Source organism: Brachybacterium sp. YJGR34, from assembly GCF_003347015.1.
Lineage (GTDB): Bacteria > Actinomycetota > Actinomycetes > Actinomycetales > Dermabacteraceae > Brachybacterium.
Genome location: NZ_PNFB01000010.1, coordinates 1 through 111,949 on the forward strand (window position 1 = coordinate 1; position 111,949 = coordinate 111,949).

The 111,949-nt window shown below is 72.6% G+C and carries 101 protein-coding genes and 3 tRNA genes (1 of these 104 cut by a window edge); 49 read left to right on the top strand and 55 right to left on the bottom strand.

All coding sequences use genetic code 11. The features are described 5' to 3' along the window. Positions 1-107 precede the first annotated feature (107 nt). The 3 genes from CXH06_RS10180 (at position 108) to CXH06_RS10190 (ending at position 2,573) form a co-directional block, all read left to right on the top strand. The gene (locus tag CXH06_RS10180; RefSeq protein ID WP_114855080.1) at positions 108-467 is read left to right on the top strand and encodes a helix-turn-helix transcriptional regulator; all 360 of its coding nucleotides are present in this window, start codon (positions 108-110) and stop codon (positions 465-467) included. Next, the gene (locus CXH06_RS10185; RefSeq protein WP_114855081.1) at positions 464-1,444 is read left to right on the top strand and encodes a cation diffusion facilitator family transporter; all 981 of its coding nucleotides are present in this window, start codon (positions 464-466) and stop codon (positions 1,442-1,444) included. Before CXH06_RS10180 ends, CXH06_RS10185 begins: the two co-directional genes overlap by 4 nt. A gap of 121 nt (positions 1,445-1,565) precedes the next feature. Further along, the gene (locus tag CXH06_RS10190; protein ID WP_114855082.1) at positions 1,566-2,573 is read left to right on the top strand and encodes an LLM class flavin-dependent oxidoreductase; all 1,008 of its coding nucleotides are present in this window, start codon (positions 1,566-1,568) and stop codon (positions 2,571-2,573) included. Here CXH06_RS10190 and CXH06_RS10195 read toward each other — a convergent pair. After that, a complete protein-coding gene (locus tag CXH06_RS10195) occupies positions 2,510-3,376 on the bottom strand; it encodes an endonuclease/exonuclease/phosphatase family protein (RefSeq protein WP_114855083.1) in 867 nt (288 codons plus the stop codon). The genes CXH06_RS10190 and CXH06_RS10195 overlap by 64 nt on opposite strands. A 92-nt stretch (positions 3,377-3,468) precedes the next feature. Here CXH06_RS10195 and CXH06_RS10200 point away from each other — a divergent pair, with 92 nt between their 5' ends. The 4 genes from CXH06_RS10200 to CXH06_RS10215 are packed head-to-tail and all read left to right on the top strand — an operon-like array spanning position 3,469 to position 7,509. Further along, on the top strand, positions 3,469-4,308 hold the full coding sequence (locus tag CXH06_RS10200) for an S-adenosyl-l-methionine hydroxide adenosyltransferase family protein (protein WP_114855084.1): 840 nt from the start codon (positions 3,469-3,471) through the stop codon (positions 4,306-4,308). A gap of 38 nt (positions 4,309-4,346) precedes the next feature. Next, positions 4,347-4,901: an ECF-type riboflavin transporter substrate-binding protein gene (locus tag CXH06_RS10205; RefSeq protein WP_114855085.1), complete on the top strand. Its 555-nt coding sequence runs from the start codon at positions 4,347-4,349 to the stop codon at positions 4,899-4,901. Further along, the gene (locus CXH06_RS10210; RefSeq protein ID WP_232820303.1) at positions 4,898-6,682 is read left to right on the top strand and encodes an ABC transporter ATP-binding protein; all 1,785 of its coding nucleotides are present in this window, start codon (positions 4,898-4,900) and stop codon (positions 6,680-6,682) included. The genes CXH06_RS10205 and CXH06_RS10210 overlap by 4 nt, the downstream gene beginning before the upstream one ends. Further along, a complete protein-coding gene (locus CXH06_RS10215; protein ID WP_114855086.1) occupies positions 6,679-7,509 on the top strand; it encodes an energy-coupling factor transporter transmembrane protein EcfT in 831 nt (276 codons plus the stop codon). The genes CXH06_RS10210 and CXH06_RS10215 overlap by 4 nt, the downstream gene beginning before the upstream one ends. Before the next feature lie 18 nt (positions 7,510-7,527). On the opposite strand, the gene CXH06_RS10220 is transcribed toward CXH06_RS10215, so the two are convergent. The 8 genes from CXH06_RS10220 to CXH06_RS10255 all read right to left on the bottom strand — a co-directional run bounded on the left by CXH06_RS10220 (position 7,528) and on the right by CXH06_RS10255 (position 16,549). Then, on the bottom strand, positions 7,528-8,856 hold the full coding sequence (locus CXH06_RS10220) for a TRAP transporter large permease (protein ID WP_114855087.1): 1,329 nt from the start codon (positions 8,854-8,856) through the stop codon (positions 7,528-7,530). A 2-nt stretch (positions 8,857-8,858) separates the two neighbouring features. Further along, on the bottom strand, positions 8,859-9,431 hold the full coding sequence (locus CXH06_RS10225; RefSeq protein WP_114855182.1) for a TRAP transporter small permease: 573 nt from the start codon (positions 9,429-9,431) through the stop codon (positions 8,859-8,861). Positions 9,432-9,436: 5 nt separating this feature from the next. Next, a complete protein-coding gene (locus CXH06_RS10230) occupies positions 9,437-10,438 on the bottom strand; it encodes a TRAP transporter substrate-binding protein (protein ID WP_232820304.1) in 1,002 nt (333 codons plus the stop codon). Positions 10,439-10,924: 486 nt separating this feature from the next. Continuing rightward, positions 10,925-11,383: an SRPBCC family protein gene (locus CXH06_RS10235; RefSeq protein WP_114855088.1), complete on the bottom strand. Its 459-nt coding sequence runs from the start codon at positions 11,381-11,383 to the stop codon at positions 10,925-10,927. A 58-nt stretch (positions 11,384-11,441) separates the two neighbouring features. Further along, positions 11,442-13,016, bottom strand: coding sequence for an HNH endonuclease (locus CXH06_RS10240; protein WP_114855089.1), 1,575 nt, complete (start codon positions 13,014-13,016; stop codon positions 11,442-11,444). A 467-nt stretch (positions 13,017-13,483) separates the two neighbouring features. Then, positions 13,484-15,127 carry a chaperonin GroEL gene (groL, locus tag CXH06_RS10245; RefSeq protein ID WP_114855090.1) on the bottom strand — a complete coding sequence of 548 codons (1,644 nt, stop codon included), beginning with the start codon at positions 15,125-15,127 and terminating at the stop codon, positions 13,484-13,486. 388 nt (positions 15,128-15,515) lie between these two features. After that, on the bottom strand, positions 15,516-16,100 hold the full coding sequence (locus CXH06_RS10250; RefSeq protein ID WP_114855091.1) for a LytR C-terminal domain-containing protein: 585 nt from the start codon (positions 16,098-16,100) through the stop codon (positions 15,516-15,518). 62 nt (positions 16,101-16,162) lie between these two features. Further along, on the bottom strand, positions 16,163-16,549 hold the full coding sequence (locus tag CXH06_RS10255) for a DUF3263 domain-containing protein (RefSeq protein WP_114855092.1): 387 nt from the start codon (positions 16,547-16,549) through the stop codon (positions 16,163-16,165). A 77-nt stretch (positions 16,550-16,626) separates the two neighbouring features. On the opposite strand from CXH06_RS10255, the gene CXH06_RS10260 reads away from it, so the two are divergent. Then, positions 16,627-17,304: a uracil-DNA glycosylase gene (locus tag CXH06_RS10260; RefSeq protein ID WP_114855093.1), complete on the top strand. Its 678-nt coding sequence runs from the start codon at positions 16,627-16,629 to the stop codon at positions 17,302-17,304. 10 nt (positions 17,305-17,314) lie between these two features. On the opposite strand, the gene CXH06_RS10265 is transcribed toward CXH06_RS10260, so the two are convergent. Further along, complete coding sequence (locus CXH06_RS10265) at positions 17,315-18,007, bottom strand: hypothetical protein (RefSeq protein ID WP_157975694.1); 693 nt, start codon at positions 18,005-18,007, stop codon at positions 17,315-17,317. 348 nt (positions 18,008-18,355) lie between these two features. On the opposite strand from CXH06_RS10265, the gene CXH06_RS10270 reads away from it, so the two are divergent. Further along, entirely contained in the window at positions 18,356-19,477 is a 1,122-nt protein-coding gene (locus tag CXH06_RS10270; protein ID WP_114855095.1) for a hypothetical protein, read from the top strand. A gap of 198 nt (positions 19,478-19,675) precedes the next feature. On the opposite strand, the gene CXH06_RS10275 is transcribed toward CXH06_RS10270, so the two are convergent. The 3 genes from CXH06_RS10275 to CXH06_RS10285 form a co-directional block, all read right to left on the bottom strand. Next, positions 19,676-19,747: transfer RNA gene (locus CXH06_RS10275), tRNA-Thr, on the bottom strand. Between the two features lie 53 nt (positions 19,748-19,800). Beyond that, positions 19,801-20,601 carry a thioredoxin domain-containing protein gene (locus tag CXH06_RS10280; RefSeq protein ID WP_114855096.1) on the bottom strand — a complete coding sequence of 267 codons (801 nt, stop codon included), beginning with the start codon at positions 20,599-20,601 and terminating at the stop codon, positions 19,801-19,803. 126 nt (positions 20,602-20,727) lie between these two features. Further along, positions 20,728-22,692: a serine/threonine-protein kinase gene (locus CXH06_RS10285; RefSeq protein ID WP_114855184.1), complete on the bottom strand. Its 1,965-nt coding sequence runs from the start codon at positions 22,690-22,692 to the stop codon at positions 20,728-20,730. A 169-nt stretch (positions 22,693-22,861) separates the two neighbouring features. Here CXH06_RS10285 and CXH06_RS10290 point away from each other — a divergent pair, with 169 nt between their 5' ends. Further along, positions 22,862-23,539 (top strand): AIM24 family protein, encoded by a 678-nt coding sequence (locus CXH06_RS10290; protein WP_114855097.1) that lies wholly within the window; start codon positions 22,862-22,864, stop codon positions 23,537-23,539. Positions 23,540-23,707: 168 nt separating this feature from the next. Further along, the gene (locus CXH06_RS10295) at positions 23,708-25,174 is read left to right on the top strand and encodes an FAD-dependent oxidoreductase (protein ID WP_114855098.1); all 1,467 of its coding nucleotides are present in this window, start codon (positions 23,708-23,710) and stop codon (positions 25,172-25,174) included. 72 nt (positions 25,175-25,246) lie between these two features. Here the strand turns inward: CXH06_RS10295 and CXH06_RS10300 are convergent, their stop codons facing one another. Beyond that, positions 25,247-26,458, bottom strand: a complete 1,212-nt coding sequence (locus tag CXH06_RS10300) for a pyridoxal phosphate-dependent aminotransferase (protein ID WP_114855099.1) — start codon at positions 26,456-26,458, stop codon at positions 25,247-25,249. 181 nt (positions 26,459-26,639) lie between these two features. On the opposite strand from CXH06_RS10300, the gene CXH06_RS10305 reads away from it, so the two are divergent. From CXH06_RS10305 to CXH06_RS10320, 4 genes are read left to right on the top strand one after another with little or no spacing between them, the layout of a single operon-like run. Then, a complete protein-coding gene (locus CXH06_RS10305) occupies positions 26,640-28,892 on the top strand; it encodes an alpha-galactosidase (protein ID WP_114855100.1) in 2,253 nt (750 codons plus the stop codon). 33 nt (positions 28,893-28,925) lie between these two features. Beyond that, complete coding sequence (locus CXH06_RS10310; RefSeq protein ID WP_114855101.1) at positions 28,926-29,840, top strand: carbohydrate ABC transporter permease; 915 nt, start codon at positions 28,926-28,928, stop codon at positions 29,838-29,840. A 13-nt stretch (positions 29,841-29,853) separates the two neighbouring features. Then, positions 29,854-30,786, top strand: a complete 933-nt coding sequence (locus tag CXH06_RS10315) for a carbohydrate ABC transporter permease (protein ID WP_114855102.1) — start codon at positions 29,854-29,856, stop codon at positions 30,784-30,786. A gap of 10 nt (positions 30,787-30,796) precedes the next feature. Next, positions 30,797-32,173, top strand: coding sequence for a sugar ABC transporter substrate-binding protein (locus tag CXH06_RS10320; protein ID WP_114855103.1), 1,377 nt, complete (start codon positions 30,797-30,799; stop codon positions 32,171-32,173). A gap of 3 nt (positions 32,174-32,176) precedes the next feature. Here the strand turns inward: CXH06_RS10320 and CXH06_RS10325 are convergent, their stop codons facing one another. Next, positions 32,177-33,355, bottom strand: coding sequence for an ROK family transcriptional regulator (locus tag CXH06_RS10325; protein WP_114855104.1), 1,179 nt, complete (start codon positions 33,353-33,355; stop codon positions 32,177-32,179). Between the two features lie 133 nt (positions 33,356-33,488). On the opposite strand from CXH06_RS10325, the gene CXH06_RS10330 reads away from it, so the two are divergent. After that, positions 33,489-34,163 carry a hypothetical protein gene (locus CXH06_RS10330; protein ID WP_114855105.1) on the top strand — a complete coding sequence of 225 codons (675 nt, stop codon included), beginning with the start codon at positions 33,489-33,491 and terminating at the stop codon, positions 34,161-34,163. A gap of 16 nt (positions 34,164-34,179) precedes the next feature. Here the strand turns inward: CXH06_RS10330 and CXH06_RS10335 are convergent, their stop codons facing one another. Continuing rightward, positions 34,180-34,854 carry a PH domain-containing protein gene (locus CXH06_RS10335; protein ID WP_114855106.1) on the bottom strand — a complete coding sequence of 225 codons (675 nt, stop codon included), beginning with the start codon at positions 34,852-34,854 and terminating at the stop codon, positions 34,180-34,182. Positions 34,855-34,948: 94 nt separating this feature from the next. On the opposite strand from CXH06_RS10335, the gene CXH06_RS10340 reads away from it, so the two are divergent. The 6 genes from CXH06_RS10340 (at position 34,949) to CXH06_RS10365 (ending at position 41,784) form a co-directional block, all read left to right on the top strand. Beyond that, on the top strand, positions 34,949-35,566 hold the full coding sequence (locus CXH06_RS10340; RefSeq protein ID WP_114855107.1) for a hypothetical protein: 618 nt from the start codon (positions 34,949-34,951) through the stop codon (positions 35,564-35,566). A gap of 272 nt (positions 35,567-35,838) precedes the next feature. After that, the gene (locus CXH06_RS10345) at positions 35,839-36,474 is read left to right on the top strand and encodes a DUF47 domain-containing protein (RefSeq protein ID WP_114855108.1); all 636 of its coding nucleotides are present in this window, start codon (positions 35,839-35,841) and stop codon (positions 36,472-36,474) included. Beyond that, positions 36,475-37,491 carry an inorganic phosphate transporter gene (locus CXH06_RS10350; protein WP_114855109.1) on the top strand — a complete coding sequence of 339 codons (1,017 nt, stop codon included), beginning with the start codon at positions 36,475-36,477 and terminating at the stop codon, positions 37,489-37,491. A gap of 82 nt (positions 37,492-37,573) precedes the next feature. Further along, positions 37,574-38,344 (top strand): hypothetical protein, encoded by a 771-nt coding sequence (locus CXH06_RS10355; RefSeq protein ID WP_114855110.1) that lies wholly within the window; start codon positions 37,574-37,576, stop codon positions 38,342-38,344. A gap of 107 nt (positions 38,345-38,451) precedes the next feature. After that, on the top strand, positions 38,452-40,095 hold the full coding sequence (gene pgm, locus CXH06_RS10360; protein ID WP_114855185.1) for a phosphoglucomutase (alpha-D-glucose-1,6-bisphosphate-dependent): 1,644 nt from the start codon (positions 38,452-38,454) through the stop codon (positions 40,093-40,095). 294 nt (positions 40,096-40,389) lie between these two features. Further along, entirely contained in the window at positions 40,390-41,784 is a 1,395-nt protein-coding gene (locus CXH06_RS10365) for a hypothetical protein (protein WP_114855111.1), read from the top strand. A 12-nt stretch (positions 41,785-41,796) separates the two neighbouring features. On the opposite strand, the gene CXH06_RS10370 is transcribed toward CXH06_RS10365, so the two are convergent. Continuing rightward, the gene (locus tag CXH06_RS10370; RefSeq protein WP_114855112.1) at positions 41,797-42,315 is read right to left on the bottom strand and encodes a protein tyrosine phosphatase; all 519 of its coding nucleotides are present in this window, start codon (positions 42,313-42,315) and stop codon (positions 41,797-41,799) included. A 158-nt stretch (positions 42,316-42,473) separates the two neighbouring features. On the opposite strand from CXH06_RS10370, the gene CXH06_RS10375 reads away from it, so the two are divergent. The 4 genes from CXH06_RS10375 to CXH06_RS10390 are packed head-to-tail and all read left to right on the top strand — an operon-like array spanning position 42,474 to position 45,693. Then, positions 42,474-42,959 (top strand): GNAT family N-acetyltransferase, encoded by a 486-nt coding sequence (locus CXH06_RS10375; RefSeq protein WP_114855113.1) that lies wholly within the window; start codon positions 42,474-42,476, stop codon positions 42,957-42,959. 42 nt (positions 42,960-43,001) lie between these two features. After that, positions 43,002-44,072 (top strand): App1 family protein, encoded by a 1,071-nt coding sequence (locus CXH06_RS10380; protein ID WP_232820305.1) that lies wholly within the window; start codon positions 43,002-43,004, stop codon positions 44,070-44,072. Then, positions 44,069-44,635: a GNAT family N-acetyltransferase gene (locus CXH06_RS10385; RefSeq protein ID WP_114855115.1), complete on the top strand. Its 567-nt coding sequence runs from the start codon at positions 44,069-44,071 to the stop codon at positions 44,633-44,635. The genes CXH06_RS10380 and CXH06_RS10385 overlap by 4 nt, the downstream gene beginning before the upstream one ends. A 41-nt stretch (positions 44,636-44,676) precedes the next feature. Beyond that, complete coding sequence (locus tag CXH06_RS10390; RefSeq protein WP_114855116.1) at positions 44,677-45,693, top strand: aldo/keto reductase; 1,017 nt, start codon at positions 44,677-44,679, stop codon at positions 45,691-45,693. Between the two features lie 65 nt (positions 45,694-45,758). Here the strand turns inward: CXH06_RS10390 and ppc are convergent, their stop codons facing one another. The 5 genes from ppc to CXH06_RS10415 all read right to left on the bottom strand — a co-directional run bounded on the left by ppc (position 45,759) and on the right by CXH06_RS10415 (position 51,958). Next, complete coding sequence (gene ppc, locus CXH06_RS10395) at positions 45,759-48,587, bottom strand: phosphoenolpyruvate carboxylase (RefSeq protein WP_114855117.1); 2,829 nt, start codon at positions 48,585-48,587, stop codon at positions 45,759-45,761. Between the two features lie 145 nt (positions 48,588-48,732). Beyond that, a complete protein-coding gene (gene ehuA / locus CXH06_RS10400) occupies positions 48,733-49,548 on the bottom strand; it encodes an ectoine/hydroxyectoine ABC transporter ATP-binding protein EhuA (protein ID WP_369832983.1) in 816 nt (271 codons plus the stop codon). After that, positions 49,541-50,185 carry an ectoine/hydroxyectoine ABC transporter permease subunit EhuD gene (gene ehuD / locus CXH06_RS10405; RefSeq protein ID WP_114855118.1) on the bottom strand — a complete coding sequence of 215 codons (645 nt, stop codon included), beginning with the start codon at positions 50,183-50,185 and terminating at the stop codon, positions 49,541-49,543. The genes ehuA and ehuD overlap by 8 nt, the downstream gene beginning before the upstream one ends. Further along, positions 50,182-50,946 carry an ectoine/hydroxyectoine ABC transporter permease subunit EhuC gene (ehuC, locus tag CXH06_RS10410; RefSeq protein WP_114855119.1) on the bottom strand — a complete coding sequence of 255 codons (765 nt, stop codon included), beginning with the start codon at positions 50,944-50,946 and terminating at the stop codon, positions 50,182-50,184. Before ehuC ends, ehuD begins: the two co-directional genes overlap by 4 nt. An 88-nt stretch (positions 50,947-51,034) precedes the next feature. After that, a complete protein-coding gene (locus tag CXH06_RS10415; RefSeq protein ID WP_114855120.1) occupies positions 51,035-51,958 on the bottom strand; it encodes a transporter substrate-binding domain-containing protein in 924 nt (307 codons plus the stop codon). A 359-nt stretch (positions 51,959-52,317) separates the two neighbouring features. Here CXH06_RS10415 and CXH06_RS10420 point away from each other — a divergent pair, with 359 nt between their 5' ends. Beyond that, positions 52,318-53,115 (top strand): GntR family transcriptional regulator, encoded by a 798-nt coding sequence (locus tag CXH06_RS10420; protein WP_114855121.1) that lies wholly within the window; start codon positions 52,318-52,320, stop codon positions 53,113-53,115. A gap of 59 nt (positions 53,116-53,174) precedes the next feature. On the opposite strand, the gene CXH06_RS10425 is transcribed toward CXH06_RS10420, so the two are convergent. The 5 genes from CXH06_RS10425 to CXH06_RS10445 form a co-directional block, all read right to left on the bottom strand. After that, a tRNA-Ser gene (locus CXH06_RS10425) sits at positions 53,175-53,263 on the bottom strand. An 81-nt stretch (positions 53,264-53,344) separates the two neighbouring features. Then, the gene (locus CXH06_RS10430) at positions 53,345-53,842 is read right to left on the bottom strand and encodes a peroxiredoxin (protein ID WP_114855122.1); all 498 of its coding nucleotides are present in this window, start codon (positions 53,840-53,842) and stop codon (positions 53,345-53,347) included. Positions 53,843-53,850: 8 nt separating this feature from the next. Further along, on the bottom strand, positions 53,851-55,617 hold the full coding sequence (locus CXH06_RS10435; RefSeq protein WP_114855123.1) for a TrkA family potassium uptake protein: 1,767 nt from the start codon (positions 55,615-55,617) through the stop codon (positions 53,851-53,853). Between the two features lie 147 nt (positions 55,618-55,764). Beyond that, entirely contained in the window at positions 55,765-56,436 is a 672-nt protein-coding gene (locus CXH06_RS10440) for a helix-hairpin-helix domain-containing protein (protein WP_114855124.1), read from the bottom strand. A 9-nt stretch (positions 56,437-56,445) separates the two neighbouring features. Next, on the bottom strand, positions 56,446-57,450 hold the full coding sequence (locus CXH06_RS10445; protein WP_114855125.1) for a LacI family DNA-binding transcriptional regulator: 1,005 nt from the start codon (positions 57,448-57,450) through the stop codon (positions 56,446-56,448). A 160-nt stretch (positions 57,451-57,610) separates the two neighbouring features. Between CXH06_RS10445 and CXH06_RS10450 the strand changes: the two genes are divergently transcribed. The 3 genes from CXH06_RS10450 (at position 57,611) to CXH06_RS10460 (ending at position 61,099) form a co-directional block, all read left to right on the top strand. Beyond that, positions 57,611-58,642 (top strand): zinc-binding alcohol dehydrogenase family protein, encoded by a 1,032-nt coding sequence (locus CXH06_RS10450; protein ID WP_114855126.1) that lies wholly within the window; start codon positions 57,611-57,613, stop codon positions 58,640-58,642. A gap of 40 nt (positions 58,643-58,682) precedes the next feature. Continuing rightward, entirely contained in the window at positions 58,683-60,113 is a 1,431-nt protein-coding gene (locus CXH06_RS10455) for a tagaturonate epimerase family protein (protein ID WP_114855127.1), read from the top strand. Between the two features lie 143 nt (positions 60,114-60,256). Next, positions 60,257-61,099, top strand: a complete 843-nt coding sequence (locus CXH06_RS10460; protein ID WP_157975696.1) for a CPBP family intramembrane glutamic endopeptidase — start codon at positions 60,257-60,259, stop codon at positions 61,097-61,099. A 14-nt stretch (positions 61,100-61,113) separates the two neighbouring features. Here CXH06_RS10460 and CXH06_RS10465 read toward each other — a convergent pair whose 3' ends face one another. Then, positions 61,114-61,608, bottom strand: a complete 495-nt coding sequence (locus tag CXH06_RS10465) for a DUF6328 family protein (protein WP_114855128.1) — start codon at positions 61,606-61,608, stop codon at positions 61,114-61,116. Between the two features lie 114 nt (positions 61,609-61,722). Between CXH06_RS10465 and CXH06_RS10470 the strand changes: the two genes are divergently transcribed. Further along, positions 61,723-62,739 carry a YdcF family protein gene (locus CXH06_RS10470; protein ID WP_114855129.1) on the top strand — a complete coding sequence of 339 codons (1,017 nt, stop codon included), beginning with the start codon at positions 61,723-61,725 and terminating at the stop codon, positions 62,737-62,739. A gap of 49 nt (positions 62,740-62,788) precedes the next feature. Here the strand turns inward: CXH06_RS10470 and CXH06_RS10475 are convergent, their stop codons facing one another. The 4 genes from CXH06_RS10475 to CXH06_RS10490 form a co-directional block, all read right to left on the bottom strand. Further along, positions 62,789-63,406, bottom strand: coding sequence for a biotin transporter BioY (locus CXH06_RS10475; RefSeq protein ID WP_114855130.1), 618 nt, complete (start codon positions 63,404-63,406; stop codon positions 62,789-62,791). Positions 63,407-63,510: 104 nt separating this feature from the next. Next, on the bottom strand, positions 63,511-64,986 hold the full coding sequence (locus tag CXH06_RS10480; RefSeq protein WP_114855131.1) for a lipase maturation factor family protein: 1,476 nt from the start codon (positions 64,984-64,986) through the stop codon (positions 63,511-63,513). A gap of 69 nt (positions 64,987-65,055) precedes the next feature. Further along, on the bottom strand, positions 65,056-65,853 hold the full coding sequence (gene erm, locus CXH06_RS10485) for a 23S ribosomal RNA methyltransferase Erm (RefSeq protein ID WP_114855132.1): 798 nt from the start codon (positions 65,851-65,853) through the stop codon (positions 65,056-65,058). 196 nt (positions 65,854-66,049) lie between these two features. Beyond that, on the bottom strand, positions 66,050-66,760 hold the full coding sequence (locus CXH06_RS10490; protein WP_114855133.1) for a M50 family metallopeptidase: 711 nt from the start codon (positions 66,758-66,760) through the stop codon (positions 66,050-66,052). A gap of 105 nt (positions 66,761-66,865) precedes the next feature. Here CXH06_RS10490 and CXH06_RS10495 point away from each other — a divergent pair, with 105 nt between their 5' ends. Next, on the top strand, positions 66,866-69,103 hold the full coding sequence (locus tag CXH06_RS10495; protein ID WP_198684060.1) for a family 78 glycoside hydrolase catalytic domain: 2,238 nt from the start codon (positions 66,866-66,868) through the stop codon (positions 69,101-69,103). A gap of 135 nt (positions 69,104-69,238) precedes the next feature. Here the strand turns inward: CXH06_RS10495 and CXH06_RS10500 are convergent, their stop codons facing one another. Continuing rightward, positions 69,239-69,442 carry a cold-shock protein gene (locus tag CXH06_RS10500; protein ID WP_114855135.1) on the bottom strand — a complete coding sequence of 68 codons (204 nt, stop codon included), beginning with the start codon at positions 69,440-69,442 and terminating at the stop codon, positions 69,239-69,241. A 607-nt stretch (positions 69,443-70,049) separates the two neighbouring features. Next, positions 70,050-72,509 (bottom strand): ATP-dependent DNA ligase, encoded by a 2,460-nt coding sequence (locus CXH06_RS10505; protein ID WP_114855136.1) that lies wholly within the window; start codon positions 72,507-72,509, stop codon positions 70,050-70,052. Positions 72,510-72,607: 98 nt separating this feature from the next. On the opposite strand from CXH06_RS10505, the gene CXH06_RS10510 reads away from it, so the two are divergent. Then, entirely contained in the window at positions 72,608-73,459 is an 852-nt protein-coding gene (locus tag CXH06_RS10510) for a Ku protein (protein ID WP_114855137.1), read from the top strand. 10 nt (positions 73,460-73,469) lie between these two features. Here CXH06_RS10510 and CXH06_RS10515 read toward each other — a convergent pair whose 3' ends face one another. Beyond that, positions 73,470-74,675, bottom strand: coding sequence for a M20 family metallopeptidase (locus tag CXH06_RS10515; RefSeq protein ID WP_114855138.1), 1,206 nt, complete (start codon positions 74,673-74,675; stop codon positions 73,470-73,472). A 156-nt stretch (positions 74,676-74,831) separates the two neighbouring features. Here CXH06_RS10515 and CXH06_RS10520 point away from each other — a divergent pair, with 156 nt between their 5' ends. Continuing rightward, the gene (locus CXH06_RS10520) at positions 74,832-75,143 is read left to right on the top strand and encodes a putative quinol monooxygenase (protein ID WP_114855139.1); all 312 of its coding nucleotides are present in this window, start codon (positions 74,832-74,834) and stop codon (positions 75,141-75,143) included. A gap of 64 nt (positions 75,144-75,207) precedes the next feature. Further along, complete coding sequence (locus tag CXH06_RS10525; protein WP_114855140.1) at positions 75,208-75,630, top strand: organic hydroperoxide resistance protein; 423 nt, start codon at positions 75,208-75,210, stop codon at positions 75,628-75,630. Between the two features lie 9 nt (positions 75,631-75,639). Here the strand turns inward: CXH06_RS10525 and CXH06_RS10530 are convergent, their stop codons facing one another. Both CXH06_RS10530 and CXH06_RS10535 read right to left on the bottom strand, forming a co-directional pair. Beyond that, a complete protein-coding gene (locus CXH06_RS10530; RefSeq protein WP_114855141.1) occupies positions 75,640-77,340 on the bottom strand; it encodes a phosphoenolpyruvate--protein phosphotransferase in 1,701 nt (566 codons plus the stop codon). Between the two features lie 47 nt (positions 77,341-77,387). Then, positions 77,388-77,475, bottom strand: a tRNA-Ser gene (locus tag CXH06_RS10535). Between the two features lie 224 nt (positions 77,476-77,699). On the opposite strand from CXH06_RS10535, the gene CXH06_RS10540 reads away from it, so the two are divergent. The 4 genes from CXH06_RS10540 to CXH06_RS10555 all read left to right on the top strand — a co-directional run bounded on the left by CXH06_RS10540 (position 77,700) and on the right by CXH06_RS10555 (position 80,865). Next, positions 77,700-78,203, top strand: a complete 504-nt coding sequence (locus tag CXH06_RS10540) for a hypothetical protein (protein WP_114855142.1) — start codon at positions 77,700-77,702, stop codon at positions 78,201-78,203. 13 nt (positions 78,204-78,216) lie between these two features. Further along, the gene (locus CXH06_RS10545) at positions 78,217-79,203 is read left to right on the top strand and encodes an MDR family oxidoreductase (protein WP_114855188.1); all 987 of its coding nucleotides are present in this window, start codon (positions 78,217-78,219) and stop codon (positions 79,201-79,203) included. 75 nt (positions 79,204-79,278) lie between these two features. Further along, entirely contained in the window at positions 79,279-79,851 is a 573-nt protein-coding gene (locus CXH06_RS10550) for a hypothetical protein (RefSeq protein WP_114855143.1), read from the top strand. Positions 79,852-79,890: 39 nt separating this feature from the next. Continuing rightward, positions 79,891-80,865 carry an NAD(P)H-quinone oxidoreductase gene (locus tag CXH06_RS10555; protein WP_114855144.1) on the top strand — a complete coding sequence of 325 codons (975 nt, stop codon included), beginning with the start codon at positions 79,891-79,893 and terminating at the stop codon, positions 80,863-80,865. 4 nt (positions 80,866-80,869) lie between these two features. On the opposite strand, the gene CXH06_RS10560 is transcribed toward CXH06_RS10555, so the two are convergent. The 3 genes from CXH06_RS10560 to CXH06_RS10570 are packed head-to-tail and all read right to left on the bottom strand — an operon-like array spanning position 80,870 to position 82,963. Continuing rightward, positions 80,870-81,580, bottom strand: a complete 711-nt coding sequence (locus CXH06_RS10560; RefSeq protein WP_114855145.1) for a hypothetical protein — start codon at positions 81,578-81,580, stop codon at positions 80,870-80,872. Beyond that, positions 81,577-82,080 (bottom strand): hypothetical protein, encoded by a 504-nt coding sequence (locus tag CXH06_RS10565; RefSeq protein WP_114855146.1) that lies wholly within the window; start codon positions 82,078-82,080, stop codon positions 81,577-81,579. The genes CXH06_RS10560 and CXH06_RS10565 overlap by 4 nt, the downstream gene beginning before the upstream one ends. A gap of 52 nt (positions 82,081-82,132) precedes the next feature. After that, the gene (locus tag CXH06_RS10570; protein WP_114855147.1) at positions 82,133-82,963 is read right to left on the bottom strand and encodes a WXG100 family type VII secretion target; all 831 of its coding nucleotides are present in this window, start codon (positions 82,961-82,963) and stop codon (positions 82,133-82,135) included. A 122-nt stretch (positions 82,964-83,085) separates the two neighbouring features. Between CXH06_RS10570 and CXH06_RS10575 the strand changes: the two genes are divergently transcribed. Further along, complete coding sequence (locus tag CXH06_RS10575; RefSeq protein WP_114855148.1) at positions 83,086-83,496, top strand: hypothetical protein; 411 nt, start codon at positions 83,086-83,088, stop codon at positions 83,494-83,496. Here the strand turns inward: CXH06_RS10575 and CXH06_RS10580 are convergent. Both CXH06_RS10580 and serS read right to left on the bottom strand, forming a co-directional pair. Beyond that, positions 83,471-84,364: an HAD family hydrolase gene (locus CXH06_RS10580; RefSeq protein ID WP_114855149.1), complete on the bottom strand. Its 894-nt coding sequence runs from the start codon at positions 84,362-84,364 to the stop codon at positions 83,471-83,473. The genes CXH06_RS10575 and CXH06_RS10580 overlap by 26 nt on opposite strands. 85 nt (positions 84,365-84,449) lie before the next feature. Then, positions 84,450-85,712 carry a serine--tRNA ligase gene (gene serS / locus CXH06_RS10585; RefSeq protein ID WP_114855150.1) on the bottom strand — a complete coding sequence of 421 codons (1,263 nt, stop codon included), beginning with the start codon at positions 85,710-85,712 and terminating at the stop codon, positions 84,450-84,452. Between the two features lie 76 nt (positions 85,713-85,788). On the opposite strand from serS, the gene CXH06_RS10590 reads away from it, so the two are divergent. Beyond that, a complete protein-coding gene (locus CXH06_RS10590) occupies positions 85,789-86,979 on the top strand; it encodes a diacylglycerol kinase family protein (RefSeq protein ID WP_114855151.1) in 1,191 nt (396 codons plus the stop codon). Between the two features lie 6 nt (positions 86,980-86,985). Here the strand turns inward: CXH06_RS10590 and pheA are convergent, their stop codons facing one another. The 3 genes from pheA to CXH06_RS10605 are packed head-to-tail and all read right to left on the bottom strand — an operon-like array spanning position 86,986 to position 88,875. After that, positions 86,986-87,954 (bottom strand): prephenate dehydratase, encoded by a 969-nt coding sequence (gene pheA, locus CXH06_RS10595; protein ID WP_114855152.1) that lies wholly within the window; start codon positions 87,952-87,954, stop codon positions 86,986-86,988. Positions 87,955-87,992: 38 nt separating this feature from the next. Continuing rightward, entirely contained in the window at positions 87,993-88,484 is a 492-nt protein-coding gene (locus CXH06_RS10600; protein ID WP_114855153.1) for a GNAT family N-acetyltransferase, read from the bottom strand. Position 88,485: 1 nt separating this feature from the next. Next, positions 88,486-88,875, bottom strand: coding sequence for a GntR family transcriptional regulator (locus tag CXH06_RS10605; RefSeq protein ID WP_114855154.1), 390 nt, complete (start codon positions 88,873-88,875; stop codon positions 88,486-88,488). A 100-nt stretch (positions 88,876-88,975) separates the two neighbouring features. Between CXH06_RS10605 and CXH06_RS10610 the strand changes: the two genes are divergently transcribed. Then, positions 88,976-90,973, top strand: coding sequence for a hypothetical protein (locus tag CXH06_RS10610; RefSeq protein WP_157975698.1), 1,998 nt, complete (start codon positions 88,976-88,978; stop codon positions 90,971-90,973). Positions 90,974-90,977: 4 nt separating this feature from the next. Here the strand turns inward: CXH06_RS10610 and CXH06_RS10615 are convergent, their stop codons facing one another. From CXH06_RS10615 to CXH06_RS10625, 3 genes are read right to left on the bottom strand one after another with little or no spacing between them, the layout of a single operon-like run. Further along, a complete protein-coding gene (locus tag CXH06_RS10615) occupies positions 90,978-92,276 on the bottom strand; it encodes a glycosyltransferase (protein WP_114855155.1) in 1,299 nt (432 codons plus the stop codon). Beyond that, the gene (locus CXH06_RS10620) at positions 92,273-93,103 is read right to left on the bottom strand and encodes a DUF5926 family protein (protein ID WP_114855156.1); all 831 of its coding nucleotides are present in this window, start codon (positions 93,101-93,103) and stop codon (positions 92,273-92,275) included. The genes CXH06_RS10615 and CXH06_RS10620 overlap by 4 nt, the downstream gene beginning before the upstream one ends. A gap of 10 nt (positions 93,104-93,113) precedes the next feature. Next, positions 93,114-93,629, bottom strand: a complete 516-nt coding sequence (locus CXH06_RS10625) for a GNAT family N-acetyltransferase (protein ID WP_114855157.1) — start codon at positions 93,627-93,629, stop codon at positions 93,114-93,116. A 60-nt stretch (positions 93,630-93,689) separates the two neighbouring features. Between CXH06_RS10625 and CXH06_RS10630 the strand changes: the two genes are divergently transcribed. Both CXH06_RS10630 and CXH06_RS10635 read left to right on the top strand, forming a co-directional pair. Then, positions 93,690-96,449 (top strand): FAD-binding and (Fe-S)-binding domain-containing protein, encoded by a 2,760-nt coding sequence (locus CXH06_RS10630; protein WP_114855158.1) that lies wholly within the window; start codon positions 93,690-93,692, stop codon positions 96,447-96,449. Positions 96,450-96,590: 141 nt separating this feature from the next. After that, positions 96,591-97,367 (top strand): metal-dependent hydrolase, encoded by a 777-nt coding sequence (locus CXH06_RS10635; protein ID WP_157975699.1) that lies wholly within the window; start codon positions 96,591-96,593, stop codon positions 97,365-97,367. Here the strand turns inward: CXH06_RS10635 and CXH06_RS10640 are convergent. The 5 genes from CXH06_RS10640 to CXH06_RS10660 all read right to left on the bottom strand — a co-directional run bounded on the left by CXH06_RS10640 (position 97,357) and on the right by CXH06_RS10660 (position 103,196). Further along, complete coding sequence (locus CXH06_RS10640; protein ID WP_114855160.1) at positions 97,357-97,881, bottom strand: AAA family ATPase; 525 nt, start codon at positions 97,879-97,881, stop codon at positions 97,357-97,359. The two genes, CXH06_RS10635 and CXH06_RS10640, sit on opposite strands and share 11 nt — an antisense overlap. Positions 97,882-97,891: 10 nt before the next feature. Continuing rightward, entirely contained in the window at positions 97,892-100,003 is a 2,112-nt protein-coding gene (locus CXH06_RS10645; protein ID WP_114855161.1) for an iron ABC transporter permease, read from the bottom strand. Continuing rightward, positions 100,000-101,043, bottom strand: a complete 1,044-nt coding sequence (locus CXH06_RS10650) for an iron-siderophore ABC transporter substrate-binding protein (RefSeq protein ID WP_114855162.1) — start codon at positions 101,041-101,043, stop codon at positions 100,000-100,002. Before CXH06_RS10650 ends, CXH06_RS10645 begins: the two co-directional genes overlap by 4 nt. Positions 101,044-101,083: 40 nt before the next feature. Further along, positions 101,084-101,923 (bottom strand): ABC transporter ATP-binding protein, encoded by an 840-nt coding sequence (locus tag CXH06_RS10655; protein ID WP_232820306.1) that lies wholly within the window; start codon positions 101,921-101,923, stop codon positions 101,084-101,086. A gap of 67 nt (positions 101,924-101,990) precedes the next feature. Then, positions 101,991-103,196: an ROK family transcriptional regulator gene (locus CXH06_RS10660; RefSeq protein ID WP_114855164.1), complete on the bottom strand. Its 1,206-nt coding sequence runs from the start codon at positions 103,194-103,196 to the stop codon at positions 101,991-101,993. 211 nt (positions 103,197-103,407) lie between these two features. On the opposite strand from CXH06_RS10660, the gene CXH06_RS10665 reads away from it, so the two are divergent. The 5 genes from CXH06_RS10665 to CXH06_RS10685 all read left to right on the top strand — a co-directional run bounded on the left by CXH06_RS10665 (position 103,408) and on the right by CXH06_RS10685 (position 108,798). Further along, complete coding sequence (locus tag CXH06_RS10665) at positions 103,408-104,391, top strand: carbohydrate ABC transporter permease (RefSeq protein ID WP_114855165.1); 984 nt, start codon at positions 103,408-103,410, stop codon at positions 104,389-104,391. Further along, on the top strand, positions 104,391-105,308 hold the full coding sequence (locus tag CXH06_RS10670) for a carbohydrate ABC transporter permease (protein WP_114855166.1): 918 nt from the start codon (positions 104,391-104,393) through the stop codon (positions 105,306-105,308). Before CXH06_RS10665 ends, CXH06_RS10670 begins: the two co-directional genes overlap by 1 nt. Beyond that, positions 105,305-106,681, top strand: coding sequence for a substrate-binding domain-containing protein (locus CXH06_RS10675; RefSeq protein WP_114855167.1), 1,377 nt, complete (start codon positions 105,305-105,307; stop codon positions 106,679-106,681). The genes CXH06_RS10670 and CXH06_RS10675 overlap by 4 nt, the downstream gene beginning before the upstream one ends. Before the next feature lie 87 nt (positions 106,682-106,768). Then, on the top strand, positions 106,769-107,743 hold the full coding sequence (locus CXH06_RS10680; RefSeq protein ID WP_114855168.1) for a Gfo/Idh/MocA family protein: 975 nt from the start codon (positions 106,769-106,771) through the stop codon (positions 107,741-107,743). Between the two features lie 44 nt (positions 107,744-107,787). Continuing rightward, positions 107,788-108,798, top strand: coding sequence for a Gfo/Idh/MocA family protein (locus CXH06_RS10685; protein WP_114855169.1), 1,011 nt, complete (start codon positions 107,788-107,790; stop codon positions 108,796-108,798). A gap of 184 nt (positions 108,799-108,982) precedes the next feature. Here CXH06_RS10685 and CXH06_RS10690 read toward each other — a convergent pair whose 3' ends face one another. Next, positions 108,983-110,251 carry a uracil-xanthine permease family protein gene (locus CXH06_RS10690; RefSeq protein ID WP_114855170.1) on the bottom strand — a complete coding sequence of 423 codons (1,269 nt, stop codon included), beginning with the start codon at positions 110,249-110,251 and terminating at the stop codon, positions 108,983-108,985. Positions 110,252-110,289: 38 nt separating this feature from the next. Further along, a protein-coding gene (locus tag CXH06_RS10695) for a hypothetical protein (protein ID WP_114855171.1) crosses the window boundary here: on the bottom strand, positions 110,290-111,949 show its 3' portion. Its footprint extends 83 nt past the window's final position; only the last 1,660 of its 1,743 coding nucleotides appear in the window; its start codon lies off the right edge, out of view; the stop codon is at positions 110,290-110,292.

The following is a 111,949-nucleotide window of genomic DNA, read 5'->3' on the forward strand; positions in this document are numbered from 1 at the left end:
GGGGCGGTGCCTGCGGGCACCGCCCCTCCTCGCCGTCCGGGGTGGTCCTGACCACAGGAACACTTCGCTCCTTGCGCAAGCGTCGAACCTCCGGGGAGACTGGCCGCATGACCGATGCGCCGCCCCCGGAGGCCCCCTCCCCCACGGCCCCGCAGCTGGCCGCGGCGGCGAACACCTTCGCCCTGCTCGCGAGCCCGGCCCGGCTGCACCTGGTGCACCTGATGAGCACGGGCCGCTTCGACGTCGGCACGCTCGCCGAGAAGGTGGGGCTGGGCCTGCCCACCACCAGCCAGCATCTCGCCAAGCTGCGCCTGGCCGGCATCGTCACCGCCCATCGCGAGGGCCGGCACAGCTACTACTCGGTCGAGGACCCCCACGTCCTCTCCCTCGTCGAGCAGATCTTCGAGCACATCGCCCCCGACGGCTCCCTCGCCCCGGACCCTCCCCTCAAGGACCACCGCGCATGACCACCACCCCTGCCCCGCCCGCGAAGACGGACCTGCGCCCGTACGCGTGGCTGTCGATCGTCGCCGCGATCGTCACCATCGCCCTGAAGACCGGCGCCTGGGTGATGACCGACTCGGTGGGCCTGCTCTCCGATGCCGCCGAATCGACCGTGAACCTGGTCGCCGCCGTCGTCGCCCTCATCGCCCTCACCGTCGCCGCCCGGCCCGCGACCGAGCGCTTCCTCTACGGCCGCGCGAAGGCCGAGTACTTCTCCGCGGCGGTCGAGGGGATGATGATCTTCGTCGCCGCGGCGGTCATCCTGGTCACCGCGGTCGAGCGCTTCCTCAACCCGCGGCCGCTCGAGAACCTCGGCATCGGTCTGGTGATCGTGGTGATCGCCTCGCTCGTCAACGGCGGCGTGGCCCTGGTCCTGCTGCGCGCCGGCAGGAGGCACAACTCCATCACGCTGCGGGCCGACGGCAAGCACCTCATGACCGACGTCGTCACCAGCGCCGGCGTGCTGGTGGGCGTGGGCCTGGTGGCGCTGACCGGCTGGGAGCGGCTGGACGCCCTGGTCGCCTTCGCCGTGGGCGTGAACATCATCGTCACCGGCATCGGCCTGCTCACCGAGTCCGTCTCCGGACTGCTGGACAAGGCCCTGCCGGACGAGGACCACGAGATCATCACCGAGGTGCTGCGCCGCCGCACCGACGGCACGATCACCTTCCACGGCCTGCAGACCCGCGAGGCCGGCCAGCAGAAGTACATGAACGTGCACGTCCTGGTGCCCGACGACTGGACGGTCAAGCACGGTCACGACTACATCGAGGACCTCGAGGACGAGCTGCGCCGCTGCCTGCCGGACCTCACCGTCCTGACCCATCTGGAGCCGATCTCCGACCCCGCCTCCTATGCGGACATCCCCGAGCAGCACGTCCCGATCCACGGCGACGACCACGACCCGACGCGGCCGCCGTCGGGTCCGGCAGCCTCGTGAGCCGCCGGCCGGTAACGCCCGCACGCCCCGATCTCTTCCCGCCCGTCGGCCCTCGATCGCGTGATCCTTCCCCGCCCCGCGGCCCTCTCCGAGGAGCCCCGCGCGTGGCTAGGCTCGACTCATGAGCACCCCGCACGTCCCCCTGTCGATCCTCGATCTCGTCCCCCTCAGCGAAGGGCAGGACGCCCGTGAGGGGATCGAGAGCTCGATGCGGGCGGCGCAGGCCGCGGACCGCTCCGGATACCTCCGCTACTGGTACGCCGAGCACCACAACACCGAGTCCCTCGCCTCCAGCGCCACGAGCCTGCTGATCGACCGCGCCGCCTCCCTCACCGAGCGGATCCGCGTGGGCTCCGGCGGGATCATGCTGCCCAACCACTCCCCGCTCGCGGTCATCGAGCAGTTCGGCACCCTGGTCCGGTTCCACGGGGAGCGCATCGACCTGGGGCTCGGACGCGCCCCCGGCACCGACCAGTACACGGCGCAGCTGCTGGCCCGCACCTCCGCGGAGCCGGGCGCCTTCATCGCCGCCGTCGAGCAGATGCGCGACTGGTCCCGGGCCGAGCCCAGCGGGCAGCTGCCCATCCGCGCCGCCGTCGCCGAGGGCACCGAGGTGCCGATGTGGATCCTGGGCTCCACCACCAACGGGGCGCGCCTCGCCGCGCAGCTCGGGATGCCGTTCTCGGTCGCCTCCCACTTCGCGCCCTTCCAGTACCTCCAGGCGCTGCAGGTGTACCGGGAGACCTTCGACGCCGCCGGGAGCGAGGCCGCGCAGATCGAGCGACCGCACACCATGGTGGGCGTCAACGTCGTCGTCGCCCCCACCGACGCGGAGGCCGAGCACCTGTTCACCACCAACGTCCAGCAGTTCCTGGGCGTGGTGACCGGGCAGCGGATGAAGACCCAGCCGCCGCGGGATCTCGAGGGCCGCTACCCCGAGCACCTCATGCAGCAGGTCGAGCAGACCCTCTCGATCCGCGCCGTGGGCTCCCCGTCCACCGTGGTCTCGCAGCTCGAGGCGATCGTCGAGGCCACCGGGGCGGACGAGCTGATCCTCACCGCGAACTACTTCGATCCCGAGCACCGCATCCGCGGCATCGAGCTGCTGGCCGAGGCCTGGGGCGTCTGACGCAGCCGCGCTGTGACGCTCGCGTGGTCGCTCGCCGCGCGCCCGTCGAGCGTCGGGACCTGCGCTGCGTACTGCTCGACGGCGAGGCCCCGGGAGAGGATCCAGTCGATCCGGACGCCGCCCGGCTCCGGCGGGCCGTAGTCGGGGAAGGTGCCGATGTCCTCCCCGGCGCGCGCGGCGGCGACGTCATGGGCGTCCTCGAGGCCGGTGCCGCGCAGCACCCGCCACGGCGCGCTGTCGCCGCCGGCCGCGTTGAAATCTCCCAGGAGCACGACGGGCGCGCCGTCCGCGACCGCGCCGAGGCGCTCGGCCAGCAGCGCCGCACCCTCCGCGCGAGCGCGCTCGCCGGCGTGGTCGAGGTGCGTCACGGCGAGCACGAGCTCCTGCCCGCTCGCACGATCGAGCACCCGCGCCTGGACGGCGATGCGCGGGCAGTGCCCGTCCCAGCCGCGGGAGCCGATGAGGGCGGGCTGCTCGGAGAGCCAGAACTGCTCCCAGTCCAGCACCTCGAAGCGCTCGCGCCGCAGGAACAGCAGGTTGTGCTCACCGCGCCCGCCGCCGTCGCGGCCGATGCCCAGTCGCAGATGGGTGCCCTCCAGAACCTCGTCGAGGACAGGGATCTGGACCGGGAGCACCTCCTGGGTGCCGATGACGTCGGCATCGATCGCGCGCAGCAGGTGGGCGAGCACCGGAGCCCGCTGCTCCCAGTGGTCGGCCTCGCCGGGTCGAGTCTGCGGGCGGTGGCAGCGGATGTTCTGGGTGAGGACCGTGAGGGAGGGCGCAGAGGCGTCGAAGGGGCTCATCGCTCCATCCTGGCCCATCGCGAACGTCCCGACATGGCAACAGTTGTGGTCGGAGCGCGCGAGGGTCGCCGCGCCCGTCGCATACTGGCGGGATGAATCCTCTGGTCCTGCAGTCCGATTTCGGCCTCGACGACGGCGCGGTGAGCGCGATGTACGGCGTCGCCGTCGGCGTCGACCCCGCGCTGCGCATCCACGATCTGACGCACAACATCCCGCCCTACGACATCTGGGAGGGGTCCTACCGGCTCGCCCAGGTGCTCACCTACTGGCCCGAGGGCACGGTCTTCGTCTCCGTGGTGGACCCCGGGGTGGGGTCGGACCGTCTGTCCGTCGTGGCCCGCACGAGGACCGGCCATTACGTGGTCACCCCGGACAACGGCACCCTCACCCATCTCGAGGACATCTTCGGCATCGCCGAGGTGCGGGAGATCGACGAGACGAGGAACCGCCGCCCCGGCTCCGAGGAGTCCTACACCTTCCACGGCCGGGACATCTACGCGTTCACCGGGGCCCGGCTCGCCTCCGGCGCCACCACCTTCGCGGACGTCGGCCGATCCCTGGACCCGGCGCAGCTGGTGCGACTCCCCGTCACGGCGCCGGCGCGCCGCGGTGACGCGGTCGAGGGCACCATCGACACCCTCGACGTGCGCTACGGCTCGCTGTGGACCTCGATCCCGCGCACCCTGTTCCGGGAGCTCGGCGTCGAGCGCGGCGACCGCGTGACCGTGCGGGTGCGCCACCACGACACCGTGGTGCACGCCGCCCAGGTCACCTACGCCCACAGCTTCGCCGCCGTGGAGGTGGGCGAGTCCCTGCTCTACGTGAACTCCCTGGACCGCATGGCGATCGCCATCAACCGGGGTCACTACGCCCGCGCCTTCTCGCTCGGCACCGGAGCCTCCTGGCACGTGACCCTGGTCCCCGTGCGCTGAGAGCATCCCGAGCTCCCCTCCGACCCGAAGGACATCCCATGACCCGCTCCCCCTCCGCGGTGACCCAGGTGGTCGCCATCGGCATCGGCGCCGCCCTCTTCTTCGTGCTGGGGCGCTTCGTCGCGATCCCGACGCCGGTCCCCAACACCTCGATCTCCATCCAGTACGCGATCCTCGCCGTGTTCGCCGTGCTCTACGGCCCGTGGGTCGGCGCCCTCGCCGGCTTCATCGGCCACCTGCTCATCGATGCCACCGGATACGGCATCTGGATCTCCTGGGAGCTCGCGTCCGGCGTGTTCGGCCTGGTGGTGGGACTGCTGCTGCTGAGGAACGCGATCGGCGACGGCGAGTTCACCCGGGCCACCGCGGCGCGGTTCTCGCTGGCCGTGGTGCTCGCCAATGCCGTGGCCTGGCTGCTGGTGGCCCCGCTGGGAGACCTCCTGATCTACTCCGAGCCGGCGAACAAGGTGTGGACGCAGGGCGCGCTCGCCTTCGTCTCCAACTCGATCACCGCCTGCGTGCTGGGCACCGTCATCCTCTCGGTCTACGCCCGCACCCGCACCAGGACCGGTTCGCTGAGCCACGACCGGTGAGCGCGGCGAGCACCGGCGCCGAGGGGGCGGACGACCGCGGGGAGGTGCTGATCGAGCTCGCGGGGTACTCCTTCCAGTACCGCGCCCAGTCCGAGCCGACCCTCCGCGACATCGACCTCACGGTGCGCCGCGGGGAGAAGATCGCCGTCGTCGGCGCCTCCGGCTCCGGCAAGTCCACGCTGATCAGCGCCATCAACGGGCTCATCCCCCACCGACATCGCGGCACCGCCGAGGGGCTGGTGCGAGTGCTCGGGAAGGACCCCGCGGCCGTGCCCCTGGTGGAGACCGCCTCGGGAGTCGGCACCGTGCTGCAGGACAGCAACAGCCAGTTCGTCGGCCTCACCGTCGCCGAGGACATCGCCTTCAGCCTCGAGAACCAGGAGGTCCCCCGGGACCGGATGCCGCCGCAGATCGACCGGGCCGCGGAGCTCGCGGGGATCGGGGACCGCCTGGCGGAGTCGCCGCAGCGCCTCTCCGGCGGGCAGAAGCAGCGCGTGGCGGTCGCCGGGGTGCTGGTGGACGACGTCGAGGTGCTGCTCTTCGACGAGCCGCTGGCGAACCTCGATCCCGCCACGGGGCGACGGGCCGTCGAGCTGATCGACGATCTGCACCGCGAGCACGGCAGGACGATCGTGATCGTCGAGCACCGCCTCGAGGACGTCCTGCACCGCGGGGTCGATCGGATCGTCCTCATGGCCGAGGGGCGCATCGTCGCCGACGCCCCGCCCGACGAGATCCTCGCCTCGGGGGTGCTCGAGGAGCACGGCATCCGCCCGCCCCTCCACGTGGCCGCCCTGCGCTACGCCGGGACGCCCGTCACCGCCTGCCAGCATCCCGCCCGCGGCACGGACATCGCGCTGTCCGAGGAGCAGATCGCCGCGGTGCGCACCTGGGTGGCCGACGGGCGCCTGGACCCGCGCCCGGGGACCTCCCACACTGTCGACGGAGCGGCCACCGCCCTGGATCTGCGCGACGTGCGCTGCGAGATCCCCGTCGGCCCCGAGCGCAGCGCCGTCGTGCTGCACGGCCTCACCGCCCGCGTCCGGCGCGGCGAGATGATCGGCGTGCTCGGCTCCAACGGCGCCGGGAAGTCGACCCTCGCCCGCGTGATCTGCGGCTTCGAGGAGCTCACCGGCGGGCAGCTGCGGATCGGGGTGGCCGATGCGAGCTCCTGGAGCCTCGCCGAGCGGGGCGAGCACGTGGGCTTCGTGCTGCAGGAGCCGGGCCAGATGATCTCCCAGCCCCTCGTGACGGACGAGATCGCCCTGGGCCTGCGCGCGCGGGGCCTGCCCGAGGAGGAGATCGCCGCGCGGATCACGACGGTCGTCGAGGCCTGCGGGCTGAGCGCCTTCCGCTCCTGGCCCGTCTCCGCCCTCAGCCATGGACAGCGCAAGCGCGTGACCATCGCCTCCGTGCTCGCGCTGGACCCGGAGGTGCTGATCCTCGACGAGCCCACCGCCGGCCAGGACTACGCGCACTACACCGAGTTCATGGATTTCCTGCGCTCCCTGAACGAAACGGGCACCACCGTCCTGCTCATCACCCACGACATGCACCTCGCCCTCGAGCACACCGATCGGGTCCTGGTCCTGTCCGCGGGCGAGCTGCTGGCGGACGCGGATCCCGCCGTGGTGCTCACCGATCCGGAGCTGGCACGGCGCGCGGATCTCGTGACGACGGGCCTGCACGATCTGGCGCAGCGCTGCGGCCTGGCCGAGCCCGACGCCCTCGTCCACCGCTTCGTCGCCGTGGACCGCGCCAGCCGGGAGGAGCGTCGATGACCACTCCGGTGCTGGGATACATCGACCGTCGCGGACCCCTCCACGCCCTGTCCGGGGTCTCCAAGCTGGTGCTCGCCCTGGGCGTGGTGCTCGGGGCGATGCTCGGCTTCGACGTCCGCTATCTCGCGGTCGTGGCGGCCGGTTCGATCGTCCTGTGGGGCGTCTCCCGGGTGCGGGTGCGGGACCTGGCGGTGGTGATCTGGCTCATCGCGATCTTCATGACCCTCAACAACATCGGGATCTTCCTGTTCGCGCCGGGCTACGGGACCGAGCTGTTCGGCACCCGGCACGTCCTGGTGGACGGCCCGTGGCGCTGGGACCTCACGAGCGAGCAGCTCTTCTACCAGCTCGCCGTCACCCTGAAGTACGTCGCGGTGCTCCCCTCCGTGCTGCTGTTCGTGGCGACCACCCGCCCCCCGGAGTTCGCCTCCTCGCTGGCTCGGATCGGGGTGCCGTACCGGATCGCGTACTCCGTCTCGCTGGCGCTGCGGTACATCCCCGACGTGCAGCGGGAGTTCCGCACCATCTCCCAGGCGCAGCAGGCGAGAGGGCTGGACACCACCCGCGGGGCGGGACTGCGCACGCGCCTGCGCAACCTCACCTCGGTGCTGATGCCGCTGCTGCTGGGCACCTTCGACCGCATCGAGTCGATCTCCTCGGCGATGGAGCTGCGCGGCTTCGGGCGCGGGCGGCGGCGCACCTGGCTGGTGAGCACACCGCTGCGCACGCCCGACGTGCTCCTCATGGTCGTCGCGGCGGTGCTGGTCGCGGTGCCGGCCGTGCTGCTGGTCGTCAACGGGGGACGGTTCTGGAACCCGTTCGTGTAGCGGGCGGGCCCGCCGGGATCATTCGGCGGACATCCCCAGCAGGTCGGGGAGGAACATCGTGATCTGCGGGACGAACATGATCAGCAGCAGGCCGATCACCAGCGGCACGTAGAAGACCACCAGGCGCCGGATCACCGGCTCCACCTTGAGGCGTCCCACCCTCGCGCCGACGAACAGGATCACGCCGACCGGCGGGGTGATCGTGCCCAGGCACAGGTTGAAGGTCATCATGAGGCCGAAGTGGATCGGATCCACCCCCAGCTCCATCGCGACCGGCAGGAAGATCGGGGTGAAGATGAGGATCGCCGGAGTGGGGTCCATGAACATGCCCACCGCGAGCAGGGCCACCATCATCAGCAGCAGTACGACCACCGGCGAGGACGAGACGCCCAGCAGCGCGGTGGAGATGAGCTGCGGGATGGTCGCGTAGGCCAGCACCCAGCCCAGCACGCTGGAGACGGCGATCAGCAGCATCACCACACCGGTGGTGCGGGTGGCGGACAGGATCACCGCCGGCAGCTTCTTCACCGTCAGCTCCCGGTACAGGAAGCCCAGCACGAGCGAGTACACCACGGCGATCACCGCGGACTCGGTGGCGGTGAAGATCCCGCCCACCAGGCCGCCGATGACGATCACCATCATGAGCACCGCCGGCACGGCGGACAGCAGGGTCCTCAGCGCGAGGGCGAGGGTGAGCCGGCCGCGGGCGGCGCCGTCGTCCGATCCCACCATCGCAGGGCGCCGCCGGCTGGCGATCCACACCATCGCCAGGCAGGCCAGCATCCACACCGCGCCCGGGCCGTATCCGGCGGCGAACAGCGTCGCCACGGAGGTCGAGGACGCCAGGGAGTACACGATCAGCGTGTTCGACGGCGGGACGAGCATGCCCGAGGGGGCGGAGGCCACGTTCACGGCGGCGGCGAAGGCGGGATCGTAGCCCTCCTTGCGCTGGCGGGGCGTGATGATGCCGCCGACCGCCGCGGCCGAGGCCACTGCCGCGCCCGACACCGAGCCGAACAGGGCGTTGGCGACCACGTTGGTCTGGGCGAGGGAGGCGGGCATGCGACCCACGAGGACCTTCGCCGCGTCGATCAAACGGGCCGCCACCCCGCCGGTGTTCATGAGCTGCCCGGCGAGCACGAAGAACGGGATCGCGAGCAGGGAGAAGGAGTTCGCGCCGGTGAACATGCGCTGGGCGGAGACGAAGACGGCCGGCTCCGCGCCGACCACGGCGACGAGGGCCACCACCGAGGGCAGTCCGATGGCGATCGCGATCGGAGCACCGATGGCGATGAGGATGATGATGCCGATGATCAGGATGATGCCGGCGAGCATCGCGGGGTCCATGGTCAGCGCTCCTTCTCGTCGTCGCGACGGCTGTCGGGCTCGCGGACGACGGTCGCCGCCGCGGCGGCACCTGCGAGCTCCGCCGCCTCGTCGTCGGTCTGCTCGAGGGGCGCGAGATCGTCGCCGCGCACCGCGAGCACCAGGTCCTGCGCAGCGAGCAGGGCGATCAGCACACCGGCGACGGGCAGGGCGAGGTACATCGGGCCGACGGCGAAGGGGAAGCCGGGGATCGCCTGGTCCCAGGACATCGACATGCCGCGGATCCCGCCCCAGACCATGCCCAGCAGGGCGAAGGCGAGGGTCGAGGCCTGCACGAGGACCCGCAGCGCGCGACGGGCCGCGGCGGGGACGCGATCGGCGACGACGTCGACCGCGATGTGGCCGCGCTCCCCGAAGACCAGGGTGGCCGCGAAGAGGCTCAGCCACACGAACATGTACTGCGCGGTGACCGAGGTCCAGTCGCTGGGCGCGCCGAGCACCTGGCGGGTGAACACCTGCCAGACGACCACCGCCACCAGCACCGAGAACAGCGCGATGCACAGCACCTTGAGGACCGCGAGCAGTCCCTCCCGCATCCGGATCACGACGCTCCCCCGTCCTCGGCGACGGCGCGGATCGCCTCGTACAGCGCCAGGTCCTCGGGATCCTCGAGGATCGACAGGCCGGTCTCGGAGATGATCGGCCCGAAGGCCTCGGGATCGGGATCCGTGATCTCGACGCCGTTCTCGAGCATCTCCTCGGTGGCGGCCTCCGTCTCCTGCTTCCAGATCTCCACGAACTCGCTCTGGGTCTCCTCCCACGCCGCCCGCAGCGCCTGCTCGTCCCGGGGCTCCATCTCCTCGAGCAGATCGGTGCTGGCGAGCAGGAAGTCGAAGCCGACGAGGTGGTTCGTCCTCGTGTAATGGCCGGCCACCTCGTAGTGGCGCTGGGTGACGTAGGAGATCTCGTTGTTCTCCGCGCCGTCGAGGACGCCGGCCTGGAGCGCCGTGTAGACCTCGCTGTAGGCGAGCGGGGTGGGGACTCCCCCGATGTTCCGGATGAGACGGAGGAAGATCTCGGACTCCTGCACGCGGATCTTCATCCCGGCGAGGTCCTCGGGGGACTCGATCGGCCCGCCGACGGTGTACAGGTGGCGGCCGCCCTGCGTGTACCCGCCGAGCACGGTCAGGCGCATGTCCGGCTCGAGGGAGGCGAAGAGGTCGCCGACGATCGACTCGTCGAGCATCACCCGGTTCTGGTGGTCGATGTCGTCGAAGGCGCCGGGGACGTTCATGGGCAGGAAGCGCGGCGAGGAGTTCTCGATCTGGGTGCCGGAGATGACGGCCATGTCGATCGCACCGTCGGAGACCAGCTGGACGGTCTCCTGCTGGTCGCCGAGTGAGTTGTTGGCGTAGACGCGGGCGCCGTAGCGGCCGTCGGTCGCCTCGGCGATCCGCTCGCCGAAGGTCACCAGGGAGCCATAGCTGGGGTGGGATTCCGCCTGGCCCAGCGAGATGGACAGGACGCGGTCCACGTCCGCCATCACCCCCTGCGAGGGGGTGCAGCCGCCCAGCAGGGCGGCTCCGAGGCCGGCGGCGGGCACGGCCGCCAGGAAGCCCCGTCGGTCTATCGCTCTCCCGCCGGGGGTTCGGGGGCCGGCGCCGGAGCGCGCGGCTCCTCGACGGCGATGCACTGGTGCTCGCACAGCATTCCTCCTCGAACGGGCGCACCGGCGGGTGGCGTTCAGGGCGCGGGCGGCGCGCTCTGGCTCCCTGCCGGAGGGGGCGGGACTCCTGTCCTTCGGAGCCCGGGCCGTGCGCGATGCGGTGGACGCACCACGCAGGCGTCCTGGAGAGGGCAGCTGTGCCCGACGGCACCAGTGCCCGGTCGCACCGCGGTGACGACCGCGCTCAGAGTGTCAGAGCGCGAGATCACTCCTTCAGCGCTTGCCGGAGGTTGCCTCACCGTGCGGAAGAGACCGGTTCTCGGTCCTGACCTGCATGGACGTGACACATCGCCGAGGACGGGGCGCCCCGACGGAGACGCACCCCACATCGCGGCGCGCGGCGGATCGGGGCGACGATCGTCCTCAGCGCGCGGCGAGGACCTCCCGCAGCGCCGCGAGCGTGGCGGGGATCCCCTCCCGCGCGGCGGCCTGGCGCACGGCGATCTCCTCCTCGGCACGGTCCCCGTAGCGCTCGGCGAAGACGGCCTCGAGGTACTCGGTGGTGCGCGTGTACTCGGTCAGCTCGGTGCCGCCTGGGACCTCGCGGAGACGGAATCCCCATTCGGCCCGGCCGGGGCCGACGGACCACGCGAAGTGCTCGCCGGGGACATCGGCGATGACCTCTGAGGTGGTGCTCCACTCCCGCTCGGGGGTGCGGTTGTCACCGGTGAACCGGGCGCCGACGCCGCGGGCGTCGGAATCCCACCGGCAGCGGTAGCACTGCTGGCTCCACTCCCCCGTGCGGGTCACGTCGCTGATGACGGCATAGACCTCCATCGGGGAGGCGGGGATGACGAGGGATTCCTGGAGCGCGTAGGTCATGGCGCCATTCTTCACCGCGAGGGGCCGTGCCGTGCGAGATGGCCACCATGCGGGGTGGTCAGGGTGGGTCGTTGCCGGGGGTGTCGTGGTGGTGGCGGGTGGCGCGGCGGTGTCGGAGTCGGTTCGTGAACAGGGGTGGGGTGGTGGAGGTGCCTCGGGCGCCGTGGGGGCTGGTCCAACGCCAGCCCGTCGGCGTGGAGGTGCTGGGCGGCGGCGTCTCGTCGCTGGTGGTGGTCGTCTCCGACGCCGGGTCTCCGTTGAGGGGTGTGAGGGTCCAGAGGCCGTGTTCTTTGAGGTAGTTGCAGCGGGCGCAGAGTCCTTGGCCGTTGGCGTAGCTGGTGACCCCGCCGGCGTGGACGGGGGTGGCGTGGTCGGTGTGTCGGATCCTGGCGTTGCACCACGGTGTCCGGCAGGTCTCGTCCCGCCACCGGATCATCCGCGCCAACCCGGTCGTGAACGCACGAGCGCGGGATTCCATCGCGACCAGCTGCCCACTGGACGGGCAGGTGTACAGACGGCGGAACACCGCCGAGACCTCCCGATCCGGATGAGCCTCCCCACGACGAGGGAGGTGGCCGGGTGGGCGCCCCAGCAGGGTGTCGCTGACGATATGGGCGGGCAGCGCACCGTAGCCTTCGAGTTTCGCGCACTGGCCGTCGTCGCGATCGAGGAGAGCGGTGTCGGTGATGACGATCCCGACATCCAGCCCCGGCCCCGCACTGTGCTGATCGTCCGTGCCGGTCAGGACTGCGTCGACGAGCGCATCGGCCTCCAGCGCGGGCACCGGGTCCTTCGCTCCCGCAGCCCGGGCCACTTCGGCGCGGGTGTGGAGGGTCTTCATCATGGCGGTGGCCTCGATGGCGCGCAGCACTGCCGACACCCGCGCCATCCCATCAGCCAGCGGCGTCATCGTCACATGCCGAGCCCGGGCAGCACGCTCAGCCCTCGCGCGGGAGGTACCGGGCTCGAGATGCTGGATCAACTGCTGAATATCCGAGCGCAACCGTCCACGGCTCTTCCCGTGCAGCGCCTCCGGGTGCTCGCCGATCATCCGATCCACCTCCCCGCACGTCTCCGGCGACGCCGCATCGAGAGACCGGGCCACGGTCTGGGCCTGCAGGGTCGTGACGGCCCCGGTCTGGAGGGCGTCGAGCAGCTCCGGCATGGTCTGGACCATCCGCCGCGCCGCGGCCAGGGAGAACGACGACGCCGCCGGAGAGACACGGCGGGCCAGCGCGATCTCCTGCGCCGTCCCCTTCCCCCGCGACCGCGCCGCGACACCAGCCTCACGATCGGCGTGGTGGATCCGCTGCTGGGTCGCGACCTGCCACCGCGCATCGAGCGCCGCCAGCGAGGCGCTGAGGTGGTCGATCCCCGCCACCACCGCCAGGCCCTCCGCGGGACTGTCCGGCGCGGTGTCGGGGAGGGGGTCGCGCACGGAGCTGGTGGTGGTGAACGCCGTGACCACTGCTGCCGTCACCTCTGCCAGCAGCAGCCGCGCCGAGTCGCTGGCCTCCACTCCAGCCAGGAGCTCGGCGGCCGCGGTGAGGGCGTCCTGCGTCGCGCCGCCACCGGGGCGGGGCGTGTCCCCGTCACCGGTGTGGCTGCTGTGCGCAGAACGGAACTCATCCATACCCACCACCCTACGAACACCCCCGACAATCGAACAGACAGACGAGCATTCTGTGGATAACCACCAGGTGTGGAGGAACCGTCACCGCAGCGTTCCCCACTCCGCGACGATGCTCCGGTCGGCGAGGGAGGGGCGAACTGCTCACGGGGAGACCCCTTCCCCCGTTTCACCTGCGATGACCCCTCTGCAGCCCACGAGCGACCTGCCGCACCCCGGACGAGCGGTCCGGTCCGGTGCACCGCGCCGGCTCCCGCGCGGGAATGGACACCCCGATCCACGATCACCCGAGAAGAACACCGACCACGAATGCCGGCGACCCCCATATCCACCCTCGTCGGCACCCCGATCCGACGCCCACCACCCCACCGCCCCGCCTCCCCGGACACGGCAACGGGCCCCGACCCTCCGGAGAGGATCGGGGCCCGTGACGCTCGGGTGGGAGCGACGCGATCAGCCGTGAGGCTGGATCACATCATGCCGCCCATGCCACCCATGCCGCCCATGCCGCCCATGTCGTCGCCGCCGCCGGCCGGAGCGGGCTCCGGCTTGTCGGCCACGACGGCCTCGGTGGTGAGGAACAGGCCCGCGATGGACGCCGCGTTCTGCAGCGCGGAGCGGGTCACCTTGACCGGGTCGATGATGCCGGCGGCGACCAGGTCCTCGTACTCGCCGGTGGCCGCGTTCAGACCCTGGCCCACGGGGAGGTGCTTGACCTTCTCGGCCACGACGCCGCCCTCGAGACCGGCGTTGATCGCGATCTGCTTGAGCGGGGCCTCGACGGCGACCTTGACGATGTTCGCACCGGTGGACTCGTCGCCCACCAGCTCGAGCGTCGGGAAGGTGTCCGCGCCGGCCTGCAGCAGCGCCACGCCGCCACCGGCGACGACGCCCTCGTCCACGGCGGCCTTGGCGTTGCGCACGGCATCCTCGATGCGGTGCTTGCGCTCCTTGAGCTCCACCTCGGTGGCGGCGCCGGCCTTGATGACGGCCACGCCGCCGGCCAGCTTCGCGAGACGCTCCTGGAGCTTCTCGCGATCGTAGTCCGAGTCGGAGTTCTCGATCTCGGTGCGGATCTGCGAGACGCGGCCGGCGATGCGCTCGGCGTCGCCGGTGCCCTCGACGATGGTGGTCTCGTCCTTGGTGACGACGATCTTGCGCGCCTGGCCCAGCAGCTCCAGGCCCGCGGTCTCGAGCTTGAGGCCGACTTCCTCGGAGATGACCTGGCCGCCGGTCAGGATGGCCATGTCCTCGAGCATCGCCTTGCGGCGGTCACCGAAGCCCGGGGCCTTGACGGCCACGGACTTGAAGGAGCCCTTGAGCTTGTTGACGACGAGCACCGCCAGGGCCTCGCCCTCGACGTCCTCGGCGATGATCGCGAGCGGCTTGCCGGCCTGGATGACCTTCTCCAGCAGCGGCAGCAGGTCCTTGACCGAGGACACCTTGGAGGAGAGCAGGAGGATGTAGGGATCCTCGAGCACCGTCTCCTGGCGATCGGCGTCGGTGACGAAGTACGGGGAGATGAAGCCCTTGTCGAACCGCATGCCCTCGGTGAGCTCCAGCTCGAGGCCCATGGTGTTGGACTCCTCGACCGTGATCACGCCCTCCTTGCCGACCTTGTCGAGGGCCTCGGCGATGAGCTCGCCGATGGCCGGGTCGGCCGCGGAGATGGCGGCGGTGGAGGCGATCTGCTCCTTGGTCTCGATCTCCTTGGCCTGCACGAGCAGGGTCTGGGAGACCGCGGCCACGGCCTTGTCGATGCCGCGCTTGAGCGCGATCGGGTTGGCGCCGGCGGCGACGTTGCGCAGGCCCTCCTTGACCAGGGCCTGGGCGAGGACGGTGGCGGTGGTGGTGCCGTCGCCCGCGATGTCGTCCGTCTTCTTGGCGACCTCCTTGACGAGCTCGGCGCCGATCTTCTCGTAGGGATCGTCGAGTTCGATCTCCTTGGCGATGGACACGCCGTCGTTGGTGATGGTGGGGGCGCCCCAGGACTTCTCGAGCACGACGTTGCGACCCTTGGGGCCGAGGGTGACCTTGACGGCGTCGGCGAGCTGGTTCATTCCCCGCTCGAGGCCGCGCCGGGCCTCCTCGTCGTAAGAGATGAGCTTGGCCATTGTGGAATCTCTCCCGTGTGGTGTGGTGTCCACCCGACCCAGTGCCCGCGACGGACGAGAGCCGACGCCGTGTTCATGTCCCACGGCGCCGACCCCCTCACGGGGCCGGAATGTTCGTGGCCGGCGAAGCGGTGGACCGCTTCCCGATCTGGCACCCGCCTCCCGGGAGCGCAGCGCGCGAGGCGCTGTCACTCTCGATCGACGAGTGCCAGATCATCATAAGCACTCGGAGGCGGAGAGTGCTAACCCTCCACGGATCGGATGGGCCGCACCGGACAGATCTCGCGCAGAGCGCACGACCGCCCGCGGGCCGCGCGCCCCGGAGGGCGGACGGCGCGCGGGCGGCGGGCTCTGCGAACGGTGGGAAGGCGCCGTGCGGCGGAGGGCCTCAGCCCTCGGCCTCCTCGCCCTCGGATCCGGGCTCGGAGACCGCGACGAAGGTGATCGGCGCCTCGTACTCGTCGCTCTGCCGGGCCTCGCCGGCACCGACCTGCTCGGCGAGCGCCTGGGCGCTGTCGGCATCCGCCTCGTCGCGGTAGAAGACCACGGGCTCCTCCTGGAGGTTGTCCGCGGTGGCGACCGAGACGTCCTCCCAGCCCTGACCCTCGAGCTCGCCCTGCCAGGTGCCGGCCAGCCCGTTGATGCCGCCGGCGTTGACGACGGTCACGGGGGTGGTGAGGTCCGGCTCGGGCGCGGGCTCCTCCTCGGCGGCCCCCTCCTCGGCGGGCGCCTCGCTGCCCTCGGACTGCGCGGCGGTGGTGGGGTCCTCCGCGCGCTCGTCACCGTCGCCGCCCATCCCGCCGATGATGAACAGGAGCACGACGAGCAGCACCACGGCCGCGCCGATGATGATGAGGTACAGCAGGTTCTGACGCCAGAACGGCTCCTCGGCGCGGTGGGCGCCGTGGAAGGTCACGGCGTCCGCCTCGTCGTCGAAACGGTCCGGCGGGTACGGATACTGGGAATCAGCCACGGCCCCATTAAACCTGCTCCGCGCCCCGGGGAGGCGGAGCACACGCCCTGCCCGGGCGTGGTTCAGGCGACGCGATCGGTGTCGACGGCGGTCGCCGGACCGTCCTCGGAGGTGCGCCGCCCCCGCAGGCGATGGACGAGGGCCGGTGCCGCGCGCAGGGCGTCGGGATCGTCCAGGAGGGCGTTCAACCGCACGTAGTAGGCGACCTTGGACACGCCGATCTCCTCGCGGATGGCCCGCTCCTTCGCCCCCACGTAGCGGAAGGTCCGGCTCTCGAGCGCGAGGATCCGCCGGTCCCGCTCGGTCAGCCCGCCCCGGGCCACCGGGAGTGAGGGATCGGACACGGCCGCGGGAGTGTCGTCGTCGGCCCCAGGGGTCGCGGCCGACGGGACGGCGGCCCTCGCGGCGCGGGCGGCGCCGTCGGTCGGGCGAGCAGGGTCCACAGGCATCCTCCGAGCGTACGCCGGGCGCCGAGGGGCCGACGGGCGGCGCGCCGCCGACCGGAGCCGGATGGAAGACTGCTCACATGTCGAAGCCGCTCACCGAGATCATCAGCGCCGACTGGGCCGAGGCCCTCTCCCCCGCGGAGGACCGCCTCCACGCCCTCGGCGAGTTCCTGCGCACCGAGAACGAGGCCGGACGGGGGTACCTCCCCGCCGGCGACCTCGTGCTGCGCGCCTTCACCCGGCCGATGTCCGAGGTCCGGGTGCTCGTGGTGGGCCAGGACCCCTACCCGACCCCCGGGCACGCCATCGGCCTCTCGTTCGCGGTGGAGCAGCACGTCCGGCCGCTGCCGCGCTCCCTGACCAACATCTACGCCGAGCTCGAGAGCGACCTCGGCATCCCGCCGGCCCCGCACGGCGACCTCACCGCGTGGCAGGACCAGGGGGTGCTGCTGCTGAACCGTGTGCTCAGCGTGTCCCCGGGCGCTCCCGCCTCCCACCGACGACGCGGCTGGGAGGACATCACGGAGCTCGCGATCCGGGAACTGGTGGCTCGGGGCGGCCCGCTGGTCGCGGTCCTCTGGGGTCGCGACGCCCAGTCGCTGGTGCCGATGCTGGGCGACGTCCCGCATCTCGCGAGCCCGCACCCCAGCCCGCTCTCGGCGTCCCGCGGCTTCTTCGGCTCCCGCCCGTTCTCCCGGGCGAACGCGCTGCTCGAGCAGCAGGGCGCACAGCCTGTCGACTGGCGCGTGGTCCGCTGAGCGGCGACGCTCACTCCGGCGCGGTGGTCCAGGTCCAGCTGTCCAGGATCGTGCGCAGCGCGGGGCTGATCTCGGCGGCGCCGTGGGTCTCGACGACGATCTGCAGCACCTTGCCGTCGATGTCGGCGCAGTAGATCTCGCTGACCGCGTCCTGATCGGCGTGGGTCCCGGAGACCCGCCAGGCCACCAGCTCCTCGCCGCCGACGGTCACCGGATCGAGGGCCTCGGGGTCCTCGGAGACGTCCCAGAAGGTCCCGAGCCAGATGGCCCCCATCTCGCACTCGGCCTGGGCGTGGAGGTCTCCGTCGAAGACGTACACGGTCAGGGAGTTGGGCGCGTAGACGTCGTACTCCTCCGGAGGGATCTCCTCGTCGGCGATCTCCAGCACCTGCCCCGCGTCCGCGTCGTCGGACGTCTCCTCGATGCGGAACCAGGTGGAGGGGTAGCTCAGCGCGAAGTACTCCTCGGAGTGCTCGGCGAGCGCCGGCTCGGTCGTCGCCGTTCCGCTCCCACCGTCCCGGGTGGCCAGGTGGATGATGCCGCCGGTGACCGCCACCAGCAGCAGCACGATCACGAGCCCTGCGCAACCCAGCGCCACCCACAGCCCGGCGCGGGAGCGGCGCGGCGGCTCCGCGGGTCCCTGCGCCGGTGGGCCCCATGACGCCCCCGGCGAGCCTCCCTGCCCCTGGTACGGCTGCCCCATGGCCCCTCCTGGCGATCCCGCTCGTCCCGAGGGCTTCGTCCCCCGGCGCCCGGGGCGTCCCCGGGCACAGGGCCATCGTACGGATCCTCACGACTCCGGGTGCGTGCCTCGTCACACCGCACCGCGGTCGATCCCGCGCTCCTCGATCACCGGAATCCCCGCAGGCGAGTGCCCAGGAGCGCCCCTGTGACGCCCTCCCGGGGCGGATGCGCACCCCGTCCGACGAGCGGGTTACGCCGGGTCCTCGTCCGGGTGCGTATGTCATTCTCTGGGCTCGATGCGCCGCCCCGGCCGGGAGCGGAGCGAGCCCGGCGCCGACGGCGCACCACGTCAGGAAGGGAGAGTGCGGTGGCAGAGCCCCGTTCAGCAGCGGAGGAGGCCGGCGATCCGAGCACCGCTCCGGAGCGCCTCATCGAGCTCACCGAATCACGTCCGCAGCTGCACCGCCTGCTGGTGCTGAACCCCTCGACCCCCGAGGTCGCACGGGAGTGGATCCTGGCGACCGACCCCTGGGCGCGAGAGGCCTACGACGCGCACCGCGCGGCCGGGCAGGATGCCGCGGACGAGGACGAGGGGCCGGCGACCGAGGAGCACCCCGTGCAGCGGCCGCGTCTGACCCCCACCTCAGCTCCCGCCTGGGAGGACATCCCCGACGAGCCCGTCTGGGGCGACTTCCTCGGCGCCTCGACCCCGCTGCCGGCGGGCCCCGACCAGTCCCCGATCCTCACCCCGCCCTCGGCCGAGTCCCACGGCGTGCGCATCGCCGACACCGACGCCGTGGTGCCGCTCGGCCCCGCCCCGTCGGTCGACCCGACGCCGACGGCGGCGATGCCGATCGCCGCCCACCCCGACAGCGCACCCGCGCGCCCCGAGGAGCCCGCCGAGGGCTCGCGACGCCGCGGTCCGCTGCTCTGGGGCGCGGGCCTGGGCTGCCTCCTGCTCGCGATCGTGCTGCTCCTCGCCGCCGTCTTCGCGGGCCGCGCCCTCCTCGGCGGGAACGAGGAGGCGGCACCCTCCCCGACCACCGCCGCGACCACCGAGGAGCCGACGGACGAGGCGACCACGCCCAGTGAGGAGCCCACCACCGCGGAGGAGACGACGCCCCCGGACCCGGTCTCCCCCGCTCCCGAGGGCGCGATCGAGCTCAGGGCGATCGCCTCCCCCACCGGGAACATCACCTGCAGCCTGTCCGAGGACTCCGTCGGCTGCACCCTCGGCTCCCACGACTTCTCCGGCAGCGGCAGCGCGGACTGCGACGACGACGCCTTCTCGATCGGGGTCAGCGAATCGGAGGCGCGGCTCGCCTGTGGGAGCACCTACGGGGGGCCGGACGCGCAGACCCTCGAGTACGGGGAGAGCGCCATCTACGGCGACATGGCCTGCACCAGCCGTTCCACCGGGATGACCTGCTGGAACACCATGACCGGCAAGGGATTCATGGTCAACCGGGCGTCGTACACGACGATCTGAGAGGCGCTGCGCCCGTCCGACGGAGAACGGTGCGGATCTGATCCGGATCGAGCCGGCGGATGGAACGGATCCGCACCATTCTCGGAGGCTCTCCCGTGTCCGAGCAGGCCGAGAGGCCCGACCCCGGGGCTGAACGGGGGCGGGCCTCTCGGCCTATCGAGCCAGGCCACGGCCATACTTGACCGTGCCGGGGCGGAGAGCTGGAGACGAGATTCGAACTCGCAACCGCCTGTTTACAAGACAGGTGCGCTACCGTTGCGCCACTCCAGCGGGAGGGGCTGGCCGATGCCTCGGCCAGCCCCGACAGTGTAGAGGGAGTCCGCTCAGCCCTCGCCGGCGTCGGACGCCGCGGAGCCCTCGCCGGCGTCCCGGACGGCCTGGGCGAGAGCGCCCTCGGTGGCCCAGTCCTGGAACTCGGTGCCGTCGATCTCGACGTACGGCGTGCCGCCGCCGTTCTCCTCGCCGTAGGGGTCGGAGACCTCCTTGACCCAGCGCTCGTAGGTGCCGTCGGACATGCAGGACTCGACCGCGTCCGAGGCCCCGGCCTCCTGCGCGTAGCCCCAGATCTGCTCGTCGTCGAGACCGGCCGAGCCCTCGGCGGGCTGGTTCTCGAACATCAGCTGCTGGAAGGGCAGGACGTTGGCGGGATCGTCCTCGTAGACGCACACCATGGCGGCCGCTGCGCGGGAGGAGTAGTCCCCGGAGCTGGACTGGGTGTCCAGGAAACGACGCGGCACCAGGTGCACGGTGGCCTCCTCGTCGGCGACCAGCTGCTCCAGGTCCGCACCGTTGATGTCCTCGAACTGGCCGCAGTAGGGGCACATGAAGTCGAGATGGACCTCCAGCACCGGCGCGCCCGAGTCCTCCGGGGCGCCCAGCGACAGGTAGGGCTGATCCGCGCTCATCCCCTCGGGGACCGCCACCGGGCCCTCGGGCTGCGCCGACCGGTAGATCAGGAAGCCGATGCCGCCGGCGATCACGAGCGCGACCACCGTGATCGCCGCGATCACCACCGTGCGCACCGAGCGCTGGCGCTTCAGCTCCGCGTGGCGCTGCTGGCGCAGGGCCTCGCGCTGTGCTTCGCGGCGCTCCTGCGCCGACTGGGACGAACCGGACGCGGCCATGGAATCTCCTCGCCCCCGCTCCGGGGCTCACGTGGATGACAGATCGCAGCGAGTTTAGCGGCCCGCACCTGGGCGCGCCGGGGCCGGATGGGGGACCTCACGCACCCGGCGGCGCAGCATCGCCGGTCAGCGGCGCCACAGGGCGATGTCGTCCAGGCTCGGCCAGGCGTAGAAGGGGAAGAGATCGACCATGCCCGCGCGGGTGAGGAGCGTGAAGACCACCGCGCCCAGCATCGCCAGCAGCAGCACCTGCACCACGGCGCCCCAGACCAGGTCCGGGGCCGCGGCGTCGAGCATCCGATGCGCTCCGTTGCGGGTGGTGCGGCTGCCCAGCCCCACCCAGGTGATCAGCAGGGTGATCGTCAGCGCGGTGGCATAGGGGATGCCGTCGGGCGGCGGCGTGCCCTGCAGCAGCGTCCACGAGGCGTCCAGCGCGATCCCCACGAGCATGCCGAGGATCAGGGGGAAGAGCGCCTGCAGGACGATCTCGACCAGGCCCTGCAGCACGCGGAAGGGACTCGCGAGGCCGGCGCGCCACAGCGGTGCGCTGCCCGTGGCCCCGCGCAGCCTCTGCGCGGTCACGGCCTGATGGGATCGCTCCCAAGCCCGGGCCAGGGCTCCGAGCAGCAGGAGACCTGCCAGCGCGACGTAGGGGACCACCGCCGCGAGGGCGATCAGCAGGAGGTGCCCGGTCCAGACCAGCAGCGGTCGCCGCGGCGGCGGCACCGGCATCCCCCAGGCCCCCGGCACCGGGGCGCCCTGCGGCCACGGCTGCGCGAGGCCCTGCTGCGGCGGCATCGGCTGCGGCGGCATCGGCTGCGGCTGCTGCTGCTGCAGCGGCGCGTACTGGCGCGGCGGCTGCTGCTGCGGCGCGGGGAACGGCTGGACCGGATGCTCGACGACCGGCTGCTGGAGGGTCGGGGCGGGCCGCTGCGGCGGCTCGGGCGGGAGCACCGGGAACGCCCTGGTGGGGGTCCTCGTCACCGGCAGCGCCTCGGTGACCGGCTCCTCCTCGTACCGGGGCAGCGTCTCGGTGGGCGGCTCGGCCGGGGTGGTCGCGGCCGGCAGGGCCTCGGTGGGCGGCTCGGCGTCGACGGGTTCCGGCGCGGTGTCGTCGGCCGCGCCCGCCGCCGCGGCCCCCGCCACGGGGAGGACCGCCGTGCGGGGCCCGGCGTCGAGGGCCTCGGTCTCCCCGGGGTCGGGGTAGTGGCTGAGGTCGAGGTCCGCGAGGCGCGCCAGCAGGTCCTCCGGCGCGGGACGCTGCGCGGGGTCCGAGGTCAGGGCGGCGCGCAGCCAGTCCCCGAGCTCGCTCGGGGTGCCCTCGAGGTCGATCTCCCCCCGCTCGGCCCGCAGGAACACGAGGTCCGCGCGCCCGCTGCCGAAGGGCTCACGTCCCGTCGCGGCGAAGGCGAGCAGCGCCGCCCACGCCCACCAGTCGCCCGCCTCGCCGGAACGGTCGGTGCGGATCACCTCCGGGTCGAGGTACGCGGCGGTGCCCATCACCAGCCCGGTGGAGGTCATGCGGGACTCCTCGGCGGCGAGTGCGATCCCGAAGTCGATGATCACCGGGTCCAGGTGGTCGCCGTCCGGATCGAAGCCGGCCAGATCCCCCTCTCCCGCCCCGCGCAGCAGCACGTTCGAGGGTTTGAGGTCGCGGTGGATCACGCCGGAGGCATGGATCGCGCGCAGCGCCTCCCCCAGCACCAGACCGATCTCGCGCACCGCCTCGGGATGCAGACCGCCGTGCCCCCGCACCGCCTCCTCGAGGGTCGGTCCCGGCACGAACTCGGTGACCACGAAGGCCTCCGGCGAGTCCAGCTCCGCATCGACGATCCGCACGATGTTGTCGTTGCGCACCAGCTTCTGCGCCGCGACCTCCCGCCCCAGCCGCTCCCGGGCCCGGGGGTCGTCGGAGATCTCGTGGCGCAGCAGCTTGATGGCGACGTCATTGCCGTCGGCATCGTGCGCGCGGTAGACGATGCCCATCCCGCCGGCGCCGATCCGGTCCAGGATCTCGTACCCCGACTCCTCGGCGAGCTCCCGCAACCGCGGGTCGCGGCGGGGACGGGAGGAGGATCGGGACTCGGCCATGGACGCCATGCTACGAGGACGCGGTGCGCGGACGCGTCCGCTTCACCGCTCCCCCACAGGGTCTCCCCGCCTCCCGCGGGCGGCGCGGCCGTGAGACGATCGGGACGCGGCGCGGTGGGCGCCGCAGGTCGAGCCGGCCGCCCGGCTCCCGACAGGAAGGTCCCGGCCCATGCGTTCGAACCTGTTCGATGCGGTCAACCAGGAGCGCCAGACCACCGAGCGGTGGGCGCTGCAGTCCGACAGGATGCTGCGCTGCGCGCTCACCCCGCAGTCGCCCGAGATCATCTCCTCGCAGGGCGCGATGGTCGCCTATCAGGGCCAGATGGACTTCTCCTACCAGAGCTCCGGCGGCGGGATGCGGATGCTCAAGAAGATGGCCTCCGGCGAGGGCGGCAACATGATGCGCACCCGCGGGCAGGGAGAGATCTTCTTCGCCCGCGCCGCCGACCAGATCTTCCTGATCCAGCTCGAGGGCGAGGCCCTCACTCTGAACACGAAGAGCATGCTCGCCTTCGACGGCTCGCTCGAGTGGGACATCCGCTCCCTGGGCGGCGCGGCCTTCATGGCCGGCGGGCTGTTCAACCTGGTCCTCCAGGGGCACGGCATGGTCGCGGTGACCTCCGACGGGCCGCCGATGCTGCTGGACTGCTCGCAGCAGCCCACCTTCGTGGACCCCCAGGCCGCGGTGTGCTGGTCCGCGAACCTCCAGCCGCAGATCAAGAACGACTTCAAGATGGGCTCGCTGATCGGCCGCGGCTCCGGCGAGTCCTTCCAGCTCGGCTTCCACGGACCGGGCTTCGTGGTGGTCCAGCCCTCCGAGGGCTTCCACCCGATCACCGGCTCCTGAGGCCGCGGGGCGGCCGGCGCCGCACGGCGTCACACTGTTCACAGAGACGAGGCCGTGTGGAATTCCGCGTATACAGTGGTGCGGAAATCGTTGCTCTGCGGTGCGCCTGTCCTCACCACGGGATGACGCGCCCGAACCCGGCGCTCCGCGCCACGAGACCGAGGTGAGATGTCCTCCTCCCAGCAGCCCTTCCGCCTGGCCGTCATCGGTTCCGGCCCCGCCGGGGTCTACGCCGCCGAGACCCTGCTGCGCTCCGCGCCGGTCAAGAGCGGTGAGCTCGAGGTCTCGATCGACCTCTTCGACCAGCTCCCCGCACCCTTCGGACTGATCCGCTACGGGGTCGCGCCCGACCACCCGCGGATCAAGGGCATCATCACCGCCCTGCACCGGATCCTGGGCCGCGGCGACATCCGCTTCCTCGGCGACGTCGAGTTCGGCACCGACCTGACCGCCGAGGACCTGCGCACCCACTACGACGCCGTCATCTTCGCCACCGGCGCCCTCAAGGACGCGGACCTCCCCGTCCCGGGCGTCGAGCTCGAGGGCTCCCACGGCGCCGCCGACTTCGTCGCCTGGTACGACGGCAACCCGGACTACCCCCGCACCTGGGAGCTCGATGCCGAGCAGGTCGCGGTCATCGGCAACGGCAATGTGGCCCTCGACGTCGCCCGCGTGCTCTCCAAGAGCGCCGACGAGCTGCTGCGCACCGAGATCCCCGAGAACGTCCACACCGGTCTCAAGGACGCGCGCACCACCGACGTGCACGTCTTCGGCCGCCGCGGACCCGCCCAGACGAAGTTCTCGCCGCTCGAGGCGCGCGAGCTCGCCCACCCCCAGGGCCTGCAGGTCGTCATGGATCCGCGCGACCTCGAGCAGATCACCGAGGCCCAGTGGGAGGCGATCCGCTCGGACAAGCGCACCGATCAGGTCGTCCAGACCTTCGTCGGCTGGCTCGAGGAGCAGCAGCGCCGCGAGGCCGCCGGCGAGGAGCCCACCGATCGCGAGGGCCGCCCGGTGCAGCGCCGGCTGCACATGCACTTCTGGCACCGCCCGGTCGAGATCCTGGGCGAGGACGGCTCCGTCACCGGCATGCGCTTCGAGCGCACCCACCTCGACGAGGAGGGCACCCTCCAGGGCACCGGCGAGTTCGTCGACTACGAGCTGGGCGCCGTCTACCGCGCCGTGGGCTACCACGGCTCCCCGCTGCCGGGCATCCCCTACGACCCGCAGCGCGGCGTCCTGCACAACGCCGCCGGCCGCGTCACCGAGGCCGACGGCACCGTGATCCCCGGCGTCTACGCCAACGGCTGGATCAAGCGCGGCCCCGTCGGGCTGATCGGCGCCACCAAGTCCGATGCGATCGAGACCATCGCCTGCGTGCTCGAGGACATCGACGCCGGCGTGCTCGCCCCGGCGCCCGTCCGGGACGACGAGGCGATCCTGCGCCTGCTCGAGGACCGGGGCGTGGAGTACACGACCTGGGACGGCTGGATGGCCCTGGACGCGCACGAGCAGTCCCTCGGCGCCGCGGCGGTGGACGCCGACGGTGAGCCGCGTGCGCGCATCAAGGTCGTCGAGCGCGAGGAGATGGTCCGCGTCTCCCGCGACGCCGTGCAGGAGCCGTCTCGCGCCTGATCGCCTGATCGCCTGAACACTGCGGGCCCGGGACCTCCGTCGAGGTCCCGGGCCCGCAGTGTTCCCGCTCGCTCAGCGGCGGATGGTCGCGAGGTGGTCGGCGATGCGGTCCACCGCGTTGGCGAGCACCTCCGCCGGCGGGAGCGTGACCAGCCGGAAGTGGTCCGTGGTGGGGAAGTTGAAGCCTGTCCCCTGCGTGACCAGCAGCTTCTGCGAGCGCAGCAGCTCGTAGGCGAACTGCTCGTCGTCCTCGACGTCGTACATCTCGGTGTCGAGCCTCGGGAACATGTACAGCGCGCCCTGCGCCTTGACCACGCTGACGCCGTCGATCGCGCTGAGCCCCTCGTAGGCGACGTCCCGCTGCTCGCGCAGACGGCCGCCGGGCAGGAGCAGGTCCTGGATCGACTGGTGCCCGCCGAGCGCGGTGGCCACCACGTGCTGGGCCGGGACGTTGGGGCACAGGCGCATGTTGGAGAGCACGTCCAGCCCCTCGATGAAGCTGGTCGCGTCCTCCTGGGGCCCGTACAGCGCCATCCATCCCGCCCGGAAGCCGGCCACCCGGTAGGCCTTCGAGAGGCCGTTGAAGGTGATGCTCAGCAGGTCCGGCGCGAGCGAGGCGATCGGCACGTGGACCGCGTCGTCGTAGAGGATCTTGTCGTAGATCTCGTCGGCGAGGATCATCAGCCCGTGCCTGCGGGCCACCTCGACGATCTCGCGCAGCACGTGCTCGGGGTACACGGCGCCGGTGGGGTTGTTCGGGTTGATCACCACGATCGCCTTGGTGCGGGGGGTGATCCGGGAGGCGATGTCCTCGACGTCCGGCCACCAGCTCGCCTCCTCGTCGCAGCGGTAGTGCACCGCGCGGCCGCCGGCCAGGGAGACCGAGGCGGTCCACAGCGGGTAGTCGGGCTGCGGGATGAGCACCTCGTCGCCGTCGTCGACGAGCGCCTGGCACACCATCTGGATCAGCTCGGAGACGCCGTTGCCGAGGTAGACGTCGTCCAGCTCGATGCCCGGCATGTTCCGCGTCTGGTAGTACTGCGCGACCGCGCGACGGGCCGAGGGGATCCCCCGGGAGTCCGAGTACCCCTGCGCCGTGGGCAGGTTCTTGATCATGTCGACGAGGATCTCGTCGGGCGCCTCGAAGCCGAAGGGGGCCGGATTGCCGATGTTGAGCTTGAGGATGCTGTGCCCCTCGGCCTCCAGACGGGCTGCCTCGGCGGGGACCGGTCCTCGGATCTCGTAGCACACGTCGCGCAGTTTCGAGGACTGGGTGAAGATCATGAGGGGCTCCTGGCCTGGGGTCGGTGGCCCACAGCGTAGCGTCGCGACGGGTCGCGGTGCGACGGCGCCCGCACTCCGGCCCGCCCTCGCGCTTGACGAAACCATCGCTTTAGTTTCATAGTTTCAGTAACAGTGGTGGCTCCGGCCGCCGCCCACGCCACGATTCCCCCGGAGGCCATCGATGTCCCCCCGTCGGCTCCCCGTCGATCACCCCGTCACCGCACCTCGCCCGGGTGCGACCCAGCGGCTCCATCTCAGCGCCGCCGGCGTCTCCGTGCTGATGGACGTCACCGACGGCCGCGCCCCCGCGATCGTCCACTGGGGCGCGGCCCTCGGCGTGCTCGGCGACGAGGGGATCGACGCCGCCTGCGGGGCTGCCGTCACCCCGGTCGCGAACAACGAGGTCGACGTCCCCTCCCGGGTGGGCATCATCCCCCTGCAGTCCGACGGCTGGATCGGCCGACAGGGGCTCAACGGAGCCCGGCCCGACGGCACCGGCTGGGCGAGCCGCCTGGTCACCCGCGGCATCGCGGTGGACGGCCGGCCGCTGACCGCCGCCCATGCCGAGAGCGGCGCCGCCGCGGCGCGGTTCGACCTCGCCGACGAGCAGCAGGGGCTCGAGGTCGCCCTCGACGTGGAGCTGCTGCCCTCCGGTCTGCTGCGCCTGCGCGCCGCCCTGACGAACACCGGCGGGACGCCCTACGGGCTGGACGAGCTCACCCTCACGGTGCCGGTCCCCGGGGATGCCGAGGAGCTGCTCGACTTCGCCGGGCGCTGGGGCCTGGAGCGCACCGAGCAGCGCCGCGCCTTCACCGTCGGCACCCATCTGCGCGAGAACCGGCGCGGTCGCACCGGCGCGGACTCCGCCCACGTGCTGCACGCCGCGCTGCCCGGCACCGGCTTCCGCTCCGGTCAGGCCTGGGCCGTGCACACCGCCTTCTCCGGCAACCACCGCCATCTCGCCGAGCAGGTGAACACCGGCGCCCGCGTGCTGGGCGGCGGCGAGCTGCTGCTGCCCGGCGAGGTGCTCCTCGCCCCCGGCGAGCAGCACGTCGGCCCCTGGCTCTACGCCTCCTGGGGCGAGGGCCTGGACGCCGTCGCCTCCCGCTTCCATCGCCACCTGCGCTCCCGGCCCCGGCACGTGGACACCCGCCGGCCGGTCACCCTCAACGTCTGGGAGGCGGTGTACTTCGACCACGACCTCGCCCGGCTGACCGCTCTGGCCGACCACGCCGCCGCCCTGGGCGTGGAGCGCTTCGTGCTGGACGACGGCTGGTTCGGCTCGCGCCGCGACGACACCACGGGCCTCGGCGACTGGGTGGTCTCCGCGGAGGCCTGGCCCGACGGCCTGGGCCCGCTGGTCGACCACGTCACGGGCCTGGGCATGGAGTTCGGGCTGTGGTTCGAGCCGGAGATGATCAGCGAGGACTCCGACGTCGCCCGCGCCCACCCCGAATGGTTCATGGCCCCGAGCCCGGACCGCCTCCCCCTGCCCTCGCGGAACCAGCAGGTGCTGAACCTGTCGCTGCCCGCGGCGTACGCGCACGTGCGCGACCAGATGATGGCCGTGCTCGACGCCTACGACATCGGCTACATCAAGTGGGACCACAACCGCGACCTGGTCGAGGCCGCCACCCGAGCGACCGGCCGGGCCGCGGTGCACGAGCAGACCCTGGCGGCCTACCGCCTGATGGACGAGCTCAAGCGGGCACACCCCGGGCTCGAGATCGAGTCCTGCTCCTCGGGCGGAGCCCGCGTGGACCTCGGGGTGCTCGAGCACACCGACCGCGTCTGGGTCTCGGACTGCATCGACCCGCTGGACCGTCAGCAGATGAACCGCTGGACCTCGCAGCTCATCCCCCTCGAGCTCATGGGCAGCCACATCGCCTCGGGCCGCAACCACACCACGGGGCGCCTGCACACCCTCGGCTTCCGCGCCGCCTCCGCGCTCTTCGGGCACCTGGGCATCGAGTGGGACCTCGCCCGCGCCGGCACGGAGGAGCTCGCGGAGCTGCAGGGGTGGATCGCGCTCTTCAAGGAGCAGCGGGAGCTGCTGTTCACCGGCGACCTGGTCCGCGCCGACCGCGGCACGAGCCCGCTGTGGCTGCACGGGGTCGTCTCCCCCGGGCGGGAGGCGGCGCTGTTCACCCTCGCCTCCGTGGGCCGTGCCGGCCAGTCGCAGCCCGAGCGCCTGCGCTTCCCCGGCCTGGACCCCGCCGCCCGCTACCGGGTCCGCCCGGTGCGGATCGGCGAGCGGCCCTCCGGACTGCGCGAGGCGCCCTGGCTGGAGCGCGCCGCCGCGGAGGACGGCGTGGTGGTCCCCGGCGCGGTGCTGCTCCGCGCGGGGCTCGCCGCTCCCCACCTCGATCCCGAGCAGGCCCTGCTGCTGACCCTCGACCGCGAGGACGAGGCGCCCGCCGCCGCGGGCCGCTGACCCCTCCCCCACCCCGACAGGAAGAAGGACCTCATGTCCACCGCGACGACGACGACGCGGTCCGCCCCTGGCCGGCGCCGGCGCAAGGACGACACGAAGCTGGCGCTGCTGTTCATCGCGCCCGCCTCCGTCGGCCTGCTGGTGTTCCTGGTGTGGCCGCTGCTCACCGGCATCTACTACTCCTTCACCGAGTACACGACCCTCACCCCGCCCGTCTGGGTGGGGCTGGAGAACTACCAGCGGATGCTGGCCGATCCGGTGTTCTGGAACTCGCTGAAGGTGACGGTGCTCTACGTCGTCCTCAACATCGGGATCCAGACCGTGGTGGCGCTGCTCATGGCGGTGCTCATGCAGCGCCTGACGCAGTCCACCCTGCTGCGCTCGTTGGTGCTGACCCCGTACCTCGTGTCCAACGTGGTCGCCGCCCTGGTGTTCCTGTGGATCCTCGACACCCAGCTGGGCATCGTCAACATCTTCCTGCAGTGGGTGGGCTTCGATCCGGTGGCCTTCTGGGCCAGCGAGACCTGGGTGATCCCGACCGTCGCGCTGGTCAACGTCTGGCGGCACATGGGCTACACCGCCCTGCTGCTCTTCGCGGGCCTGCAGTCCATCCCCACCTATCTCTACGAGGCGGCCCGCACCGAGGGCGCCGGAGAATGGGCCCAGTTCCGGCGGATCACCCTGCCGCTGCTGCGCCCGATCCTGGCGCTGGTGCTGATCATGTCCATCATCGGCTCCTTCCAGGTGTTCGACACCATCTCGGTGACCACCCAGGGCGGCCCGGCCGACGCCTCGAAGGTGCTGCAGATGTACATCTACGAGAACGCCTTCGGCCAGTACCAGTTCGGCTACGCCTCGGCGCTGTCGGTCGCGCTGCTGCTGATCCTCATGGTCATCACCTTCGCGCAGTACTTCGCCAGCCGCGCCGGACAGTCGGACCTGGACTGAGGGAGAGCAGATCATGACCATCACCGAGCACTCCACCACCACCGATCGCCCGACCGTCCACCGCCCCCGGCGCCCCGTCCCCTGGGGAAGGATCCTCGCCTGGGCCGTCATGGTGATCTTCCTGTTCATCACCCTGTTCCCCTTCTACTGGATGCTGCGCACCGCGCTGTCCAGCAACACCGCGCTGGGCACCGACCCGGGGAGCCTGCTGCCGGTGGGCATCAACCTGGGCGGCTTCGAGCGGGTCTTCGGCCTCCAGGACGTGGAGACCGCGATCTCCCAGGGCGGCTCGGGCGCCTCCATCAACTTCTGGCGCTACCTGCTGAACTCCGTGATCGTGGCGACCACCGTCACCGTGGTCCAGACCTTCTCCTGCGCGATGGCGGCCTACGCCTTCTCCCGCCTGCGCTGGCGCGGACGGGACACGGTGTTCCTCATCTTCCTGGGCTCGCTGATGATCCCGCAGATCTTCACCCTGCTGCCCAACTTCATCCTCATCAAGAACCTGGGCCTGGTGGACACGCTGCTGGGCATCATGCTGCCGACGATGTTCATCTCGAGCTTCGCGATCTTCTTCCTGCGGCAGTTCTTCAACAACATCTCCCGCGAGGTGGAGGAGGCCGCGCTGATCGACGGCGCGAGCAAGGTGCGGGTGTTCTTCACCCTGGTGCTGCCGATGTCCAGCGCCCCGCTGGCCACGCTCGCCCTGCTGACCTACATGACCGCCTGGAACGAGTACTTCTGGTCGCTGATGGTGTCCTACACCGATCAGTCCCGGGTGCTCACGGTGGCGCTCGGCGTCTTCCGCGCCCAGGCGCCCGGCACCGGCCCGGACTGGTCCGGGCTGATGGCCGCGACCCTCGTGGCGGCCGCCCCCATGCTGCTCCTCTTCGCCCTCTTCGCGAAGAAGATCGTCAACTCCATCGGCTTCAGCGGGATCAAGTGAGGTGCCCCAGATGAACTCCCCGATTCCTTCCGCCCTCTCGCGCCGCCGCCTGCTCCAGGGGTCGGCCGCGGCCGCCGCCGGAGCCCTGGGCGCCGGTGCTCTGTCCTCCTGCGGCAGCGATGCCGGAGCCCCCGGCGCCACCGAGATCGACTACTGGCTCTGGGACGCGAACCAGCTGCCCGCGTACTCCGCCGCGATCGACGCCTTCATGGCGGAGAACCCCGATGTCGTCGTCCGCATCACCCAGCTGGGCTGGGACGACTACTGGACGAAGCTCACCGCGAGCTTCGTGGCCGAGGCCGGTCCGGACGCCTTCGCCGATCACCTCGCCCGCTATCCCGAGTTCGTGAGCCTGGGCGTGATCAGCCCGCTGGACGGGCTGGGACCGCTGGACGAGCTGTCCGCGGATCGCTTCCAGGACGGCCTGCAGGAGCTGTGGACCGGCCAGGACGGCAAGCGCTACGGCATCCCCAAGGACTACGACACCATCGCGCTGATGTACGACCGGACGATGCTCGAGGAGGAGGGCCTCTCCCCCGAGGACCTCGAGGACCTGGACTGGAATCCCGAGGACGGCGGCAGTTTCGAGCGCCTGCTCGCGCGGCTGACGATCGACGGCAACGGCGTGCGCGGCGACGAGGAGGGCTTCGACCCCACCGACATCGCCCGCTACGGCCTGGGCGCCGATGCCGGCACCGACTACACCGGTCAGTCGAGCTGGTCCACCTTCGCCCTGGCCACGGGGTGGACGTACACCGACGAGCCCACCTGGGGGCGCCGCTTCAACTACGACGATCCCCGCTTCGCGGCCGCCATGGACTGGTACTTCGGTCTCGTCGACAAGGGCTACTTCCCGCCCTTCGGCACCTTCGGCGACTCCAGCCCGCCCCAGATCCAGCTGCAGTCCGGCACCTCGGCGCTCGCGCTGGCCGGCTCGTGGATGATCACCACCTACGCGAACATGGAGGGCATGGAGCTGGGGATCGCGCCGCTGCCCTCCGGTCCGCTGGGCCATCCGATGTCGATGTTCAACGGGCTCGGGGACTCCATCTCGGCGCAGTCCGAGCACAAGGAGGAGGCCGCGCGGCTGATCGCCTTCCTCGCCTCGGACCAGGCCCAGCAGATCATCGGCGAGCGCGCCCCCTTCTTCCCCTCGACGGACGTGGGGACGGCGGCGGCGATCGAGGCCTACGCGGACTCGGGGCTGGACGTCACCCCGTTCACGGACCGGGTCGAGCGGGGCGAGACCGCCCTGTACCCGCTGGTGGAGAACTCCGCGCAGATCATGACGATCATGCAGTCGGCCTTCGACCAGTGCTGGCTGCGGCAGATCGACGGCGCGGACTTCGCCGCGTACAACGACAGGGTCAACGCCCTGTTCGAGTGACGCTCAGGCGGGGGCGCCGACGAAGTCCTGGATCGCGATCACGGCCGCGCCGCGCGCCCATTCGTCGAAGTCCCCGCCCAGCTCGCGCACCACCAGGTCCCGCTGGGCCGGGGCGACGGCGCCGCGCAGCGTGTCCTCGAAGGTCCCGCCCGCGGCTCGGACCACGTCGAGGGTCTCCCCGCCCACCACCACGGCCTCGGGGTCCAGCAGGGCGACCACGGCCGCCGCGGCCCGGGCGAGGGCCCGGGCGAGGTCGCCGGCGATCCGGCACGCCGCGGGGTCCTCCGCGGCCAGCAGCTCGCGCAGCCTCGGGAGCCCCTCCCCGTCGGCGAGGACCCCGTCCTCCCGGGCCCGGCGCAGCAGGTTCTCCGTCCGCGCGACCTCGCCCACGGGGAGCGGGGTGCCGTCCGGGCGTGCGCCGACGGGCATCGCCTCAGTGATCCCGGCGAGATGGGTGCGCCCGGTGATGACGCGGTCGTCGAAGACGGTGCCGAGGGCGACGCCGGCACCGACGGTGAGCACCGCGAAGGAGCGATAGGCGCGGCCGAGGCCGAACCAGTGCAGGCCCGCGATCATCGCCAGCAGGTCGTTCTCCACCACCACGGGCAGGCGCGTCCGCTCCTCGAGCCGGGCGGCGATCTCCTGCGGCCGCGTCCAGCCCAGCAGGGTGGAGCCGACGACGGTGCGGCGGGAGTCGACCCGGCCGCCGAGGCTCACCCCGACCCCGACCACGTGGGGATGCGCCTCCGCGAGGGTCAGGGCCAGCGTCGAGACGGCCTCGAGGACGACCTCCGGGGCCGTGCCGCGCAGCGGCAGCGTCAGCTCCTCGAGCGCATTGCCGCGCACGGTGGTGACCACGGCGTGGATCTCCTCGGCGGTGACCTTCACGCCGATGAAGCGGGGCCCGTCGTTCTCCTCGATGTCCAGCGGTTCCTGCGGACGCCCCTTCGTGCTGGCCAGGACCTCCAGGGGGTGCAGGCGACCGGCCTCGATCAGCTCCCGGGTCACGCGGGTGACGGTGGGCGCGGACAGCCCCAGCCGCGCGGTGAGCTCGCTGCGGGAGCGCGGGCCGAACCGCAGCAGGTCGCGATAGACCGCGCGCATGCTCTCGCTGCCGAGATCTCGTTCCGCTCTCGCCCCGTCCGCGGCGGTGACGGTGACGGCGCCCTTGTCCCCCTGCATCCTGCGAGCTTATCGGCGCACCGCGGCGGACGCTGAGAACGGCTGGAGCCTCGTCCCGGCATCTGACATGCTTCCCGTGACACGAATCCCGGAGCCCTCCCGCGGCGACGGGGCCGCCCACCGAAGGGGAACCATGAGCGAGAGCACCGCCGCCGACGAGCAGGCGACGATCTACACGGCGTACGAGATCGACTTCATGCTGTCCCTGCGCCCGACGGACAACGGACGGATCACCCGGGAGCAGGTGGGACTGCGCAGCGCCCCCGAGGCCGCGAGCGAGTTCGTCACCGCCGCGGTGACCTCCGGTCTGCGCGCCCGCGGCAAGGTCGAGCGGTCCGAGGACGGGCAGTGGCTGCTGGGCGAGGAGGGGCAGGTCATCGCGACCGCCCTGACCGCCGCCGATCGCTGGCTGGGGATCGCGCTGTCCGAGGGCGAGGCCATGCGGATGGCCTTCCTCATCAAGGCCAACGAGGCCGTGGTGATGCTCACCCAGGACGAGCTCGACTCCTTCGTGGTCTCCGCGCTGCCGGACCCGTCCCACGTGCCGGATTCCGTCTCGGACATCGTCCTGGCCTTCCTCGACGGAGGCAACGAGCGCACCGTCTCGCTGCGCCGCACCGATCTGTCCGCCCCGCAGGACCCCGTCCCGCAGATGTTCCACGTCGAGGCGGACGGCAGCTGGCGGATGGGTCACCTCCCCCTCGACGAGGAGGGCATCCTGCACGTCTCCGACGTCTCCCGCGAGGGCGTGGTCGCGGCGAACCGCCGGCTGTGGGAGGACGGCGCCAGCGAGGCACCGGGCGCCTGAGCATCCCGCCCCGGGCTCACCGCGGCCCGCGGCCGGCCCGCTCCCGACGGTGCAGCTCGGTCCGCAGGGCGCGGACGTCCTGCCCGGAGGGCCGGGACCAGGTCCAGATGTGACGGTCGAAGGCCGGCATCACCACCCGGGTCCCGTCGCGCAGGCGCAGCGCCGCGGTCAGCCAGTGCACGGGATGGACCACCCGGGACTCGACCGCGACCACCTCGCGCCAGGGCACCCGGCGCGCGCGCAGGGGGCCGACGACCAGCAGGTCCCCCTCGGTGATCTCGACCCGGGCGCGGGCCGTCCCCAGGGCCGCGAGCGAGAAGCGGGCGCCCAGCAGTCCCAGCAGGAGAGTCAGGGCGCCCAGCACCAGCATCACCAGCAGGCGTCCGATCCCCGGGGAGTGCCCGGGCGCGACGCCCAGCCAGAGCACGAGCAGGCCGGCCGCGGCGAGCAGCGCCACCCCGAGGCAGAGTGCGGCGACCACCGCGCGCAGCAAGGTGTCCCGCACGGCGGCCGCCGGGAACAGGGCGCGGACGCGGCCGCGGCGGGCCCCGCCCGCCGACTCGGTGCGCCCGGGACGCGGGCCGAGGGCGGCGACCATCCGCTCCACCGTCGCCGAGCTGCGGGAATAGTCGGGCAGGACGGTGCGCGGGCCGGTCTCGGGGCCGGGCCCGACCTGGCGGGGAATCGTCATCCGACCAGCGTAGTGACCCTCTGCTCGGCGGTCGATGGGGCGAACTCCCCGTCCGCGGTGCGCCGGCCCGGCGGCGCGGCGTAGGGTGCCGGACATGTCCTCCTCCGCACCCCGGTACCGTCGGCCCGCGCCGCTGTACGCCTCGGTCGCCGACACGATCCCCGGCGCGCCCGACCCCTCCACCTCCACGGATCTCGCGCACGACAGCGCCCGGGCGCTGCTGGACGGCGTGTTCCACAGCTCCGACCCCGGGGTCGTCGAGCGCGTGGTGCAGCTGGCGGAGAACGACGGGCTGGGAGACCTGACGACGCTCTGGTCGACGTCCCCGGCCACGACCCTCCCCGGCGCCCTGTGGCGGCTGTACGTGCTGCACACCTGGGTCCAGCGCCACGGCGTCGACGTGGTGCACCGCTATCGGGCGGGGTCGCGCACCGTCCCGGGACTGCGCTACCTCTCGGGCTTCGCCGAGCCGCCCGAGGTCGATCAGGTCCGCCGCACGATGGACGACATCCTGCGCGGCGCCTTCACCGGGGATCTCGGGCTGGCCCTGCGCCGCGCCGGCGCGGTCGCCATGGTGATCGCGCACGGCACCGCGCATCTCGCCGACTCCGACGCCGACGAGGAGCGGACCCGCCAGGCCGAGCGCCTGCTGAGCACCGGCGAGGAGCTGACCGCCGCGGGACGCCGCGCCGAGGCGGGCCGCCTGGACTGACGCCCGGAGGGCGCCCCTGCCTTCCCGGGCGCAGCGTGGTCCAGGCCATGTGCAGCGCTCCACGGCTTGCGCGCCCCGGGCGGCCGTGTTCTACGATGAGCGGGCGTCGGGCCGCGGTTGCCCCGGGCTCCAACATTTGCCGCTTCGAGCGGCCTTCGCGCCGACAGGCGCATCCCGGTCCGGCGCACGAGCATCCACGAGCAGGCCGGACCCGACTCTCCACGGGGACCGGGTGTCAGCAGGCGCCGTCGGGCGCGAGGAGGCGGGCTCAGATGGTGCAGTTCCTCTCCCGGCTGTTCCCGCGGCGCACGGAAGGTCCGCTGTACGGACTCTTCGGGGAGCTGGCCGAGCTGCTGGTCCAGGCGGCGGACACCCATTCGAAGCTGCTGGGGCACGGGTACCGCGAGCGCACGCGGATCGTCCCCAAGCTCCATGAGCAGTCCACGGTCGCCGAGGAGCTGAGCCGCCGCATCGCCGAGCGCCTCGCCCAGTCGCTGATCACGCCCTACGAGGCGGAGCTGCTCTACGAGCTCTCCCTGACGATCACGGACACCGTCGACTCGCTCGAGCACACCGCCCAGCTGCTGGTGGCCTCGCGCGTCGGCGCCCTGCCCACGCCGCTGCTGGACGCGGCCAAGGGCATCGAGCGCGCCGCGGAGCTCACCGTGGTCGCCTCCTGGACGCTGCACAGCGTGCGCGATCTCGGGGACTACTACCTGCAGATCCGCAAGCTGAAGCGGCAGGGCGACCGCCTGGTCCGCCAGGCGCTCGGCGAGCTCTACCAGCAGGGCGGATCCTCCCAGGAGATGCTCCCGCTCCACGATGTCTGCGAGTCCGTCGGCCGGACCCTCGCGTTCCAGGAGCGGACGGCGCGGAGCGCGGATCTGCTGCGCGTCAAGGATTCCTGAATGGCCCCGACCATGCTCACCCTGGTGGTGGTCCTCGCCCTGGTGATGGCCTACGTGAACGGCTTCCACGACGCCTCCAACGCCGTCACCACCGCGATCACGACCCGGTCGCTGCGCGAATCCACGGCGCTGTACATGGCCGCCCTCCTCAACCTGCTCGGCGCCCTGCTGGGGACGCTGCTGATCTCGGCGACCGCCCAGTGGGCGCTGTCCCTGATGGGACTGCAGAACCTCGCGGAGGGCACGGCCGGAGCCCCGAACCTGTTCGCCAGCGTCCTCATCGCGGTGATGCTGACGACGATCTTCTGGGAGCTGGTGACCTGGTGGATCGGGATGCCGTCCTCCACCTGGCACGCCTTCCTCTCCGCGACGCTGGGTGCCTCCCTCGCGATCGGCACGGTCGCGGCCTGGGGGAGGCTGGGGACGATCCTCACCATCTCGCTGCTGGGCCCTGTGCTCTCGGCGACCGTCGCCTTCCTCCTGATGCAGGTGGTCAAGTCGGTGATGCGCAGCGACCGGCTGCGGATCGGCCACCTCCGCTTCGCCCAGATGATCTCCGCCGGCGCGGTCGCGACCGGCCATGGGATCGCCGATTCCCGGCTGCCGCTGGCCGTGATCGTGGTGGGGGCCTCCGCCGCGGGCATGGGGTCGACGGCGACGCACGCCATGATGGTCGCCGTCGCGATCGCGATGGGCGCCGGAACCCTCATCGGCGGCCACCGGATCATCCGCACCATCGGCCGGCGGCTGACGGAGCTGACCACCGCCCAGGGCCTGGCCGCGGAGACCTCGGCTGCGTCCACGATGTCCCTGAGCATCTTCGGCCTGGACTCCCCGGTCTCCACCTCCCACTCCCTCGCCTCGAGCGTGGTGGGGGCGGGAGCGGCGATGGGCCCCCGGCACGTCCGCTGGTCCACCGCGCGCACCATGCTCTCCGTCTGGGTGGGCACCCCGCTGGTCTGCGCCGTGATCTGCGCGGCCCTGCTCGGCGTGATGCACGAGCTCAGCCTCGTCTGAGCCGTGCGTGCTCGGAACCGGTTCGGGCTCCACGGAGGATCGGCCCGTATCCTGGGACGAGCCGAATCGCGAAGGAGCCCCGATGTCCGACGGTGAGTCCACGACGCCCGCACCCCGGAAGCGTCCCAGCTACGGGCTGCCGGCCCCCACCACGCCCGCTCCGGGCGGGGGCGGCGCGCCGCAGCAGTGGTCCCCCTCCGGTCAGGAGGCGCCCGGAGGCGACCCCTACGGCGCCCCCGCCCCCGGAGGCGCGCCCACCGGCGGCCCCTTCGGCGGCGGCGAGGTCCCGCAGACCGGCCCGCTCCCCTCGACCGGCCACCTGGGACCCGCGCGACGCCGGCGACGGGGCGTCGTCCCGCTCGTCATCGGCCTGATCCTGCTGGTGATCGTGGGGCCCGTGATGACCATCGGCGGCATCGTCTGGTCGATGAGCTCCCTGGTCCCGGACGCGACCTCGGGCCCCACCGTGATCGACGGCGGCACCGTCGATCTCGAGGTGCCCGCCAACGAGATGCTCATCGTCTACGTCCCGGCCGAGGACGCGGAGGCCGCGCAGTGCACCGCCGAGGGCTCCGGGTCCGGGGACGTCAGCACCGTGCCCAGCTCGAGCACCACGGTCTTCGGCGACGGCTCCGAGTACGTCCAGGTGCTCGGCGTCGCCACCCTGCAGGACACCACGGTGACGATCTCCTGCACGGGCACCGACGGCCCGGCCTATCTCGGGCCCTACAGCCTCCTGAGCATGGCCGGCCCGCTGCTGATCGGCCCGATCATCGGCGTCGTCGCCGGGCTCGTCGGGCTGATCCTGACGATCATCGGCATCGTGCTGCTGGTGCGGTCCCGCCGCGCCTGAGACCGCACCCTCCGGTGCCATCTCAGGAACACGCGGCCCCGCGCTCCCCGCTGACGCCTGACCTACAGTGACGGGGTGACCCCGACCCCGAGGATGGAGTGGTGACCATGCACCCCCGCGCCGGCCAGAAGGCTCTCCCGGAGGATCTCGTCGACGTCGACGCGCTCCTGGACGCGTACTACGACCTCCATCCGGACCCGTCGGACCCCGATCAGGCCGTCGCCTTCGGCACCTCGGGGCATCGCGGCTCCTCGCTGGACGCCCGCTTCACCGAGGACCACATCGCCGCCACCACGCAGGCGATCGTGGAGCACCGCGCGGCACAGGGGATCCGCGGACCGCTGTTCATCGGCCGCGACACCCATGCCCTGTCCCGGCCCGCCTTCGACACCGCGCTGGAGGTGCTGGCCGGCAACGACGTGCCCGCGCTGGTCGATGCGCAGGACGGCTACACGCCCACCCCCGCCCTCTCCCACGCGATCCTGGTCCACAACCGCGGCCGGTCCGCCGACGATCCCGGCCGGGCCGACGGCATCGTCGTCACCCCCAGCCACAACCCGCCCCGCGACGGCGGCTTCAAGTACAACCCCCCGCACGGCGGTCCCGCCGGGTCCGAGGCGACCGGGTGGATCGCCCGGCGCGCCAACGAGCTGCTCGCCGAGGGCCTGAAGGGCGTTCGCCGCCACGGGCGGCAGAAGGCCCTGCAGGACGCCGGCCGCTACGACTATCTCCACACCTACGTCCAGGACCTCCCGAACGTGGTGGACATCGAGGCGATCCGCCGTGCCGGCGTGCGCATCGGGGCGGACCCCCTGGGCGGCGCCGCCGTCGACTACTGGGCGGAGATCGGCGAGATGCACGACCTCGATCTCACCGTGGTCAACCCCGAGGTGGACCCGCAGTGGGGCTTCATGACCCTGGACCGGGACGGGAAGATCCGGATGGACTGCTCGAGCCCGTGGGCGATGGCCTCGCTGCTCGAGAAGCGCCACGAGTACGACATCGCCACCGGCAACGACGCCGACGCCGACCGCCACGGCATCGTCACCCCCGACGGGCTGATGAACCCCAATCACTACCTCGCCACCGCGATCCGCTATCTCTTCGCGCACCGCCCCGACTGGCCGAGCACGGCGAAGGTCGGCAAGACGGTGGTCTCCTCGAGCCTCATCGATCGGGTGGTCGCCTCGCTGGGACGCGAGCTCTTCGAGGTGCCGGTGGGCTTCAAATGGTTCGTGCCGGGGCTGATCGACTCCTCCGTCGGCTTCGGAGGCGAGGAGAGCGCGGGAGCCTCCTTCCTGCGGCGCGACGGCTCGGTGTGGACCACCGACAAGGACGGCATCATCCTCGCGCTGCTGGCCTCGGAGATCCTCGCCGTGACGGGCCGCTCGCCCAGCACGCTGCACCAGGAGCTGGTCGAGGAGTTCGGCCAGAGCGCCTACGCCCGGGTCGACGCCCCCGCGGACCGCACGCAGAAGGCGAAGCTCGCATCGCTCAGCGCGGAGCAGGTCACCGCGACCGAGCTGGCCGGGGAGCCGATCACCGCGGCGATCACCGAGGCACCCGCGGGCGGGGCGCTCGGCGGCCTCAAGGTCTCCACCGACTCGGCCTGGTTCGCGGCGCGCCCCTCGGGGACCGAAGACATCTACAAGATCTACGCCGAGTCGTTCCGCGGCGAGGAGCACCTGGTCCGGGTGCAGGAGGCCGCGAAGGATCTCGTGGACGGCGCGCTCTCCGACGAACCCGCCTGATCCGCGCCGGCGCCGCCCGGAGCAAGGAGCTCCGCGGTCTCGTGGAACGTCGAGGGGACTTCCAGCCTTCGGCATCGGTGCAGGTCGCAAGTAAAGACTGCGTCAAACCGGAGCCTGCTTGATGCAAATCACCCGCGGGTGGCGCCGTCCACACGCCCCTTGTGTCCGCTTTCCCCGACGCGCAGGATGGGAGGGTTGTAAAGGGCCGGTAGGGTAATGTGCTCGGTCGGACCCACCAGAAACGATGCCGGTAAGGACGTCCGCGTCCGCGATCCAGGGAGGGGGACCACGCCTATGCGCCTGCGCTCACGACTGTGCGCCGGGTCCGCCGCCCTCGCCATGACCCTCCCCCTCGCCGTCGCGCCGTCGTTCGCCGAGGCCCCCCAGCCCGATGACGGGACGGTGTCCGAGGACGCCGGGACGCCGTCCGCCGCGGCGCAGGCCTCCGCGCGAATCTCGATCACGAAGCGCCCGCAGGGCGCGACCGGCCCCCCGGAGGCGGCCGATCCGGCGCCGACGACTCCCGCCCGGCCGCCCGAGACCGAGCCGGGGAAGGGCACCGGGAAGGGCAACGGCGCCGCGAACGGCGACGGCGACCGCGACGAGGACCGGGGCGAGCCCGAGCAGGGCGGCGGCGCCGACGTCGAGATCGACGTGAGCATCACTCCCCCGCCGGACGGGGAGGACGACGAGGACGGCACCTCCGCCGAGGATCCGGCCGACGAGGAGCCGGCGGAGGACGACGGGGCCGACGACGAACAGGTCGAAGAGCCCACCGCGGATCCCGAACCCGAAGAACCCACCACGGCCCCCGAGACCGAGGCGCCGGTCGAAGACACCGAATCCGGGAGCGCTCCCTCAGGGGACGGCGAGTCCGGCGAGGCACAGCCCGATGACGGACAGACCGGTCAGGAGTCGGCGACTCCCGAGCCCGACGAGCCCACGGACGTCCCGGACACGGAGAGCCCCACCACGGCCCCGGGCACCGGCGAGGACACCGCCGGCGACGAGCCGCCCGCCCCGGAGCCCGAGAAGCCCACCGAGGACCCGGAGACCGAGGACCCCACCGAGAAGCCCACCGAGGACCCGGAGACCGAGGACCCCACCGAGAAGCCCACCGAGGACCCGGAGACCGAGAAGCCCACGGAGGAGTCCACCGAGACCCCGGAGACTGAGGAGCCGGTGACCGAGGAAGACACCGCGGAGTCCGCGACCGAGCCGGAGGCCGATCAGGACGAGCTCGCTCCCGTGGCCATCCCCGAGGTGCCCGCCTCGCCCGAGCCCCCGTCGCCGGTCATCCCCGAGACGTCCCCTGAGGAGCACTCCCCCGAGGAGCCGGCGACGGAGATCGCCGAGGCGCCGGCGGTGCGGTCCACCGCCGACGAGCCGGCGTCCCGCGCCGAGCCGACGGTTCCTCTCACCGCCTCGGAGGAGACGGCCTCGCAGGAGGGCACCGGCGCGATGCAGCCCAGCGCTCCCCCGCCTCCGGCCGAGCGGGCCTCGACCTCCACCGCGAGCGAGGGCGGGCCCGTGGTCCGCCTCTTCAACGCGTTCAACGACGATTCGTCCTCCGCCTTCGGGCAGATGCGTCAGGTCCTCTGGGTCGCTCTCGGCATCGGCTTCCTGACCACCGCCGGGTTCGTCGGCGCCACCTGGTTCAGCCGGCGCGGACCCGGGCCCGGCGCCTGAGCCCCGTCCGGATCAGCGCTCGGCCAGCAGCTCCTCCACCCGCGCGATGATCGCGGGGACGCTGCGCTGCATCTCCTGGATCGTCCGGTCGAACGCCGCCTGCCCCTCGTACCAGGGGTCCTCCACCGCGATCTCCGTCTCCGGTGTCTCCGGGGCGATCGCGGGATCGAAGCGGCGCCACATCGTGATCTCCGGCGGCGCCGATCCCCTCGGCGCCTGCTGCGCCATCCTGCGCAGGGACTGCGCCTGCGCGGAGGTCATCGGCAGCGCCAGGTCCCAGGCCAGCAGCTCGGTGAGGTGGATCGTGCGGGCCGTGTGCTCGAAGGGGCGCACGAAGCCCGCATGCTCGAGGGCGAGCTCGGTGCGGTCGTCCATCGGCATCCCCTCCGCCTCCCAGCTGGTCCCGGCGGATCCCACCTCGACCCGGTCCGCGAGGCCGGCGCGTCCGATCGCCTCCCGCAGCATCACGGCAGCGGCCGGCGAGCGACAGACGTTGCCCGTGCAGACGGTGAGCAGGCGAAGGGTCGACATGACCCCATTGTGTCAACGTCGGAGCGGTGGGAGCACCGACTCGCCCGGACCCGTACAATGCTCGCGGGAGTGCATGCGATGCCCGGGGGCAGCCCGCGATCACCATCTCCAGGGCTTGATCGCCCGTGACCACGCAACGACGGCTCAGGAGGACACCCATGGCCGACATCATCCGCGCCCACGACGACGACTGGTCGCTCGTGCGCGAGATCCGTCTGAGGTCCCTCAGCACGGACCCTGCCGCCTTCGGGCAGACCTGGGAGAGGGAATCGACCTACGAGGACTCGGTCTGGAAGGATCGCGTCCGGGACGCCGCCTGGTTCCTGGCGCTCGAGTCCGGGCAGCCGGTCGCCGTGGTCGCCGCACGCCACGAGGAGGACTCCCCCGCCAACGAGCGCGAGCTCCAGGCCATGTGGACCACCCCCACCTCTCGTCACGGCGGGCTCGCGCAGCGACTCGCCGAGGCCGTGATCGAGTGGGCCCGCGAGGACGGCGCCGACACCGTCACGCTGTACGTCGGCCCCAAGAACAGCAGCGCGAAGTCCCTCTACGAGAGCCTCGGCTTCGTCGACACCGGCGATCGCTGGGAGGTCGTCGAGGACGATCCCGACGGCGCCTGGCTCAAGATGTCGCGCTCCGTCTGACGCCCGGTGAAGGCGCCCTCGTCCCTGCCGTCCCCCCGCACGGTGCTGCGTGCGGTCGGGTCGCGAGCGGGGCGGGACCGCCCGCACTGGGCGGCCCGGCTCGAGGACCTCAAGAACAGCACCGTCGGCGCCGCGCTGCGCCGGATGGGCTGGCAGCCGCGCCTGCAGCCCTTCCACGGCTACGGCTCCTCCGACCACGTTCGCGTGCTGGCCAAGGTCCTGTACGCCTCCCCGGGGACACCCGCGAGCTTCCACGACCAGCCGGTCCATGACATGCGCACCATGGCGGTGCGCGGCTGGCGCAGCTTCGCGAGCCAGGTGGTGCCCCGCGCCACGGTCCATGTCCTGCTGGGCGACCGCGAGTTCACGGTGCGAGCGGATCGCTCCGGCATCGTCGACGCGTCGCTCGAGGTGGCCCTCTGCCCCGGCCGGCACGAGGTGCTGCTGTGGACGGCACCCGGCAACGAGGTCACCGCCGAGATCACGGTGGTCGACCCCGAGGCGGAGGTCGGGCTGGTCAGCGACATCGACGACACCGTCATGGTCACCTGGCTGCCCCGCCCGCTGCTGGCCTTCTGGAACGCCTTCGTCATCCACCAGTCCTCACGACGCGTGGTGCCCGGCATGGCGATGCTCTACCAGCGCCTCGCGCGCGAGCACCCGCACCTGCCGGTGGTGTACCTCTCCACCGGTGCCTGGAACGTGTTCCCCGTGCTCAAGCGCTTCCTGTACAAGAACGGGTATCCCGACGGGCCCCTGCTGCTCACCGACTGGGGCCCCACCCACACCGGCTTCTTCCGCTCGGGACCCGAGCACAAGCTGCACTCCCTCGAACAGCTCGCCGCGACCTACCCCCGGATGCGCTGGATCCTCATCGGGGACGACGGGCAGCACGACCCCTCGATCTACGCGGAGTTCGCGGCCCGCCACCCCGAGCTCGTCGAGATGGTGCTGATCCGGCAGCTCACCGAACCCGAGCAGCTGCTCGCCCACGGCACCCGGCGCCCCCTCGAGGGCTCGGAGCAGGCCGCGGGCGCTCCGCTCACCCTCACCGCCCCCGGCGGGCACGGACTGCTCGCCGCCCTCGAACGCACCGGAGAGATCACGGCATGACCGCACAGCAGACCCCGGCTCCCCGCTCCCCGGAGGAGGTGCTGCTGCGCCCCGCCCGCCAGGACGACGTCCCCGCGATCGTCGCGCTGGTGCAGGCGGCCTACCGCGGCGAGGGCGGATGGACCACCGAGGCGCATCTGGTGGACGGGGCACGCACGGACGAGGGCGAGGTCGCCGCGATGCTCGTCGACGACACGGTGACCCTGCTGGTCGCCGAGCTCGACGGGACCGTGCGCGGATGCTGCTACACCCACCGGGAGCCGGTCAGCGCCGACGGCACCACCCGCGCCGAGCTCGGACTGTTCGCCGTGCACCCGGCCGCGCAGTCCCGCGGCCTGGGCGCGCGCCTGCTCGAGGCCCAGGCCGCGCACCTGGGCGGCATCGGTGTCGACGTGCTCATGATCCGGGTGCTGCAGTCGCGGCCCGAGCTGCATGCCTGGTACGAGCGCCACGGCTTCGCCCCCACCGGCCAGCGGGTCCCCTTCGCCGGGAGCGCGGAGGCGCTGAAGGTCGCCGAGCTCGGGATGGACGTCATGGAGCGCCCCCTGACCGCCGCCCCCTGACGCGCGGGATGCCGGCGGGCCGACGGGGCTAGTCTCGTGCCATGAGCGACGACGCCTTCACCCCCGCCCCTGATCGCTACGACCACACCCCGTACCGTCGGGCCGGCCGCTCCGGCCTGCAGCTGCCCCCGATCTCGCTGGGCTTCTGGCAGAACTTCGGCGAGGACCGCGATCCGCAGTCGCTGCGGGCGATCGTGCGCCGCGCCTTCGATCTCGGCGTCAACCACTTCGACCTGGCCAACAACTACGGACCGCCGCCCGGCAGCGCGGAGACCCACCTCGGCCGCATCCTCGCGCGGGACTTCGCACGCCACCGCGGCGAGCTGGTGATCTCCACCAAGGCCGGGTACCGCATGTGGGACGGCCCCTTCGGCGACGGCGGCTCCCGCAAGTACCTGCTCGACTCGCTGGACCAGTCCCTGGCCCGCCTGGGCCTGGATCATGTCGACGTCTTCTACCACCACCGCGAGGACCCGGACACCCCGCTCGAGGAGACCATGGGCGCCCTCGCGCAGGCCGTCCGCAGCGGCCGGGCGCTGTACGCGGGGGTCTCGAACTACTCCCCCGAGCGGACCCGGCAGGCCGCCGCCCTCCTCGCCGACCTCGGCACCCCGCTGGTCCTCCACCAGCCCTCGTACTCGATGTTCAACCGGCACGTCGAGGACGGCCTGCTGGCGACCGTCGACGAGCTCGGCGTGGGCGTGGCCGCCTTCTCCCCGCTGCAGCAGGGACTGCTGACCAACCGATACATGTCCGGCGTCCCGCAGGCCTCCCGCGCGGCGGGCTCCTCGACCTCGCTCAGCGAGCGGCAGGTCACCGATCCGGACTACCAGAAGCGGGTGCGGGCCCTGTCCGAGATCGCCCACGAGCGCGGGCAGAGCCTCGCCCAGCTCGCGCTCGCCTGGGTGCTGCGGAACCCGCAGGTCACCACCGCGCTGGTGGGTGCCTCCTCGGTCCGCCAGCTCGAGCAGAACATCGAGACCCTGCAGAACCTCGCCTTCGCCGACGAGGAGCTCGCCCGCATCGACGAGCACGCCGTCGACGGCACCGGCCGCTGAACGCCCGCGGGCGGGCACCGACCGCTGTGGTCGATGCCCGCCCGCGACGTCGTCGGCCCCGCGGATCAGCCGGTGTTCTTGAGCCCCGCGGCGATCCCGTTGATCGTGGTCAGCAGCGCACGCTGCAGCTCCGGATCGAGCTGGCCGCCGTCGGCGGTGGCCGCACGAGCGCGCTGCAGCATCGCGACCTGCATGTAGGAGATCGGATCCAGGTAGCGGTCGCGGACGGCGAGGGTGCGCTTGAGGATCGGCTGGTTGTCCAGCAGCTCCAGCACCCCGGTGAGGCGCTCGATCTCCGCGACCGACAGCTCGTACTCCGCCTTGATCCGCTCGAACAGGGGCCACAGCCGCTCCGGCACCAGGGAGTGCACGTAGTGGGCCGCGATCTGCATGTCGGTCTTGGCCAGCGTCATCTCGACGTTGCTGATGACCGTGCGGAAGAAGTGCCAGTTGCGGTACATCTCGTGCAGATCCGGCTCGAGACCCGCCTCGCGGGCCGCCTTCAGGCCGGAGCCCGCACCGAACCACCCGGGCACGATCTGGCGCGACTGGGTCCAGCCGAACACCCACGGGATCGCCCGCAGTCCGTCCAGGCCCTTCTCGGAGGTCGCCCGCTTCGAGGGGCGCGAGCCGATGTTGAGGTCTCCGAGCTGCTCGACCGGGGTCGAGGTCACGAAGTACTCCGGCAGATCCGGATCGTCCGCCAGGGTGCGGTAGCGGGTGTAGGCGGCGTCGGAGACCGTCTGCATCACCTCGCCGAAGCGGTCCAGCGTCTTCTCCGGCGTGCGCGGCGAGGTGTGGAGCGCGGAGCCCTCGAGCACGGCCGCCAGCGACAGGTCCAGGTTCTCCCGGGCCAGCGTGGGCAGCATGTACTTGTCGGAGATGACCTCGCCCTGCTCGGTGAACTTGATCTCGCCCTCGAGCACGCCGTAGGGCTGCGCGAGGATCGCATCGTAGGTGGGGCCGCCGCCGCGGCCGACGGAGCCGCCGCGCCCGTGGAACAGACGCAGGGTGACGCCGTGGCGGGCCGCGGCATCACGCAGACGGCGCTGGGCCTGGTGGATCTCCCACTGGCTCGTCATCACGCCCGAGTCCTTGTTGCCGTCGGAGTACCCGAGCATGACCTCCTGGAAGTCGCCGCGCAGGCGCACGATCTCCCGGTAGGAGGGGTCGCTGAGCAGCTCGTCGAGGATCTCGTCGGCGTGGCGGAGCTCGGCGACCTCCTCGAGCAGCGGGGCGAAGCTGATGTCCGCCCGGTTCTGCTCCCCGCCGGAGAGGGAGACCAGCCCGGCCTCGCGGGCCAGGAGCGCCGCGGCGAGCACGTCGTCGGCGCCGTGCGTCATCGAGATGATGTAGGTCTCGATGCAGGAAGGGCCGTAGAGGCGGTGCGCGCCGCGGATCTCGCGGAACACGTTGTAGGTGGTGCGCGTGGAGTCGTCGAGGATCGTCGAGTCGTCGTCGAGCGCGGAGCCGACGAGGGGACGACGGCTCGCGAGCTCGGCCGAGAGCACGGTGGTCCGCTCCGCACGGCTCAGCTCCGCGTAGGGGCGGTCCAGCTCCCCCACCCGGTCCACCAGGCGCGCGACGACCTCGTGATGCTTCTCGGAGTGCTCGCGCACGTCGAGGATCGCGAGGTTGAGGCCGGAGCCGGCGAGCACCTGCTGGGCGATCGAGAGGGCGCCGTCGGCCGCGCGGACGCCGCCGTGGCGGGCGAGCGCCTCGCGCAGGATCCGGAAGTCCTCCTGCATCTCCTCGTTGTCGCCGTAGTCGCGGCCGTGCACGTGGGCCTCCCCGGCGCGGATCCGCTCCCGGGTGGCGCGCAGCTTCGCCCGCATGGTGCCGAGCTTGAGCCGGTAGGGCTCCTGGTCGAAGAGGCGCTGCTGCTCCGCGTCGACGTCCGAGCTGAAGGCGAGGTCCTGCTCGAGACTCGCCCGCAGCTGCTCGTCGTCGCCCGTGAGGTCGCTGGAGACGGACAGCTCGAGGATCAGCTCGGAGATGGTCTCGATCGCGATGTCGATCGCGGCCTCGGCCTGGAGCTGGAGGACCTCGCGGGTGACCTCCGCGGTGACGTACGGGTTGCCGTCTCGATCGCCGCCGATCCAGGAGCCGAAGCGCAGCGGCACCTGGCCCTCACGCAGGTCCGCGCCGTGGCTGCGCAGCTCGTCGCGCAGCTCGTCGAGGAACTCGGGCATGGTCACGCGGTAGAGCTGGCGCAGGTAGTACAGGACGTTGCGGGCCTCGTCCTGCGGGGTGGGGCGCTGACGGCGCAGCTCGTCGGTCAGCCACAGCGACTCCACCAGTTCGGCGAGGTCCCGGTCCTGGCGCCGCCGCTCGGGCGTGCCCTCCTCGGTCTCCTCGCCCAGCAGGTCCGAGATGCCGCGCAGCTTGGTCAGCACCGCCCGGCGCGAGGCCTCGGTGGGATGGGCGGTGAAGATCAGGCGCACGTCGAGGGAGTCCACGGCCTGCTGCAGGCCCTCGGAGCCGAGCTCCTCCTCGACGGCGCGCACGGTGCGGGGCACCCACGACTCCGAGGAGGGGCGCGCATCCAGGGCCCGCACGCGGTAGACCTGCTCCGCGGCGTTGGCCAGCAGGAAGTACTGGGTGAAGGCGCGGGTCAGCGCCGTGGCCTGCTCGGTGGGCAGCTCGGCCAGACGGGACTGGACGTCACGGGCGTCGCCGTCGGTATCGGCCGACTTCGCGGCCTTGGCGAGCGTGCGGACCTGCTCGACGAGATCGAGCAGCTCCTGGCCGTGCTGGTCGGCCAGCGTGCGGCCGAGCAGCGTGGACAGACGGCGGACCGTCGCCCGCAGCGGGGCATCGATATGGGGGTCGTCGCCGACGACGGGGAACTCGCTCGTCAAAGTGGGGACGGCGATGGCGTCGGATTCTGGCACGGGGCCTCCTGAAGGTCGGCACACCATGGAGCGGCCGCCGACAGCAGAAGGCGACCGCCACGGCGCGGAACGAACGGGCACAGACTATCGCGCGGATCCACCGCTCCCCGAGGCGATCAGTGGGCGGACGGAACCGGCGGGCCGTTCAGAGCACGGCTCGCAGGAAGTCCTGCGTGCGCTGATGCTCCGGCTCGGTGAAGATCTTCTCCGGCGAGTCCTGCTCGACGACGGATCCCTGGTCGAACATCATCACGCGATGGGAGACGTCCCGCGCGAACTGCATCTCGTGGGTGACGATGAGCATGGAGATGTCGGTCTCCGCGGCGATGTCCTTGAGCACGCCCAGCACCTCCCCCACCAGCTCGGGGTCGAGCGCCGAGGTCACCTCGTCCAGCAGCAGGATCTCCGGGTCCATGGCGAGCGCCCGCGCGATCGCGACGCGCTGCTGCTGACCGCCGGAGAGCTGCGAGGGCCGGGCGTCCTTCTTCCAGGCCATGCCCACCTTGTCGAGCAGGGCCTCGGCCTTGTCCGCCGCCTCGTCCCGGCCCAGCCCCATCACGTGGACGGGCGCCTCGATGATGTTCTCCATCACCGTCATGTTGGGGAACAGGTTGAAGTGCTGGAACACCATCCCGATCTGGGTGGTGGTCCGGCGCCGCTGCTTGTCCGGGACCCGGACGCGCTTCCCGCCCCGCTCGGTGTACTGCAGCGGCTGGCCGCTGATGTCGATGTAGCCGCCGGTGAGCTCCTCGAGGGTCATCACCAGGCGCAGGATCGTCGTCTTGCCGGAGCCCGAGGGACCGATCAGGGTGACGCGCTCCCCCTGCGAGACGCTGAAGTTCAGGTCGTCCAGCACGGTGTTGTCGCCGAACTTCTTGACCACGTCGCGGAACTGCAGGTGGGGTGTGCCGTCGGCGGCCCCCTCGGGGACGGCTCCCGGCGTCGGGGTGTTCTCAGGCAAGTTTCTTCTCCAGTCGTCGGATCAGGAGGGACATCGGATAGCTCGCGGCCAGGAAGATCAGGCCCGCCATCGTGATCGGCTCGGTGTACCGGTAGGTGTTGGCGCCGTAGTTCTGCGCCTGGTTGACCATCTCGGAGATGAAGATGACGATGAGGAAGGGCGTCTCCTTGAACATCGAGATCGCGTAGTTGCCCAGGGCCGGCAGGGTGTTGCGGACGGCCTGGGGGATGACGATCGCGCGCCAGGTGCGTGCCCGGGGCAGCGACAGCGCGGTCGCCGCCTCCCACTGGCCCTTGGCGACGGAGTCGATGCCCGCACGGTAGACCTCGGCCATGTAGGTCGTGTAGTGGATGCCCAGCACCCAGATGCCGATGGTGAGAGTCTCGAAGAACTGCGAGAGCACCAGGTTCGCGAACACCAGCTGGACCACCAGCGGTGTCATGCGGATGAACTCGACGGCCCCGGTCACGGGTAGGCTGAGGATCCTCGGCGCGGTGCGGCGCACGATGGCGACGACCAGCCCGAGCACGACGGCGATCAGGGTGCCCAGCAGCGTGGCCAGCAGCGTGACCTTGAAGCCCTCCAGGAGGGCGGGGAGTGCGGCGGCCGCGTGCTCCCAGCTCCAGATGTCGCTCATGCGAGCTCACCTCCGATCTGCTTCCGGCCCGGGGAGCGGAAGAGCTGCCCGAGGGACTCGCGCAGGCTCGGACCGCGGCCGATCCGATGCTTGGCACGGATCTCCAGGGCGTTCATGAAGGCGACCAGCACCCAGGCGATGACGAAGTACGCCAGCAGGCCGAACCCGAAGGCGTACCAGGTGCCGGTGGTCCGCCGCAGCTGGTCGACCTGGAAGTAGAGATCGTGCAGGGTGATCATGCTGACGATGGCCGTGCCCTTGAGCAGCTGGATCAGCAGGTTCGACAGCGAGGGGATCATGAGCGCCCAGGCCTGGGGCACGATGACGCGGAACATGCCGCGCAGCGGGCTGAGGCTCAGCGCGCTGATCGCCTCGTACTGGCCCTTCGGGACCGAGCCGACCGAGCCGCGCACCACCTCAGCGCCGTAGGCGCCGTAGTTCAGCGACAGCGCCAGGACGCCGCAGAACAGCGGGTCCAGCTGCCAGCCCAGCAGGGGCAGCACGAAGAAGAACCAGAACAGCTGGACCACGAGCGAGGTGCCGCGGAAGAACTCGACGACGATGCGGGCCGCGATGCGCACGGCGGCGAGCTTCACGCTCTGCGCCAGGCCGAGGATCATCGCGATCGCCATCGCCCCGAGCGCTCCGAGCACCGTCAGCTGGACGGTGACCAGGATCCCCTCGAGGATCACGGGCATGCGGGCGACGAGAGCCTCGGTGTTGATCCCGAAGTTCTCGACGAAGTCGGTCAGACCGCCCATCGGTGCATCACCTCCGCGGTGGACGCACGCGGAGCGCGCCCCGGGACGGGGCGCGCTGCGTGTGGTGCGATATCAGAACAGGGGCGGGTCACTGCAGCGAGGACAGATCGCCCGAGCACAGGAGCTCGGCCGTCATCTCCTCGGGCGGCAGCTCCGCCTCGGTGAAGCCGAACTCGCCGACGATGGACAGGTAGCGCTCGGGATCGCCGATGATCTCGGCGAGCTTCTCGTTGTAGGCGTCCAGCAGCGAGGTGTCCTCCTGGCGGAAGACGGTGCCGCCGGCGCCGTACTGCTTGACCCCGTCGATCTCGGCGACGAAGCTCTCGGTCACCTCGACGTCGACGTTGGAGTTCTCGGCCAGCCAGTTCAGCGAGATCGCGGTGAGCGCGAAGGCGTCCGCGTTGCCGCTGTTCAGGGCGTCCACGCCGTCCTGCGGGCCGCCCACCTCGATGGAGTCCAGACCCAGGTCCTCGGCGTAGCTCGACTCGATGGCGCCCGTCATGGTGGCCACGGTGAGGCCCGAGTCCACGAAGGACTGCATGTTGGTCAGGCCCTCGGGGTTGCCGGTCGGCACCATGAGCGCGGTCGTGTACTGGAACTCCGGCTCGCTGAAGGCCGCCTCGGCGCAGCGCTCGGGCAGGATCGACATGCCGGCGCTGATGGCGTCGAACTGCTGGGCGTTCAGACCCGGGATCAGCGATCCCCAGTCGGTGAGCGTGCCCTCGACCTCGGCGATGCCGAGCTCGCCGAAGATCTCGCGGTGCAGCGCGACGGTGGCGCCGGTGAGCTCGCCGTTGTCGTCGAAGCTGTAGGGCGCCTCGCCCGCGAAGCCGACCGTGATCTTCCCGGCCTCCTGCAGGCGGGAGAGGAGATCGCCGCCGCCGGCGTCGCTGGCACCGGAGCCACCGTCGCCGCCCCCGGTCTCGGTGCGGCTGCAGGCGGCGAGGCCGCCCAGTGCGGCGGCGGACAGGACCAGCCCGCTGCCATGGATGAAGCTGCGGCGGTTGTGCATGGAGATGCTCCCTCGGCGTTCTCGATGATTCGCGTGCGGTGCGGCCGTGGCGCGGGGCCCGGCGCGGCGGGTCTCGTGACTCGTGACTCGTGACTCGTGTCTGACAATCCGATGATCCGGACGTCAGATACACGACTACGCTAGCGGTCTCGGCGGGCTCGTTCGGGACCTGCGGCACCTATCGTGATGGTGTCGTGACCCGCCCGACGGGGACGGAAGGCTCCAGATTCTCCTGTGACCTGCATCGACAGCGGGTGTGACAGCGATGACTCTGCACCGACACGGATCCCGCCGCCCCATGCCGGATGATGAGACGACGCCGCGCGGGCACAACGCCCCCGGAGCACAGGAGGATGCCGATGCCCCGCCAGGAGACCGTCCGGCTGCCGCTGATGCAGCCGATCCGCCGCCCCTCGATCATCGACCAGGCCGAGCTCGAGCTGCGCAATGCGATCTACACCGGCGATCTCCGCCCGGGGGACACCGTCCCGGAGGTGCAGGTGTCCAAGCAGATGGGCATCTCCCGCTCCTCGCTGCGGGAGGCCTGCCAGCGCCTGGTCCGCGACGGGCTGCTCACGCAGGTGCCCGGACGCGGCCTGTTCGTCACCACGATGGACGCCGCGGCCATGTCGCAGTTCATCGACTACCGCCTGGGCATCGAGATGCAGGCCGCCTCCATCGTCGCGGACCGCGTGCAGGAGCTGCGGGCCGCCGGGGACGAGCTGGGAGCCGCGGCGCTGCTGGCCCCGCTGCGCGCCTGCCTGGAGCGGGTCCGCACGGCCCTCGCCGCCGAGGAGGTGATCGAGGCCGGGAACGCCGACCTCGACCTCCATCAGCAGCTGGCCGAGCTCTCGGGCAACCGTTTCCTGGCCAGCGCGATGAACACCATCGTGATCCTCACCCGGATGGGGAGCTTCTCCGATCCGCGCGGCTACGGCGTGCGCGCGGACCTCACGACCACGCACGAGACGCTCCTGGAGGCGCTCGACGGGGGCGACGCCTCCCGGGCCCGGGCCCTGCTGCGGGAGAACCTGCGGGAGTTCGCCGGCCGCCTGCGCGCCGGGGAGGACGAGCAGGAGGTCGTGCGGGATCCGGATCTGCTGGAGTCCGACGGCCCCGAGTGGACCACCATCGGCGAGAACGGCTCGCCCGTCTGAGCGGACGCGAGAAGGCCCCTCCCCCGCGGTGATCCGCAGGTGAGGGGCCTTCTCGTCGGCGGAGACGAGAGGATTTGAACCTCCGAGGCGATTGTAGTCGCCTACTCCCTTAGCAGGGGAGCGCATTCGGCCGCTCTGCCACGTCTCCTGATGCCGCGCGATCACGGCATGCCGATACAGCATACGGGAGCATGGCGGGTGCTCCCAACGTGAGAGCGAGCAGATCACGTCACATCTGGGCGGCGCCCGGGCCCAGACCGAGCTTCTCCTGCAGCAGCGCGATGTGCCTGGGGGTCCCCACGCGGTACTTCACGAAGGTCAGGACGCCCTCGGCGTCGATCGCGAAGGTCGAGCGGATGGTGCCCTGGACCAGCCGTCCGTACATGTTCTTCTCGCCCCAGGCGCCGTAGGCCTCCATGACGGCGTGGGACTCGTCGGAGGCCAGGGCGTACGGGAGCTCCTGCTCGGCGACGAAGCGGTCCAGCTCGGGCACCGGATCCGGGGAGATGCCCACCACCCGATAGCCGGCGTCGAGGAACATCTGATGGCTGTCGCGCAGGTCGCAGGCCTGCTTGGTGCACAGCGAGGTGTTCGCGGCGGGATAGAACCACAGCAGCGCGGGCGCACCGCGCAGCGACGCGAGGCTCACCCGCCCTCCTCCGGCGGTGGGGAGGTCGAGGGCGGGGGCGGGCTCGCCCACGGCGAGCTTCACGGGTGCGGGGGACATGACTCTCCTCAGCGGTGGGGACGGGGTGCGGGCGGGCCGCCGGCCTCCCGGCGGGGGCGGCGCCGCTTCAGGTAGGTCTCGCGGAACCGGTGCTCGGCGTGGCGGTCGCCCAGCAGCAGCAGTCGGCAGGCGGAGGCGGGGATGGATTCGGTGTCGGCATGGAGGGTGCCGTCCTCGTCGGCGACCGCGACGATGTGGCAGCCCGTGCGCCGGTGGACGTCCTCGTCGCGGATCGGACGCCGTGCGAGCGAGGTGGGGCGCGGGACCAGGAACAGCTCGTTGCCCTCGGCGACCAGGACCCGATGGCTGAGCCCGGCGTGGTTCCACAGGTCGGTGGCGCCGATCGTGGCATAGGAGAGCACGCCGTCCGCACCGGCGCGGTAGAGCGTGGCGACATTGCGCTCGTAGGTGGCGCGGGAGACCAGCTGGAGCTCGGGCCGCAGCCGGCGGCAGAACAGGGTGAGGTAGACGTTCAGGTCGTCGTCCCGGGGCGTGACGAGCACCGCCGAGGCGTCCTCCAGGCCCGCACGGCGCAGGATCCGCTGATCAGCGGCATCGCCCTGGACCACCACGTAGCTGGCGGTCCCCTCGAGCACCGAGTACGAGGTCTCCACCCGTCCCGGCTCCAGCTCGATGATGGTGTTGGGCACGCCCTCGTCGCTCAGCGCGCGCGAGGCCGCGCGACCCACCCGGCCCCCGCCGAGGATCACCACCGGCTCCTCGAAGCGCCCCTCGGCCTGGAAGCGCTCGTCATAGGCGGCGAGGTCCTCCGCGGTGCCGGAGAGCACCAGCACGGTGGTCTCGGTGATCCTCAGGTCCGGGGTCATCGCCCGCAGGCGACCCTTGCGCATGATCGCGAGGAGCCTCACCCCGTCGGGGAGCTCGGCGCGCGCCTGCTCCAGGCCCATCCCCGCCAGGTGCGTGCCGCGCACCGAGGCCTCGGCGATGATGGTCGCGCCGAAGCTGCCGATGCGATGGATCCGGCCGGTCGATCCCAGGACGCGCGAGGCCATCTCCCGACCCAGCACCGAGCCGAGCTGGAGGACGTGGTCGGCCCCGGCGAGGCCCAGCACGTCCTTGGAGACGGGCTTGCTCGCGGTGACCGCGACGGGCACGTCGCCGCAGGCCTGCCGGACGGTGAAGGCGACGTTGGTGTTGGCCGTGTCCGTGAGCGTCGAGACGACCATGCGGGCGCGCGCGACGCCCGCGTTGCGATAGGTGGAGGCGGCGTCGAGCGGGCCCACGACCACCTGCCGGCCGTGGTCGTGGAGCTGACCGGCCTCGACCGGGTCCTCGATGACCATGACGGCGGGGACCTCGGAGCGCTCGGCGCGGGCCGCGAAGGCCTGGGTCACCGCGTCGGACCCCACGAGCAGGACGTGGTCCTTCAGGGTCGGGGCCACCCGACGGGGCGTCCGGGCGCGGCGCCGGCGGTCGAGCCAGGGCGTGACGACGTACTGGATGACGAAGAACGGCAGCAGCACCAGCAGGTAGACGACCCCGCTGAGCATGACCCACACCGAGAACAGGCGTCCGGTGTCGGTGGAGAAGACGATGTCCCCGTACCCGAGGGTCGACATGGTCGTGATCGCCCAGTAGACGGCGGTCACGGCGGAGTGGCTCTCCCCCTCGAGGTGCATGAGAGCGAGGAACACCAGCGCGTGGACGACCACGAGCAGGAGTCCGATGGCCACGATCCACGCCCCGGCGCGCGAGCGTCGTCCGCGCAGCGGTGCACGCTCCGCGCGTCGGCGGTCGCCTGTCGGCAGGCCCATGTGGTCCCTCTCCTCGTCGCGCCGAGCCCCGCCGCGGGGCTCGCCTCCCGGCCTGAAGCGTAGGCCCCGGCGGGCCGGGATGCCCATCGGCGCGGCGGCGGTGAGCCCAACACCACGACACCGGGCCGGACGCCGTATCGGCCGTGCTCAGCCGACCCCGGGCGGGTGCTCCCAGCTGTACGCGACCAGCTCGGCCAGCACGCCGAGATCGACGGCCTCGAGGGACCGCACCCACACGCAGCCCGCTCCCCGCCGGTGCGGACCGAGCCGGGCCAGGAGCTCCTCGCAGCGCGGCGAGCCCTGCAGCCCGTACAGGGCGATCTCCGCCGTCCGGGGACTGAAGCCGAGGCGGAAGGTGTCGCCCTCGCGGCCGCTGGCGTACACGTAGTGGTACTCGCCGAAGCCGATCATGCTGGGACCCCACATCGTGGCGGGCTCCCCGGTCACCTCGCCGAACAGCGCCAGCAGCGCGGCGCCCTCGCGGCGGCGACGGCCCGCCAGGGAGTCCACGTACGCCGCGGGGTCGACGTCGGTCGCACGGGTCCGGACGTCCTTCGCCGTCACGCCCGTGTGGCGGGTGGAGCCGGAGGCCCTCGCCGCCCGCGGGGGCGGCGGGTTCCGCAGGCTCTCCCCGTGCTCCGTGAGGACGGCCTGCAGGCGCCGCCCGGCGGCGGGGCCGACGCCGTGCAACGACGCGAGGACCGCCCAGTCCGCTCCGGCGAGGGTGCCGACGGTCCTCAGCCCCTGCTCCGCCAGCGCCCGCGCGGCGGGCGCACCGACGCCGGGGACGTCACCGATCCGGGACTCGAGGTCGCACATGGGCGCAGACTACTGCGACGCGGCGGCCCTCGCCGCGGAACCGCGCGGGACGAAGCGCGTGGGCAGCGAGATGCGGGGCGGGGCTCCGGCGGCGGGCGACGCCCCGGGGCCGGCACCCCCGCCGTCGAGCAGGTCGATCGCGGCGACGCCCATGTCGTAGCGCGGCACGCGCACGGTGCTGAGACCGGGCGTGACCAGCGCGGAGAAGGGGATGTCGTCCCAGCCCACCACGCTGATCCCGCCGGGGACCTCGACGCCGAGGCCCCGCAGGCGCTCCATCAGCGCCAGTGCCATGACGTCGTTGTAGACCAGCACCGCGGAGACCTCGGTGAGGAGCACGGCCTCCGCGGCGCTGCGGCCGCCCTCGACGGTCGGGGGGAAGCTGCCGATGTCCTCCCATTCCATCCCCGACGCCCCGCAGATCCGCGCGATGATCTCTCGCCGCGCGGCATCGGAGCGGCTGACCGCGGGACCGCCGACGTAGCCCAGTCGGCGGTGGCCGGTGCGCCGCAGGTGCTGCACGGCCGCGGGGATGCCGGGATCCGGATCGGCGACGACGCCGGGCAGCGCGGCGGAGACCCGGTTGACCAGGCTCAGCGGGGTGAGGCCGGCGGCCTCGGCCAGGGACTCCTCGTCCATCCGGCTCGAGCACAGCACGATGCCGTCGACCTGGCCGGCCAGGGTGCGCACCAGCGGCAGCTCCCCCTCGGGCGCCTCTCCCGCATCGGTGATCAGCAGCTGCGCACCTCGCTGGTGGGCCCGCGCCTGCGCCCCCTTGAGCACGGCGGGGAAGAAGGGGTTCTCGAGGTCCGGCACGATCACGCCGAACACACCGGCGTGCCCCGTGATCAGGGCGCGCGCGCTGCGATTGGGGCGGTAGCCGAGCTCCTCGGCCGCGGCGAGCACGCGCTCGCGCGAGGCGGTCGCGACCAGCTCGGGCCGCTGGAAGGCCCGGGAGGCGGTAGCGATCGAGACCTCGGCCCGGGCGGCGACGTCGCGCAGGGTCACGGCCATGGCGGACCTCCTCCCCACTCCGCGATGCAAACTTTGCATCCCTCGGTGATCTTACGGGACGAGATCGTTTGTCCCCCAGGCCCTGGACATGCAATCGTTTACGGTGTGACGGGCACCGTCGGTGCTCACCCTGCACGTTCGCGAAGGAGTGGACCCCGCGATGAGAGCGATCCAGGTGACGGCCCCGGGGAGGGTCGAGCTGGCCGAGGTCCCCGCCCCGCGCCCCGGCCCCGGCGAGGCGCTGCTGCGCGTGCTCTTCGCGGGCATCTGCGGTTCCGACGTCCAGACCCTCCGCGGCACCCAGCCCTTCGCCTCCTACCCCCGCGTGCCCGGTCACGAGTTCTCCGCCGAGATCCTCGAGCTGCCCGCAGATGCGGAGGATGCCGCGGGGTTCTCCGTCGGCGACCTGGTCACGGGGGTTCCGTACTTCCCGGACGGCACCTGCTACTCCTGCCGCCGCGGGCTGACCAACGCCTGCGAGCGCAACCAGACCATGGGGGTCCACCGCGACGGGGCGTTCCAGGAGCTGCTGTGCATGCCGCTGGAGCACCTGCACCCCGCCCCGGGCATGGATCCGCGGGATCTCGCACTGGTGGAGCCCTTCTCCATCGGCAGCCATGCCGTGCGCCGCGCCCGGGTGGCCGGCGGCGAGCGGATGCTGGTCCTCGGCGCGGGCGCGATCGGGATGCTGACCATGCTCGCGGCCCGCGCCCGCGGGGCCGAGGTCTGGATCGCCGACGTCCTCCCCGCCCGCCTCGCCCTCGCCGCCCGCCTCGGCGCCGCCGGCACCGCCGATCTCACCACCGCCCCCATCGCGCAGGTGGTCCAGGAGGCCACCGGCGGGGACGGCTTCGACGTGGTCGCGGAGGCGACCGGGCTGCCCGTCTCCTTCACCAATGCCCTCGAGGCCGCGGCCACCGGTGCTCGCCTGGTCCTCATCGGCAACGGCACCGCGGACGTCACCTTCGGCCCCTCGGTGCTGCTGAAGAAGGAGCTGGAGGTCCTGGGCTCCCGCAACAGCCGGGACATCTTCCCGCAGCTCATCGAGCAGATCAGCTCACATCGGGTCGACGTCTCCCCGCTGCGCACCCGCATCGTCCCCCTCGAGCAGGGGCCGCAGGCGCTCCGCGACGCCGCCGCCGGCGCCGGGGACGACGTGAAGGTGCTGCTCGAGTTCCCGCCCGCCCCCTGACCCGCTACGACCGACCTCACCGACCCGAACGGAGATCACCATGACCCTGCGCACCGATTCCCTCTCAGCGAGCATCCGCTACGACGGCTCCGCCCGTTCCCTGGAGGTGGCCGCCTCCACCGCCGAGGCCCTGGCGGCCTTCGAGGGCACGGCCGCCGCACGCGGCGACGGCCACGTGCTGGTGGGCGAGCTGTCCACCGCCAACGCCCGCGCCCTGCAGGGCGCCTTCGAGGTGCTCCGCCCGCGCCTGATCAGCGGCAGCCGCACCTCGGTGGGCACCGGGGACCGCACGGGCCTGGCCACTCCCGGCCAGGCGCGGGCCTTCGGCGCACAGGGCACGGGTGTGATGCCGGTGCTCGCCCAGCAGTCGATCCGCGAGATGGACCGCCTGGGCCGCACCGCCCAGGAGGTCATGGACGATGTGGTCTTCGGCCTGGTCGAGGCCGGCTGGGACCGCGGCTTCGGCGCCGACTGCGACCACATCAAGTCCACCGAGGGCATCGACCGCGGTCTCGAGGCCGGCTTCGTGATGTTCACCCTCGATCCCGGTGACATGGTCGCCGACGTCACCGGCGGTGTCACCGCGGCCGACGCCGAGTCGCTGCCCTGGGACGCCCTCGAGGACACCCTCGCGGACCTGCGCTCCCGCTACGTGGGGATGACGCTGGACGTCGGCCACTCGCAGATCGAGGTCACCGAGCAGGACGTGCTCACCGCCGCGGTGAAGTACGGCCGGGCCGTGGTCGAGGCGATGCGCCTGTACCGCCACGCCACCTCGCAGGCGCAGCACGAGATCGAGATCGAGTTCGCGGTCGACGAGACGGCCTGGCAGACCACCTTCTTCGAGCACTACTACCTCGCCGCCGAGCTGAAGCGGCTGGGCGCGAGCTGGTTCAGCTTCGCCCCCCGCTACGTCGACGGCTTCGAGAAGGGCCTGGACTTCCTGGGCGACGTCGAGGAGCTGCGCACCAACCTCGAGGCGCATCACGCGATCTCCGAGCAGTTCGGCGGCTACCGGATCTCCCTGCACTCGGGCTCCGACAAGTTCTCCATCTACCCGCTGTGCGTCGAGGCGACGCAGGGGCACGTGCACCTGAAGACCTCCGGCACCAGCTACCTGTGCGGCGTGGAGATCGTCGCGGCCCACGATCCGGAGCTGTTCGGCGCCATCTGGGACATCTCCCGGGCCTCCTACGTCAAGGCCCGCGCGAGCTACCAGGTCTCCGCCCACGAGGACCGCACCCCCACCTCGCTGGCCGGGGTGGACCTGGTGGACCTCATCCGCTCCGCCGATGCGCGCCAGATCCTCCACGTGGGCTACGGCGACTCGCTGAACGGGACCGACGCCTCCGGCGCCTCGATCCACGACCGCTTCCTGTCGGTGGTGGCGGCGCACCAGGCCGAGCACACCGACGTCGTCGCCGCCCACATCGGCCGGCACCTGGCCCCCTTCGCCGCCGGCGGGCGCTGAGGGGACGTCGCCGGCGGTTCCGGGCCCGGGCGCCATGGACCGCCGGCGGCCGATCGGTGAGACTGGGGGCATGGATCCCGGCGCAGGTCCCGCCCCCCCCACGGCCCGTCGCCCCCACGGACTCCGCGCGCTGGATCCTCCCGGTGCTCGCTCCCCTGGCCGTGGTGGTCCTCCTGCATCTGTTCGAGGACCCGGACCGACTGCCGGCGGTGGTCCGCAGCCTCGGCTCCGCCGCCCTCTGGGGCGGGACGCTCGTGCTGGGCCTGCTGGTCCTGGCCGGTGCGGCGGCGCTGACCTCCGGGGACCGCGGCTCGCCGCCGCGGGAGCTGTGGACAGCGGTGGCGGTCGTGGCCTACGGGGTCATGCTGACCTCCCTCTCGGGACGGATCCTGACCCTTCCCCTGTTCGCCGGGCTGCAGGGGAACTGGCAGGGGAAGATCCTGGACCTGCTGTGGGTCGGGATCCTGTTCCTGCTGCTCCGACGCTGGGCGCGGGAGGAGACCGGACTGCGCGGCCGCCTCGTCCCGGGCTCCGCGCGCCCCGCCCTGATCGCGATCACGGTCGTCCTCGCCCTGTTCGTGGGACTGGGAGCGGTCGCGGCGCTCACCGGGGAGGATGCGGGCCGCGCGGTCGGCATGGAGCAGATCGTCTGGGATGCGACCCTCCCGAACCTCACCGAGGAGCTCATCTGGCGCGGGATGATGCTCGCCGTGCTCGATCGTGCCCTGCCGCCGTCACGACGGGTGCTCGGGGCACCTCTGGGGTGGGGCGCGGTCCTCACCGCCGTCGTCTTCGGGCTGGGACACATGATCCTGCTGGGAGCCGACGGCTCCTGGTCGCTCAGCGTGGGCGGCGGCCTCTTCGCCACCGCCATGGGGCTGGCCTTCGCCTGGATCCGCTCCCTCACCGGCAGCATCTGGCCGGCCTTCGCCCTGCATTGCGCGCCGGAGCTCGGGGCGGACGTCGGCGTGCTGCTGGGCTCCTGACCATCCGCCGCCGATCAGGTCGGGGACCGGCGCGCCATCCGGCGCGGGAGCACGGCCAGCAACACCACCATCAGCAGGGCCAGCAGGATCCCCGTCACCAGCGCTGCCGGGCGTGAGAGCACCACGTCGACGACGAACACGGCCACCCCGGTCAGCAGCACGGCCACCAGCGTGATCGCGGCCCTCAGCAGCCGGTTCGCGGCCAGGACCATCTCGTCCTTGACGCGCCGACGGAACAGGTGCCGGTGCATGCCCACCGGCGTGAGCAGGAGCGCCACGATGACCAGGGCGAGGAGCAGCAGACCCAGGTACCACAGGGTCTGGACGCGGTCGAGCTCCTCGAAGCGCGACTGGAAGGGCAGCACGATGAGGAAGGCCGCGAGGATCTGCGAGCCCGTCTGCAGCACGCGGATCTCCTGGAGCAGCTCGTTCCAGTTGCGGTCCAGGCGGTCGGCGTCGGGCTCGTCGCGCCGGTAGCCGCCCGCGGGTGGCTCCTCGTCCTCCCTCATGGCCCTGAGTGTACGGAAGCTCACGGAGGCCCGCGAGGGCGCGGTGCGCCCCGCGTGAGGTGCCAGGATGGAGCCGGATGCTGCCGATCGGCGGACGGGCACGAGGAGGGTGCGATGCTGGGAGCGATGGTCGGGACGGCCCTGTGGTGGGGTCTCTACCTGCTGGTGTTCCGGCAGGATCGGCGCCGGGTGCGCAACGGGGTGCTGCTGCTGCTCGCCCTGTTCTCGAGCATCTCCCTGATCGGCCGACTGGTCTCCGAGACGATCCCGCTCGGCGCGCTGCTGGTGGGTGCGGGCGCGCTGCTGGCCGTGCTCGGTGTGATCGCCCTGGGAGTCTTCCTGGTCCTCAACGGACTGACGATGGTGCGCAAGGAGGGGCGTTCCCTGGGCACGGCGCTGTCCGGTCTCGCCGGCCTCGCGCTGCTGGGCGCACCGGTGGTCTCGACCGCCCTGGTGCTGACGCTCACCCCAGTGGGGATCGGCCTGGGCATGCTGCTGGGTGTGATCGCGCTGCACGTGGGCCTCGCGTTCCTGGTGTTCCTGGGCGCCTCGGTGCCCTACCAGCTCTTCCCCCGGCAGCTGCAGACCACGGGGATCATCGTCCACGGCTCCGGGCTGATCGACGGACGGGTCCCGCCTCTCCTGCGCAGCCGCCTGGAGCGCGGTGTCACCGAGCGCGAGCGGCTGCTGGCCGCAGGGATCGACCCGCTGCTGGTGCCCTCCGGGGGTCGCGGCGAGGACGAGCCCCGTGCGGAGGGCGAGGCGATGGCCGAGTACCTGCTCCAGGAGGCCGGCGTCCCCGAGGACCGGGTCCGCGCCGAGACCGCGTCCCGCACCACGGAGGAGAACCTGATCTTCTCCCACCGGGTCCTCGACGAGGCGGGCCATCAGGGCCCCTACGTCGTCTCGACCAGTCGGTACCACGCCTTCCGCGCCGCGCTGCTGGCTCGGACGCTCGGCTACGAGGACGAGGCCATCGGCGGGCGGACGACGTTCTACTACGTGCCCAGCGCCACCCTGCGCGAGTTCATCGCGATCCTGTCCTACCGCAAGATCTGGCTGACCGTGACGTTTCTGCCCTCGCTGGCCTTCGTCGGCCTCATCGTCCGGGCGGCGCTGCTGACGCAGTGAGCCGCCGGCGCGCTGTGCGCCGGCGGCTCGGATCCTGCGTGGTCAGGGGTCAGCGGCGCTCGTCGAGGGCGCGCACCCCGCGCCAGGCCGCGGGGATCAGGACCGCGGCGATCGCGGCCTTGACCAGGCCGCCCACGATGAACGGGAGCACACCGACCTCGAGGATGCCCACGAGGCCCAGCTGCGCGCCCATCACGGCGTTCAGGATCATCGCCAGGTAGGGGACGCCGACGAGGAAGGGCACCACGCTCGCGGCGACGAAGCCCACCAGGGCCAGCAGCGGCCGGCGGTCCCAGGCGCGCTCGGCGAACCAGCCGGCGACGAAGGCCGCGGGGACGAAGCCGAGGAGGAAGCCGAAGCTCGGCAGCAGCACCGCGGCGGGGCCCCCGGTGAACTCGGCGAAGACCGGTGCGCCGGCGAGCCCGACCAGCAGATAGGTCAGCAGCGCCGCCGCGCCGCGCCGCGACCCCAGCGAGGCCCCGACGAGGATCACGCCGAGGGTCTGGCCCGTGATCGGCACGATCGGCAGCGGGATCGTGACCTGGGCGAGCAGGGCGACGACGCCCGCTCCGGCGAGCACGAGGCCCGCATCCCGCAGACGGGTGCGGTGCGGCGCGAGGGCATCGGCCAGGACGGGGCGGCGGACCGGGACGGCGAGCGCGGACATCGGACTCCTCGGGGGTGGAGATCATGGGGGTCGTGGACGGAAGGCCCCAGCCTAGTCGACGTGCCGCGCGGGACGAGCGGCAGGAGACCGGCGAGCAGGCACCCCTAGGACACCCCGAGGCGCGAGATGACTCCGAGGTCCTCGCGCGTCCACCAGCGGCCGTTCTCGCGGCGCTCCTGCGGGCTCGCGTAGCGGTACTCGCAGCACCGCACCCGCACCGCGGTGGGAGCGACCCCGTCGAAGGGGTCCACGCGCAGCAGGCGCCGGATCGCGGGGTCCCCGTCATGGATCCGCTCCAGCAGCGCCACGAACCAGTCCTGGGCTCCGGGACGCAGCGCGAGGAACCACATCTGCCAGTCCAGCCGCCGGTGGTATGGCGCGATCTGACGGGGGCGGCGGCAGGGGTCGCCGGGCTTGCCGCGGAACTCGTAGGGCCGCCACTCCCCCTCCCCCGCCGCCGCGGGATCCTCGGCGAGGGTCCCCTCGATGATCAGCTCGAGCCGCCGCCGCGTCATGGAGCCGAAGGCGCCGTAGGCATTGACGAGGTGGAAGCGGTTGAAGCTCGCGTTCATCAGCTGGTGCGAGGAGAAGAGATTCCGCAGCGGCTTCCCGCTGAGCACGATCAGGACCGCCGTCACCAGGAGGATCAGCAGATGCCACCACAGCGGGCTCGGGTCGCCCGCGGCCGCCGGTGCGCCGGCGAGCGGACCGGGCACGGGACCGCCCGCGATCCAGCGTAGGAAGGAGTCGCTGATCGCGGAGAAGGCGATGAGGATGGTCAGCCAGTTCAACCAGGCGTAGTTGCCCGTGGCCACGAGGTACAGCTGGCTGAGGATCACCGCGCAGGCGGCGAGGGAGGCGACCGGCTGCGGGAGCAGCACCAGCCAGATCACGCCGAGCTGGACGGCATGGCTGCCCAGCACCTCCACCCGGTGCCACCAGCGCGGCGCACGATGCGCGAGGGCGCTGAGCGGACCGGGCATCGGCTGCGTGAGGTGGTGGTGATCCATCGCGGTGAGATCCCGCCAGGCGGGGTCGCCGCGCATCTTGATCATCCCGGCCCCGAACTCGAGGCGCAGCAGCATCCAGCGCAGGAACAGCAGCACCAGCATCGGCGGCGCGACCGCGTGGGAGCCCAGGAAGCCGACCACGAACCCGCACTCGAGCAGCATCGACTCCCAGCCGTAGCCGTAGAAGATCCGCCCCACGGAGTGGATCGACAGGTACATCACCCACATCACCCCGAACACCGCGATCATGGTCCAGGCCGGTCCCCGCTGCGGCAGGCCCAGGACCACGAGCGCACCGAGCACGATGCCCAGCAGGCACATCGCCCGCAGCAGGGAGTCGCTGTAGGGGGTCGCGCGCCAGTGGAACAGGCTCGGTGCCCGGCGGGAGGCGGGGCGGGCGAGGAACTCGGGAGCCGGCAGCAGGCCCCGCTCCCCCAGCAGCGCCGGGAACTGGTGCAGCGTCGAGGTGAAGGCGAGCACGAAGACGGCGGCGACGCCGCGCTGGATGACCTCGCGCGCGATCGTGTAGTCGTGCCCGTCCAGCAGGGCGAGCCAGGCCGTCGCATCCATCGCGGTCACCTTCCCGGATCCGTCCCTGACGATGATGCGCCGCGCGCGGCGATCTGTCACGGGCGGCGCTCACGGCACCGGCGCACCGCGGCGTCCCCGGGCGCGGACGAGGGCCTCGGCCCAGTGGGCCGGATCCACGTCGCGCGGCAGCGCCTGCGGGCGGTAGCCGTGCTCGCGGCAGAAGGAGCGCGCACGCTCCGCGCTCAGCCCGCCGCTGCGGCGGAGGATCTGCTCGAGACCCCGACCCCGTCCCGTGAAGATGCGCCGCACCAGGTCCTGGTAGGCGCGCCGGTCGGCGTCGGCCACCAGCGGCGCGGCGCGGCGGTGGATCCGCAGGAGCCCGGAGTCGACCCCGGGGCGCGGCCGGAAGGCCGCGGCGGGGATGCGCGTCTCCAGGCGGACCTCGTACCAGGGCCACCACTGCGCGGTCATCAGCGTCGACCCGCCCACGCCGGCGCGCTTGCGGGCCACCTCCCACTGGGTGATCAGCACGGCGTCGGTCCATCCGCCGGTGCGGAGGAGGTGCCGCAGCGCCGGAGTGGTCAGGTGGAACGGCAGGTTGGCGACCAGGGTGGACTCCGAGGGCGGCACGTGCGCCAGGAGGTCGCCGTGGGTCACGGTGACGCGGGCACCGGTCCGCCCCGGGAGCCGACGGGTCAGGCGGCGCACCGCCCGCTCGTCGATCTCGACGGCCTCGAGCGGCCGCCCGAGCGCGGCGAGCGGAAGGGTGAGGGCGCCGTCGCCGGCACCCCATTCGACGACGGGCCCGTCCGTGCGGGCGACGAGCGCGACGACGCGGTCGATGACGTGGGGATCGTGGAGGTGGTTCTGACCCAGCTCATGGGGTCCGGGGTGGTGTCGGGACACGGTGGCTCCTCGGGCAGGCGGGAGCCGGGCAGCACGAAGCGCCGCCCGGCGGTGGACCGGGGGCGGCGCGGAGTCGAGTACGGAAGGGGACCCGCGCCGTCAGGGGCGGCGGATCCGGACGACGATCGAGGCGTTCATGAGTCCCATGCCCCCGAGGCTACGGAGAGCCCTCAGCGGCGGCAACGCTTTTTCCGCGTCACAGCAGGTGACCGGCCAGCACGGTGCCGGCCCACCAGCTGCAGCCGGCGAGGACGAGCAGGTGGCTGAGGATCCAGGCCCAGCTGGGCACGGGGCTGAGCTGCGCGAGCTGCTGCGGGTCGTCGGAGCGCCGCCCGCCGGTCATCACCGCCGCCACGTGCCGCCACGCGCCGAGCAGGAGGAACACCCCGGCGGCGAGGGTGAGCAGGGTGATCAGCGCGGCCCCGCCGAACCACCACAGAGCGCCCACCGCGGCGGCGGTGAGCAGCACGACCAGCAGGGTGTGCACCGAGCGGGTGAAGACGAGGGAGAGCAGCAGGATCACGAGCGCGGCGAACAGGGCGGTGCGCGCCCAGCCCAGCAGTGCGAGCTGGACCAGCACGGCGCCGAGCAGGGCGGGCGCGGGATAGCCGGCCCAGGTGGCGGCGATGCGCCCGGCGCCGCGACGGGGACCCACGGTCACGGCGTGCCCGGACATGTCGGCGCTGACCACGAACCCCGTGAACCGACGGCCCACCAGGATGCCCACGCCGGCGTGGCCCAGCTCGTGGACGATGGTCACCGCCGGCCGGGCCGCGCGCCACAGCAGCGGCACCACCACGACCAGGAGCGCCGCGGCGATCGCGAGCAGGATCCACCAGCCGGCCGCGGGGACGGGCCCCGGGGCGATGCGCTCGACGACGGCGCGGACGATGCTCTGCGGATCCATGCCGACATGGTGGCACCGCCTCCCCGGTGCGGGCTGGGAGCCGGGGCCGCTGTGCCACACTGTCCGAATCCGTCGACGACGACCTCAGGAACCAGGTGTGCCGCGATGCCGGAGATCGACCCTGCCCTCGCCCGCTGGATCACCGCCCCGGGTGAGGATCCCCAGAATCCGCTGCTCCGCACGACCTTCACCCTGCCCGCCCCGCCGGTCTCCGCCCGGCTCCTGGTCACGGGCCTGGGGGCCTTCCGCGCCTTCGTCAACGCCCGCCCCTACCGCTCCTCGCGCCTGGACCCGGGGCTCACCGATCCCCGGCTCCGGGTGCCGGTCTGCGAGGCGGACGTCTCCGCCCTGCTCACCAGCGGGACGAACGTGCTGGGGATCGCCCTGGGCCGGGGGTTCCACGCCCTGACCACCCCGACCGTCTGGCGCTGGGAGCAGGCCCCATGGCGCGGTCCGGTGCGCGCCTGGGCGCATCTGCGGATCGATCTCGCCGACGGCTCCTCGCGCGCGATCGCCACCGACGCGGACTGGCGCACGGCCCCGGGCCCGATCACCACCGACTCGATGTACGAGGGCGAGACGTTCGCGGGCGGGACCGACCCCGAGGCCTGGCTGCGGCCGGAGTTCGACGACTCCGCCTGGGACCCGGTGCTGGTCGAGGCGCCGGGCTCCGGCCGGCGCCGCGCGGCCCCCGCCCCCGCGCCGCGGATGCAGCTCCAGGTCCAGGAACCGGTCGTGGTCCGCGCGGAGATCACCCCGCGCGTGGTCGCCGACCACGGGCGGCGCCGGGTGCTGGACATGGGCCGGGTCATCGCCGGCTGGTGCCGGTACCGGCTGCGCGGCGGGGAGGAGATCGAGTTCTCCGCCGTGCACGGCGAGAAGCTGCGCGCGGACGGCACCGTCGACGCCGACAACGAGCACGTGCTCGCTCCGCGCTTCCAGGAGGACCGGGTGCGCCTGGAGCCCGCCGCCCCCTGCTTCGAGCCGCAGTTCAGCTACAAGGGGTTCCGTTACGTCGAGCTCGAGGCACGGCGCGGCTCCCTCGAGGACCTTCAGGTCACGGGACTGCTCGCCCATGCGGATCTCACCACCGCCTCCACGCTGAGCAGCTCCTCGGAGTACCTCGAGCGCTTCGACGGGGCGATGCGCGCCTCGCTCGCCAACAACATGCACCACGTGCCCACGGACACGCCGATGCACGAGAAGAACGGCTGGACCGGCGATGCGCTGACCTCGCTCGCGGCGATGACGACGAGCTTCGACCTGCGCCGGATGCTGCGCAAGTGGCTCGCGGACCAGGTCGACGCGCAGCGCCCGGACGGGTCGCTGCCGGTGATCGCCCCCACCCCCGGCTGGGGCTACGAGGAGCTGTCCCCCGCCCCCGAGTGGACCACCCTGCTGCCGGTGCTGCTCGACGAGCTCGCCACCGAGTACGGGGAGACGGAGCACGTGCTCGAGCACGGCCCCGCGGCCGCCCGGTATCTCGCCTACGAGCTGGGCCGACGCGACGAGGACGGGGTGATCTCCGGCGTGCTGGGCGACTACCTGTCCCCGGGGTCCCCGGGACCGGCTCCCGAGGACGGGCGCCTCACGGCCACCCTGTTCGTCGCCCGGGCCCTGCGCGCCCTCGCCCACGCCCACGAGCTCGCCGGGACCGTCGAGGACCTGCCCTCCCCCGCCGCCCTGCGCGCCGACGCCGCCGCGCTCGAGGCCGCCGTCAACGAGGTCTTCCTCGACCCGCAGCTCGGCCTCTACCGCGATCCGGGCACCGAGATCTTCCGTCAGACCAGCAACGTGGTGCCGCTGGCCTTCGGGATCGTGCCCGAGGAGCAGGTGCAGTCCGTCCTCGCGCACCTGGTCGCCGACGTCACCGCCCGCGGTGACCACCACGACTGCGGACACATCGGGGTGCGGTACCTGCTGCCCGTGCTCTCGCAGCACGGCCACGGCGACCTCGCCCTGCGGGTGCTCGAGAATCCCACCGCTCCGGGCTGGCGGGCGTGGCTGGACGCCGGCCACTCGACGTTCATGGAGATGTGGGAGGACCCGCGCTCCTGCTCGCACTACTTCATGGGGACCCCGGCGACCTGGATCCACGAGCACGTGGCCGGGCTGCGGCGCGGCCCGGACGGCTGGGGCGAGTTCCTCGTCGCCCCCGACCCGGACGTGCCCGTGGGGCGCATCGAGATCGCCCGCGCCACCGAGCACGGGGAGATCCTGCTCGAGGTGGACCGGGACGCGGCGACGGTCACGCTCGAGGTTCCCGAGGGGGCGCGTGCCCGGGTGCTGCTGCCGGGCCGGGAGGAGCTGCTGGAGGCCGGGCTGCACACCGTGACCTGGTGAGGGCGCCCTGCGGGGGGCAGCACGACGCCCGCCGGTCCCGGCGTGAGCCGGGGCCGACGGGCGTCGGGGTCATGACCGGGATCCGCGGAGCGGATCAGCCGGCCTCGAGGTCGATCGGAGGATCGACCGGAGCGCTCAGATGGCGCGGATGTTCACTGCCTGCATGCCCTTGGGGCCGCGCTCGGTCTCGAACTCCACGCGCTGGTTCTCCTCGAGGTCGCGACGACCGGTGCCGACGATGGCGCTGAAGTGCGCGAACACATCGGCGGAGCCGTCCTCGGGGGCGATGAAGCCGTAGCCCTTGTCGGAGTTGAACCAGGTGACGATGCCAGTAGCCATGGCGATATTCCTTCGTAGTCGTGAGTCACGGGTGTGACCCGGGTATCCGTGGCGACGACGCCGCCCCGGACGGGTCGCACCCCAGGCGTGGCAAGGACCCATGTGGTCCTCGCTGCCGGATCGGGGTGCGGGTGCGGCCGCGAGGGCCGCCTGAACCGCGGCCGACGACAGGACGTCGCCGGTGCGGTCGGGTGAGGGCCCGAGGGCCGGGTGGGCCGAGGCGCCAGCAGGGCTGCTGACGGCATGGCCGGGGAGCTCTCCGGCGAGCACGGCGACGCGGACGTCAGCATCGGCTCGGAGCCGGGAGAGGTGGGGATGCGCGGCGTGATCCCGGGGTGCGGGAGACGGCGCGGTGGTGAGGGGGGAGACGGGGTCGTCGACAGGCGTGGGCTGTGCGGAGGAGGTGATGAAGTCCCTGTTTCGTCGGAAGTGCGGGGTGACCGTCGACGGTCACCTCCGAGGAGGCTTCCAGCGCCGTGCGTGTCCTCCGCGCTCCATCCCGTGGGGAGGGGCGGTGCGGACGACTCTCGAAGCCTACGGCATCGGCGGGGATGCTGGGGCCGCGGTGTGACCCAGCGGACCCTCGGCACCCCGAGGACGGCACTGCTCACCCCTCCCACCGGACGTCCTGCGCCTGCTTGTCGGGGCGCCAGCCGCGCCAGACCGGATGGCGCAGGCGACCGCTCTCGGTGCGCTCGCCGTACCGCACCTCGCCGACCAGGTCCGCCCGGACCCACTCCGCGTCACGGCGCTCCGGGGCGGGGACGTCCCGGACCGGCGGCGTCTTCCGGGAGCGCGAGCGGAGCCGGGTGGTGATCTGCTCGAGATCACGCTCGCTGAAGCCGGTCCCGACCCTGCCCGCGTACCGCAGGACGCCGTCCTCGTCGGGGACCGCGAGCAGCAGGGAGCCGAGCGTGCCGGCGCGCTCACCCCGGCCGTGCCGCCATCCGACGACCACCACCTCCTGGTGGCGGGAGTTCTTGATCTTGATCCAGGTGCGGGAGCGCCTGCCCGGCTGGTAGACGCCGGACTCGGTCTTGGCCAGCACGCCCTCGAGCTGCAGCTCCTGCGACAGCTCGATGGCATGGTCCACGTCGCCGTGGTCGGCGTGGGGCAGATGCACGTGCGCGGTGGACTCCACGACCTCGAAGAGCGCGTCGCGGCGCTCCCGGTAGGGCGTGCGCAGCAGCGAGTCACCCCCGCGCTTGAGTAGGTCGAAGACCATCAGATGCACCTCCACGTCCTGCCGGGCGCGCTCGACGTCGCGCTCGCGGCTCAGGCCCAGCCGCTGCTGGAGGCGCGAGAAGGAGGGACGGTCCTGCGCATCGAGGGCGACGATCTCGCCGTCGAGCACCACCTCCCCGGCGGCGAGGACCTCCGGGTCGACCGCCTCGTGCAGTTCTCGGAGCTCAGGGAACGCGGCGGTCGTGTCGTTCCCGTTCCTGCTGGTCACGCGGATCTCCTCCGTGGTGAGGGCGACGATCGCGCGGACGCCGTCCCACTTCATCTCGACGGCCCACTCGTCCTGGTCGCGGATGTCCTCGCGGCGGCCGAGAGTGGCCAGCATCGGGGAGATCGGCTCGCCGAGCGCCGGCGGGCGCGAGGTCACCTCGGCCTCCGGCTGCTCCTTCATCAGGTGCAGCAGCCAGTTCGAGGCGGCCTTCTCCCGCGCCGCGGCGGAACGGCGCTCCTCCCCCATGCCGCCGGTGCGGATGAACGCGTAGCGGCGCGGGATCCCGCCCAGGCCGCCGTCCTCGCGGCCGTGGCAGACGACGATCACCTCCTCGCCCTCGCGCCATCTCTCGACCTCGATCGTGCCGGTGTCCCACAGCGCCACCTCGCCCCCGCCGTACTCGCCCCGCGGGATGGTGCCCTCGAAGGTCCCGTACTCCAGAGGATGGTCCTCGGTCTGCACGGCGAGGCGGTTCACGTCGACCTCGAGCGGCGGTCCCTTCGGCACCGCCCAGGAGACCAGCACGCCCTCGTGCTCGAGGCGGACGTCCCAGTGCCGGCGCGAGGCGTGGTGCTCCTGGATGACGAACATCGGCGCCTCCGCCGCGCGCGCCTCCTGCGCGGCCGCCGGGCCGACTCCCGGCTCGGGCGTCCGCTCGGGATCCCGCTTGGAGCGGTAGACCTCGAGCCGGTCACGGTCCTGCCCCGCCCCTCCGGCGCCGGTCCCCGGGAGGCCGAGCGGGGCGATCGGGTCCGTCCCGGCCTCGACCCGCTCGAGGACCTCGGTGAACTCGAGCTGGGCGAGGTCCGCGTCCTCGATCTCCTCCCAGGTCCGCGGCGCGGCGACGGTGGGTCGCAGCCGCCCGCGCAGGGAGTAGGGGCAGACGGTGGTCTTGTGACCGTTGTTCTGCGACCAGTCCACGAGCACCTTGCCGGTGCGCTTGGTCCTCCGCTGCTCGCTGACGACGTCCTCGGGGTGGTCGGCCTCCAGCGCACGGGCGAGCTCATGGGTCACCTCGCCGATCTCCTCGGCGGTCGCCGTGCCGTCCAGCGGGGCATAGAGGTGGATGCCCTTGGAGCCCGAGGTCACCGGATAGGTGTCCAGCTCCATGTCCGCGAGGATCTCCCGGCACCACACCGCCACCCGGGCGCACTCCTCGAGCCCCGCGCCCTCACCGGGGTCGAGGTCCAGCACCAGGCGATCGGGGGTCGACGGCTCGAGCTCCTCGTCGAAGCGCCACTGCGGGGTGTGGATCTCGAGCGCAGCGAGCTGGGCGAGCCAGACCAGCACCGCGGTCTCGTCGACCGATGGGTAGGTCGAGGTGCTCTCGCGGTGCTCGATCTCCGCGCGGGGCACCCACGAGGGCGCCGATCCCTCGAGGTCCTTGCGGAAGAAGACCGTGCCGGGGCTCTCCTCGGTGCCGACCCCGTCCACCCAGCGCTTGCGCGTCGCGGGTCGCCGCGTGGCCTGCGGGATCATCACGGGCGCGATGCGGCGGTAGTAGTCGATCACCTCGCCCTTGGTGGTGCCCGTGGACGGGTAGAGCACCTTGTCGAGGTTCGACAGCGTCAGCGTGCGGCCGTCGATCTCCACCTTCTGCTCGCCGGTAGCCATGGCACCACCATGCTCCCCTCCGGCCGATCCGTCACCCCTGCACGGGGGACCGACCGATCGTCCCTGGCGCGCCCCGACGTCGCATGGTGTCATGGAGCATGCGCGCGATATGGAGCGGTGAGATCAGCTTCGGGCTCGTGAACGTGCCGGTGAAGCTCTACGGAGCCACCCGCTCGCACGACCTCTCCTTCCACCAGGTCCACGACGAGGACCACGGCCGGATCCGGTACGAGCGCCACTGCGAGGTGTGCGGCCGGGAGGTCGACTACGACCACATCGACAAGGCGTACGACGACGGCGACAAGACCGTCGTCCTCACCGACGAGGAGCTCGACGCGCTGCCCGCCGAGGACAACGACGAGATCGACGTCGTGCAGTTCGTGCCCGACGAGCAGATCGACCCGATCCTGCTGGGGACCTCGTACTTCCTCGAGCCCGTCGGCCGGTCCTCCAAGGCGTACGTGCTGCTGCGCAGGACGCTCGCCGACACCGAGCGCACCGCCGTCGTCACCTTCACGCTGCGCACCAAGACCCGCCTGGGCGTCCTGCGCATCCACGGGGACCTGCTGGCTCTGCAGACCCTGCGCTGGCCCACCGACCTCAGGGAGGTCGACTTCGCGCCGTCGCGGACGAGGATCAGCACGAAGGAGCTGACGATGGCCTCCGCGCTGGTGGACCAGTTCAGCGGCGACTTCGAGCCCGAGCAGTTCACCGACGAGTACCAGGAGCAGCTCCGGGAGCTGGTCGACGCCAAGCTCGAGCAGGGCGAGTCCGTCGACACCGACGAGACCTTCGGCACGGAGCGTGCGGCAGGGGATCCCGGGGGCGACGGCAAGGTGGTCAGCCTGATGGACGCCCTCGAGCGCAGCCTCGAGAAGCGGCGGGGATCCAGCGGCGGATCGACGTCGAAGAAGACCTCGTCGTCGAAGAAGTCCTCGCGGTCCGCGTGAAGCGCTCGTCTCAGCCCCTCGCCCGGCGCTCCCGTCCCAGCCGCTCCCACGCGAGAGTGGCCAGCAGCAGAGCCTGATCGGCGAGGATCGAGTCGTCGAAGACGGCGCGCGGCGAATGGTTCGAGGGCGGCAGGGCGGCCGGATCGAGGTCCCTCGCGGCGCCCACGTACCCGTAGGCACCCGGGATCTGCGCGAGCACCAGGGAGAAGTCCTCGGAGCCGGCGCGGGGATGCTCGAGCTCACGGCTGCGATCCTCCCCGAACAGGCGTCGCGCGGCCCCGGCGAACGCCGCGGCCTCGTCCGCGTCGTTGACCGTCGGCGGCATGAGGGTGCGCATCGTCGCCCGCACCACCAGCCCGTGGGCGCGGCCGAGCGCAGTGACCAGCTCCGGCAGGTCCGCGACCAGGCGATCGGTCGTGGCCGCGCTGAAGGAGCGGACCCCGGCGCGGAAGTGCGCGGCCTCGGGGATGATGTTCGGCGCGCTGCCGGCATGGATCTCGCCGACGGTCAGCACCACCGGGTCGAAGGCGCTGTAGCGGCGGGCGACGTGGGTGTAGAGCGCGGAGATCATCTCCGCGGTGGCGGGCACCGGATCGAGAGCCTCGTGGGGGCGGGATCCATGACCGCCGCGCCCGATCACCTGCACGTCGAGCACGGAGTAACCGGCCATCAGGGTGCCGGGCCGGGTGGTGACCACGCCGGAGGGCATGTCCGCGGCGACGTGCACGCCGTAGGCGGCCACGGGCCGGGAGCCGGCCGCCTCGAGCAGCCCCTCGCGCAGCATGATCGCGGCCCCGTCGTGCCCCTCCTCCCCCGGCTGGAACATCAGCAGCACGTCCCCGGGCAGCTCCTCCCGCCGCGCCGCGAGCAGCCGGGCCGCGCCCACCAGTCCCGCCATGTGCAGGTCATGGCCGCAGGCGTGCATCGCCCCGGTGGTCGCGGCGAAGGGCAGGCCGGTCTCCTCCACCAGCGGGAGGGCGTCCATGTCCGCGCGCAGGAGCACCACCGGGCCGGGACGTCCGCCGCGCAGCACCGCGACCAGGGACCCTGCCGCCTCGCCGAGGGTGATCTCGAGGCCCAGCCCCTCGAGCGCCTCGAGCACCAGCTGCCGGGTCAGCGGCAGGTGCAGGCCGATCTCGGGGACGGCGTGGAGACGCCGGCGCAGGTCCACCAGCTCGGTGAGGAAGCGGTCGTCGCCGGGGGCGAGCTCGGCCATGAGGGGTCCTTTCCGGGGCGCGGGGCGGGTGCCGGCCCGTCCTGCGTACCGTAGGCCATCCGCTCCGGGGCGCTCTGGCGGGACGGGGTGGAGGTCGCGGTCCCGAGCAGGCAGGATGGGGCACGTCGCATCGACCCCCACCGCTGAGGAGCTCTCATGACCGTCGTCGTCACCGCCGTCTTCCACCCCAAGCCCGGCCGCAAGCAGGAGCTCGCCGAGGCCATGCAGCGCGGCATCGCCGCCGTCCACGGCGAGCAGGGCTGCGAGCTCTACGCGATCCACGACGCCGAGGACGGCACCATCACCATGCTCGAGAAGTGGACCTCGGTGGAGGACCTCGACGCCCACGGCGGCGGCGATCCGGTGAAGCTCCTCAACGAGGACATCGGCGAGCTCGTCGAGAAGCCGACCGAGGTCACCCGCATGACCCCGATCCCCGCCGGCACGGAGGCCCAGGGCCTGCTGTGAGCTGAGCGGACCGAGGACCGCCGGACCGTCCGCACCACCCGTCTCACCCCTCCAGGAGAACACCATGGATGCCCTCTACACCGCCGAAGCACTCTCGACCGGAGCCGGCCGCGACGGCCGCGTCACCACGCCGGACGGCCGCCTCGACCTGACCATGGCCCCGCCGACGGAGATGGGCGGATCCGGCGAGGGAGCGAACCCCGAGCTCCTCTTCGCCGCCGGCTACGCGGCGTGCTTCCACTCCGCCCTGCACGGCGTGGCCCGCTCCCGGAAGGTCGAGATCGCCGATTCGAGCGTCGGCGGCCGGGTCCAGATCGGCCCGAACGGCGAGGGCGGGTACCAGCTCGCCGTCCAGCTCGAGGTGGTCCTGCCCGGGCTCCCCCCGGAGCAGGCCCAGGAGCTCGCCGATGCCGCCCACCAGGTGTGCCCGTACTCCAACGCCACCCGCGGCAACATCGAGGTCCTCGTCACCGTCTCCGACGACTGAGAGCTCGGTTCACAGCCCCAGCTCGTCGAGGATCGGCAGGGCGGCGCGCACGGCGCCGGCGGCCTCCTCGGCGGTGCGGGCGGTGACCGCCCGATCGGCCAGCTCCCGGGCCCGATCCAGGGTCACCTCCGCCAGCACGGCAGAGACCGCGGGCAGGGAGCGGGGGGCCATCGACAGGCTGCTCGCCCCGAGACCCACCAGGACGACCGCGAGCCCCGGATCCCCGGCCGCCTCGCCGCACACGCCCACGGGCTTGGCGACCCCGGCGGCGGCGGCCGCGCTCCGCGCTCCCTCGCAGGCGGCCCGCACCAGCGCCAGCACCGCCGGCTGCCAGGCGGTGGTCAGGTGCGCGAGCGACCCCAGCTGTCGGTCGGCGGCCATCGTGTACTGGGTGAGGTCGTTGGTGCCGATCGAGAGGAAGTCGCACACCTGAAGGAGCCGGTCGGCGGTGAGCGCGGCCGCCGGCGTCTCGACCGTGACCCCGCTCGGCACCAGGCCGCGCTGCCGGCACCGCGCCGCGAAGTCCTCGGCCTCCGTGACCGTGGCGATCATCGGCGCCATCACCCAGGGGCGGCTCCCCGTGCGCTCGGCCGCGACGGCGATCGCCTCGAGCTGACGGTCCACGACCCCGGGCCGCTCCCCCGCGATGCGCCACCCGCGCACCCCGAGCGCCGGATTGGGCTCCTCGGCAGAGGGGAGGAAGGGCAGCGGCTTGTCCGCGCCGGCATCGAGCGTGCGGATCACCACCGTCCGGCCGGGGAAGTGCGCGAGGACGGCCCCGTAGGCCGCCGCCTGCTCCTCGACGCCCGGCTCCTCCGCGCGGTCCAGGAACAGCAGCTCGGTGCGCAGCAGGCCCACGCCGTCGGCGCGGGCGGCGGCGTGCGCGGCGTCGGCGGCGCCGCCGACGTTGGCCAGCAGCTCCACACGAGTGCCGTCGGCGAGGGTCCCCCTGCCGCCCCCGCCGGTCAGCGGCTGCAGCTGCCGCGCGGACCAGGCCGCGGCGCGGCGACGGTGCTCGGCGGTGACCTCGTCGGTGACGGTGCCCGCGGCGCCGTCGACGAAGACCTCCGTGCCGTCGGTGATCTCCTCGATGCCCCGCACCGCGACCACGGCAGGCAGTCCCAGCTGCCGGGCGAGGATCGCGGTGTGCGACTGCGGGCCGCCCTCCGCGGTGAGCAGTGCGAGGACCCGCTCCGGGTCCAGGGTCGCGGTGTCCGCCGGGGCGAGATCGATCGCGGTGAGCACGACGGGCCCTGTGGTCTCGGGGAGGCCGGGCGGCTGCTCGCCGCGCAGCGCGGCGACCAGGCGGGCGCGCACATCGCGCACGTCGGCGGCGCGCTCGGCCAGGGACCCGCCGAGCCCCGCGAGCGTCGCGGCGATCTCCTCGCCCGCCTCCCACACCGCGCGCTCCGGGGAGAGCCCCTCCGAGAGGACGAGGTCCTGTGCCGCCTCGAGCAGCGTGGGGTCGGCGGCCATCTGCGCGGTCGCGGCGAGGATCGCCCGTGCCTCGCCGGCGGCCTGCTGGGCCCGCCGGGTGAGGGCGTCCCGCACGGCGGAGGCCGCGGCCGGGATCCGCTCCGCCTCGCGGGCCGGATCCGCGCCCACGGCGAACCTCTCCCCGGCGGGCGGTTCCGCGACGGGCGGGCCCATCGAGGCGATCGTGCCGAGGACGCGGCCGGGGCTCGCCGGGACTCCCGTGTGCTGGGCCATGGCCGATTCCTCCTCCGCGGGGGTGCATCGCTGCTGCCGGGGTCGGGCGGAGGGTGCGGGATTCGAACCCGCGGTACGGGGTCACCGCACAATGGTTTTCAAGACCATCTCATTCGGCCGCTCTGACAACCCTCCCGGTGCCCGCAGGCACCCGCGGCAGTCTACCGGGATTCGCCGCCGGGCCGATGTGATGGGCTCCGTCATTGCGTGGACCGCTGCCGCACGGGCACACTGACCGGTACGCGGTCCCAGGACCTGGGGCAGGAAGGGCAGGGATGGCTGAGACAACCGTGTCGCCACGCACCGTGTCGCCGACACGCCGGGCGGTGCTGACCACTGCTGCGTGGACGGTGCCCGTCGTGTCGATCGCGACGGCCGCGCCCGCCCTCGCCGTCTCCGCCTGCAGCGTCGACCTCCCTCCGGCGAGCGAGGAGAACGGCTGGGTCGCCGTGTTCGACCCGGAGGACGGAATCGACCCCAGCCGCGGGGTGGCCGAGTTCGCGAACGGCGGCTACGCGCTGACCATGAACCCGGTGAGCGGTCTGACGGACGTGACGGTCACCGCCTCCAGCCCGCCCACGGAGTTCATCGCGGGGAACACGTACACCTTCACCTTCGACTTCGTCGCGTTCGGCCAGAATGCCCGCGACCTGTCCTTCGATCTGCGGGTCGACGGCGAGGCCCTTCCCGGATCGCACATCGACACGGGCACCACGAACTCCTCCGGCAGTCTCACGGCGGTCTACACACCGACGACCAGCGGGATGAAGACCGTCGAGCTCTACTTCTTCTTCGACCCCACCTCGACCTCGGCCCAGGGCGACGACATCACCATCACCGATCTCGCCGTCACCTGCGTCTGATCCGCCCGTGTCGATGCGCGCCGTGCTGATCGAGTCCGAGGACGGGGACGCCCGTCTCGTCGAGGACGCCGAGGAGTCCCTGCTCGAGGGGCCGATCGCCCTGGACGTGCTGGCCACCGGTTACAACTACAAGGACGGCATGGCGATCGCGGGCCGGGGCATCGCCCGCCGTCTCCCGCTGATCCCGGGCATCGACGTGGTGGGCCGGGTGTGCGAGGTCGCCCCGGGGACCGCGACCGACGTGCGCCCCGGCGACGTCGTCGTCCTCACCGGCGACGGGATCGGCGAGGTCCGTCACGGCGGATTCGCGACCCGCGCCCGGGTGCGACCCGACGCCCTGGTGCCCCTGCCCGCGGCCTTCTCCCCCGCGCAGGCCGCGGCGATCGGCACCGCGGGCGTCACCGCCATGCTCGCCGTGCTGCGCCTCGAGGACGGCCAGGTCGCCCCCGGCAGCGGTGACGTGCTGGTCACGGGGGCCTCCGGGGGCGCCGGGTCGATCGCCGTGGCCCTGCTGGCGGGGCGGGGGCACCGAGTGGTCGCCTCCACCGGCCGCGGCGCGGAGAACGCGGACTACCTCCGCCGCCTGGGCGCGGCGGAGATCATCGACCGCCGCGAGCTGTCCGAGGCGTCCGGGCGCCCGCTGCAGTCCCAGCGATGGGTCGGCGCGATCGACGGCGTGGGCTCGACGACGCTGGCCACGGTCCTCGCCCAGACCCATCGGGGCGGGACCGTCGCCGCCTACGGCCTCGCCCAGGGACCGGACCTGCCCACCACGGTCCTCCCCTTCATCCTGCGCGGCGTGACGCTGGCCGGTGTGGACTCCGTGGACTGCCCGCTGTCGCTGCGCGAGCGCGTCTGGGACGCCCTGTCCCGCGAGCTCGACCAGGACCTGCTGGAGGAGATGACCCTCCGGATCGGTCTGAGCGAGGCCGTGGACCACGCGCAGCGGATCCTCGCCGGCGAGGTCCGCGGCCGGACCGTGGTCGAGGTGGACCGGTAGCACCCCCGCCGCCTCGCGACTCTACGCTGAGGGCCGGACTCCCGCCGTCGCGGGGCAGCGAGGAGGGAGGGCGCCATGCCCGAGGAGCAGGAATCGTCCTTCGACCGGCACGACCGCTGGGAGGACGAGAGGGTACGCGAGCTGGTGGCCGATCACTCCTGGGCCTCGGTCCTGCCGGAGACGGACCACTACCCCGTGTGGATCCACGCCCCCGGCTCCGATCCGGCCGATGCCCGGGTCGCCCTGGAGCGCATCGCGCGGGCGAACGCCGCCGTGGACGCGACGCCCCGCCCCGAGATCGGCCTGCTGGCCACTCTGCTCAGCGGACGGCGACGCCGGGAGCATCGGGAGCAGGTCGCGCGGTGGCTGGCGCCGTACACCGTGGCCTGCGAGGCGGAGCGCTGGATCGTCCGTCCGGTCACCGAGGCGAACGACATCGCGATCGCGGCGGCGATCCTCGACGTGGATCCCGCCGCCGAGTCCACGGTCCACGACCTGCTGTGGGGCCTCGCGCACCACGACCCGGAGCAGCGCCGGGCGGAGGACTCCGCGGCATCCCGTGCGAGCAGCGCGTGGCTCGACTTCTGGGGTCCGTACGAGGAGCGCCACCCGGAGGCCTTCGATCCCGACCCCGCCCCGCAGGACTAGGCTGGCGGCACCTGCCCCGGAGCGAGAGGACCGACCGGCATGCGCGCGATCTCCATCACCGCTGACCACGATCTCGAGAGCGTCGAGATCCCCGAGCCCGTCCCCGCTCCCGGGGAGGTGCTCGTCGACGTCGTCGCCGCGGGCGTGAACCGGGCCGATCTCGCTCAGACCGCGGGCCACTATCCGCCGCCGCCCGGCGCCTCGGAGCTGCCCGGCCTCGAGGTCTCCGGACATCGACGCGACACCGGGGAGCCCGTGGTCGCTCTGCTCGCCGGCGGCGGCTACGCCGAGGTCGTCGCCGTCCCCGAGGGGCAGCTGCTGCCCGCCCCCGAGGGCCTGTCCCTGGTGGATGCGGCGGGCGTGGTCGAGGCGGCCGCCACCGTGGTCTCCAACCTCGTGCTCGAGGCCGGGCTGCGCGAGGGCGAGACGATCCTCGTCCACGGCGGCACCGGCGGCATCGGCACCGTCGCGATCCAGCTGGCGCGCCACCTGGGTGCCCGGGTGATGACCACCGTCGGCTCCGACGAGGCGATCCCGCTGGTGCGCGAGCTGGGCGCCGATCTGGCCTGGAACCGTCGCACCACCGATCTGCCCGCCGCCGTCCATGAGGCCGGCGGGGCGGACGTGATCCTCGACGTGGTGGGCGGGCCCGCGCTCGGCGACCACGTGGGGATGCTGCGGGAGACGGGTCGCCTGGTGATCATCGGAACCCTGGGCGGCGCGAGCGGCGAGCTGCCGATCGGGGCGCTCATGGCCCGGCGCGGCCGCGTCATCGGCACCACCCTGCGCAGCCGCCCGGTCGAGAACAAGCGCGCGATCCTCGAGGCGACCCGCTACGTCGCCTGGCCGCTGCTGGCCGAGCACGTGCTGCAGATCCCGATCCACGCCCGGATCCCGCTGGAGCGGGCCGCGGAGGCGCACGCGATCCTCCGCGAGGGCGGGCACGTGGGCAAGGTGGTGCTCGAGGTCGCCCCCGGCGCCGCCCGCGGACGCCGGCGGCGCGGGGCGTCGTGAGCGATCAGGGCCGCGGGTCCTCGATCTCGCTCGCCCCGGGCAGCACCTGCATCATCGCCTCCCAGGCGGTGATCGAGGGCGCCGGGACCAGCTCGAGGCTCTCGCCGTCCTGCACCAGCACGAAGTACGCCTCCCCCGCCCGGAGGTAGACCGCGAGGTCCTCGGTCGCCCTCCCGTCGGTGGCGGTCCAGCTGCAGTGGGAGCGGACCAGCTGCCAGGAGGCGTCCGCCTCCGCGGGGTCCACCAGCTCGCCCAGCTGCGCGCGGATCTGCTCCCAGGCGCCGGTCCTCTCCGTCGCGTCGTCCGAGGCCAGCGCCTGGATCTGCGGGGCTTCCACGGCCACGGCAGGCGCGCCGTCGGCAGGCGGCCGTCCCGGACGGAAGCCCACCAGGCGCGTGATCGCCCCGGGCAGCACCTGGAACGGCGAGGGGGCGAGCTCCGCGAGATCGCTCCCTGCCGTGCTCCAGCGCACCGTGACGGCGTTGACGCCGGCGTCGATGAGGTGGCGGTGGCTGCCGCCCGGACCGGAGTTGGTGACCTCGAGGGCGAGCATCGGGGTGCGCAGCGCGGTGCGCACCGCCTCGAGGATCGGATCGTCGACCGGGAGCCCGGCGGGTGGCGGGGCGTCCTCATCGCGGAGCGCGGTGCGCGCCGATCGGATCTCCTCCACCGTGCCGCGCAGGGTCCCCGAGGTCGGGTCGTACTCGATGGTCATCGGTCGTTCCCCTCACGGGTCGAGATGGCGACGGAGTCGAGGAGGTCCTCGAACAGCGCGCTGGACTCACAGTCGCGGAAGGCCATGGTGGTCAGCGAGACCGTGACCAGCAGATCGCCGCGCCGGGTGAAGACCTGGCGGTTCACGGCCGTCAGGCCGACGGGGGTGGTCTGCAGGGAGGCGCGGAACCAGCCCTCCGCCCCGGCGACCTCGAGCGGCCGGTCGTCGAGCGCGTAGAAGTCGGGCACGGAGTCGAAGGCCTGCGCGTAGACGAGGCCCTGGAGCTCCTCGAGGTCCTCGGGCACGTCCTCGCCGAGCCGCTCGATGCTCACGATCACGTTGTCCCCGAAAGGTCCGGCCTCCTCTGCGGTCATCCGGGCCACGAAGACGGGCGGTTCCTCGAGGTGGTCGGTGATCCATCCCTCGGGGACGGCGAGGGTGGCGGTGAGCTCGTCGATCCCCGGCAGGGAGACCTCGTGCGGGATGAGTGCTGTGGTCATGGGGTCGGTGCTTCCCTCGGTCGGTGCGGAGGCGGTGTGCGAGGCGGCGTCGTCATCCGAGCGCCCAGTCTACGATCGAGTCCGCGAGCCCGCCCCCGGCGATGCCGCCGACGACACCGCCGACGACACCGCCGACGACGCCGCCGATGGCCGTGCCCGGGCCCGGGAAGATCGAGCCGATCGCCGCGCCGGCGACCGCACCGCCCTTGGCACCCGCCCAGGCGCCGGCGGCGGCGCCCGCCACGTTGGCACCGGCATCGACGCCGGTGCGCGCCACCCGCTCGCCGTCGCTGATGCTGGGATCCCCGGCGTCCTCGTTCCACCGATCCACGCCGGCGAAGAGGCCGGTGAGGACGTGGCCCGCGGGGCCGAGCACCTTCCCCGCGGACCGCAGGCCGTAGGCGGAGCGCAGCCAGGGCACGAGGGCGTCCTCGCCGCCGTGCGCGAAGATCTGCGCCGCGCCCTTCATCATGTCGTCGAAGGCACCGCTCGGCGCACCCATGATGCCGGTGAGCCAGTTGCGCCAGTCGCCGAAGGCCGCCAGCGGGTTCTCCCACTCGCCGTCGAACGGGAAGATGTCCCGCAACTCCTCGCCGATCGCGTCCAGGGCGTCCGCGGCCGAAGCCCTGTCCTGCTCCTCGGCATGCTCGGACAGCTCCCGGGCGAGCTCCATGAGCCGATCGAGCGCCTGAGCGATCTGGGTCGCGCTGAGCCGCTGCCAGTCGCCGCGGAAGGTCTCGGCGTCCGCCCCCTGCCAGAAGCCGTCGATCCCCTGGATCACGCCGTCGAGCTGGCCGGTGCGCTCCTCGATCGTCCCGCGTCTGTCGGCGAGCAGCTGGGCGAAGTCCTCGCCCTGCGCCGTGTCCATCCCGTAGAACGCCATCGTCTCCCCCGTCGTCGTCGCGTCTGGGCTCCATCATCGGCCACGGGGGCGCAGGACGCGATGGGGAGTGGTCCCCATGCACGCCCGGCGGGGATCGACCCGCTGGTGAGAGGATGGGGGGCATGAGCGATCAGATGGGCATCCAGCTCCTCGTCTCCGCCGGCGTCGCCCTGCTGGGCCTCGGCTTCCTGGCCTATTCCGCCTGGGCGCGGCACGGCGGGTCCCCGGTAGCGCGACAGTGGATGGGCACCGAGTTCGGCCCTCGCACGAGGGACGAGCGGATGACGGTTCTGGGCGCGCCCATGCTGGGGGTCATGTGCCTGTGCTTCGCCGCCTCGGCGCTGCCCCTCGTCGGACCGTACCTGATGATCGCGGCGCTGCCGGTCGGAGCGCTGTGCCTCCTGCTGTTCCTCGCGTCGCTGCTGTGGTTCGTCCCCCTGCCGGACATCATCTATCCGCGGTGGGCCCGACCCCTGCGGGCCCGCAACCGCGCCGCCGAGGCGCAGATCAGGTCTGCGCTGAGGAGGCGCTGAGCAGCCGTTCCAGGACCAGCACGGTGCCGTCCTCGTAGATCGAGTCGGTGACGGTGTCCGCCACGTCCTTCACACCCTGCGGGGCCTGGCCCATCGCGACGCCGACCCCGGCCCAGGTGAGCATCTCGAGGTCGTTGAAGCCGTCGCCCACGGCGACGGTCCGCCCCGGCTCGATCCCCAGGCTCTCGCGGACCTCCTCCAGAGCGGTGGCCTTGGAGACCCCGGGCGCGGCCATGTCCAGCCAGGCCGTCCAGCCGATCGAGTACTCCACGCCGTGCACGCCGGACTCGGCGATGACCTCGGAGAACTCCTGCGGACTGAGATCCGGCACGTGCACCACCACGCGCACCGCCTCGAGCTCGAGGAGGTCGCCGAGCTCGCTCTCGACGGCCTCGACGCCGAAGCTCGCGTCCTGGAAGCCCTGGGTGGAGCGGAAGGAGCCGTCGGCCGTCTCCACCGCGTAGTGGGCGTCCGGCGCGACCTCGCGCAGGGTGCGCAGGGCGTGGCCGGGCTGGAAGGAGCGGGTGGACAGCACCCGGTAGCCGCCCTCGGCCGCGGGATCCATCTCGAGGGTGACCGCGCCGTTGGAGCAGACCGCGTAGCCGTGGGTGATCCCGGCGGCGCGGACGATCGGGACGGTGGCGCCGACGGAGCGGCCGGTCGAGATGACCACCGTGTGCTCGCGCGCCGCCTGCTGCAGGCTCTCGCGCATCGGGGCGGTCATCGCGCCGTCGTGATCGACGAGCGTGCCGTCGACGTCGAGCCCGATCAGCAGCGGCGCTCCGGCGAGGCCGTCGAGGTGCTGCTGCAGGCGGGAGCGGGTCGCCCCGCGGTCGGTGGTCGCGGTCGGCGCAGGAGAGGCGGTCATGTCGGGCAGTCTGCCAGCGCGGTCTGACGCCCGAGTGAACCGGCGGTGACGCAGAGCGGCGCGCAGACGGCCGAAGGGGGACATCTCAGGCCACCGGCTCGAAGACCTCGCGGCCGCCGAGGTAGGGCCGCAGCCCCTCGGGGACCACCACCGAGCCGTCGGACCGCTGGTGGTTCTCGAGGATCGCCGCGATGAAGCGCGTGGTGCCCAGCGTGCCGTTGAGGGTGGCGACCGGGCGCAGCCCGTCCTCCGTGCGCTCGCGGATGTTCAGCCGCCGCGCCTGGAACTGGGTGGTGTTCGAGGTGGAGGTGAGCTCGCGATAGGTGCCCTGGCTGGGCATCCACGCCTCGCAGTCGAACTTGCGGGCCGCGGAGGTGCCGAGGTCCCCGGCCGCGGTGTCGATGATCCGGTAGGGCACGTCGATGCGCGCCATCATCTCCCGCTCCCAGTCCAGCAGCCGCTCGTGCTCCGCGTAGGAGTCCTCGAGGCGGCAGTAGGAGAACATCTCCACCTTGTGGAACTGGTGGACGCGGATGATGCCGCGGGTGTCGCGGCCGTAGCTGCCGGCCTCCCGGCGGTAGCAGGCGCTCCAGGCGGCGTAGCGCAGCGGGCCGCCCGACAGGTCGAGGATCTCGTCCTTGTGGTAGCTCGCCAGCGCCACCTCGCTGGTGCCCACGAGATAGAGGTCGTCGTCCTTGTCGAGGTGGTAGACCTCGTCCGCGTGCTCGCCGAGGAAGCCGGTGCCCTCCATCGACTCCGGCAGCACCAGGGTCGGGGTGATCATCGGCGTGAAACCGGCGCTCGTGGCCTGGTCGATCGCGGCGTTGAGGATCGCGAGCTCGAGCTGCGCGCCGACGCCGGTGAGGAAGTAGAAGCGGGCGCCGGAGACCTTCGCGCCGCGGGCCATGTCGATCGCGCGCAGCCCCTCGGCGATCTCCAGGTGGTCCTTGACCGGATGGTCGAGGAGGGCCGGTTCGCCGACGGTCTCGCGCAGGACGAAGTCCTCCTCGAGCCCCTCGGGGGCGCCCTCGGCGAGGTTGGGGATCGCGCGCAGCGCCGCGTCACGGGCGGTGAGAGCCGTCGCGGACTCGGCCTCGAGGCGCTTGACGTCCGCGGCGAGCTGCTTGACCTCCGCCAGCAGCGCCTGCTTCTCCTCCCCCGCGGCCTGCGCGACCTTCTTGCCGAAGGCCTTCTGCTGCGCCCGCGCGGACTCGTAGGCGGCGGTGGTCTCGCGCCAGCGGGAGTCGGCGGCGAGCACCGCGTCGACGTCGGCGGGGTCGCGTCGGCGTGCCCGCTGGGCGTCGCGGACGGCATCGGGGTTCTCGCGCAGCTGCCGCAGATCGATCATCCCTCCAGACTACCTGCGCGCGGGCCGCCTGCGCGCAGGGCTCCCTGGCCGGACCGCCCCTCAGTACAGTGTGCGCATGACTCACACCCTCCTCGTGCTCAGCATCGTGTCGGTCGTCGTCACGATCGTGGCGGTGATCCTGCTCCTGGTCGTGCTGCGCCATCTGCGCCGGAGCCGTCAGGAGATCGCCGAGCTGCACACGTCCACGGGGCAGGCGCCGACGGACCGGACCACCGGCGCGGACGACGAGGCCCTGCCGCCCGCCTCCCCCGAGGACGAGGAGCCGGCGCCGCAGCGGACGCGGCAGGTCGCCGTGGTCGTGAACCCCTCCAAGTTCGACGACGTCGCCGCCTTCAGCCACAGCATCCGCACGGTCGTGGAGTACATCGAGGGCACGCAGGTCACCTTCTATCCGACCACCGAGGAGGACCCGGGCCGGGGGCAGACCCGGCAGGCCCTGCAGGAGGGGGCCGATCTGGTGGTCGCCGCCGGCGGCGACGGCACCGTGCGCATGGTCGCCTCGGTCCTCGCCGGCAGCGACACGGAGATGGCCATCATCCCCGCGGGCACCGGGAACCTGCTGGCCCGCAACCTCGAGGTCCCCCTGGACGATCCGGCGGAGGCGATGACCGCGGCGCTGACCGGCCAGGACCGGCGGATCGACGTCGGCTGGCTGCGCCATGGGGACTCCCGCGCCGCCGCGGCCGCCGCCGCGGAGCAGATCTTCCTGGTCATCTCCGGCTTCGGAGCCGATGCGGAGATGATCGGGCACACCGACTCGACGATGAAGAAGCGCCTGGGCTGGATCGCGTACGTGCTGGGTGGGGCGCGCACGATCCTGGGCCGCTCGGTCGACGTGGTGCTCGACTTCCCCGACGGCACCCGCCACGCCCACAAGGCACGCACGGTGCTGCTGGGCAACGTCGGCAAGCTGCCGGGCGGCTTCGTGCTGATGCCCGAGGCGACGGCGGACAACGGCCGGCTGGAGATCGTGGTGGCGGGCTGGCGGGGACCCGCCGGCTTCAGCCAGGTCCTCACCGAGGTGGTCTCCCCGCAGCTCGTCCCCCGCGGCCGGTTCAAGGAGAGGACCCGGCTGTCCTCGATGGACCGCTACCAGGCCACGGAGGTGCGGGTGGCGACCGCGAAGGCGCAGCCCGTCCAGCTCGACGGCGACACCGACGCCGAGGCCACGCACCTCATCGCACGGATCGCCCCGGGGGCGCTGCATCTGCGGGTCCCCTCGGGCACGGAGCCGGCGGAGACCTGAGAGCGCTCAGGCGCCGGAGCGCACCGGGTCGACCATCTCGGTGAGCCTCTCGATCCAGGCGTGCGCCTGGTCGTAGGAGTCGTCGGCGAACTCCTCCCGCAGCTCCGGACGCCCGCCGTCGATGCGGGGATAGGAGCCCAGGTAGTGCACCACCGGGCAGATCCGGTGCAGGGCCCGCATCGCCGCGGCGACGCGGCGGTCCTCGATGTGCCCCTCGACGTCGATGGAGAAGGAGTAGCGGCCCAGGAAGTCGCCGATGGGCCGGGACTCGATGCGCGAGAGGTTCACGCCGTTGGCGCTGAACATCTCGAGCGTCTCGAGCAGCGCGCCCGAGCGGTTGTGCGGCAGGTGCAGGACCATGGTGGTCTTGTCGGAGCCTGTGCGGGCGGGGATCCTGCCCTCCCGGGTCACCAGCACGAAGCGGGTCTGGGCGCCCTCGTGATCCTCGATCCCCCGGGCGAGCACCTCGAGGCCGAAGTGCTCCGCGGCCAGCGGGGAGCAGACGGCGGCGCGCCCGCGGGCCTGCTCGGGATCCAGGGCGGCGAGCTCGGCCGCGGCCGCGGCCGTGGAGGAGGAGGCTGCGACCCGGGCGGCGGGGAGATGGCGACGCAGCCAGCCCTGCACCTGCGCCTGGGCGTGCGGATGCGAGGAGATGACCTCCAGGTCCTCGAGGGCGGTCGGCCGCCTCGCGGCGAGCACGAAGGTGACCGGGACGATCTGCTCGGCGACGATCGTGATGTCGTCGGTGGCGGCGAGCACGTCGAGGGTGCCCGAGACGCCGCCCTCGACCGAGTTCTCGATCGGCGCCATGAGCGCGTCGATCTCGCCCGCCAGCAGATCGGTGGTCGCGGTCGCGACCGCCGTGAACGGGACCTGCTCGACCTGCGCCGCCGCCTCGGCCGGCAGGGTCGCCAGCGCCTGCAGGAGCGCCTGGTGGGTGAACGTGCTCTCGGGGCCGAGGAATCCATACCGCATGCACGGCAGAGTACTGCCCGAGGAGCCGCGCGGCGCCCTCAGCACAGCGGGAGCAGCCAGCGCCGGACGCTGCGCGCGGGATCGGCCGGATGCCGCCGCGGCCCGTCCGTCGGCACGGCGCCCAGCTCGCGGGCGATCGCGCAGGAGGCGCGGTTCTCCGGGGCGATCAGCAGCACCAGCTCCGCGACCGTCCCGCGCGAGCGCGCCTCCCGGACGATCCCGGCCGCGATCCGCCGTCCGATCCCCCGGCCCCGGTGGCGGGCGAGCACCCAGTAGGTCAGCGCCGCCTGGCCGCGCTCCAGCCCGGGCGCGATCGCGTTCAGCCCTCCCCCGCCCTGGAGTGCGCCGTCCGCGTCCACCGCGGCGAGCTCGCACAGCGGGCCGTCCTCGCGCCAGCGCGCGGAGCGCTCGAGGAACGCCTCGAGGCCGGCGCGCTCCCAGCGGCGGCCGATGATCTCGCGCGCGAGCTCCGCGTCCTGACCGGCCAGGAGCTCCTCGGCGTGCCGCGGGCCCAGCCGCTCGAGCCTCACCTCACGGACGCGCGAGCACCGCGCGCACGGCGGCGAGGATCTCCAGCTCGCCGTGGCCCTGCGCACGCGCCGCCGCGATCGGGTCGGCGAGCAGCGCGACCAGGGTCGGATCCGCCGTGCCGCCCTCCTCGCGCCGGACGGCCGCCGCGGCCTCGCGGGCACGGGCGGGCGCCTCCGAGGCGACCACGGTGCCCGAGCCGCGCCGGGTGGTGACGATCCGGGCCTCCTCGAGGCCCTTGTACGCGCGGGCGACCGTGTTGGCGGCGAGCGAGAGGTCCTCCGCCAGGGCGCGGATGGTCGGCAGTCGGTCGCCGGGGCGCAGCTCTCCGGTGCGGACGCGCTCGATGATGTCGCGCTTGATCTGTTCGAAGGGAGGGGGCGGTGCGGGCATGTGCCCAGACTACGGCGATCCCCGGAGGTCCCGTGAGGGAAGCGTGAGGGCTCCGCGCAGGTCACCTGGGGCCCGGTCGCGCGCCCCGTAGCATCGGGGCGTGCCTTCGGACCCGCTTCCCCCGCCGTCCGCCCGCCGCCTCCGCGCGCTGCCGGGCGCCCTCCTCGCCGTTCTGATCGGCGCGCTGCTGCTGATCCCCTCGCCCGCCGCCCGGGCCGACGGCGGTGACGCGCCGGTGCGTCTGGTGATCGCGACCGCGGGCCTGGGCTGGGAGGACGTCTCCGCCGAGGAGACCCCGCAGCTGCAGTGCCTCGCCGACCGCTCCGGCGTCGGGGCCATGAACACGACCTCGTCGACCGTGGTCTCCACCAAGCGGCAGGGCATGGAGACCCTGCACTCGGGCTATCGCGGACTCGCCGCCGAGGCGCCGCGCACCAGCGGCATCCCCGACCCGGCGACCGACCAGTGGGAGCAGCTGCCGGTCCCGACCGTCGAGATCGACGCCTCGCAGCAGGACGCGCCGGCCGCGGAGATCGGCGAGGCCCTCGCCTCGGACGCGATCGTGCAGGTCGACGTCGGCTCCGTGCCGGACCATGCGGACCCCGATCGCGACCGTGCGCTCGCCGCCCTGGACGCCCGCGTCGGCGCGGTGCTCGACGCGGCCGGCGGCTGCGATGCGGCCGATCTCCCCCGCACCCTGCTGGTCTCGGTCGCCGCCACCGACCCGGAGGACCCCGAGGAGGTCGAGAGCACCGGCGCCGTCGCCTCACGCACCGTCGGTCTGCAGGTCGCGATGGATTCCGGCCATCCGGGCCAGGCCCTGACCACCGGCTCCACCAAGCAGACCGGCGTGGTGGTGCTCACCGACGTGGTCGCCACCGTCCTGGACTCCTACGGCGCGAGCCCCGACGGGCTGATCCCCGGTCAGCCGTTCCGCGGCACGGATCACCAGGACCCGCAGCAGCTCGCTCTCGACCGCTCCCAGGCCGCGGCCGCGGTCGATGCCGCGACCGTGCCCGCGCTCGGCTCCTGGTTCGTGCTGGGCGTGATCGGCATCGTGATCACGCTGGTCCCGGCGCTGGCCCGGCGCCCGCGCCTCGCCGCGGTGGGCCGCGCCCTGGCCGCGATCGCGCCGCTCGCGCTGCCGGTGTCCCTGTTCGCCTCGATCGTGCCGTGGTGGCGCGCGGAGCACCCCGTCCTCGCGCTCACGGGCGTGGTCTGGGCCGGCTGCCTGGCGCTCAGCGCGGTCGTGCTGGGCGGGCCCTGGCGACGGCATCGCGCGGGCGTCGTCGGCGTGTCCGCGGCGCTGATCGCGGCGCTGATCCTCGGGGAGTCCGCGCTGGGGTCCCGCTTCCAGCTCTCCTCCCCGCTGGGGGCCCAGCCGATCTCCGGCGGGCGCTTCTACGGCCTGTCCAATCACCTGTTCGGGATGGTGCTCGCCGCGTCCCTGATGGCGCTGCTGTGCCTGTTCACCGTGGTCCGCACGCCCCGGGGCCGGGTGCTGTGGACCCTCGTGGTGGGCGGGATCGTGGCCGTGGTGTGCGTGCTGCCGTCGATGGGGGCCGACTTCGGCTCGATGCTCGCCACCATCCCCGCCTTCGGGCTGCTCGCCCTGCTGGTCTCCGGCATCCGGCTGCGCCTCTGGCATGTGCTCGCCCTCGGCGCCGGCGGCGCGATCGCGGTGCTGGGCGTGTCCCTCCTGGACTGGCTGCGGCCGGCGGAGGATCGCACCCACCTGGGGCGCTTCATCGACGAGCTCCTCAGCGGCGAGCTGCTCTCGGTGGTGGTCCGCAAGCTGGCGCAGAACGTGGCGATGACCACCGGGTATCCCGCGCTCGCGGTGGTGATGCTGGGTGCGGTGATCGCCTCGGTCGCCCTGCTGATGCCCCGGCGGCTCCGTTGGCGGCGCCTGGCGGCGCTGGACGCCGCGACGCCCTCCGCCCATGCGGTGCGGGTGGCGCTCGTGGTGGGCACCTGGGTGGGCTACGCCGTCAACGACACCGGTCCGGTGCTGGTGGCCTCGATCGTGGGGATCTGGCTGTGCCTGCTGCCGGCCGTGCTGCCCTCCCCGGAGGAGTCGCGCACGGTCACCGCCTGATCGATCAGGGGGCGTCGCCCTCGTCGACCGCGGCGACGACGAGGGAGGTGTACTCGTCCGGGGTCAGCGGCAGCTGCAGGGTCTCGGGGATCGTCGGGGCCTGGGCATCCAGGTGCGAGGCGATGATGACCGCGTGCTCCGGGGCGAAGGACCCCGCGACGGGGGCGCTCCGCAGGCGCTCGGCGAGCGCCCCGAGATCGGTGTCCGCGAGGTGCACGACGTCGTCGGGGGCGAACTCCCCGCTCACCGGCAGGTCGCGCAGCTGCGCGTCGAGCGCGGGGACGTCCGCGTCGCCGAGGGCGCGGATCTGGGAGGCGGAGAACTCCCCGCTCACCGGGAGGATCGCGAGGCCCTCGCGCCGACGCCCGGCACGCTCGTCGATCGACTCCGCCACCTCCGGCACGACCCGCCAGACGTCGCCGTCGTCGTCGGCGTGCTCCACCACCGGCGGCACGGTCTCCGTCTGCTCCTCGAGGTCCGCTGCCAGGTGGCGCTTGCGAGCCAGGGCGCGCAGCACGTCGCGCAGCTGGGCGGCGCGGTGCAGCTGGCCGCGCAGGTCCCGGCCGGTGGCGCGGTGGTGGAGGGTCGCCGGGATCTCCTTGACCCAGAAGCCGGCGGTCAGCGCGTCGATGGTCAGGGAGGTCTCCACGCCCCAGCCGGGAGCCAGCGGCTGGCAGGCCTCCCAGGTCTCCCGGGTGATGCAGCGGGTGCCCGAGAGCGGCTGCGTGGCCTCCCAGCCGGTGGCGCGCTCGATGCCGCGGCGCGCGGTGCGCACCACGATCCCCATCCCCGAGGCGCCGGCCTGCGGGGGCAGCAGGGCGATGGACATGTCCACGCCCTCCTCGAGCACCGCATCGACCAGGGGCTGCGCGGCGGAGGCCGTGGCGCCCATGTCGGCGTCGAGGAACAGCAGGGCGCGGTCGGGCGCGGGATCGGCGTCGATCACCGGCAGCGGCCCGGTGTGGCCGGGTGCGCGCGGCTCGGCGTGCAGCTCCTCGGAGAAGCCCTCGCCGCCGTCGGCGCGCTCGGCATCCTCGCGGATCGCCACCATCTGCGCTCCCGTGGACATGGCCGCCGCCTTGCCGCGGTTGGTCTTGTGGCGCACCACGAGGGCGTCGGCCCCCATGGCGACGGCGGAGGTGGCGTCGGTGGAGCCGTCGTCGACCACCACCACCAGGTCCACGCCCGCGATCTCGCGCGCGCCGGCGATGGTCGCCTCGATCCGCTCCGCCTCGTTCTTGGCGGGGATCACGACGGCCACGCGCTCGGGGCGGTGCGCCGTCAGCGGCCCCGCGGCGCTCATCGCAGGGTCACCTGCCGCGCCACGATGCCGCCGCGCGCCCGTCGTTCGAGGGTGGTCAGCGGCTCCTCGGTCGCGAGCGCCTCCTCGAAGCGGGCACGGAAGGCCTCCGCCTCGGCCTCGACGCCCGCGGCGCCGAAGCCCCTCGGGAGATCCCACACCGGGATCGCGAGGCCCTCGGCGCGGAAGGAGCCGACGTACTTGGTGCCCTCCCCGATCCCGGACTCGCGGCGGGCGTGGAGGCGGGTGACCGCATCGATCACCTTCTCCTCGTCGGCGTCCAGCACCCAGCGCAGATGCTCCTTCGTCCCGGTGTCGACCCAGTACCCGTGGGGCAGACCGGCCACCGGCCGCGTCGTCATGATCGACTCGTTCGCCTGCTTGATCGCCTTCTCGATCTCCCCCGTGCGCTCGGCCGAGGGGTCCAGCCAGAACTCGAAGGTGTCGTGGACCTCGAGCGCGAAGTCGCCGTCCAGATCCAGGATCTCCTGCATCCGCGGTGCCTCGTCGTCGAGGGTGACGGCGGTGACCGGGGTGCCCGGCTCGAGCGCCGCGGCCTGGCGGATCGCCTGGCCGATGCCGCGCGAGAGATCGCCGCCCGGATAGCCGGCCTGGATCCCGACGGTCACGGTGCCGTCGGTGCGGCGCACGGCCGGCCACGCCATCGGCAGGATCGTCGCGAGCTGCACGTCGAGCGCGCCGTGCTCCTCGGTGGTCCGGGCGCGCATCGTGGCCGCCGGGATCAGCTGGCGCATGGCCACCAGGTCCTGTTCGTTCGGCAGGCCCTCGAAGGGGCGGAGGACCAGGGCGTCGTGGGCGGCGGGACTCATGGCGGAGAGTCTACCGATTCGCGGCCGTGCCTGGCCGGATGTCGCGCGGACGGGGCGCGGCGTGCTCCATGAGGATCTCCGTGGGGTCCTCCGCGCTCGGCCCCAGGGGCCGGAAGCCGCAGCCCGAGTACAGCGCCCGGGCCGGCGCATTGTCCTCGCGCACGGCGAGTCGGAGCGGGAGGCCCGGACGGTGGGCGGCGAGGTGGTCGACGGCGGCGGTGACCAGCGCCCGTCCGGCGCCGCGCCCCCGCGCCGCGGGGGCCACCCACACCGAGATCAGCTCCGCGGGTTCCTCCGGCGCCGAGGGGAGCATGATCCTCCCCATCCCCAGCGCCTCGCCGTCGACCACGACGAGGAAGGACGTCATCGGCGGTGCGAGGCTCTCGCGCCACCGGGTCTCGGTGTCCCGGGCCAGCACCTCCTCGAGCGTGCTGCCGAAGGCCCAGGGCGATTCCTCGAGGGCGCGCAGGCGCAGAGCGCGCCAGCTGCGCCAGCTCTCCGGGTCGATCCGCCGCACCTCGATCATGCCCCCAGTCTCCCCTGGGCGCTCACCCGGCGTCGACCTCGGGCCGGGATACCGTGGAGCATGGCCCTCGCCCCGCAGCTCGACACCGATGTCGTCGCCCGCCACGCGCTCGCGCACGACGCCTCCCACTACCTGCTGCTGCCCGAGGCGGTGACCACCCCGACGGACGAGGCGCAGGTGGTGGCCCTGCTCGCGGAGGCGACGCGGACGCGACGCCCGTTGACCTTCCGCTCGGGCGGCACCAGCCTCTCGGGGCAGGCGCAGTCCGCGTCGGTGCTCGCGGACGTGCGCACCCACTTCCGCGGGATCGAGGTGCTCGAGGACGGCGCCGCGGTCCGGGTGGGGCCGGGCGCGACGCTGCGGCAGGTCAACGCCCACCTGCTGCGGCATCGGCGCCGGCTGGGCCCCGATCCGGCCTCGGAGGCGGCGTGCACCATCGGCGGGATCGTCGCGAACAACTCCTCCGGCATGGCCGCGGGCATCGCCGAGAACTCCTATCGCACGCTGCGGTCGCTGCGGTTCGCGCTGCCCGGCGGCACCGTCGTGGACACCGCGGACCCCGGGGCCGACGCGCGCCTGCGGCGCGAGGAGCCCGCGCTGCACGAGGGCCTGCTGCGCCTGGGCCGACGGGTCCGCGACGACGCCGAGGCGCGCCGGATCATCCGCGAGCGCTTCGCGCTGAAGAACACGATGGGCTACGGGATCAACGCCCTGCTGGACTTCGAGGAGCCGGCCCAGATGCTCGCCCACCTCGTCGTCGGCTCCGAGGGGACCCTCGCCTTCGTCTCCTCGGCGACCTTCGACACCGTGCCGATCCCTCGGCACACCGCGACCGGGCTGATGGTGCTGCCCTCGCTCACGGCCGCGACCGCCGTGCTCCCGCAGGTGGTCGAGGCGGGCTTCGCGACCGCGGAGCTGCTGGACGCCCGCTCCCTGGTGGTCGCCCAGGGACTCGCCGGCGCGCCGCAGGAGATCCGGGGACTGGAGGTCGCGGGCCACGCCGCGCTGCTGGTCGAGCATCGCAGCGACGACCCCGAGGAGCTCGCCGAGCGCACCGCCGGGGCGAGCGCGCTCGCCGGGGGCCTGAGACTGTCGGTGCCGCTGGAGATGACCTCCGACGCCGGACGCCGCGCCGCCCTGTGGACCACCCGCAAGGGCCTGTACGCGGCCGTCGCGGGGGCGCGTCCGGCCGGATCCACCGCCCTGCTCGAGGACGTGGTGGTGCCGGTGCCCGCGCTCGAGGCCGCCTGCCGTTCGCTGCAGCAGCTGTTCGACCGTCACGGCTACGACGAGTCCGTCATCTTCGGGCACGCGAAGGACGGCAACATCCACTTCCTGCTGAACGAGCACCTGGGCGACGGCGGGGACCGGCTCGAGGCGTTCACACAGGACATGGTGGAGCTGGTGCTGGGCCACGGCGGCAACCTCAAGGCCGAGCACGGCACGGGACGGGTGATGGCCCCCTACGTCGAGCGGCAGTACGGCAGCGCGCTGCACGGGGTGATGCGGGAGATCAAGACCCTGGTGGACCCCGCCGGGATCCTCAATCCCGGCGTGGTGCTCACCGATGACCCCTCCGCCCACAGGCGCGACCTCAAGCCCGTCATCGGGATCGAGGAGGAGGCGGACCGCTGCGTGGAGTGCGGCTACTGCGAGCCGGTGTGCCCCAGCAAGGACCTGACCCTCACCCCGCGCCAGCGGATCGTGCTGCGCCGCGACGCGAAGAGCGCCGAGCAGCGCGGCGACCTCGCCACCGCCACCGCGATCCGGGAGGCGTACGCCTACGAGGGGCTCGAGACCTGCGCGGCCGACGGCATGTGCGTCACCGCCTGCCCCGTCGGCATCGACACCGGCGACCTGGTGCGCCGGCTGCGGGCCGAGGAGGCCGGGCCCCATGAGAGCACGGCCTGGGACGCCGCGGCCGGGCACTGGGACCTGCTGACGCGCGGTGCCTCGGCCGCGATGGGGGCGGCGGGACGCACAGGCGAGGCGCTCCCCCGCCTCGCGACCGGGGCCGCGCGGGCGGTGCTCGGCGCGGACAGGGTCCCTGACTACCGCCCCGAGCTGCCCGCTCGCGGCGGGCGGGTGCGGCGCGGCGGGCCGCGCGGCCGCGCCTCCGCCGCGGTGAGCGCCGTCTACCTGCCCGCGTGCGTGCACACCATGTTCGGGGCGGCCGGCGGGGCCGGCGGGGCGTCCGATGCGCTGACCGCGCTGCTGGCCCGGGCCGGCGAGCGCGCCGTGGTCCCGGACGATGCCGCCGCGCTGTGCTGCGGCACGCCGTTCTCCTCGAAGGGGATGCGGGCGGCGACGGAGCAGATGCGAGCTCGCCTGCGCTCCGCGCTGGATCGGGAGACCGAGGGCGGCCGGCTGCCCGTGGTGGTCGATGCGGCCAGCTGCACCGAGGGCGTGCTCGCGGCGCTCGCGGACAGCGGGGTCGCGGTGCTCGACGCGACGGCCTTCGTCCGCGAGCGGCTGCTCCCCCAGCTCGAGGTGCGCCGCCCTGTCGCCTCCGTGACCGTGCATCCCACCTGCTCGACCACGCACCTGGGGGCGACGGCGGATCTGGTGGCGATCGCCGAGGCCTGCGCCGACGAGGTCGTGGTGCCGGTGGACTGGGGCTGCTGCGGCTACGCGGGCGACCGCGGGATGCTGCACCCCGAGCTCACCGCCTCCGCCACCGCGGCCGAGGCCGCCGAGGTGGCCCGGCGCGAGACCGACTGGTACGTCTCGGCCAACCGCACCTGCGAGCTGGGCATGCAGGCGGCGACCGGGAGGACCTACCGCCACGTGCTCGAGCTGCTCGAGGAGGTCACGCGCTGAGGCGGTCGGCTCGCCTGTCGGGGCGCCCCGGTAGGCTTCCCTGCGGCCTCCACCCCCGGTGACCTGCGCGTCCCACCAGCGGCTCCGTCCGCGCCCTTCCCCTGGTGGGGCCGCCGGAGAATCCCGAGGAGGACGATGCCCATGATGGGCGGACACCATGCGATCAGCGGCACGGCCGCCTGGATGGCCCTGGCGGGCTCGGCCTCGGTCATGGGGCACGTGACCGGAGCGGACCTGCTGGACCTGGAGCCCGCGCAGGTCCTCGCCGGCGCGGTGGTCGCCACGGGCGCCGCCCTGCTGCCGGACATCGATCACCCCAGCGCCACCATCTCGCGTTCCGGCGGCGGGATCACGAAGGCGCTCACGCGCGCGGTCAGCTCGGTCGCCGGGCACCGCGGCGCCACCCATACCCTCCTGGCCGCCGTCGCCTTCACGGCGCTCGCCGTGCTCGCGAGCCGGCTGCCGATGACGGTCGCGGTGCCGCTGCTCGGGGAGGTGCTGGTCGCCCCCGTGCTCCTGGTGACCGTGCTCTGCGCGCTCGGGACGCGAGCGCTGAAGATGGTCGAGGGAGCGGTGCTGCCGTGGGCCGTCGGCCTCGGAGCCGGTCTGCTGGTCGCGCTCCTGGCCCCCGAGGCGGCCCGCTGGCTGCCGGCCGCCGTCGCCATCGGGGTGCTCACCCACCTGATCGGCGACCTGCTGACCACCGACGGGATCCCCTTCCCCACCTGGCCGCTGGTCGTGAAGCCGCCGACGCGTCTGGCGAACGGCCTGTGGCAGCGCAGCGGCGACATCGCCGTCCCGCTGCTGGGCGACGCCGGCAGCGCCCGGGAGTGGCTGCTGTGCACGGTGCTGACCGGCTATGCCGGGCTCACCACGATCGTCACCCTGGCCGCGACGCCGTGGCCGCTCAGCCCCTGACGCCGGCCGCCGACAGATCCGCGAGCACCCGCTCGACCATCTCGTCCTCGGTGAGCTCCTCCCCCAGCACCTGCTCCCCGGGCGTGCCCAGCACGTCGCGCACCCGGTACCAGGAGGCGAGCTCCTCGTCGGAGACCGCGCCGGCGATCGGCTTCCCGGCATGGCGGCGCACGGTCTCCTCGAGGCTCACGTCGAGGTAGTAGACGAGGCTCGCACCGGCGTGCTCCGCGAGGAGCCGCGCGAACATCTCCCCGTAGCGCTCGCGCCCGAAGATCCCCTCGACCACCGTGGTGCGGCCGACGCCCAGGCAGTGGCGGGCCATCGCGGTGATCAGCCCGATCGTGTCCCCCTGGCCGACATCGTGCTCCCACAGCAGCTCGCGGCGGACATGGTCCTGGCCGATCACGGCGACGCGCCCGCGCGGCAGCGTCCGCTGGATGCGGCGGGCCACGGTGGACTTCCCGGAGGCGGAGTTCCCGCGGAGGATCACGAGCGGCGGGGCGGCGGCGGTCACGCGGCCATCCTCACACGCGCGAGCGCCACAGCAGCCAGACGAAGTACGGCGCGCCGATCAGGGCGACCATGAGACCGGCGGGCACCTGCGCCGGGGCGATGAGGGAGCGGCCCAGGGCGTCGGCCACCCCCACCAGCACGCCGCCCAGCAGCATCGCGACCGGGATCGTGCGCAGGTGGCGTCCGCCCACCAGCGCTCGCGCCAGGTGCGGGGCGACGAGCCCCACGAAGCCGACCACGCCCACGGCGATCACGCTGATCGCGGCGAGCACCGCGGCCAGGCCCAGCACCAGCACCCGGGTGCGCTCGAGCCGCACCCCGAGGATCCGCGGGGAGTCCTCGTCGATCGCGAGCAGGTCCAGCTCGCGGTGCAGCCCCAGCATCACCGGCATGACGACGACGAGGACCACCAGCACCGGGAGCACGTCGGCGGCCGTGCGTCCGTAGGTGGTGCCGGAGAGCCAGGTGAGCAGCCGCGGGGTGTCCCAGGCGTTCGCCTGCAGCAGCAGGAAGGTGGTCAGGGCGCTGATGCCGTACCCGGCCCCGATGCCCACCAGCACGAAGCGCTCGGGCGCGAGCCCGCCGCGCCAGGCCAGCAGGGCGATCAGCACGAAGGTGGCCACGCCCCCGAGCACGGCGACCACGATCATCGGCGCCCGGCCGCCGCCGAGGGCCGTCACGACGATCACAGCCCCGAGGCCGGCCCCGGCGGTGATGCCCAGCAGCCCCGGCTCGGCGAGCGGATTGCGCACCGTGGACTGGACCACGCTGCCCGCCAGCGCGAGGGCCGCCCCGGCGACGACGGCGGCGCTCATCCTCGGTGCCCGCTCCCCCAGGGCTCGCGCCACCAGGGACGGCGCCTCGCCCTGCAGCCACAGGATCACGTCTCCGAGACGGAGCCACAGGCTGCCCGCGAGCAGGCCCAGCAGCGCGACGGCCACCAGGGCCGCCGCGCACACCACGAGCACCACCACGAAGCGGCGCAGGGAGCGCAGGGCGGTACGGGCCGAGGGCGGCCGCCCCGCGGCGCCGGTGTCCGGCAGGTTCCGCGCCATCAGGACGATGATCACCGCGCCGAGCAGCGCGGTGGGGATCCCCGTGGGCACCGAGGTGGCGCCCTGCGGGCCGAGGACCTGGCGCACGACGGCATCGGCCAGGAGCACCACGAGGGCACCGATCAGCCCGGAGGCGGGGATCAGCAGCAGGTGCCGGTTCAGCGCGCGCACCCGGGCGCCGAGCAGACGGGCGAGGACCGGAGCGCCGAGCCCCACGAAGGCGATCGGCCCGGCCACGGTCACGGCGGTGGCGGTGAGCAGGACCGCGGCGAGCACGGCGAGCACCCGCGTGGAGCGCACCGGGACGCCCAGGCTCGCGGCGGCGTCGTCCCCGAGTCCCAGCACGTCCAGGCGCCGGGAGAGGACCAGCGCGAGCAGGAGGACCGCGCCGATCACGGGCAGCGCCCGCAGCGAGGCCGTGAGGTTCAGCTGGGCGAGCGAGCCGCTCCCCCAGGCGTACAGCCCCGTCGTCTCCGCCTCGAAGAGGATCAGCAGCAGCGAGGTGCCGGACTGCAGCGCCATCGCGACCGCGGAGCCGGCGAGGATGAGCCGGGTGGTCGAGGTGCCGGCCCCGCCGGCGAGGGCCAGCACACCGGCGGCGGCGAGCAGCCCGCCGAGGACGGCGATGCCGCTCGAGGCCCACAGCGGCACGGCGAGGGAGAGGGCCGCGACCAGGGTCAGCGCGAAGTAGGAGCCGGCTGTCACCGCGAGGGTGTCCGGGCTGGCCAGCGCGTTGCGGGAGACGGACTGCAGCAGCGCCCCGGCGCAGCCCAGCGCGATGCCGACGGCGATCCCCGCCAGCAGCCGCGGCAGGCGCGAGGCGGTGAGGACCTCGCCGACGGCCGCGACGTCGGAGGTGCTCTCGCGCCCCAGCAGATGGCTCAGCAGGTCCGCCGGACCGATCCCGGAGGTGCCCTGGGTCAGGTGCCAGGCGCCGACGAGCGCCACGCCGGCGGCCAGCAGGACGAGGGCGAGGAGTCCGCCCGCGATCCCGCCGGCCCCGACCCGGAGGGCCTCGCGGAGGTCACGAGCCGGCGTCGGTGCGGTCTCCGTGACCCGCTCGGTCACGGGGCGGTGAGGATCTCGACGTAGGCGTCGACGGCCTGCTCGGCGGAGCGCGGGCCGCCGAAGGTCCAGATGCCGGAGGGGAAGGCATGGGCGCGGCCCTCCTCGACGGCGGGCAGGGAGGTCCACAGCTCGTTCTTCTCGAGCTCGCTGACGTAGTCGCCCTCGGGATCGTCGGTCGAGGTGTAGAAGAGGTTGGCCTCGCCCACGGTGGTCAGCCCCTCGATGTCCGTGCGGCCCAGGCCGTAGACCGGGTCGGTCTCCTCGGTCCACACGTTCTGCAGGCCGAGCTCCTCGCCGAGGGCGGTGAACAGGGCGCCCTCGCCGAAGGGGCGGATGGCGACGTTGCCGCCGTCGACGGAGCCGTCGAAGTAGACGAAGTCGGTGGTGGCCAGGTCCGCCTCGGTCACCTGCTGCTTCGCCTCGGCGAGGTGGGCGTCGAACTGCTCGAGCACCACCTCGGCGCGCTCGGTGCGACCGGTGGCCTCGGCGATGAGCGTGAACAGGCCCTTCATGGTGCCGATCGGATCGGCGGCGTCGGCACCGACGGTCGCGAGCACCGGCACGCCGAGCTCCTCGAGCTGGGCGACGATCGGGTCGTCGGGGCCGGCGGCCTCGACGATGATGAGATCGGGATCGGCGGCGGCGAGGGCGTCGAGGTTCGGCTCGCCGCGGGTGCCGACGTCGGCCGTGCCCTCGGGGAGGACCTCGGCGGTGTCCCAGGTGGTGAAGCCCTCCACATCGGCCACGGCGACCGGGGCGACGCACAGGGTCAGCGCGTCCTCGACCTGCTGCCACTCGAGGACGGCGACGCGCTCGGCGGGCTCCGCGAGCTCGACGGTGCGGCCCAGGTCGTCGGTGAGGGTCACCGGACCGGTGGACGTCGTGGTGGTGTCCTCGGCGCAGGACTCGCTGATCGCGGCGGCGCCGGCGGGCTCGGCCCCGCCGTCCTCGGGAACCTCGGTGGTGCCGCAGGCGGCGAGGGCGGCGGCGGCCGCGGCGGCGGTCACCGCGGCGATCGCGCGGCGGGGGAAGCGGGTCATGGGAACTCCTGAGGATCGAGGGAGGGGGGACGGGTGCCGGTCAGGCGGGGGTGCGGATCCGGGCGGCACGACGGCCGAGGGCCTCGATGCGCAGGCGGCCGCCGGCCTCCTCGGTGACCTCGATGGGCAGCTCGTAGACCGCGCTGAGGTGCTCGGAGGTGAGCACCTCGGCGGCGGTGCCGGCGGCGTGCACGTGCCCGCCGCGCAGCAGGATCACCTGGTCGGCGATGCGGGCGGCGTGGTCGAGGTCGTGCAGCACGATGCCCACGGCGACGCCGTGGATCTCGGCGAGGTCGCGCACCAGGTCGAGGGTCTCGATCTGGTAGCGCAGGTCGAGGTGGTTGGTGGGCTCGTCCAGCAGCACGATCGCGGTGTCCTGGGCGAGGCAGGAGGCGAGCCAGACGCGCTGCATCTCGCCGCCGGAGAGCTCGCCGATGCCGCGTCCGGCGAAGGCGGTGATCCCGGTGAGCTCCATGGCGTGCGCGATCGCGGCACGATCGGCGTCGGTCAGGCCGGCGAAGCGGCGACGGTGGGGATGGCGCCCGAAGGCGACCACCTCGCGCACCGAGAGCCCCTGCGGGCTGGTGCGGGACTGGGAGAACAGCGTCAGCGCGCGGGCGAGCTCCTTGGCGCTGAGCAGCTCGGTGCCGCGCTCCCTCCCGCCCTCGGCGATCCGGACCTCCCCTGCGCTCAGGGGGTGCAGGCGGGCCAGGCCGCGCAGCACGGTCGACTTGCCGCTGCCGTTGGGCCCCAGCAGCGTGGTGACCGTGCCGGGGCGCAGGTCGATCGAGACCCCGTGGACGACCAGGGTCCGTCCATAGCCGAGGCGGAGGTCCTGCGCCGTCAGGGCGGGGCGGGGAGCGGAGGAGGCGGCTGACACGGAGGGAAGCGTAGCCTTACCTGACCGGGGAGTCCATGTTCCGCCCGACATGTGACCGGCACCATGGTCAGGAGAGGGCCGGGGAGAGCCTCCGCTCGAGGAAGAGGGTGGCGGCGCCGATGGCGCCCACGTCGTCACCGAGCTCAGAGGAGACCACGGCGAGGTCATGGGAGCCGTCGAAGGCGCGCCGCGCCCCGGCGACCACCGCGGGCATGGCCACCTCCTCGAGGTGCTCCCAGGAGGGGCCGCCGATGATCACCCGGTGCGGATCGTGGATGCTCACCAGGGTCCGCGCCGCCTCTCCGAGCGCCCGGCCGACCCCGGCGATGACCTCCCGGGCGGCCTCGTCCCCCGCGGCGGCCCGCGAGCCCAGCTGGGCGAGGGAGGCCGCGGGGCGCGCCTGCGCGTCCAGCGGCACCCCCGCCGCGCGGGCTCGCTCCAGCACGCGCTCGATGTCCGTGTGCCGGCCCAGGCAGGACAGCCGGCCGCAGGGACAGCGGGAGTCGTCCAGGCCCGTGGGCAGGTGACCGATCTCGCCCGCCTGCACGGTGGCGCCGCGATGGATGGTCCCGTCCCCGGCCACGGAGGAGCCCACGCCCGCGCCGACGTAGAGGTAGAGGACCGTCTCCGCGCCGGGGAAGCGCCCCGGCCAGCACTCTGCCGTCAGGGCCGCATTGGTGTCCTTGTCGAGCACGGCCTCGAGCCCCGTGCGCGCCCGGAGCAGGTCCAGCAGCGGCACGTCACGCCAGCCCGGCAGCCAGGGCGGGTTCAGCACCTTGCCGCCGGCGGCGTCGAGGGCGCCGGGGACCGCGACACCGATGCCCTGGAGCGCGGCCGCCGCCCACTGATCACCCCCGTCCAGCTGATCGAGCTCGCGCACGATGTCCTCGAGGGCGGCGCCGATGCGGTCGACGTCGGCCTCGGGATCATCGCCCGGCGCCTCGAGGGTGCGCTTCCCGATGGGGCGCGCGAGCATGTCGACCACGGTGACCGTGAGGTGCGCGGGATCCAGGTGCACGCCCGCGGCGAGCATGGCGCGGGGCTCGACCCGCATGGACATCGCCGGCTTGCCGCGCCGACGGGTGTGCAGCGGCTGGGCGTCGACGAGCCCTCGCTCGATCAACCGTCGCGTGATCTGTGACACAGCTTGGCGCGACAGGCCGCAGCGGTCCATGAGATCCGACTGCTCGACCCCCTCCGGGGACACCCGGATCGCCCGCAGCACGATCAGCTCGTTCCGGGCCCCCACCTGCGGCATCGTCGTCGCACGCATCGCCCTCTCCCCTCTCGCGGCGGCCCGGCGGGCCCGCGGATCCTCTCCAGCAGTGTGCACTTTGCAATATATCCATCAGTGTGAGTAATGTGCGAGCCGTACGACACAGTGGTCAACATCGCACCGAACGCACCGTCCCGGCAGCTCCTCGGCGCGGCGGCCCGTGATCGTCGACGACGACTGAGCACACCACCGGCCCGAAGGGACAACGATGACCGCGACCCTGACCGCGAGCCCCACCGCCACGCAGAAGGGGCCGCCCGATCCGGGCGCGCCCCCGCGGCGGCAGGGGCGTCGCCGCCTGACGAGGACCGACCGTCACGACCTCGCCATCGGGCTGCGCTACATCTCGCCCTGGCTGGTCGGGATCGTCATCTTCGTGTTCTACCCCGTGGGGTACTCGATCTACCTGAGCTTCACCCGCTACTCGGGCATGGGCGCTCCCACCTGGGTGGGCCTGGGCAACTACATCACCGCCTTCACCGACCCGCTGGTCGCCAAGGCCGCGGGGAACACGCTGTTCTTCGCCGTGATCGCGGTCCCCCTCGGCCTCCTGGTGGCGCTCACGCTCGCGATCGCGATGAACCAGAACGTCCGCGAGGTCGCGTTCTACCGGACGATCTTCTACGCCCCGTCGCTGATCCCGGCGTTCGCGATGTCGTTCATCTTCATCGTGTTCCTCAACCCGCAGTTCGGCGCCTTCAACCAGGTCCTGAACCTGTTCGGCGGCTCCAACGTGAACCTGCTCGGGGATCCGACCGGGGTGAAGATCGCGATCATCCTCATGGCGCAGTTCGGCGCCGGCAATGCGGCGCTGATCTTCCTGGCCGGACTGCGCAACGTCCCCAAGACGGTCTACGAGGCCGCCCGCGTGGACGGAGCGAGCCCGCTGCGCCAGTTCTTCTCGATCACGCTGCCGCTGCTCACGCCCGTGCTGCTGTTCAACCTCATCACCGGCGTCTCCGGTGCCCTGCAGGTCTTCACCGAGGCGTACATCGTCACCAACGGCACCGGAGATCCCGACGCGGGCGCGCTGTTCTACATGATGTACCTGTACCAGAACGCGTTCGGCTTCGCCGAGCTCGGGTACGCCTCCGCTCTCGCGGTGCTGCTCTTCCTGGCCGGCCTGACCCTCGCGCTGCTGATCTTCTTCTTCTCGCGCCGGTTCGTGAACTACGACGTGGAGGCCTCCTGATGAGCACGACCACCCCCACGCGCCCCGCGCGCCGGACCCCCGCCCGCTCGGCGGAGGCCGAGGAGCTGGGCCGCCGCGCCGATGGCACCCGTCGGCCCTGGTACAGCTCCCTCATCGCCCGCGTGGTGATGATCGCCCTGGCGGTGTTCTTCCTGCTGCCGATGTACTGGATGATCATCTCGTCGCTGAAGTCCGACGAGGAGCTCGCGCGCTTCCCCCCGACGTTCATCCCCGAGTCCTGGCAGCTGAGCAACTACGCCGACGCCGTCACGGCGATGCCGTTCGTGCAGTTCTTCATGAACTCCGCGATCATCACGATCTCCGTCGTGGTGCTCTCGGTGATCTCGAACTTCATCGTCGCCTACGGCTTCTCCTGCCTGAAGTGGCCCGGCCGCGACCTCATGTTCTATCTCGTCATCGCGACGCTGTTCCTGCCGTTCCCGGTGACGCTGATCCCGATGTTCGACATGTGGGCCCGGCTCGACCTGGTCAACACCCTGTTCCCGCTGATCATCCCGGCGATGTTCGGCTCCGCCTTCTACGTGTTCCTGCTGCGGCAGTTCCTGCTGCAGATCCCCAAGGACATGCTGGATGCGGCGCGCATCGACGGCGCCCGCGAGTGGACGATCCTGTGGCGACTGGTCTTCCCGATGGCCAAGCCCGCCCTGACCACCGTCGCCATCTTCGCGGCCGTGGCCTCCTGGAACGACTTCATGGGACCGCTCATCTACCTGCAGGACGAAAGCGTGCAGACCCTCTCGATCGGCCTGCAGTCCTTCCGCTCGGTGAACTCCCAGGACGTGTCCTTCAACCAGCTGATGGCCGCCTCGTTCCTGGTCATCGTGCCGCTGCTGATCCTGTTCTTCGTCTTCCAGCGCTACTTCATCAAGGGCATCACCATCGGAGGCTTCAAGTGATCTCACGCCGCCACTTCCTGGGCGCCGCCTCGGCGTCCACCGCCGCCCTCGGGCTCGGGGCCTGCGCGTCCCGTGGACCCGCGAGCGACGACGTCGTGCGCTACTGGGGCCTCGGTGCCGCCGACGCCCACATGGACGCCGAGGTCATCTCCGCGTTCCAGGCCACGGAGGCCGGGTCCGGCATCGAGATCGATGTCAACCAGGTCCCCAGCAACGGCGCCGCGGACATGAGCCAGATCATCACCGCGGTCCGCGGCGGCACCGCCCCCGACCTCTGGTACATGGATCGCTTCAACGCCGTCCAGAACGCCTCGGTGGGCCTGCTGGAGCCGATCGAGGACATCATCGAGGAGTTCGAGGGCGTCTCCGTCGAGGAGTTCAGCGCCCAGTGGCTGCGCTTCGCGGTCGACGAGCTGACCTACGACGGCGAGCTGTACGGGCTGCCGGTGAACACCGATGCCCGCGGCCTGATGTACAACGAGGACCTGCTTCGCGAGGCGGGCGTCGACCTGTCCCTGCTCGATCCCCAGCAGCACGTGCTGACCTGGGACGAGTTGCGCGAGATCGCCCGGACGGTCACGTCCGTCGACGAGCGCGGGAACTACGAGACGCTCGGCTTCGTCCCCTGGGACGGGGAGGGCTGGCCCTACACCTGGGGCTTCGGGCTCGACGCGCAGCTGTACTCGAACGAGTCGGCGTCGGTCACCCTGGACTCCCCGGAGTGGCTGGCGGTGTTCGACCTCTACGCCGACTGGGCCGAGGAGTTCCCCTACCCCAACGTCGACGCCTTCTTCGCGACCTACCAGCCGCCGAACGCGCCGCCCACCCAGACGGCCATGTTCAGCGAGCGCCTGGGCATCACGACCACCGGGCCGTTCTCGATCCGCGGCAACGAGCGCTACGCGCCGGACCTGAACCTCAAGTTCACGTGGCTGCCGGTGTCCGCCGAGGGGGACGAGACCTACACCTGGTCCGGCGGCGCCTCCCTCGTCGTCCCGAAGGGCGCGAACATCACGCGCAACCTCTGGGAGTTCATGAAGTTCTACGCCGGCTACGAGGGGCAGAAGATCCTGATCCCGCTGCTCGGCGACCTGCCGACGCATCTGCAGGCCATCTCCGACGGGCACTACAACCCCAAGGCGGAGCTGTTCCGGCAGATGCTTCCCACCTCCACCTCGCGGCCGCCCCTGCCGGTGGGCTCGCTGGCCTGGAACACTCTGACCCGGGCGCGCAGCTCCGTGACGATCGGATCGCAGACCCCGACGGAGACGGTCGAGAGCACCCAGCAGAGCGTCGCCCCCAAGATGGCGCTGTTCGAGGGGTACCAGATGCCCGAGACCTACGGACGGCGCAGCGAGATCCCCGAGGACTGATCCCGGGCGATCACGCACCTCAGACCACCCTGGTCGGCCCTCAGCCGGGGACAGGACGACCCACCACCACGTCAGGAGACAGGACCCATGACCACCCCCCTGCGGATCGCCGTGCTCAGCGCATGGCACGTCCACGCCGAGGAGTACGGCCGCGCCGCCATCGACCATCCCGAGACCGAGCTCGTCGCCGTCTGGGACGAGGACGCCGAACGGGGGCAGGCGCTCGCGGCGACCCTGGGCGTCGAGGCGACCACCGATCTGGACGCGCTGCTGGCCCGCGAGGACCTCGACGGCGTCACCGTCACCACCGCCACCAGCGATCACGTCGAGGTGATCGCGAAGTCCATCGCGGCGGGCAAGCACGTCTTCACCGAGAAGCTGCTCGCCCCGACCGTCGAGGGCTGCGACGAGCTCGTCGAGGCGGCCCGCGCGGCCGATGTCCGCCTGACCGTCTCGCTCCCCCGCCTCACGCACGGCTACACCCTCGCCCTGCGTCCGATCCTCGAGGCGGGCACCCTGGGCCGCCTCACCTACTCCCGCGTGCGCCTGGCCCACAACGGCTCCACCGCCGACTGGCTCCCGGCCCGCTTCTACGACGCCGACGAGGCGCTGGGCGGGGCGTTCTCCGACCTCGGCGCGCACCCCGTCTACCTCACCCAGCTGATCCTGGGCGACGAGGTGACCGAGGTGCACTCGACCTACACCGACCAGACCGGTCGCGGGGTCGAGGACAACGCCTCTGTCACCGTCGCCACCCCCGACGGGGCGATCGGCGTCATCGAGACCGGTTTCGTGACCCCCGCCAGCCCGTTCACGATCGAGGTCCACGGCACCGAGGGCTCGGTGCTCTATGGCTTCGAGGTCGACGCCGACGGCGAGGCCGTGCTGCGCCTGGGCACCGGCGAGGGCTGGACCCGCATCGACGTCCCGGCCGACGATCCGCTGCCCTTCGCGCAGTGGGCCGACTCGATCCGCGCCGGGGCGACGCTCGAGGAGTACCTCGAGCGCTCCCGGTCGCTGACCGCGCTCGTGGTCGCCGCCAACCAGGACGCGCAGCGCTGAGCGCCGCGCCCCGACTCACCCCCACCCCGAACGAAGGAAGAGCCATGACCATCACCCTCCCCGTCCGCATCGGCCTCATCGGCGCCGGCGGCATCGCGAACGCCCACCTGGCCGGCTACGCCGAGATCCCCGACCGCGTGAAGGTCACCGCGATCGCCGACGCGGTGCCCGAGACCCTCGCCCAGCGCGTCGAGGAGACCGGCGCGACGGCCTACACCGACTTCAACGAGCTGGTGAAGGACCCGAACGTCGACGCCGTCGACATCTGCCTCCCCCACCACCTGCACAAGGCCGCGATCATCGCCGCGGCCGAGGCCGGCAAGCACATCCTGTGCGAGAAGCCGCTGTGCCTGAGCGCCGAGGAGGCGAGCGCGGTGCGCGAGGCCGTGGAGAAGGCGGGCGTCACCCTCATGTGCGCCCACAACCAGCTGTTCATGCCCGCCGTGGCCAAGGCCAAGGAGGTCATCGACTCCGGCGCCCTCGGCGATGTGTACGAGGTGCGCACCACCGACTCGTTCTTCAACGACTTCGACCCCTCGACGATGGGGTGGCGCGCGAAGGCCGCGACCAGCGGCGGCGGCGAGTACATCGACACCGGCTACCACCCCACCTACCTGCTCATGCACCTCTCGGGCGGGCGTCCCGTCAAGGCCTTCGCCATGATGTCCACGCACCGCCTGAAGTTCATGGAGGGCGAGGACTCCGCGCAGGTGCTGGTGCGCTTCGACAACGGCAGCGTGGGCCAGCTGGTCACCTCCTGGGCGTACGACGCCGCGCCCGGCACCGACCGCTTCAGCGTCGTCGGCGAGAAGGGCTCGCTGAGCTCGGACGGCACGACCCTGCGCGTGAAGCTGCGCGGCGAGGCCGAGGAGCAGGTCTTCGAGCACGAGTCGGTGAACACCTTCGCCGCCGAGATCGCTGACTTCGTCGAGTGCCTCGAGACCGGCCGCCGGCCGCTGAACACCGAGGACGAGGGCATCGCGGTGCTGGGGATCATCCTCGCCGCCTACGAGAGCGCCCGCACGGGCGAGGCCGTGGACGTCATCTCCGTGTGACCTGCTGCTTCAGCTCTACGTGCTGGTGAGGAACGGGCCCTGCGGACCACCGCGGGGCCCGTTTCTCGTGCCCGGTCCGCTGCAGGTCACTTCGCCGTGGAATCGGGCAGCCATAACACGGTGAAGTTGCCTGCAGACCCGGCGAGGGCGGAGGCGGAGGCGGAGGCGCGGCCGGCGGGACCGTTCAGGCCGCGGGGCGCACCTCGGTGCCGGTGACCCGGCCCAGCCGGTCCATCAGGTGGTAGATCGCCAGCGCCGCGATCGTGCCCAGGGCGATGCCGGTGAGCTGGATGCCGCCGACGCTCCAGGTCACGTTCGCGATCCCCACAACGAGGGCGACGCCCGCGGTGAACTGGTTCTTGGGGCGGGAGAAGTCGACCTTCCCGTCCACCCACATGCGCACGCCCACGATGCCGATCAGCCCGTAGAGCACGAAGGTCACGCCGCCCAGGACTCCGGGCGGGATGGTGAAGATGGCGGCGCCGATCTTCGGCGAGAGGGAGAGCAGGATCGCGACGACGCCCGCGACCCAGTAGGCCGCGGTGGAGTAGACGCGGGTGGCGCTCATGACGCCGATGTTCTCGCCGTAGGTGGTGGTGGGCGAGCCGCCGAACCCGGCGGAGAGCGCGGTGGCGAGGCCGTCGGAGGCGAGGGTCCGCCCCACCATGTGATCGAGGTTGCGGCCGGTCATCAGCCCCACGCTGGTCACGTGACCCACGTTCTCCGCGAGCAGGACCACGATCACGGGCAGGAACATCGGCAGCAGGCCCAGCTCGAAGGTCGGGTGGTGGAACTCGGGCAGCCCGATCCAGGCCGCCTCCGCGACGGGCGTGAAGTCCACCTCGCCGCGCAGGACCGCCACTCCGTAGCCGATCAGCACGCCCAGCAGCACCGAGACCCGGCCCAGCAGCCCGGAGAACAGCACCGTGCACAGCACCACCGCGAACAGCGTGACGGTGGCGGTGAGGGCGGACTGCTGGAAGTTCTCGTAGGCGGTGGGGGCGAGGTTGAAGCCGATCAGCGCCACGATCGAGCCCATCACCACCGGAGGCATGAGCACGGAGATCCAGGCGGTCCCGACCCGGGTGACCAGCAGCCCCAGCAGGGCGAGCAGGACGCCGGTGATGAGCACCCCTCCGAGCGCCGCGCTCATCGACTCCGCCTGGGTGGAGGCGGTGATGGGGGCGATGAAGGCGAAGGAGGAGCCCACGTAGCTGGGCACCTTGTTCTGCGTGATGGTGAGGAACAGCAGGGTGCCGATGCCGGAGAACAGGAGGGTCGTCGAGGGCGGGAAGCCGGTCAGCAGCGGCACCAGGAAGGTGGCGCCGAACATGGCGATCACGTGCTGCGCCCCGATGCCGATGGTCACGGGCCAGGACAGACGCTCCTCGGGCAGGACGACGGCGTCGGGGGCGATGTGCCGGCCGTCGCCGTGCAGGGACCAGCGCAGCATGGTTCTCCAGGGGTGGGAAGGGGGACGAGGTCGCGGGATCAGCGGCCGGGGAAGGTCTTCCGCCGGGCCGTCTCCTCGGTGACGTCGGGAACCCGGTCCAGGAGGGAGAGGCTGCCGGTGTCGCGCGCGCGGAAGTCCGCGAACATGCGGGAGATGTCCGGCGCACCGAACTCGTCGCGCACGGGTGCGGGGACGGTGAGCATGAGCGCGACGGCGAGACCGATCACCAGCGCGACGCCTCCCGTGGCCAGGCCCGCCCCGGCGCCCATCGCCAGGGAGTTGACGATGACGTCGAGGAAGCCGACCACCACCAGCACCAGGCCCGCGACCACGCCCGTGGCACGGGCGCTGACGGCGGGACGGGACAGCAGCGCGGTGCGGCCGAAGAGGGAGACCGCGATGAAGCAGGCGCACAGGACCGCGTCGACCAGATGCAGGAGCGGGCCGCCCGGCGCCTGGGAGGCCGTGGCGGCGAGCGCCGCGCACAGGTGCCAGAACACGGCCGCGGCGTGCATCACGGCGCTGAACTCGAAGGCCCGCACCGAGTACACCAGCCAGTCGGTGCGGCGGAAGGACAGCGGCATGCTGCGCACGAAGGAGCGCGAGATCATCAGCCCGAAGGCCGCGAAGAGGAAGGGGAGGTAGACGAAGCCGGTGGCGTGGCTGAGGGAGGCGGCGAACTGCAGCCCCAGCGTGTTGTCCGCGAGCGCGGCGATCACCAGTCCCGCCACGACGGCGCTCGAGAACACGTACCAGGAGCGCTCGCGGCGCAGGCCCGAGGCCAGCACGATGGCCAGCAGCAGCGCGGAGACCACCGCACCGGCGAAGGCCATGAGCGAGTACGCCCAGCCGGTGGTCACCACCCGTCCCACCATCATCACGAGCGAGACCAGCAGCGACAGCGCGGCCGCGCCGGCCACGGCGACCAGCAGCGTCCGCGCCGTGCGCCGCGCCCGGGCCTGGGGCAGGTAGCCCTCGTGGGCGCGGGGCTCGATCCCGAGGATCCCGCCCAGCAGGAGCAGGGAGACCCCGATGCCGATCCCGACCGGCGGCCCGTCGGGCAGCGAGGCGAACAGCACCGGGAGGGAGAGCACGAGATCCGCCAGCAGCACGCCGACGGCGACCAGCACGGCCGGGGCCATCCCGACGATGCGTGCCACGCGGATCGCCCCCAGCGGCGGGGCGGCGGGGATCCAGCGCAGCAGGTGCACGCCCACGAGGACGCCGAGCCCGATGCCGATGGCGATCTGGCCCAGCAGGTCCAGCAGGGGGCTGTGGGCGACCGTGAAGGTCGTGGTCAGGGCGGTGGCCAGGCAGAACAGCACGAGCACGTCCCGCAGGGCGTCGAAGATCCCGAGCTCCTTGAAGCGCTCCGGGAGCACGAAGCCGTCCAGCCGCACCTCGTCCTCGTCCTCGGCGTTCGGCGTCGTGCCGGAGCGGGCGTAGGAGACGGTGCGGGGGCGCGGCAGGGGCGCGACCAGCGACTCGGCGTCCCCGTCTCCGTCCTCGAGGGCGGATTCGTCGAGGGCGGGGATCGCCCCGGTGCTGGCGTCGAGGTCGACGCCCGGGGCCTGCACGGCGCCGACGTCCTCGAGATCGACGGTGTCGTTCTGGCCGCGCGGCATCGCCGGTCCGCGATCGCGCGCCGCGAGCAGCGGTGCGGCGTAGCGGTCGAACTCGGCGCGGTCGGGGAGGCGA

What these genes read in the sequence shown, in the direction of transcription:
- CXH06_RS10305 (WP_114855100.1), top strand. Translation starts at nt 26,640, where the DNA reads ATGTCCCCCCGTCGGCTCCCCGTCGATCACCCCGTCACCGCACCTCGC.
- CXH06_RS10530 (WP_114855141.1), bottom strand. Translation starts at nt 77,340, where the DNA reads ATGGCCCAGCACACGGGAGTCCCGGCGAGCCCCGGCCGCGTCCTCGGC.
- CXH06_RS10500 (WP_114855135.1), bottom strand. Translation starts at nt 69,442, where the DNA reads ATGGCTACTGGCATCGTCACCTGGTTCAACTCCGACAAGGGCTACGGC.
- CXH06_RS10480 (WP_114855131.1), bottom strand. Translation starts at nt 64,986, where the DNA reads ATGGATGCGACGGCCTGGCTCGCCCTGCTGGACGGGCACGACTACACG.
- CXH06_RS10525 (WP_114855140.1), top strand. Translation starts at nt 75,208, where the DNA reads ATGGATGCCCTCTACACCGCCGAAGCACTCTCGACCGGAGCCGGCCGC.
- CXH06_RS10685 (WP_114855169.1), top strand. Translation starts at nt 107,788, where the DNA reads ATGACCATCACCCTCCCCGTCCGCATCGGCCTCATCGGCGCCGGCGGC.
- CXH06_RS10180 (WP_114855080.1), top strand. Translation starts at nt 108, where the DNA reads ATGACCGATGCGCCGCCCCCGGAGGCCCCCTCCCCCACGGCCCCGCAG.
- CXH06_RS10415 (WP_114855120.1), bottom strand. Translation starts at nt 51,958, where the DNA reads ATGCACAACCGCCGCAGCTTCATCCATGGCAGCGGGCTGGTCCTGTCC.
- CXH06_RS10345 (WP_114855108.1), top strand. Translation starts at nt 35,839, where the DNA reads ATGGTGCAGTTCCTCTCCCGGCTGTTCCCGCGGCGCACGGAAGGTCCG.
- CXH06_RS10375 (WP_114855113.1), top strand. Translation starts at nt 42,474, where the DNA reads ATGGCCGACATCATCCGCGCCCACGACGACGACTGGTCGCTCGTGCGC.
- CXH06_RS10265 (WP_157975694.1), bottom strand. Translation starts at nt 18,007, where the DNA reads ATGGGGCAGCCGTACCAGGGGCAGGGAGGCTCGCCGGGGGCGTCATGG.
- CXH06_RS10575 (WP_114855148.1), top strand. Translation starts at nt 83,086, where the DNA reads ATGAGCGATCAGATGGGCATCCAGCTCCTCGTCTCCGCCGGCGTCGCC.
- CXH06_RS10635 (WP_157975699.1), top strand. Translation starts at nt 96,591, where the DNA reads ATGATGGGCGGACACCATGCGATCAGCGGCACGGCCGCCTGGATGGCC.
- CXH06_RS10235 (WP_114855088.1), bottom strand. Translation starts at nt 11,383, where the DNA reads ATGACCTACGCGCTCCAGGAATCCCTCGTCATCCCCGCCTCCCCGATG.
- CXH06_RS10310 (WP_114855101.1), top strand. Translation starts at nt 28,926, where the DNA reads ATGTCCACCGCGACGACGACGACGCGGTCCGCCCCTGGCCGGCGCCGG.
- CXH06_RS10650 (WP_114855162.1), bottom strand. Translation starts at nt 101,043, where the DNA reads ATGACCCGCTTCCCCCGCCGCGCGATCGCCGCGGTGACCGCCGCCGCG.
- CXH06_RS10555 (WP_114855144.1), top strand. Translation starts at nt 79,891, where the DNA reads ATGCGCGCGATCTCCATCACCGCTGACCACGATCTCGAGAGCGTCGAG.
- CXH06_RS10515 (WP_114855138.1), bottom strand. Translation starts at nt 74,675, where the DNA reads ATGGCCGAGCTCGCCCCCGGCGACGACCGCTTCCTCACCGAGCTGGTG.
- CXH06_RS10215 (WP_114855086.1), top strand. Translation starts at nt 6,679, where the DNA reads ATGACCACTCCGGTGCTGGGATACATCGACCGTCGCGGACCCCTCCAC.
- CXH06_RS10510 (WP_114855137.1), top strand. Translation starts at nt 72,608, where the DNA reads ATGCGCGCGATATGGAGCGGTGAGATCAGCTTCGGGCTCGTGAACGTG.
- CXH06_RS10355 (WP_114855110.1), top strand. Translation starts at nt 37,574, where the DNA reads ATGTCCGACGGTGAGTCCACGACGCCCGCACCCCGGAAGCGTCCCAGC.
- CXH06_RS10455 (WP_114855127.1), top strand. Translation starts at nt 58,683, where the DNA reads ATGACCCTGCGCACCGATTCCCTCTCAGCGAGCATCCGCTACGACGGC.
- CXH06_RS10545 (WP_114855188.1), top strand. Translation starts at nt 78,217, where the DNA reads ATGCGCGCCGTGCTGATCGAGTCCGAGGACGGGGACGCCCGTCTCGTC.
- CXH06_RS10520 (WP_114855139.1), top strand. Translation starts at nt 74,832, where the DNA reads ATGACCGTCGTCGTCACCGCCGTCTTCCACCCCAAGCCCGGCCGCAAG.
- CXH06_RS10185 (WP_114855081.1), top strand. Translation starts at nt 464, where the DNA reads ATGACCACCACCCCTGCCCCGCCCGCGAAGACGGACCTGCGCCCGTAC.
- CXH06_RS10385 (WP_114855115.1), top strand. Translation starts at nt 44,069, where the DNA reads ATGACCGCACAGCAGACCCCGGCTCCCCGCTCCCCGGAGGAGGTGCTG.
- CXH06_RS10225 (WP_114855182.1), bottom strand. Translation starts at nt 9,431, where the DNA reads ATGCGGGAGGGACTGCTCGCGGTCCTCAAGGTGCTGTGCATCGCGCTG.
- groL (WP_114855090.1), bottom strand. Translation starts at nt 15,127, where the DNA reads ATGGCCAAGCTCATCTCTTACGACGAGGAGGCCCGGCGCGGCCTCGAG.
- CXH06_RS10340 (WP_114855107.1), top strand. Translation starts at nt 34,949, where the DNA reads ATGTCCTCCTCCGCACCCCGGTACCGTCGGCCCGCGCCGCTGTACGCC.
- CXH06_RS10300 (WP_114855099.1), bottom strand. Translation starts at nt 26,458, where the DNA reads ATGATCTTCACCCAGTCCTCGAAACTGCGCGACGTGTGCTACGAGATC.
- CXH06_RS10445 (WP_114855125.1), bottom strand. Translation starts at nt 57,450, where the DNA reads ATGGCCGTGACCCTGCGCGACGTCGCCGCCCGGGCCGAGGTCTCGATC.
- CXH06_RS10470 (WP_114855129.1), top strand. Translation starts at nt 61,723, where the DNA reads ATGCTGGGAGCGATGGTCGGGACGGCCCTGTGGTGGGGTCTCTACCTG.
- CXH06_RS10475 (WP_114855130.1), bottom strand. Translation starts at nt 63,406, where the DNA reads ATGTCCGCGCTCGCCGTCCCGGTCCGCCGCCCCGTCCTGGCCGATGCC.
- CXH06_RS10200 (WP_114855084.1), top strand. Translation starts at nt 3,469, where the DNA reads ATGAATCCTCTGGTCCTGCAGTCCGATTTCGGCCTCGACGACGGCGCG.
- CXH06_RS10570 (WP_114855147.1), bottom strand. Translation starts at nt 82,963, where the DNA reads ATGGCGTTCTACGGGATGGACACGGCGCAGGGCGAGGACTTCGCCCAG.
- serS (WP_114855150.1), bottom strand. Translation starts at nt 85,712, where the DNA reads ATGATCGATCTGCGGCAGCTGCGCGAGAACCCCGATGCCGTCCGCGAC.
- CXH06_RS10440 (WP_114855124.1), bottom strand. Translation starts at nt 56,436, where the DNA reads ATGTGCGACCTCGAGTCCCGGATCGGTGACGTCCCCGGCGTCGGTGCG.
- pgm (WP_114855185.1), top strand. Translation starts at nt 38,452, where the DNA reads ATGCACCCCCGCGCCGGCCAGAAGGCTCTCCCGGAGGATCTCGTCGAC.
- CXH06_RS10620 (WP_114855156.1), bottom strand. Translation starts at nt 93,103, where the DNA reads ATGAGTCCCGCCGCCCACGACGCCCTGGTCCTCCGCCCCTTCGAGGGC.
- pheA (WP_114855152.1), bottom strand. Translation starts at nt 87,954, where the DNA reads ATGCGGTATGGATTCCTCGGCCCCGAGAGCACGTTCACCCACCAGGCG.
- CXH06_RS10505 (WP_114855136.1), bottom strand. Translation starts at nt 72,509, where the DNA reads ATGGCTACCGGCGAGCAGAAGGTGGAGATCGACGGCCGCACGCTGACG.
- CXH06_RS10670 (WP_114855166.1), top strand. Translation starts at nt 104,391, where the DNA reads ATGAGCACGACCACCCCCACGCGCCCCGCGCGCCGGACCCCCGCCCGC.
- CXH06_RS10295 (WP_114855098.1), top strand. Translation starts at nt 23,708, where the DNA reads ATGTCCTCCTCCCAGCAGCCCTTCCGCCTGGCCGTCATCGGTTCCGGC.
- CXH06_RS10350 (WP_114855109.1), top strand. Translation starts at nt 36,475, where the DNA reads ATGGCCCCGACCATGCTCACCCTGGTGGTGGTCCTCGCCCTGGTGATG.
- CXH06_RS10495 (WP_198684060.1), top strand. Translation starts at nt 66,866, where the DNA reads ATGCCGGAGATCGACCCTGCCCTCGCCCGCTGGATCACCGCCCCGGGT.
- CXH06_RS10560 (WP_114855145.1), bottom strand. Translation starts at nt 81,580, where the DNA reads ATGACCATCGAGTACGACCCGACCTCGGGGACCCTGCGCGGCACGGTG.
- CXH06_RS10565 (WP_114855146.1), bottom strand. Translation starts at nt 82,080, where the DNA reads ATGACCACAGCACTCATCCCGCACGAGGTCTCCCTGCCGGGGATCGAC.
- CXH06_RS10370 (WP_114855112.1), bottom strand. Translation starts at nt 42,315, where the DNA reads ATGTCGACCCTTCGCCTGCTCACCGTCTGCACGGGCAACGTCTGTCGC.
- CXH06_RS10280 (WP_114855096.1), bottom strand. Translation starts at nt 20,601, where the DNA reads ATGGCCGCGTCCGGTTCGTCCCAGTCGGCGCAGGAGCGCCGCGAAGCA.
- CXH06_RS10630 (WP_114855158.1), top strand. Translation starts at nt 93,690, where the DNA reads ATGGCCCTCGCCCCGCAGCTCGACACCGATGTCGTCGCCCGCCACGCG.
- CXH06_RS10690 (WP_114855170.1), bottom strand. Translation starts at nt 110,251, where the DNA reads ATGCTGCGCTGGTCCCTGCACGGCGACGGCCGGCACATCGCCCCCGAC.
- CXH06_RS10490 (WP_114855133.1), bottom strand. Translation starts at nt 66,760, where the DNA reads ATGGATCCGCAGAGCATCGTCCGCGCCGTCGTCGAGCGCATCGCCCCG.
- CXH06_RS10615 (WP_114855155.1), bottom strand. Translation starts at nt 92,276, where the DNA reads ATGAGCGCCGCGGGGCCGCTGACGGCGCACCGCCCCGAGCGCGTGGCC.
- CXH06_RS10465 (WP_114855128.1), bottom strand. Translation starts at nt 61,608, where the DNA reads ATGAGGGAGGACGAGGAGCCACCCGCGGGCGGCTACCGGCGCGACGAG.
- CXH06_RS10435 (WP_114855123.1), bottom strand. Translation starts at nt 55,617, where the DNA reads ATGGGCCTGCCGACAGGCGACCGCCGACGCGCGGAGCGTGCACCGCTG.
- CXH06_RS10255 (WP_114855092.1), bottom strand. Translation starts at nt 16,549, where the DNA reads ATGCCTGTGGACCCTGCTCGCCCGACCGACGGCGCCGCCCGCGCCGCG.
- CXH06_RS10330 (WP_114855105.1), top strand. Translation starts at nt 33,489, where the DNA reads ATGAGCGAGAGCACCGCCGCCGACGAGCAGGCGACGATCTACACGGCG.
- CXH06_RS10365 (WP_114855111.1), top strand. Translation starts at nt 40,390, where the DNA reads ATGCGCCTGCGCTCACGACTGTGCGCCGGGTCCGCCGCCCTCGCCATG.
- CXH06_RS10390 (WP_114855116.1), top strand. Translation starts at nt 44,677, where the DNA reads ATGAGCGACGACGCCTTCACCCCCGCCCCTGATCGCTACGACCACACC.
- CXH06_RS10550 (WP_114855143.1), top strand. Translation starts at nt 79,279, where the DNA reads ATGCCCGAGGAGCAGGAATCGTCCTTCGACCGGCACGACCGCTGGGAG.
- CXH06_RS10580 (WP_114855149.1), bottom strand. Translation starts at nt 84,364, where the DNA reads ATGACCGCCTCTCCTGCGCCGACCGCGACCACCGACCGCGGGGCGACC.
- CXH06_RS10195 (WP_114855083.1), bottom strand. Translation starts at nt 3,376, where the DNA reads ATGAGCCCCTTCGACGCCTCTGCGCCCTCCCTCACGGTCCTCACCCAG.
- CXH06_RS10335 (WP_114855106.1), bottom strand. Translation starts at nt 34,854, where the DNA reads ATGACGATTCCCCGCCAGGTCGGGCCCGGCCCCGAGACCGGCCCGCGC.
- CXH06_RS10590 (WP_114855151.1), top strand. Translation starts at nt 85,789, where the DNA reads ATGACTCACACCCTCCTCGTGCTCAGCATCGTGTCGGTCGTCGTCACG.
- CXH06_RS10420 (WP_114855121.1), top strand. Translation starts at nt 52,318, where the DNA reads ATGCCCCGCCAGGAGACCGTCCGGCTGCCGCTGATGCAGCCGATCCGC.
- CXH06_RS10625 (WP_114855157.1), bottom strand. Translation starts at nt 93,629, where the DNA reads ATGATCGAGGTGCGGCGGATCGACCCGGAGAGCTGGCGCAGCTGGCGC.
- CXH06_RS10290 (WP_114855097.1), top strand. Translation starts at nt 22,862, where the DNA reads ATGCGTTCGAACCTGTTCGATGCGGTCAACCAGGAGCGCCAGACCACC.
- CXH06_RS10660 (WP_114855164.1), bottom strand. Translation starts at nt 103,196, where the DNA reads ATGCGTGCGACGACGATGCCGCAGGTGGGGGCCCGGAACGAGCTGATC.
- CXH06_RS10315 (WP_114855102.1), top strand. Translation starts at nt 29,854, where the DNA reads ATGACCATCACCGAGCACTCCACCACCACCGATCGCCCGACCGTCCAC.
- CXH06_RS10205 (WP_114855085.1), top strand. Translation starts at nt 4,347, where the DNA reads ATGACCCGCTCCCCCTCCGCGGTGACCCAGGTGGTCGCCATCGGCATC.
- CXH06_RS10325 (WP_114855104.1), bottom strand. Translation starts at nt 33,355, where the DNA reads ATGCAGGGGGACAAGGGCGCCGTCACCGTCACCGCCGCGGACGGGGCG.
- CXH06_RS10240 (WP_114855089.1), bottom strand. Translation starts at nt 13,016, where the DNA reads ATGGATGAGTTCCGTTCTGCGCACAGCAGCCACACCGGTGACGGGGAC.
- CXH06_RS10220 (WP_114855087.1), bottom strand. Translation starts at nt 8,856, where the DNA reads ATGGACCCCGCGATGCTCGCCGGCATCATCCTGATCATCGGCATCATC.
- CXH06_RS10285 (WP_114855184.1), bottom strand. Translation starts at nt 22,692, where the DNA reads ATGGCCGAGTCCCGATCCTCCTCCCGTCCCCGCCGCGACCCGCGGTTG.
- CXH06_RS10260 (WP_114855093.1), top strand. Translation starts at nt 16,627, where the DNA reads ATGTCGAAGCCGCTCACCGAGATCATCAGCGCCGACTGGGCCGAGGCC.
- ehuD (WP_114855118.1), bottom strand. Translation starts at nt 50,185, where the DNA reads ATGAGCGACATCTGGAGCTGGGAGCACGCGGCCGCCGCACTCCCCGCC.
- CXH06_RS10665 (WP_114855165.1), top strand. Translation starts at nt 103,408, where the DNA reads ATGACCGCGACCCTGACCGCGAGCCCCACCGCCACGCAGAAGGGGCCG.
- ehuC (WP_114855119.1), bottom strand. Translation starts at nt 50,946, where the DNA reads ATGGGCGGTCTGACCGACTTCGTCGAGAACTTCGGGATCAACACCGAG.
- CXH06_RS10680 (WP_114855168.1), top strand. Translation starts at nt 106,769, where the DNA reads ATGACCACCCCCCTGCGGATCGCCGTGCTCAGCGCATGGCACGTCCAC.
- CXH06_RS10430 (WP_114855122.1), bottom strand. Translation starts at nt 53,842, where the DNA reads ATGTCCCCCGCACCCGTGAAGCTCGCCGTGGGCGAGCCCGCCCCCGCC.
- CXH06_RS10320 (WP_114855103.1), top strand. Translation starts at nt 30,797, where the DNA reads ATGAACTCCCCGATTCCTTCCGCCCTCTCGCGCCGCCGCCTGCTCCAG.
- CXH06_RS10450 (WP_114855126.1), top strand. Translation starts at nt 57,611, where the DNA reads ATGAGAGCGATCCAGGTGACGGCCCCGGGGAGGGTCGAGCTGGCCGAG.
- CXH06_RS10190 (WP_114855082.1), top strand. Translation starts at nt 1,566, where the DNA reads ATGAGCACCCCGCACGTCCCCCTGTCGATCCTCGATCTCGTCCCCCTC.
- CXH06_RS10605 (WP_114855154.1), bottom strand. Translation starts at nt 88,875, where the DNA reads ATGCCCGCACCGCCCCCTCCCTTCGAACAGATCAAGCGCGACATCATC.